Annotated in this window: 121 protein-coding genes and 1 riboswitch (2 of these 122 cut by a window edge); of the genes, 30 read left to right on the forward strand and 91 right to left on the reverse strand. The window is 31.6% G+C overall.

What is annotated here, in order from left to right; translation table 11 throughout:
• Positions 1–450 carry the 5' end (the start) of an ABC transporter ATP-binding protein gene (locus ACZYT4_RS01480; protein ID WP_463781868.1) on the reverse strand. The gene continues 1,284 nt to the left of window position 1, outside the view, so only the first 450 of its 1,734 coding nucleotides appear in the window; its start codon is at positions 448–450; the stop codon falls past the left edge of the window.
• Positions 451–2,145: an ABC transporter ATP-binding protein gene (locus ACZYT4_RS01485; protein ID WP_463781869.1), complete on the reverse strand. Its 1,695-nt coding sequence runs from the start codon at positions 2,143–2,145 to the stop codon at positions 451–453. It lies immediately after the preceding gene.
• Positions 2,146–2,249: 104 nt separating this feature from the next.
• On the opposite strand from ACZYT4_RS01485, the gene ACZYT4_RS01490 reads away from it, so the two are divergent.
• Genes ACZYT4_RS01490 through ACZYT4_RS01500 form a run of 3 tightly spaced genes read left to right on the forward strand, consistent with a single transcriptional unit; the run spans position 2,250 to position 3,812 of the window.
• Positions 2,250–3,101: a LysR family transcriptional regulator gene (locus ACZYT4_RS01490; protein ID WP_463781870.1), complete on the forward strand. Its 852-nt coding sequence runs from the start codon at positions 2,250–2,252 to the stop codon at positions 3,099–3,101.
• A gap of 5 nt (positions 3,102–3,106) precedes the next feature.
• Positions 3,107–3,412: a hypothetical protein gene (locus ACZYT4_RS01495; RefSeq protein ID WP_463781871.1), complete on the forward strand. Its 306-nt coding sequence runs from the start codon at positions 3,107–3,109 to the stop codon at positions 3,410–3,412.
• On the forward strand, positions 3,393–3,812 hold the full coding sequence (locus tag ACZYT4_RS01500; protein ID WP_463781873.1) for a DUF6120 family protein: 420 nt from the start codon (positions 3,393–3,395) through the stop codon (positions 3,810–3,812). Before ACZYT4_RS01495 ends, ACZYT4_RS01500 begins: the two co-directional genes overlap by 20 nt.
• Positions 3,813–3,843: 31 nt before the next feature.
• Here ACZYT4_RS01500 and ACZYT4_RS01505 read toward each other — a convergent pair whose 3' ends face one another.
• From ACZYT4_RS01505 to ACZYT4_RS01530, 6 genes are all read right to left on the reverse strand, one after another.
• Positions 3,844–4,731, reverse strand: coding sequence for a YitT family protein (locus tag ACZYT4_RS01505; RefSeq protein ID WP_463781875.1), 888 nt, complete (start codon positions 4,729–4,731; stop codon positions 3,844–3,846).
• Positions 4,718–5,839: a peptide chain release factor 2 gene (gene prfB / locus ACZYT4_RS01510; RefSeq protein WP_463781877.1), complete on the reverse strand. Its 1,122-nt coding sequence runs from the start codon at positions 5,837–5,839 to the stop codon at positions 4,718–4,720. Before prfB ends, ACZYT4_RS01505 begins: the two co-directional genes overlap by 14 nt.
• Positions 5,839–8,487 (reverse strand): preprotein translocase subunit SecA, encoded by a 2,649-nt coding sequence (gene secA / locus ACZYT4_RS01515; RefSeq protein WP_463781879.1) that lies wholly within the window; start codon positions 8,485–8,487, stop codon positions 5,839–5,841. The genes prfB and secA overlap by 1 nt, the downstream gene beginning before the upstream one ends.
• Positions 8,488–8,615: 128 nt before the next feature.
• On the reverse strand, positions 8,616–8,816 hold the full coding sequence (locus ACZYT4_RS01520; RefSeq protein ID WP_463781881.1) for a cold shock domain-containing protein: 201 nt from the start codon (positions 8,814–8,816) through the stop codon (positions 8,616–8,618).
• Between the two features lie 172 nt (positions 8,817–8,988).
• Complete coding sequence (locus tag ACZYT4_RS01525) at positions 8,989–9,630, reverse strand: ComF family protein (protein WP_463781882.1); 642 nt, start codon at positions 9,628–9,630, stop codon at positions 8,989–8,991.
• Entirely contained in the window at positions 9,588–10,727 is a 1,140-nt protein-coding gene (locus ACZYT4_RS01530) for a helicase-related protein (protein WP_463781883.1), read from the reverse strand. Before ACZYT4_RS01530 ends, ACZYT4_RS01525 begins: the two co-directional genes overlap by 43 nt.
• A gap of 125 nt (positions 10,728–10,852) precedes the next feature.
• On the opposite strand from ACZYT4_RS01530, the gene asnB reads away from it, so the two are divergent.
• A complete protein-coding gene (gene asnB, locus ACZYT4_RS01535; protein ID WP_463781884.1) occupies positions 10,853–12,649 on the forward strand; it encodes an asparagine synthase (glutamine-hydrolyzing) in 1,797 nt (598 codons plus the stop codon).
• A gap of 8 nt (positions 12,650–12,657) precedes the next feature.
• Here asnB and ACZYT4_RS01540 read toward each other — a convergent pair whose 3' ends face one another.
• From ACZYT4_RS01540 to ACZYT4_RS01695, 32 genes are all read right to left on the reverse strand, one after another.
• A complete protein-coding gene (locus tag ACZYT4_RS01540; protein WP_463781885.1) occupies positions 12,658–14,541 on the reverse strand; it encodes a glycerophosphodiester phosphodiesterase family protein in 1,884 nt (627 codons plus the stop codon).
• Positions 14,542–14,559: 18 nt separating this feature from the next.
• Positions 14,560–14,970, reverse strand: a complete 411-nt coding sequence (locus ACZYT4_RS01545; protein WP_463781886.1) for a hypothetical protein — start codon at positions 14,968–14,970, stop codon at positions 14,560–14,562.
• 101 nt (positions 14,971–15,071) lie between these two features.
• On the reverse strand, positions 15,072–15,713 hold the full coding sequence (locus ACZYT4_RS01550; RefSeq protein WP_463781887.1) for a V-type ATP synthase subunit D: 642 nt from the start codon (positions 15,711–15,713) through the stop codon (positions 15,072–15,074).
• On the reverse strand, positions 15,706–17,154 hold the full coding sequence (locus tag ACZYT4_RS01555) for a V-type ATP synthase subunit B (RefSeq protein WP_463781888.1): 1,449 nt from the start codon (positions 17,152–17,154) through the stop codon (positions 15,706–15,708). The genes ACZYT4_RS01550 and ACZYT4_RS01555 overlap by 8 nt, the downstream gene beginning before the upstream one ends.
• Positions 17,155–17,168: 14 nt before the next feature.
• A complete protein-coding gene (locus ACZYT4_RS01560) occupies positions 17,169–18,920 on the reverse strand; it encodes a V-type ATP synthase subunit A (RefSeq protein ID WP_463781889.1) in 1,752 nt (583 codons plus the stop codon).
• 17 nt (positions 18,921–18,937) lie between these two features.
• Positions 18,938–19,534: a V-type ATP synthase subunit E gene (locus ACZYT4_RS01565; protein ID WP_463781890.1), complete on the reverse strand. Its 597-nt coding sequence runs from the start codon at positions 19,532–19,534 to the stop codon at positions 18,938–18,940.
• Between the two features lie 12 nt (positions 19,535–19,546).
• Complete coding sequence (locus tag ACZYT4_RS01570; protein ID WP_087358414.1) at positions 19,547–19,855, reverse strand: V-type ATP synthase subunit F; 309 nt, start codon at positions 19,853–19,855, stop codon at positions 19,547–19,549.
• A gap of 25 nt (positions 19,856–19,880) precedes the next feature.
• A complete protein-coding gene (locus ACZYT4_RS01575; RefSeq protein ID WP_463781891.1) occupies positions 19,881–20,306 on the reverse strand; it encodes an ATP synthase subunit C in 426 nt (141 codons plus the stop codon).
• 27 nt (positions 20,307–20,333) lie between these two features.
• The gene (locus ACZYT4_RS01580) at positions 20,334–22,259 is read right to left on the reverse strand and encodes a V-type ATP synthase subunit I (protein ID WP_463781892.1); all 1,926 of its coding nucleotides are present in this window, start codon (positions 22,257–22,259) and stop codon (positions 20,334–20,336) included.
• A 15-nt stretch (positions 22,260–22,274) separates the two neighbouring features.
• Entirely contained in the window at positions 22,275–23,801 is a 1,527-nt protein-coding gene (locus ACZYT4_RS01585) for a V-type ATP synthase subunit I (RefSeq protein ID WP_463781893.1), read from the reverse strand.
• An 11-nt stretch (positions 23,802–23,812) separates the two neighbouring features.
• On the reverse strand, positions 23,813–24,850 hold the full coding sequence (locus ACZYT4_RS01590; protein ID WP_463781894.1) for a V0D/AC39 family V-type ATPase subunit: 1,038 nt from the start codon (positions 24,848–24,850) through the stop codon (positions 23,813–23,815).
• Positions 24,851–24,865: 15 nt separating this feature from the next.
• Positions 24,866–25,177, reverse strand: a complete 312-nt coding sequence (locus ACZYT4_RS01595) for a hypothetical protein (RefSeq protein WP_463781895.1) — start codon at positions 25,175–25,177, stop codon at positions 24,866–24,868.
• Between the two features lie 426 nt (positions 25,178–25,603).
• Positions 25,604–25,987 carry a nuclear transport factor 2 family protein gene (locus ACZYT4_RS01600; RefSeq protein WP_463781896.1) on the reverse strand — a complete coding sequence of 128 codons (384 nt, stop codon included), beginning with the start codon at positions 25,985–25,987 and terminating at the stop codon, positions 25,604–25,606.
• Between the two features lies 1 nt (position 25,988).
• Complete coding sequence (locus ACZYT4_RS01605; RefSeq protein WP_463781897.1) at positions 25,989–26,522, reverse strand: hypothetical protein; 534 nt, start codon at positions 26,520–26,522, stop codon at positions 25,989–25,991.
• Positions 26,500–28,755, reverse strand: coding sequence for a hypothetical protein (locus ACZYT4_RS01610; RefSeq protein ID WP_463781898.1), 2,256 nt, complete (start codon positions 28,753–28,755; stop codon positions 26,500–26,502). The genes ACZYT4_RS01605 and ACZYT4_RS01610 overlap by 23 nt, the downstream gene beginning before the upstream one ends.
• Before the next feature lie 170 nt (positions 28,756–28,925).
• Positions 28,926–29,114 carry a hypothetical protein gene (locus ACZYT4_RS01615; protein ID WP_463781899.1) on the reverse strand — a complete coding sequence of 63 codons (189 nt, stop codon included), beginning with the start codon at positions 29,112–29,114 and terminating at the stop codon, positions 28,926–28,928.
• 14 nt (positions 29,115–29,128) lie between these two features.
• Positions 29,129–29,272 carry a hypothetical protein gene (locus ACZYT4_RS01620; RefSeq protein WP_463781900.1) on the reverse strand — a complete coding sequence of 48 codons (144 nt, stop codon included), beginning with the start codon at positions 29,270–29,272 and terminating at the stop codon, positions 29,129–29,131.
• Positions 29,273–29,386: 114 nt separating this feature from the next.
• Positions 29,387–29,620: a tetratricopeptide repeat protein gene (locus tag ACZYT4_RS01625; RefSeq protein WP_463781901.1), complete on the reverse strand. Its 234-nt coding sequence runs from the start codon at positions 29,618–29,620 to the stop codon at positions 29,387–29,389.
• Between the two features lie 114 nt (positions 29,621–29,734).
• Complete coding sequence (locus ACZYT4_RS01630) at positions 29,735–29,896, reverse strand: hypothetical protein (RefSeq protein ID WP_463781902.1); 162 nt, start codon at positions 29,894–29,896, stop codon at positions 29,735–29,737.
• A gap of 67 nt (positions 29,897–29,963) precedes the next feature.
• Complete coding sequence (locus tag ACZYT4_RS01635) at positions 29,964–30,125, reverse strand: hypothetical protein (RefSeq protein ID WP_463781903.1); 162 nt, start codon at positions 30,123–30,125, stop codon at positions 29,964–29,966.
• Between the two features lie 12 nt (positions 30,126–30,137).
• A complete protein-coding gene (locus ACZYT4_RS01640) occupies positions 30,138–30,293 on the reverse strand; it encodes a hypothetical protein (protein ID WP_463781904.1) in 156 nt (51 codons plus the stop codon).
• Positions 30,294–30,360: 67 nt separating this feature from the next.
• Complete coding sequence (locus ACZYT4_RS01645; RefSeq protein ID WP_463781905.1) at positions 30,361–30,711, reverse strand: SpoVG family protein; 351 nt, start codon at positions 30,709–30,711, stop codon at positions 30,361–30,363.
• 13 nt (positions 30,712–30,724) lie between these two features.
• A complete protein-coding gene (locus tag ACZYT4_RS01650) occupies positions 30,725–34,135 on the reverse strand; it encodes a CHAT domain-containing protein (RefSeq protein ID WP_463781906.1) in 3,411 nt (1,136 codons plus the stop codon).
• A 276-nt stretch (positions 34,136–34,411) separates the two neighbouring features.
• Positions 34,412–34,567 carry a hypothetical protein gene (locus ACZYT4_RS01655; protein ID WP_463781907.1) on the reverse strand — a complete coding sequence of 52 codons (156 nt, stop codon included), beginning with the start codon at positions 34,565–34,567 and terminating at the stop codon, positions 34,412–34,414.
• A gap of 53 nt (positions 34,568–34,620) precedes the next feature.
• Positions 34,621–35,097, reverse strand: coding sequence for a hypothetical protein (locus ACZYT4_RS01660; protein ID WP_463781908.1), 477 nt, complete (start codon positions 35,095–35,097; stop codon positions 34,621–34,623).
• A gap of 11 nt (positions 35,098–35,108) precedes the next feature.
• The gene (locus ACZYT4_RS01665) at positions 35,109–35,843 is read right to left on the reverse strand and encodes a hypothetical protein (protein WP_463781909.1); all 735 of its coding nucleotides are present in this window, start codon (positions 35,841–35,843) and stop codon (positions 35,109–35,111) included.
• Positions 35,844–36,116: 273 nt separating this feature from the next.
• Positions 36,117–36,485, reverse strand: a complete 369-nt coding sequence (locus ACZYT4_RS01670) for a hypothetical protein (RefSeq protein ID WP_463781910.1) — start codon at positions 36,483–36,485, stop codon at positions 36,117–36,119.
• A 93-nt stretch (positions 36,486–36,578) separates the two neighbouring features.
• Positions 36,579–36,998, reverse strand: coding sequence for a hypothetical protein (locus ACZYT4_RS01675; protein ID WP_463781911.1), 420 nt, complete (start codon positions 36,996–36,998; stop codon positions 36,579–36,581).
• 330 nt (positions 36,999–37,328) lie between these two features.
• Positions 37,329–37,484, reverse strand: a complete 156-nt coding sequence (locus tag ACZYT4_RS01680; RefSeq protein ID WP_463781912.1) for a hypothetical protein — start codon at positions 37,482–37,484, stop codon at positions 37,329–37,331.
• Positions 37,485–37,519: 35 nt separating this feature from the next.
• The gene (locus tag ACZYT4_RS01685) at positions 37,520–37,675 is read right to left on the reverse strand and encodes a hypothetical protein (protein ID WP_463781913.1); all 156 of its coding nucleotides are present in this window, start codon (positions 37,673–37,675) and stop codon (positions 37,520–37,522) included.
• Between the two features lie 414 nt (positions 37,676–38,089).
• The gene (locus tag ACZYT4_RS01690) at positions 38,090–38,770 is read right to left on the reverse strand and encodes a tetratricopeptide repeat protein (RefSeq protein WP_463781914.1); all 681 of its coding nucleotides are present in this window, start codon (positions 38,768–38,770) and stop codon (positions 38,090–38,092) included.
• A gap of 178 nt (positions 38,771–38,948) precedes the next feature.
• On the reverse strand, positions 38,949–39,716 hold the full coding sequence (locus ACZYT4_RS01695; RefSeq protein ID WP_463781915.1) for a formate/nitrite transporter family protein: 768 nt from the start codon (positions 39,714–39,716) through the stop codon (positions 38,949–38,951).
• Between the two features lie 226 nt (positions 39,717–39,942).
• On the opposite strand from ACZYT4_RS01695, the gene ACZYT4_RS01700 reads away from it, so the two are divergent.
• The 3 genes from ACZYT4_RS01700 (at position 39,943) to ACZYT4_RS01710 (ending at position 42,207) form a co-directional block, all read left to right on the forward strand.
• Positions 39,943–40,758, forward strand: coding sequence for a phosphate ABC transporter substrate-binding protein (locus ACZYT4_RS01700; protein ID WP_463781916.1), 816 nt, complete (start codon positions 39,943–39,945; stop codon positions 40,756–40,758).
• 104 nt (positions 40,759–40,862) lie between these two features.
• Positions 40,863–40,909, forward strand: a riboswitch (PreQ1 riboswitch).
• Between the two features lie 63 nt (positions 40,910–40,972).
• Positions 40,973–41,572 carry an ECF transporter S component gene (locus ACZYT4_RS01705; RefSeq protein ID WP_463781917.1) on the forward strand — a complete coding sequence of 200 codons (600 nt, stop codon included), beginning with the start codon at positions 40,973–40,975 and terminating at the stop codon, positions 41,570–41,572.
• Positions 41,518–42,207: a radical SAM protein gene (locus ACZYT4_RS01710; RefSeq protein ID WP_463781918.1), complete on the forward strand. Its 690-nt coding sequence runs from the start codon at positions 41,518–41,520 to the stop codon at positions 42,205–42,207. The genes ACZYT4_RS01705 and ACZYT4_RS01710 overlap by 55 nt, the downstream gene beginning before the upstream one ends.
• 30 nt (positions 42,208–42,237) lie before the next feature.
• On the opposite strand, the gene ACZYT4_RS01715 is transcribed toward ACZYT4_RS01710, so the two are convergent.
• The 4 genes from ACZYT4_RS01715 to ACZYT4_RS01730 are packed head-to-tail and all read right to left on the reverse strand — an operon-like array spanning position 42,238 to position 45,282.
• On the reverse strand, positions 42,238–42,930 hold the full coding sequence (locus tag ACZYT4_RS01715; RefSeq protein ID WP_463781919.1) for a GNAT family N-acetyltransferase: 693 nt from the start codon (positions 42,928–42,930) through the stop codon (positions 42,238–42,240).
• A 23-nt stretch (positions 42,931–42,953) separates the two neighbouring features.
• Positions 42,954–43,685, reverse strand: a complete 732-nt coding sequence (locus ACZYT4_RS01720) for an ABC transporter permease (RefSeq protein ID WP_463781920.1) — start codon at positions 43,683–43,685, stop codon at positions 42,954–42,956.
• Complete coding sequence (locus tag ACZYT4_RS01725; RefSeq protein ID WP_463781921.1) at positions 43,682–44,497, reverse strand: ABC transporter ATP-binding protein; 816 nt, start codon at positions 44,495–44,497, stop codon at positions 43,682–43,684. Before ACZYT4_RS01725 ends, ACZYT4_RS01720 begins: the two co-directional genes overlap by 4 nt.
• Positions 44,498–44,499: 2 nt before the next feature.
• Positions 44,500–45,282, reverse strand: coding sequence for a MerR family transcriptional regulator (locus ACZYT4_RS01730; protein ID WP_463781922.1), 783 nt, complete (start codon positions 45,280–45,282; stop codon positions 44,500–44,502).
• A 126-nt stretch (positions 45,283–45,408) separates the two neighbouring features.
• Here ACZYT4_RS01730 and ACZYT4_RS01735 point away from each other — a divergent pair, with 126 nt between their 5' ends.
• The 5 genes from ACZYT4_RS01735 to ACZYT4_RS01755 all read left to right on the forward strand — a co-directional run bounded on the left by ACZYT4_RS01735 (position 45,409) and on the right by ACZYT4_RS01755 (position 50,197).
• Positions 45,409–46,158: an HAD-IIB family hydrolase gene (locus tag ACZYT4_RS01735; RefSeq protein WP_463781923.1), complete on the forward strand. Its 750-nt coding sequence runs from the start codon at positions 45,409–45,411 to the stop codon at positions 46,156–46,158.
• 251 nt (positions 46,159–46,409) lie between these two features.
• Positions 46,410–47,564, forward strand: a complete 1,155-nt coding sequence (locus ACZYT4_RS01740) for a homoserine dehydrogenase (protein ID WP_463781924.1) — start codon at positions 46,410–46,412, stop codon at positions 47,562–47,564.
• A gap of 6 nt (positions 47,565–47,570) precedes the next feature.
• The gene (locus ACZYT4_RS01745) at positions 47,571–48,800 is read left to right on the forward strand and encodes an aspartate kinase (protein ID WP_463781925.1); all 1,230 of its coding nucleotides are present in this window, start codon (positions 47,571–47,573) and stop codon (positions 48,798–48,800) included.
• Between the two features lie 15 nt (positions 48,801–48,815).
• Positions 48,816–49,850 carry an aspartate-semialdehyde dehydrogenase gene (locus ACZYT4_RS01750; protein ID WP_463781926.1) on the forward strand — a complete coding sequence of 345 codons (1,035 nt, stop codon included), beginning with the start codon at positions 48,816–48,818 and terminating at the stop codon, positions 49,848–49,850.
• The gene (locus ACZYT4_RS01755) at positions 49,850–50,197 is read left to right on the forward strand and encodes a DUF2200 domain-containing protein (protein ID WP_463781927.1); all 348 of its coding nucleotides are present in this window, start codon (positions 49,850–49,852) and stop codon (positions 50,195–50,197) included. The genes ACZYT4_RS01750 and ACZYT4_RS01755 overlap by 1 nt, the downstream gene beginning before the upstream one ends.
• A 70-nt stretch (positions 50,198–50,267) precedes the next feature.
• On the opposite strand, the gene ACZYT4_RS01760 is transcribed toward ACZYT4_RS01755, so the two are convergent.
• The 9 genes from ACZYT4_RS01760 to ACZYT4_RS01800 form a co-directional block, all read right to left on the reverse strand.
• Positions 50,268–52,274 (reverse strand): ABC transporter permease, encoded by a 2,007-nt coding sequence (locus ACZYT4_RS01760; protein WP_463781928.1) that lies wholly within the window; start codon positions 52,272–52,274, stop codon positions 50,268–50,270.
• Position 52,275: 1 nt separating this feature from the next.
• The gene (locus ACZYT4_RS01765) at positions 52,276–53,034 is read right to left on the reverse strand and encodes an ABC transporter ATP-binding protein (RefSeq protein ID WP_463781929.1); all 759 of its coding nucleotides are present in this window, start codon (positions 53,032–53,034) and stop codon (positions 52,276–52,278) included.
• A gap of 102 nt (positions 53,035–53,136) precedes the next feature.
• Positions 53,137–54,120, reverse strand: a complete 984-nt coding sequence (locus ACZYT4_RS01770; RefSeq protein ID WP_463781930.1) for a sensor histidine kinase — start codon at positions 54,118–54,120, stop codon at positions 53,137–53,139.
• Positions 54,113–54,790 (reverse strand): response regulator transcription factor, encoded by a 678-nt coding sequence (locus tag ACZYT4_RS01775; RefSeq protein ID WP_463781931.1) that lies wholly within the window; start codon positions 54,788–54,790, stop codon positions 54,113–54,115. Before ACZYT4_RS01775 ends, ACZYT4_RS01770 begins: the two co-directional genes overlap by 8 nt.
• 20 nt (positions 54,791–54,810) lie before the next feature.
• On the reverse strand, positions 54,811–55,806 hold the full coding sequence (locus ACZYT4_RS01780; RefSeq protein ID WP_463781932.1) for a helix-turn-helix transcriptional regulator: 996 nt from the start codon (positions 55,804–55,806) through the stop codon (positions 54,811–54,813).
• A gap of 12 nt (positions 55,807–55,818) precedes the next feature.
• Positions 55,819–56,424: a hypothetical protein gene (locus ACZYT4_RS01785; RefSeq protein WP_463781933.1), complete on the reverse strand. Its 606-nt coding sequence runs from the start codon at positions 56,422–56,424 to the stop codon at positions 55,819–55,821.
• Positions 56,425–56,520: 96 nt separating this feature from the next.
• Complete coding sequence (locus ACZYT4_RS01790) at positions 56,521–57,567, reverse strand: hypothetical protein (protein WP_463781934.1); 1,047 nt, start codon at positions 57,565–57,567, stop codon at positions 56,521–56,523.
• A 106-nt stretch (positions 57,568–57,673) separates the two neighbouring features.
• Positions 57,674–57,946 (reverse strand): hypothetical protein, encoded by a 273-nt coding sequence (locus ACZYT4_RS01795; RefSeq protein ID WP_463781935.1) that lies wholly within the window; start codon positions 57,944–57,946, stop codon positions 57,674–57,676.
• Between the two features lie 12 nt (positions 57,947–57,958).
• Positions 57,959–58,822, reverse strand: coding sequence for a DegV family protein (locus tag ACZYT4_RS01800; RefSeq protein WP_463781936.1), 864 nt, complete (start codon positions 58,820–58,822; stop codon positions 57,959–57,961).
• Between the two features lie 99 nt (positions 58,823–58,921).
• Here ACZYT4_RS01800 and ACZYT4_RS01805 point away from each other — a divergent pair, with 99 nt between their 5' ends.
• The 3 genes from ACZYT4_RS01805 (at position 58,922) to ACZYT4_RS01815 (ending at position 60,751) form a co-directional block, all read left to right on the forward strand.
• A complete protein-coding gene (locus ACZYT4_RS01805; RefSeq protein WP_463781937.1) occupies positions 58,922–59,518 on the forward strand; it encodes an IMPACT family protein in 597 nt (198 codons plus the stop codon).
• 165 nt (positions 59,519–59,683) lie between these two features.
• Complete coding sequence (locus ACZYT4_RS01810) at positions 59,684–60,244, forward strand: manganese efflux pump MntP (protein WP_463781938.1); 561 nt, start codon at positions 59,684–59,686, stop codon at positions 60,242–60,244.
• A 54-nt stretch (positions 60,245–60,298) separates the two neighbouring features.
• Complete coding sequence (locus tag ACZYT4_RS01815; protein WP_463781939.1) at positions 60,299–60,751, forward strand: dUTP diphosphatase; 453 nt, start codon at positions 60,299–60,301, stop codon at positions 60,749–60,751.
• 113 nt (positions 60,752–60,864) lie between these two features.
• Here ACZYT4_RS01815 and ACZYT4_RS01820 read toward each other — a convergent pair whose 3' ends face one another.
• The 10 genes from ACZYT4_RS01820 to ACZYT4_RS01865 all read right to left on the reverse strand — a co-directional run bounded on the left by ACZYT4_RS01820 (position 60,865) and on the right by ACZYT4_RS01865 (position 75,665).
• Positions 60,865–61,191, reverse strand: coding sequence for a type II toxin-antitoxin system RelE family toxin (locus ACZYT4_RS01820; protein ID WP_463781940.1), 327 nt, complete (start codon positions 61,189–61,191; stop codon positions 60,865–60,867).
• Positions 61,188–61,502, reverse strand: coding sequence for a hypothetical protein (locus ACZYT4_RS01825; RefSeq protein WP_463781941.1), 315 nt, complete (start codon positions 61,500–61,502; stop codon positions 61,188–61,190). The genes ACZYT4_RS01820 and ACZYT4_RS01825 overlap by 4 nt, the downstream gene beginning before the upstream one ends.
• Positions 61,503–61,777: 275 nt before the next feature.
• On the reverse strand, positions 61,778–65,212 hold the full coding sequence (gene mfd, locus ACZYT4_RS01830; RefSeq protein WP_463781942.1) for a transcription-repair coupling factor: 3,435 nt from the start codon (positions 65,210–65,212) through the stop codon (positions 61,778–61,780).
• 16 nt (positions 65,213–65,228) lie between these two features.
• Positions 65,229–65,783 carry an aminoacyl-tRNA hydrolase gene (gene pth, locus ACZYT4_RS01835; RefSeq protein ID WP_463781943.1) on the reverse strand — a complete coding sequence of 185 codons (555 nt, stop codon included), beginning with the start codon at positions 65,781–65,783 and terminating at the stop codon, positions 65,229–65,231.
• A gap of 8 nt (positions 65,784–65,791) precedes the next feature.
• Positions 65,792–67,888 carry a type I pullulanase gene (gene pulA, locus ACZYT4_RS01840; protein ID WP_463781944.1) on the reverse strand — a complete coding sequence of 699 codons (2,097 nt, stop codon included), beginning with the start codon at positions 67,886–67,888 and terminating at the stop codon, positions 65,792–65,794.
• Between the two features lie 158 nt (positions 67,889–68,046).
• Positions 68,047–69,735 (reverse strand): Na/Pi cotransporter family protein, encoded by a 1,689-nt coding sequence (locus tag ACZYT4_RS01845; RefSeq protein WP_463781945.1) that lies wholly within the window; start codon positions 69,733–69,735, stop codon positions 68,047–68,049.
• Between the two features lie 157 nt (positions 69,736–69,892).
• Positions 69,893–72,289 carry a glycogen/starch/alpha-glucan phosphorylase gene (locus ACZYT4_RS01850; RefSeq protein ID WP_463781946.1) on the reverse strand — a complete coding sequence of 799 codons (2,397 nt, stop codon included), beginning with the start codon at positions 72,287–72,289 and terminating at the stop codon, positions 69,893–69,895.
• 16 nt (positions 72,290–72,305) lie between these two features.
• A complete protein-coding gene (gene glgB / locus ACZYT4_RS01855; RefSeq protein ID WP_463781947.1) occupies positions 72,306–74,177 on the reverse strand; it encodes a 1,4-alpha-glucan branching protein GlgB in 1,872 nt (623 codons plus the stop codon).
• A gap of 148 nt (positions 74,178–74,325) precedes the next feature.
• A complete protein-coding gene (locus ACZYT4_RS01860; protein WP_463781948.1) occupies positions 74,326–74,532 on the reverse strand; it encodes a helix-turn-helix domain-containing protein in 207 nt (68 codons plus the stop codon).
• A 146-nt stretch (positions 74,533–74,678) separates the two neighbouring features.
• Positions 74,679–75,665, reverse strand: coding sequence for a nucleoid-associated protein (locus ACZYT4_RS01865; RefSeq protein ID WP_463781949.1), 987 nt, complete (start codon positions 75,663–75,665; stop codon positions 74,679–74,681).
• Between the two features lie 79 nt (positions 75,666–75,744).
• Here ACZYT4_RS01865 and ACZYT4_RS01870 point away from each other — a divergent pair, with 79 nt between their 5' ends.
• Both ACZYT4_RS01870 and ACZYT4_RS01875 read left to right on the forward strand, forming a co-directional pair.
• Positions 75,745–76,449 carry a YaaA family protein gene (locus tag ACZYT4_RS01870; protein WP_463781950.1) on the forward strand — a complete coding sequence of 235 codons (705 nt, stop codon included), beginning with the start codon at positions 75,745–75,747 and terminating at the stop codon, positions 76,447–76,449.
• 18 nt (positions 76,450–76,467) lie between these two features.
• Positions 76,468–76,707 carry a hypothetical protein gene (locus ACZYT4_RS01875; RefSeq protein WP_463781951.1) on the forward strand — a complete coding sequence of 80 codons (240 nt, stop codon included), beginning with the start codon at positions 76,468–76,470 and terminating at the stop codon, positions 76,705–76,707.
• Positions 76,708–76,738: 31 nt separating this feature from the next.
• Here ACZYT4_RS01875 and ACZYT4_RS01880 read toward each other — a convergent pair whose 3' ends face one another.
• A complete protein-coding gene (locus ACZYT4_RS01880) occupies positions 76,739–77,284 on the reverse strand; it encodes a DJ-1 family glyoxalase III (protein WP_463781952.1) in 546 nt (181 codons plus the stop codon).
• Positions 77,285–77,400: 116 nt separating this feature from the next.
• On the opposite strand from ACZYT4_RS01880, the gene ACZYT4_RS01885 reads away from it, so the two are divergent.
• A complete protein-coding gene (locus tag ACZYT4_RS01885) occupies positions 77,401–78,588 on the forward strand; it encodes an AI-2E family transporter (protein WP_463781953.1) in 1,188 nt (395 codons plus the stop codon).
• Positions 78,589–78,598: 10 nt separating this feature from the next.
• Here the strand turns inward: ACZYT4_RS01885 and ACZYT4_RS01890 are convergent, their stop codons facing one another.
• Positions 78,599–79,336, reverse strand: coding sequence for a nitroreductase family protein (locus ACZYT4_RS01890; protein ID WP_463781954.1), 738 nt, complete (start codon positions 79,334–79,336; stop codon positions 78,599–78,601).
• Positions 79,337–79,427: 91 nt separating this feature from the next.
• On the opposite strand from ACZYT4_RS01890, the gene pepT reads away from it, so the two are divergent.
• From pepT to ACZYT4_RS01905, 3 genes are all read left to right on the forward strand, one after another.
• On the forward strand, positions 79,428–80,651 hold the full coding sequence (gene pepT / locus ACZYT4_RS01895; RefSeq protein WP_463781955.1) for a peptidase T: 1,224 nt from the start codon (positions 79,428–79,430) through the stop codon (positions 80,649–80,651).
• Positions 80,652–82,022, forward strand: a complete 1,371-nt coding sequence (locus ACZYT4_RS01900) for an aminopeptidase (RefSeq protein WP_463781956.1) — start codon at positions 80,652–80,654, stop codon at positions 82,020–82,022.
• Positions 82,023–82,103: 81 nt separating this feature from the next.
• Entirely contained in the window at positions 82,104–83,165 is a 1,062-nt protein-coding gene (locus tag ACZYT4_RS01905; protein ID WP_463781957.1) for a hypothetical protein, read from the forward strand.
• A 77-nt stretch (positions 83,166–83,242) separates the two neighbouring features.
• On the opposite strand, the gene ACZYT4_RS01910 is transcribed toward ACZYT4_RS01905, so the two are convergent.
• The 6 genes from ACZYT4_RS01910 to ACZYT4_RS01935 form a co-directional block, all read right to left on the reverse strand.
• The gene (locus ACZYT4_RS01910; RefSeq protein WP_463781958.1) at positions 83,243–84,208 is read right to left on the reverse strand and encodes an ABC transporter ATP-binding protein; all 966 of its coding nucleotides are present in this window, start codon (positions 84,206–84,208) and stop codon (positions 83,243–83,245) included.
• Entirely contained in the window at positions 84,208–85,209 is a 1,002-nt protein-coding gene (locus ACZYT4_RS01915) for an ABC transporter ATP-binding protein (RefSeq protein ID WP_463781959.1), read from the reverse strand. The genes ACZYT4_RS01910 and ACZYT4_RS01915 overlap by 1 nt, the downstream gene beginning before the upstream one ends.
• A 5-nt stretch (positions 85,210–85,214) precedes the next feature.
• Positions 85,215–86,204, reverse strand: a complete 990-nt coding sequence (locus tag ACZYT4_RS01920) for an ABC transporter permease (RefSeq protein ID WP_463781960.1) — start codon at positions 86,202–86,204, stop codon at positions 85,215–85,217.
• A gap of 6 nt (positions 86,205–86,210) precedes the next feature.
• Positions 86,211–87,155: an ABC transporter permease gene (locus ACZYT4_RS01925; protein ID WP_463781961.1), complete on the reverse strand. Its 945-nt coding sequence runs from the start codon at positions 87,153–87,155 to the stop codon at positions 86,211–86,213.
• 106 nt (positions 87,156–87,261) lie between these two features.
• Positions 87,262–88,932, reverse strand: coding sequence for a peptide ABC transporter substrate-binding protein (locus tag ACZYT4_RS01930; protein ID WP_463781962.1), 1,671 nt, complete (start codon positions 88,930–88,932; stop codon positions 87,262–87,264).
• A 210-nt stretch (positions 88,933–89,142) separates the two neighbouring features.
• Positions 89,143–89,955, reverse strand: coding sequence for a mechanosensitive ion channel family protein (locus ACZYT4_RS01935; RefSeq protein WP_463781963.1), 813 nt, complete (start codon positions 89,953–89,955; stop codon positions 89,143–89,145).
• A gap of 198 nt (positions 89,956–90,153) precedes the next feature.
• Here ACZYT4_RS01935 and ACZYT4_RS01940 point away from each other — a divergent pair, with 198 nt between their 5' ends.
• From ACZYT4_RS01940 to ACZYT4_RS01950, 3 genes are all read left to right on the forward strand, one after another.
• A complete protein-coding gene (locus ACZYT4_RS01940; RefSeq protein WP_463781964.1) occupies positions 90,154–91,023 on the forward strand; it encodes a DegV family protein in 870 nt (289 codons plus the stop codon).
• A 274-nt stretch (positions 91,024–91,297) separates the two neighbouring features.
• On the forward strand, positions 91,298–93,046 hold the full coding sequence (gene rnjA / locus ACZYT4_RS01945) for a ribonuclease J1 (protein WP_463781965.1): 1,749 nt from the start codon (positions 91,298–91,300) through the stop codon (positions 93,044–93,046).
• Positions 93,043–93,870, forward strand: coding sequence for a metallophosphoesterase (locus ACZYT4_RS01950; protein ID WP_463781966.1), 828 nt, complete (start codon positions 93,043–93,045; stop codon positions 93,868–93,870). Before rnjA ends, ACZYT4_RS01950 begins: the two co-directional genes overlap by 4 nt.
• On the opposite strand, the gene ACZYT4_RS01955 is transcribed toward ACZYT4_RS01950, so the two are convergent.
• The 3 genes from ACZYT4_RS01955 to ACZYT4_RS01965 form a co-directional block, all read right to left on the reverse strand.
• Positions 93,864–94,694: a MurR/RpiR family transcriptional regulator gene (locus tag ACZYT4_RS01955; RefSeq protein WP_463781967.1), complete on the reverse strand. Its 831-nt coding sequence runs from the start codon at positions 94,692–94,694 to the stop codon at positions 93,864–93,866. The two genes, ACZYT4_RS01950 and ACZYT4_RS01955, sit on opposite strands and share 7 nt — an antisense overlap.
• On the reverse strand, positions 94,691–95,452 hold the full coding sequence (locus ACZYT4_RS01960; RefSeq protein ID WP_463781968.1) for a metallophosphoesterase: 762 nt from the start codon (positions 95,450–95,452) through the stop codon (positions 94,691–94,693). The genes ACZYT4_RS01955 and ACZYT4_RS01960 overlap by 4 nt, the downstream gene beginning before the upstream one ends.
• 93 nt (positions 95,453–95,545) lie before the next feature.
• Positions 95,546–95,914, reverse strand: coding sequence for a DUF11 domain-containing protein (locus ACZYT4_RS01965; RefSeq protein ID WP_463781969.1), 369 nt, complete (start codon positions 95,912–95,914; stop codon positions 95,546–95,548).
• Between the two features lie 136 nt (positions 95,915–96,050).
• On the opposite strand from ACZYT4_RS01965, the gene ACZYT4_RS01970 reads away from it, so the two are divergent.
• Positions 96,051–96,689, forward strand: coding sequence for a PTS sugar transporter subunit IIB (locus ACZYT4_RS01970; protein ID WP_463781970.1), 639 nt, complete (start codon positions 96,051–96,053; stop codon positions 96,687–96,689).
• A 184-nt stretch (positions 96,690–96,873) separates the two neighbouring features.
• On the opposite strand, the gene hflX is transcribed toward ACZYT4_RS01970, so the two are convergent.
• Positions 96,874–98,097 carry a GTPase HflX gene (hflX, locus tag ACZYT4_RS01975; protein ID WP_463781971.1) on the reverse strand — a complete coding sequence of 408 codons (1,224 nt, stop codon included), beginning with the start codon at positions 98,095–98,097 and terminating at the stop codon, positions 96,874–96,876.
• A gap of 32 nt (positions 98,098–98,129) precedes the next feature.
• On the opposite strand from hflX, the gene ACZYT4_RS01980 reads away from it, so the two are divergent.
• Genes ACZYT4_RS01980 through rbr form a run of 3 tightly spaced genes read left to right on the forward strand, consistent with a single transcriptional unit; the run spans position 98,130 to position 100,102 of the window.
• Positions 98,130–99,062 (forward strand): nucleoside recognition domain-containing protein, encoded by a 933-nt coding sequence (locus ACZYT4_RS01980; RefSeq protein WP_463781972.1) that lies wholly within the window; start codon positions 98,130–98,132, stop codon positions 99,060–99,062.
• A 34-nt stretch (positions 99,063–99,096) separates the two neighbouring features.
• Positions 99,097–99,501 (forward strand): Fur family transcriptional regulator, encoded by a 405-nt coding sequence (locus tag ACZYT4_RS01985; protein WP_463781973.1) that lies wholly within the window; start codon positions 99,097–99,099, stop codon positions 99,499–99,501.
• A gap of 16 nt (positions 99,502–99,517) precedes the next feature.
• Entirely contained in the window at positions 99,518–100,102 is a 585-nt protein-coding gene (rbr, locus tag ACZYT4_RS01990) for a rubrerythrin (RefSeq protein ID WP_463781974.1), read from the forward strand.
• 53 nt (positions 100,103–100,155) lie between these two features.
• Here rbr and ACZYT4_RS01995 read toward each other — a convergent pair whose 3' ends face one another.
• From ACZYT4_RS01995 to ACZYT4_RS02020, 6 genes are all read right to left on the reverse strand, one after another.
• The gene (locus ACZYT4_RS01995) at positions 100,156–101,100 is read right to left on the reverse strand and encodes an ABC transporter ATP-binding protein (RefSeq protein WP_463781975.1); all 945 of its coding nucleotides are present in this window, start codon (positions 101,098–101,100) and stop codon (positions 100,156–100,158) included.
• Complete coding sequence (locus ACZYT4_RS02000) at positions 101,093–102,184, reverse strand: ABC transporter ATP-binding protein (RefSeq protein ID WP_463781976.1); 1,092 nt, start codon at positions 102,182–102,184, stop codon at positions 101,093–101,095. Before ACZYT4_RS02000 ends, ACZYT4_RS01995 begins: the two co-directional genes overlap by 8 nt.
• 2 nt (positions 102,185–102,186) lie before the next feature.
• Complete coding sequence (locus ACZYT4_RS02005) at positions 102,187–103,125, reverse strand: ABC transporter permease (RefSeq protein ID WP_463781977.1); 939 nt, start codon at positions 103,123–103,125, stop codon at positions 102,187–102,189.
• Entirely contained in the window at positions 103,125–104,072 is a 948-nt protein-coding gene (locus ACZYT4_RS02010; RefSeq protein WP_463781978.1) for an ABC transporter permease, read from the reverse strand. Before ACZYT4_RS02010 ends, ACZYT4_RS02005 begins: the two co-directional genes overlap by 1 nt.
• Before the next feature lie 76 nt (positions 104,073–104,148).
• Positions 104,149–105,783, reverse strand: coding sequence for a peptide ABC transporter substrate-binding protein (locus ACZYT4_RS02015; protein WP_463781979.1), 1,635 nt, complete (start codon positions 105,781–105,783; stop codon positions 104,149–104,151).
• A 315-nt stretch (positions 105,784–106,098) separates the two neighbouring features.
• A complete protein-coding gene (locus ACZYT4_RS02020; protein ID WP_463781980.1) occupies positions 106,099–106,719 on the reverse strand; it encodes a phosphatase PAP2 family protein in 621 nt (206 codons plus the stop codon).
• 79 nt (positions 106,720–106,798) lie between these two features.
• Between ACZYT4_RS02020 and ACZYT4_RS02025 the strand changes: the two genes are divergently transcribed.
• Positions 106,799–107,395: an HAD family hydrolase gene (locus ACZYT4_RS02025; RefSeq protein WP_463781981.1), complete on the forward strand. Its 597-nt coding sequence runs from the start codon at positions 106,799–106,801 to the stop codon at positions 107,393–107,395.
• A gap of 27 nt (positions 107,396–107,422) precedes the next feature.
• On the opposite strand, the gene ACZYT4_RS02030 is transcribed toward ACZYT4_RS02025, so the two are convergent.
• From ACZYT4_RS02030 to aroE, 4 genes are read right to left on the reverse strand one after another with little or no spacing between them, the layout of a single operon-like run.
• The gene (locus tag ACZYT4_RS02030; RefSeq protein ID WP_463781982.1) at positions 107,423–108,082 is read right to left on the reverse strand and encodes a TIGR01906 family membrane protein; all 660 of its coding nucleotides are present in this window, start codon (positions 108,080–108,082) and stop codon (positions 107,423–107,425) included.
• On the reverse strand, positions 108,057–108,563 hold the full coding sequence (locus ACZYT4_RS02035; RefSeq protein ID WP_463781983.1) for a tRNA (cytidine(34)-2'-O)-methyltransferase: 507 nt from the start codon (positions 108,561–108,563) through the stop codon (positions 108,057–108,059). Before ACZYT4_RS02035 ends, ACZYT4_RS02030 begins: the two co-directional genes overlap by 26 nt.
• Complete coding sequence (locus tag ACZYT4_RS02040) at positions 108,564–109,151, reverse strand: XTP/dITP diphosphatase (protein WP_463781984.1); 588 nt, start codon at positions 109,149–109,151, stop codon at positions 108,564–108,566.
• A gap of 6 nt (positions 109,152–109,157) precedes the next feature.
• Positions 109,158–110,006, reverse strand: a complete 849-nt coding sequence (gene aroE, locus ACZYT4_RS02045) for a shikimate dehydrogenase (protein ID WP_463781985.1) — start codon at positions 110,004–110,006, stop codon at positions 109,158–109,160.
• 132 nt (positions 110,007–110,138) lie between these two features.
• Between aroE and chbG the strand changes: the two genes are divergently transcribed.
• Positions 110,139–110,879, forward strand: a complete 741-nt coding sequence (chbG, locus tag ACZYT4_RS02050) for a chitin disaccharide deacetylase (protein WP_463781986.1) — start codon at positions 110,139–110,141, stop codon at positions 110,877–110,879.
• 202 nt (positions 110,880–111,081) lie between these two features.
• Here the strand turns inward: chbG and ACZYT4_RS02055 are convergent, their stop codons facing one another.
• The 6 genes from ACZYT4_RS02055 to ACZYT4_RS02080 all read right to left on the reverse strand — a co-directional run.
• Positions 111,082–111,543 (reverse strand): GNAT family N-acetyltransferase, encoded by a 462-nt coding sequence (locus ACZYT4_RS02055; RefSeq protein WP_463781987.1) that lies wholly within the window; start codon positions 111,541–111,543, stop codon positions 111,082–111,084.
• A gap of 40 nt (positions 111,544–111,583) precedes the next feature.
• A complete protein-coding gene (locus ACZYT4_RS02060) occupies positions 111,584–112,159 on the reverse strand; it encodes a sugar O-acetyltransferase (protein WP_463781988.1) in 576 nt (191 codons plus the stop codon).
• Entirely contained in the window at positions 112,143–112,760 is a 618-nt protein-coding gene (locus ACZYT4_RS02065) for a PTS sugar transporter subunit IIB (RefSeq protein WP_463781989.1), read from the reverse strand. Before ACZYT4_RS02065 ends, ACZYT4_RS02060 begins: the two co-directional genes overlap by 17 nt.
• Positions 112,761–112,831: 71 nt before the next feature.
• On the reverse strand, positions 112,832–114,250 hold the full coding sequence (gene ascB, locus ACZYT4_RS02070) for a 6-phospho-beta-glucosidase (RefSeq protein WP_463781990.1): 1,419 nt from the start codon (positions 114,248–114,250) through the stop codon (positions 112,832–112,834).
• A 12-nt stretch (positions 114,251–114,262) separates the two neighbouring features.
• Positions 114,263–115,261: a PfkB family carbohydrate kinase gene (locus ACZYT4_RS02075; RefSeq protein WP_463781991.1), complete on the reverse strand. Its 999-nt coding sequence runs from the start codon at positions 115,259–115,261 to the stop codon at positions 114,263–114,265.
• A gap of 1 nt (position 115,262) precedes the next feature.
• Positions 115,263–115,343 carry the end of a bifunctional 4-hydroxy-2-oxoglutarate aldolase/2-dehydro-3-deoxy-phosphogluconate aldolase gene (locus tag ACZYT4_RS02080; RefSeq protein ID WP_463781992.1) on the reverse strand. Its footprint extends 561 nt past the window's final position, so 81 of the gene's 642 nt are visible here — the last part of the coding sequence; its start codon lies beyond the right edge, outside the window; the stop codon is at positions 115,263–115,265.

Consider the following 115,343-nt stretch of genomic DNA (forward strand, 5'->3'; position numbering starts at 1 on the left):
TCCTATGATCGTCGCTAAACCATTAAATAAATGAGTAAATCCCTGTAAAAGTCCATCACCAATTAAATCAATATCATTAATCATACGACTTAATAAATCACCATGAGGATGAGCATCAATATAACTTAATGGTAAAGTTGAATATTTTTCAAACAACTGATCACGTAAATCTTTTGTAATGGAATAAGTCATACGATTAGAAAGTCTGACCACTAACCAGTCAAAAAATTCAGCAATCACAACACTGGCTAATATCCAAAGCATTTTTTGAAACAGTAAATCAAACTGAACAAGACCTTTTCCAATAATATGATCAACTGCCTGTCCAATCAATACAGGTGTTAGTAATGTAAAAATAATCTGTCCTGATGAACATATCAAAGCCAAATATAAATATTTCATATAAGGAGCGCAAAATGATAATAAACGCTTGATTGTTTTTTTATCCATTTATGCCACCTCCTGTGATAACTGAGATCTGACAATCTGCTGATAGATTGTACAATCCTGCATTAACTGTTCATGTGTTCCAATTCCTGCCAGTTCTCCATGACTCAAGACAAGAATTTTATCTGCGTGCATTAATGCACTGACTCTTTGAGAGACAATAATTGTTGTTTGGGGAAGTGTTGCGATGGCTTTTCGTAAAGCTGCATCCGTTGCAAAATCCAAAGCACTGGCACTATCATCCAAAATCAACAGTTCTGGTTTTCTCACCAGCGCTCTTGCAATCGTTAAACGCTGTCTTTGCCCACCAGAAAGATTATGTCCACCCTGAGTAATCTGACTTTCAACACCATCTTTCCACTCTTCCACAAAAGACGCCTGAGCCAACTGTAAAGCCTGATGAATATCTTCATCACTGGCATTTTCTTTTCCAAAACAAAGATTTTCTCTGATTGTCCCACTAAACAATAAAGCCTGTTGAGGCACAAAGCCAATCATTTGTCTTAAAGAAGATAATGAGTATTCTTCGATAGGAAGACCTTTGATATAAATTTGACCTTCTGTTGCTTCATAAAAACGTGGAATCAAATGGATAAGAGTTGATTTTCCAGAACCTGTTCCCCCTATAATTCCTATAGTTTCACCTTTTTCAATCGTAAAAGATAAATCTGAAAGGGCATGACTTCCCTGATAGGAAAAACTGACATGATCAAATGTCACTAATGGTTCATGATTATCAACGATTTGTTTTTGACCACTGCGGATTGTCGGTTGAATGCTTAAAACTTCCTGAACACGTTTATAACTTGCTGTTGCCTTATTATAAATGACAATCACATTCGCAAAGGCAAACATAGACAAAAGAATCTGATTCATATAATTAATTAAAGCAATGACTTCTCCCTGTGTCAGACTGCCACTATAAACTTGAATGCCACCAGCATACAAAATCACAAGAATTGCACAGTTAACAATTACACTGGTACTTGGATTCAATAATGCCGATAATTTTCCAACATTCATCTGCATATCTTTTTGACTTTGTGTTGCCTCATAAAAACGCTGTTTTTCCTGTTGTTGTTTTGAAAAAGCACGAATAACACGAATTCCTGATAAATTCTCTCTACATATGAGGGAAACATGATCCAGCTGCTTTTGAATTTTCAAATACAGAGGTAATGAACGTGACATCACCCAATAGATGGCTAAAGCCAATAATGGTGCTGCACAAACAAAAATCAAAGCAATCTGAGCATTGATACGAAATGCCATGACTAATGAACCTAAAATCAAAAAAGGTGAACGTGATGCCAAACGAATTGTCATCGCTACTGCCAACTGTAATTGATTGGTATCATTTGTTATACGTGTCATCAATGAAGGAATACCAATTTCATCAATAGATTCATAATCATATTGATTAATAGCTTTGAACATATCATTACGTAAATATGTGCCAAATCCTTGAGATGTCTTAGAGGCAAAATATTGACAAACAAGGGCACAGGCATAACCCATAAATGCTAAACCCAATAACAAAGCACCTCTTTTCAGGATATAGGATTGACTCTGATTTTGAATTCCCACATCAATAATATCTGCCACAACAATGGGAACAACCAATTCAAAAAAAGCTTCTATCATTTTAAACAAAAAACCACATATAGCTTGTTTGCGATATGGTTTTAAATATTTCATCCACATTTTCATCAGTCCTTTCTTGATTTATTATAGCGAAAAATGTATTATATGTATAATATATATAAAATATATTTTTCATACTTTTAAAATATGGTGATACGATGGACATTAAACAAATGATTTATTTTAAAACAATTGTTGAAGAAGGAACAATATCTAAGGCTGCCCAAACATTACATATGGCACAGCCTCCTTTGTCTATGCAATTAAAACAACTTGAAGAAGAGTTGGGTGTGACTTTATTAAAAAGAGGACATCGCAAGGTAGAAATGACACAATCTGGTAAGATTTTTTATAAAAGATGTTTACAGATGATTTCTTTAAGTGAAAGAACTTTTCATGAAATACAAGATATGCAAAAGGAAGTTTTAAGAATTGGTGTCACATCTTCCAATTCTGCTACTCTACCATCTTACCTTCTTCATGACCAATCTTTTTCACATTTCCTATTTCGTATCTATGAAGGCACAACCTATGAGATCATTGATCTTTTGATGAGCCAACAGATTGATTTAGGAATTGTTCGTACACCTTTTGATCAAAGTCAGTTAAACTGCTATCCAATGGCGAGTGAACCAATGTGGGCAATTGGCCATCCTGATTTATTAAGTCCAGACATGACATCCATTCAAGATTATCAGGATAAGCCTTTAATTGTTCATCAGCGTTATTTAGCTCTTATCACTGATTATTGCCTGAATCTTCATTTTAATCCCTATATTAAAATGACATGTGACGATTCTCGTACATCCCTGCAGTGGGCCAAGGCTGGTTTAGGAATTGCGATTGTGCCACAAAATATTTTAAGTTTCTGGCAAGATGAGCATTTTATTCAGGTCATGCTTGAAGACCAGGCACTAAAAACAGATATCACTTTCATTACAAGACAAAATGAAGTTTTAGATAACAAAACACAAAAACTCATTCATTTATTAACCCATCAGAAAGGATAGAACACATGCAAGCATCACAATTTATTAATTTAGAAATTATTATTTTAAAACTTTTAAAAAACAATGATTTAAGCAGTGAACAATTGTATCAGTTCTTTGAAAAATACTTTACAATCACAGAAGGTGAACTTTTAACAGCTTTGTTTTTTCTTTATGAAATGGATTTGATTTCTATCAATACATCCCAAGATACAATGATTTATCATATTGAAGAAGCAGGATGTGTCAGATATACAACTTTAAAAAGAGAATATCAAAATATCTATCACTCTATGGAGGACATATTTCAAAATGAAAAAGACAAAATTTAGCCAAAAAGAAGCCAAAAATTATTATCAGAAGCTTTATAAATCATTTCCATTACATCATGCACAGGAAAAAAAGTTTCTTGCTTTTTTCAAAAAAAGACTTTTAGAATATGAAAAGCTATATCCACATGCCACACAACAGGATTACCTGCAACATTTTGGTTTACCAGAAGATATTATTTTCTCCTTTTATCAGCATTATGATAATCATTATGTCATTACTCATATGAAATCACGAAAAGTAATTCAATATACTTGCCTTATTCTTATTCCTGTCATATTATCATTAGTCTTTTATCTGTTTTATACAACCTATCGTTACTATCAGGACTATATGGAAAGCTATCCAGCTTATGAAGAAGAAATTATTTATGATTATGGGACTATTCCTATGAACGAATAAAAAAGATGTAGAGTTAAATTCTACATCTTTTTTAGGATACGTGATCTCTTATTTGTTTATCTAAATCAATATTAGGCAAAGTAAATCCTCTACCTTTGACACTATGAATTTCACTACCAATAATAAAGGCTGTTGGATCAATATTCATAACCAAATCATTAATAACTGGATATTCACGATTATTCACAACACATAAGACAGCTTTTTGTTGGTCATGGAAATATCCTGTTGTAACATTCACAAATGTACAACCACGATCAACTTCTGAGAAAATAGCTTCAGCAATTTCTTCATGATGGGCAGAAATCACAAGAACCTGAAGATTTTTTTCACCAAAAATTGTGACCTTATCCAAAACAATGGCTGTAATAAAGACAGTGAGAATTCCGTATAAAATACCTTCAAAGCTGGTAAAGAAAATCTGTCCTAATAAAACAACAACATCAAAGAAATAAACACAAACACCTAAAGGAATATGAAATTTTTTATTGATGATGAGGGGTGGGATATCCGTTCCACCAGTACTATAACCAACACGGAAAACAATTCCACAGCCTAAACCAGTAAATAAACCAGCATAAATGGCTGAAAGAAGCATATCGGATGTAATATGCTGTAATTGTGGAATGGATTCAAACATAGCCAGGAAAAATGGGAAAACAATAGAACTTAAAATCGTTCCCGCTGCAAATTTTTTACCTAGGACTACAAATCCCAACAATAACATCACCATATTAATGATAAAAACAATGGTAGCATAATTGACTTCAATAAATTCACAAATAATTAATGCAATCCCTGTTGCTCCTGCAACAATTAACTGTGAAGGAACTGCAAAAACAGCAACACCAAATGCCAATATCAAATTTCCTAATAAGACAATAAAAGTATCACGAGCCAAACGTTTAACTTGATGCATCTGCTCCCTCCTTGACTATTGATTTTAAATAAGCATATATACAATCATCTAAATCCCCATCCAAAATGGCCTTTGGATTATTAGATTCATAACCACTACGATTATCTTTAACCATAGAATAAGGATGCAAGACATAAGAACGAATCTGACTTCCCCATTCAATAGCTTTTTGTTCTCCTTTGATTTCATTCAACTGTGAAGCCTGTTTTTCTAACATCAGCTGATAAAGTTTAGATTTGAGCATAATCATTGCTTGTTCACGATTTTGAATCTGAGATCGCTGTGATTGACAAGTGACAACAATATTTGTTGGTAAATGAGTAATACGAATAGCAGAATCCGTTTTATTGATGTGCTGTCCCCCTGCTCCAGAGGCACGATATGTATCAATACGTATATCATGAGGATCAATCTCAATTTCTATATCATTATCAAACTCTGGCATCACATCCACAGATGCAAAAGACGTATGACGACGTTTTGACGCATCAAATGGTGAAATACGAACTAGACGATGAACCCCTTTTTCAGCTTTTAAATGTCCATAGGCATTATATCCAACGATACGCAAGCTGACAGATTTCAGACCAGCTTCTTCTCCATCCAGATAATCCAAAACTTCAATCTTCCATCCCTTTTTATCTGCATATCTTTGATACATACGCATCAGCATTGCAGCCCAGTCCTGTGATTCTGTTCCACCAGCTCCTGGATGAATTTCTAACAATGCATTATGGTGATCATACTCACCAGAAAATAATAATGTTTTTTCAAACTCGTCCATTGCTTTTTCAAAACGCTGATAATCATCATCCAGCAATGCTTTAAAATCAGAATCATCACTTTCTTTCACATACTGATAAGTTTCTTCTAATTCATTTAAATCATGAACGAGTTGTTCATAAGTTTCAACTTTCTTTTTCATATCATTAAGCTGATCATAAATTTTTCTGGCATGATTTTGATCATTCCAAAAATTCTCATCCATAGTTTGTACAGTTAAGCCTTCAATTTCTCTTTTCAATCCATCGATATCAATAGAAATAAAAAGTTCATTGAGCAAAGAACGGGCTTTTTCAAGCCCATTCTTCATTTCATATAATTCCATTAATCTGCTTTAAATTCCAATTCAATTTGAACAGCAGGAATCTGTTTTTCCTGTTCACTACCAGGCGCAATACCCATATGAACAATATTTCTTGTAATATCTTGAGAAATTGATTTTGTCATTTCTTCAAACATATAAAAGGCTTCTTCTGTATATTCCTGAAGTGGATCTCTTTGTGCATAAGCACGTAAATAGATACCATTTCTTAATTTTTGCATTGCATCAATATGATTAATCCATGTATGATCAATCACACCTAATAAAACACGTCTTTCATAATCCAATTTAATTTCAGGTGGTAAATTCTTATTAAATCTGTTTTGATATTGCATATAAACAATTTCTGATAAACTGTTTGCTAATTTCTTTGAATCATGTTCAACTGGTTCTTTATTCTTAGCTGAAAGAGAAGCTAATAACATATAATTTTTAGAAATATAATTTAAAGCACCATCAACATCAACATTTTCTTTCTTACCATCATGTTTTGTAAAACGGCTGACACTGTCTTCAACAGCCTGTTCAAACATACCTTTGACAATTTGACTCAAATCTGTCTGAGACATAATATCATCACGTTCTTTATACATAATTTCACGTTGTTGACGCATCACATCATCATATTGTAATAACTGTTTACGAATGTCAAAGTTTTGTCCTTCTACACGTTTTTGCGCATTTTCAATAGATTTTGTGACCATTTTACTTTCAATAGCTTCGTCTTCTAAGAATGAACCCATTCTTTCTTTCATCTTTTCACTCGCAAAACGTTGCATTAATTCATCTTCAAAAGAGACAAAGAATAGTGAACATCCTGGATCTCCCTGACGTCCTGAACGTCCTCTCAACTGGTTATCGATACGGCGTGATTCATGTCTTTCACTACCAATGACCATTAAACCACCAATTTCTGGAACACCTTCACCTAATTTGATGTCTGTTCCACGACCTGCCATGTTTGTCGCAATTGTGACAGCACCCATCACACCAGCTTTTTCGATAATTAAAGCTTCTTTCGCATGGTTTTTAGCATTCAAGACATTATGTTTAATTCCACGTTTATTCAACATCTTACTTAATAATTCAGAAGTTTCTACAGAAACAGTTCCCAATAAAATTGGTTGTCCATAACTATGACGTTTTTCAACCTCATCACAAATTGCTTTATATTTTGCAGATTGTTTTGCGAAAACCAAATCAGGTTTATCATCACGAATAACAGGTTTATTCGTTGGAATTTCAATAACACGCATATTATAGATTGTTCTGAATTCTTCTTCTTCTGTTTTTGCTGTTCCAGTCATACCAGCCAGTTTATTAAACAATCTAAAGAAGTTCTGATAAGTAATCGTTGCCAGCGTTACTGTTTCTTCTTTAATAGGAACGCCTTCTTTGGCTTCAATGGCTTGATGTAATCCATCACTATAAGCACGACCTGGCATTACACGTCCTGTAAACTGATCGATAATCATAATGCTGGCATTACGTATATCATGACTTCCATCTTCTGTCGCAATCATGTATTCCACATCACGCGTCATTGTATAATTGGCTTTCAATGCCTGATTAATATGATGCACTAAAGCTGTATTTTCTGGATCATATAAGTTTTTGATTTTAAATGATTTTTCTGCCTTACTAATCCCTTGTGCTGTTAAAGAGACTGTCTTGCTTTCAATATCAACTTCATAATCCTTTTCATTGATCAATGATTTGACGAAACGGTCAGCCTGAATATATAAAGCAGCTGTATTTTTCTTACCACCAGAAATAATTAATGGTGTTCTTGATTCATCAATTAAAATAGAGTCAACCTCATCTACCAATGCAAAGTTTAAAGGTCTTAATACTTTATCTTCTAATCTTGTCACCATATTATCTCTTAGATAATCGAAACCAAGTTCAGCATTTGTTGTATAAGTAATATCACAAGCATGTTGGGCACGTTTTTCATCTTTTGTCAGTTCTCTTTTATTTAATCCAACTGTCAATCCTAAAAACTCATAAACTTTTCCATTATCAGTCTTATCACGTTCAGCCAGATAATCATTGACTGTGACAACATGAACACCTTGTCCTGTTAAAGCATTTAAATAAACTGGGAAAATGGAAGTTAAAGTTTTTCCTTCACCTGTTTTCATCTCTGCAATATCTCCATTATGAAGTGATATTGCTCCCATTAACTGAACCTTAAAAGCTTTGAGTCCTAATCGTCTATAAGCTGCTTCACGTACTGTTGCATAAGCTTCAATCAATAAATCATCCAAACTTTCTCCATTTTGTAGACGTTCTTTAAAAAGATCAGTCTGATGAGCCAATTCTTCATCACTCATTGCCTGATATTTTGGCTCTAATTCCATAATCTTTAATGCTTGTTTTTCCAAAGTCTTTAATATTTTATTATCTTGTGAAAAAGCCTTTTTAATGGAACCGAATAATCCTTTCTTTTCTTTTTGTGGTGTCGTATTGAATTCAATTGGTTGAGATGGCTTTTTGACAACATCATCAAATGTTTCTACTTCAACCTCATCACCTAAATCATCATTTAAATCCACAATTTCTGCATTAGGATTTAATCCAAGTTCTTCTAATTCTTTGACTTCTTTCTTTTTTAATTGTTTTCTAATTTCCTGTTTTTTACTTGCCATGAATAAATCTCCTTTCATGCATACTAAAACATTTCACATTATAGCATAGAATGATGAGAAAACAAAGTCAATATCATGTAAAATTATTTCACAAAATAAAAAGAGATATGTCTTAAACATACCCCTCTTTATGAGATTTTGACAACATGTTTAGCCTGTAAACCTCGTTCAGTGGAATGAAGTTCAAATTCTACCATTTCACCTTCATTTAAAGATTTATATCCATCCTGAATGATTTGACTATAATGAACAAAAACATCTTTTCCTTCACCTCGATCAATGAATCCAAATCCTTTTTCAGCGTTAAACCATTTCACTTTACCTTGCATATTCACAACTCCTTTACTTCATGGTTGTGTTTATTATAAATGATTGATTTTAAAAAAGAACACTCTTCTTGTCGAAGGATTCTCTTTTTATCATCTATTACCCAGGAAATAAGTTTCTTTTCAACAAAAACACTGTCAATTTCATCCATCATAACAGAATGTACATTTCTTTTTAGAAATGTACATAGCTTTTTGTTGAAAGAACCAGCAGTTCTATGCTTGCCGGATGACAGCTTTCAACAAGAGATAAACAGGTTGAAAGTGTGGCTGATGAGGTGATCACATCATCAAAAATCAATACTTTTTGTCCTTGAAGCTGTTCTTTATGATGAATATCTATTTTCTTTGAAACTTCTTGCCTATTGTGATAGGATAGCCCACTTTGTTTATACTTTTCTTTTTTATAAAGACCAGTAAAGACATGTTGCGAAAATGTTTGTGCAATGGCTTGCATAGGCGCAAAGCCACGGACTTCATTATCCTGTGATGAGCTAGGGGCTACTGCGATGATATGCTCATCATATTTCATTCTTAACTCTGATAGATATAAGCAAAGAAAAGCATCTTTGAGAGCATAATCGTAAAGTCCTTTATATTGGTATAATAAAGTTCTAAAGAAATCGTTATATTCATAAAGAATTCTTAAAGGATAGTGATGAAAAGTTGTCTGAAAATCAAGAATATGAAATTGTGATAGACAGTCAGGACAAAGTGCCAGAGGATATAGATAATGGGATAAGGAGATTGTCTGTAAGAGTGGACGATGACAGATTAAACATTCATTTTGTTGAGCTTTTTGAGTGTATGGATACATTGTCTTATTGAGGAGGTATGTTCACTTGACAGAATATAAACATGACCTTGAGGATGAGAAATCTTTCGTCCTACTCTTCCTGCCATCTGTATCAATGTACGACGATCAAACAGAGCATGTTCTCCATGATAGATAATGACTTGAACATCTTCGATAGTGATACCACGTTCTAATAATGATGTTGAAACAATAACATCAAGTTGTCCATCCTTAAGTTCCTTGAGTGTTTCTTGATTATGTGAATGCTGTGAAGAAACACCTTTGACTTTGAAAGAAGTATGTGACTGTATCTGTTTAACAACTCTATCAACATCTTCAATCAATGGCACAAAAACAATGGCTTTCTTTTTGAGTCGAAAAAGCAACCATTTTAAAACAAAGTGCTGTAAGCAACGCGGACATAAAATCATCTGAGGTACTGGGAGATCATAGCCATGATATCTGCGATTCATAATTAGTAATTCTTCATCTTTTATGTCCTCTCTTACAAATGTTGCACTGAGTTTCACATATTGACCATTGCAACAACGCATAAACAGTTCCTGTAAAACTTCATTTCCATAAAACGGGAAAGCATCTACTTCATCAGCAATCATCAGATCAAAACCGCTTTGTTCAAAACGGTAGAGTTGGTGCATTGTACAAATCATCAGCTGGGCTTCAATATTTTTCATATATCCACCATAGACCACACCTATATCAACCTGTAAAAATGCTTCCTGAATACGCTGATAAAGTTCTTTGACTAATTCTTTACGCGGTATACAAAAGCAGACACGATCACCTTTTTGCAGGGCATATTGAATCAATTCAAAGACAATTTCTGTTTTTCCAGATCCACATACGGCCAAAACGAGGGAATGACGATGATGCTGATAATTTTCAACAAGCTGTCTGGATATTGTCTTTTGAGCTGAAGATAACTCAAAATCAAGAAAATAATCAATTTTCTTTTGAGGATAATGATGTTGTTTGTGTTGTGTGTTCGTATCCTCTATCCAGACACGATGAAACATAATACACTGACGACAGTAATACTTTCCATTCAATGGATAAAGACGTTTGACATTACGGTTATGACATCTTGGACATTCCACTTTCCATCACCCATGTGTATCATAACATGAATTTCATCTGATAAAATCTCAAGTTCGTCTTATTTTTTTCTCTTAGCTGTTTCATATTTTTGATTTTTCTTCATACATTATATGGGGTGAAATCTATGTGTGGTATTATAACAATTTGTAATTATTCAAAACAATTACTTCATTATGATGAGAAAATCATGACAATGACAAAATTATTACAGAAACGAGGTCCAGATCATACGGGCTATTTTATGACGCCTCATTGTCTAATGAGTCATACACGTTTAGCAATTATTGATTTAAAAAATGGTAACCAGCCTCTTTTATATACACATCAGCAGAAAACATATCGTATGGTTTATAATGGTGAACTTTACAATATGATTGAAATCAAAAATCACTTGATTGAACTTGGTTATTCTTTTCAGACAACCAGTGATAGTGAAGTGGTATTGGCTGCTTATATTGAATATCAGGAAAATTGTCTGGACTTATTAGAAGGCATCTTTGCATTTGTGATTGATGATGGAGAAAAACTTTTTGCGGCAAGGGATCCTTTAGGTGTCAAACCACTTTACTATACATTAAAAGATGGCACTTTATTGATCGCTAGTGAAATCAAAAGTCTATTGAGTTATCTGGGAGAAGCTGCTGTGGATGAACAGGGTGTCAAAGAATTACTTGGATTAGGGCCAAGCTTAACACCAGGTTTAACAGTTTATAAAAATATCTACTCATTAAGACCCGGATACTTCCTTTATTTTCAAAAAGACATTCATACCCAATGTTATTGGAAACTTCATGATGAAAAACATGATGAAAATCTACCTGATACCATCGCCCATGTCAGACATCTCGTTATTGAAAGTATTCAACATCAATTATTAAGTGATGTACCTCTTTCCTGTATGTTATCGGGTGGTTTAGATTCCAGTATCATTACTGCCATCACTTCTCAATATATTCGTCCACTGGCAACTTACAGTATTACTTATGAAGACCAGGATAAATATTTTCAAGCCTATGATTATCAGACAACCATGGATGATGATTATATTCAAAAAATGACAAGTCGTTACAAAACACATCATCAATCCGTTATTTTAAAACAAAGTGATCTTGTTGATGCATTAAAAGAGGCATTGATTGCTAGAGACATGCCAGGAATGGCTGATATTGATGCAAGCTTTTTGTTATTTGCAAAAGAGATTTCTAACCAGCATAAGTTAACACTTTCTGGTGAATGTGCTGATGAAATCTTTGGTGGTTATCCATGGTTCTATAAAAAAGAACTCTATCAGCAGCCCTATTTTCCTTGGATGCGAGACTTAGATAAAAAACTGGATATGTTTAATGAGAAAGTCAAAAAACTACAACTAAAAGATTATATCATTGATCGTTATACAAAAAGCCTTCAGGAAATTCCAACAGATCAGCCTAAAAAACAAATGATTTATTTAAATACACAATGGTTTATGCAAACACTTTTAACTCGTGCCGACAGTCAAACAATGCGTGCTTCTTTAGAAGTGCGTGTTCCATTTGCTTCAACAAAAATACTTCAATATCTTTATAATATGCCAACAGAATATATGTTTGTCAATGGTGAAGAAAAAGGTATCTTACGTCAAGCTTTTGCAGACTTTTTACCATCAGAAATCAGTCATCGTAAAAAGAATCCTTATCCTAAAACCCATTCACCTCTTTATTCACAACTCATTGAAGATAAATTAAAAGAATCTTTAAAAGATTCTTCTAATATTCTTTTCCAATTCTTTGATAGAAAAAAACTACAGACATTCATTGATACACATGGTCAAAGTTTTACAGTCCCATGGTTTGGTCAACTGATGATGGGTCCACAATTAATGGCTTATTTTTATCAGATTTATTTATGGGGAAAAATTTATCATATCCAATTAGAATTTTAAAAATCTCTTCACAACATTTCAAAACGCATCCTATCAGAAGATAGAATGCGTTTTGAATAATAAGCATAAGGATATTTTTGCATATATTCATCAATTTCTTGTCTTGCTAGATCAGGATAGTTAGTAATTAATCCACTCACTCCCATCTCTAAATACTGACGCATTTTCTTGGTATCATTAACTGTCCATACATAGATAGGAAGCATCTGTGAAGTCGCCTTTTGAATCAGTGATGTACTGGCACGATTTTCTTCAATTGCCAAAAAATCTATATTCATATCCCATATACTATCATCAATGTCTCCAATACTTCCATAAATACAATAGCCAATCCACCAATGAGGATACAATTGATGCAAATATTCTACACTGTCATAATGCAATGACATAAAAATTGCCTGATTTGAAAAATGATAACGATTGATGATTTCAACCATTGATTCAACCAATTGCTGATAATTATCTTGAGTTGGTTTTAATTCAATCAAAAGACGTATATTCATTTGTTCCTGCTGCATTTTTTCAATCAGATGTTCTAATGTAATAGGACTCGCTGTCATTTGCTGATCTTTTAATGTTATATCTTCAAATTCCTGAGCCGTTAAATCAGAAACAGCTGCCAAAGAGTCCGATAATCTTGACATTGTATGATCATGATAAACAACAGGTATTCCATCTTGAGAAAGCTGAATATCAATTTCAGCAAAGTCTGCACCACACTGATCTGCATTTTTAACGGCTTCATAAGTATTTTCAATAGCATAGCCAGATCCCCTATGTCCTATACTCCAAGGATAGTGAATTCTGGAATCCTGATACAAATAAATAATACTCACAATAACGAGGCAAACGACTCCTACAATACCAATATATTTTTTATATTTCTGATACCATTGATGATGAAAAATTGTATTTTTTATTTTTTCAATAGACGTAAATGAGCCTTGCTTAAAATGTGATAAGAATTGTCTGAGTCTTGTTGTATCTATCGTCATATCCTGAATCGTGACAATACGTTTTTCATACTGACAAAACATAATAACGAAATAGCGAATAAAGAAAATCATCGCAACTGTAGATATCAGATAAATCATGATATATTGAAAGACACTATATCGAAATGAAACAAAATGAATGAAATATTTGATAAAATAAAAATTAAAATCACGATTATGAAGCAATGGATAAGGCAAAACATTCATAATAGCTGTCTCTACGCCTACCCATAAACCAATGCATAAAAGAATATAAATTTTTTGTTTCCAATTAATTTGTTTTATCAAATGATAGCTTTTTTTCACTGCTGATGGAAATGAAATACGTTCAAAAAACAAATAAAAAGGAACAAATAAAGTCACAATAAAAAGTCCATAGTAAAGCAAATAAATAAGAAAAATCAGACATTGTCCACTCAATGTTAATTGTAGTTCACTAAAAATAAAAGTGGGAATATCCCATCTTGGGATATAATTATTTAAAAAGCCAACATGAACGAGAGGTAATAATAAAATCATATAAAGACCACTTAAAATAAATGAAGGCTTGTGAATATATTGAAGGGATTGAAAACTTTTTAAAACCACTTCTTTTAATGAGTAAGAACGTTGCTGATATTCTAATGTAATCAACTGCACAACAACATAAAGATTATAATAAACCAAAAGCATCATGCTTAATGATAAAATCAATAAAACAATGATACCGGGTATTGAAAGAAAAACTTGTATGATATTTTGATTAAAGGCAATACCTACAGAAGAATGCTGTAAATATTGCTTTAAAATCCATCTGAGTAACGGACTAAAGAAAAAGAGAATCATGATTTTATAGATAATTTCAAATTGTAGAACATTCTTTAATAAAGTCTTATATTTTCTCTTTTCCAAAATCATCACTCCCCTTTTTATCTATCATATAAATTCTTTTGCATTTGTCAAATCTATTTCCTGAAAATAGTATCTAAAAATGAAAAATGTTAAAAACATGCATATCACAGCTATATAGAATTCAGGATAACACAAATCTAAACTCAGACGCAAATCGAAAGCTCCTGATACAGTAAAAATATGCCATGTAAAAAATTCATATATTTCCATCGCTGCAATACCAATAAGTCCAATATAAGTCAATTTATAGGCATTCTCTCCAAAACGAAGCCATATACCTGCTAGTGTTATGAAAATACATGTGACAGCAATAGGATTATTTAAAAGAATCAGACCTGACACAACAATATCTGTACGTGTATCTCCAAACCAATTCATAAATATCGTTGATAAACTTAATAGAAAAATGATTGTCATCATCACTTTGTTTTTCATTTTCATCATCTCCTATTTATCAGTATACTTTTTGCATCACAATATTTTCTTAATAAATTCTTAATTTTTCATAAATCATTCTACAAAAAAAGAACAAGATCTTAACGATCCTGTTCTTGTTTTAAGGCTTCTTGTTTATTCTTTTGTGTTTTGATGACTTTTTGACGAGAGAATTCTTCACGATCTTTTTCATCCAAAGATTCACTAATGAATTTCACTGTTCTTTCAAATTCTGGAATCGAAATGTTTTGTAAGGCATTCGCACGTTTTTGTGTTTTACGAATAGCGTTAGCCAAACGATAAACAGCGTTTTCTATTTCAGCCAGTTTGACAGTTAATTCTTTCACATGATAGAAACATCTATATGCATAATCCACTTTAGAGTTTGCTCTTTCAAAACCATATCCTAAACGAAGTGGTGTTTTTTCATAGCTGACCTTTGGAATCTCCACTCCCATAACACTTCGATAAGTGACACTTAATCCTTCATCAATAGGAACGGCTTCAACAATATCACTGATAATACCAAGTGACATATTGGCTTCCTGAAGTGCATAATAAGCTTTTTGATAAGAATCTGTAATATCATCTCTGATCAATTTCACATCATCTAATAAATTCATCATTTCCTTGATGAGAACATTTCTTTTTTTATCCATTAAGTCATAACCCAAATAAGCGAGTTCCAATGACTTTTTGGTAGCAATCAAATTTCCTTTTGTTGGAAAGACCTGATTAGCCATTATCCACTGCCTGTTGTAACTCTTTGATCATTGTATCTTCTTGAAGATCAAATTGAGCTACTGCCTTTTCATGATCATAGAATTGTTCTAACACCGCATTATCAATACGATCCAATTCATTTTTAGGAAGAACTGATAATAATGTCCATCCTAAATCTAATGTTTCCTCAATAGATCTGTTTGTATTGAAACCTTGGTTAAGGAAATGTTGTTCAAATAAACGTCCAAATTCCATATATTTTTTATCTACTGGAGATAATTCATCTTCACCGATAACTGATGTTAATGATTTAACATCTTGAACATGAGCATAAGCTGCAAATAACTGATTAGATACATCTGAGTGATCCTTTCTTGTATATCCTTCACCAATACCATCTTTCATCAAACGTGAAAGTGATGGTAATACACTGACAGGTGGATAAATACCCATTGAATTCAATTCAGAATCAAGTGTGATTTGTCCTTCTGTGATATATCCAGTTAAGTCAGGAACTGGGTGTGTAATATCATTGTTAGGCATTGTTAAAATTGGAATCTGAGTCACTGATCCTTTGGCTGATTTAGAAATACCAGCTCTTTCATATAATGAAGCTAAGTCAGAATATAAGTATCCTGGATAACCTTTACGTCCAGGAATTTCTCCTTTACTTGAAGAGAATTCACGTAAAGCTTCACAATAAGAAGTGACATCAGTATAGATAACTAATACATGCATATCATGTTCATAAGCTAAGTATTCAGCAGCTGTTAAAGCACAACGTGGTGTTAATGTACGTTCAATGATTGGGTCATTAGACAAATTCAAGAACATAACAACTCTTTGCATAACGCCAGCTTCTTCAAAAGAACGTCTGAAGTATTCAGCAACGTCATTTGTAACACCCATTGCTGCAAAGACAACTGCGAATCCACTACCATCATCATCTTTAACTTTAGCTTGTTTAACGATTTGGACAGCTAATTGGTTATGTGGTAAACCTGAACCTGAGAAAATTGGTAATTTCTGTCCACGAATCAAAGTTGTTAAACAGTCGATAGATGAGATACCAGTGTTAATATAGTTTCTTGGATAAACACGGGCAACTGGATTTAATGGCTGTCCATTGATATCCATAGATTTTTCTGCATAGATTTCTCCTAATCCATCAATTGGTTTTCCTGCTCCAGAGAAGACACGTCCTAAGATTTCCTTAGAAACAGGAAGTTCCATTGGATGTCCTAGTAATCTTGTTTTTGTATTAGCTAGAGATAAAGAGTTTGTTCCTTCAAATACCTGAACAACAACTTTTTCTCCTTCAATCTGGACAATACGTCCTAAACGAGTTGAACCATCTTTTAATTGCAATTCGACCATTTCGTCATATGAAGCATCCTTAACATGATCTAATACGACTAATGAACCATTAATTTCGCTCAACCCTACATATTGTAGACTCATAACCTTTTCCTCCTTTAGTCAATAGATGCAACTGCTTCATCAATTTCTTTATAATAATCATCAAATAAAGCCAAATTATTGTTAGGAACATCATATTTCATTTTGACAACTCTATCAAAAATACCAGTTTCCAAAATTAAACGAATTGGTTTTCCAGCATTAACAACTTCTCTTCCACGTTTATATAAGTATAAGATAACTTCCATCATCTTTAACTGTTTTTCAAGTGGTACATAAGTATCATCTGGATGGAATGCATTTTGTTGTAAGTAACCAACACGTACTAATTTTGCAACTTCAATGACTAATTTCTGATCATCTGGTAAAACATCAGAACCCATCAATTTGACAATTTCATTTAATTTTGTTTCTTCAGCTAAAATACTTTGTAATTCCTGACGATCTCTTAAGAATTTTGGATCAACATTTTTATTGAACCATCTTTCAAGATCAGGGATGTATTCACTATAGCTTTGATTCCAGTTAATCGCAAAATAGTGACGGGCATAAGCCAAGGCTTTATCCAATGCCCAGAATGTACGCACGAAACGTTTTGTATTTTGAGTTACTGGTTCAGAGAAGTCAGAACCTTGTGGTGATACGGCACCGATAATTGTGACTGAACCTTTTGTTCCATTTAAGTTATTCATATATCCAGCACGTTCATAGAATTGTGATAAACGTGATGGTAAGTATGCTGGGAATCCTTCTTCAGCAGGCATTTCTTCCAAACGTCCAGAAATTTCACGTAACGCTTCTGCCCAACGAGAAGTTGAATCTGCCATGATAGCAACATGATATCCCATATCACGATAATATTCAGCAAGTGTGACTCCTGTATAAATAGAAGCTTCACGAGCTGCTACTGGCATGTTAGATGTATTGGCAATCAATACAGTTCTATCAGTTAATGGTTTGTTAGATTTAGGGTCAATCAATTCTCTAAATTCTTCAAGAACCTGAGTCATTTCGTTACCACGTTCTCCACAACCAACATAAACGATAATATCAGCATCGCACCATTTTGCTAACTGGTGCTGAGTCATTGTTTTTCCAGTACCGAATCCTCCAGGAATCGCAGCTGTTCCACCCTTAGCAATTGGGAACAATGTATCAATAACACGTTGCCCAGTCACAAGTGGCATAGAAATTGGTAAACGTTTTGAAACTGGTCTCGCCTGTTTGATTGGCCATTTTTGTGTTAATGTACATTCCACAACTTGACCTTCATCAGTTTCAATTTTCATCACAACATCATCAATTTTATATTGACCAGATGGAGCAACTTCAATGACTTTTCCACTTGTATATGGAGAAACCATACATTTATGAGTAATCAGATCAGTTTCAGGGATAGTGGCATAAATGTCTCCCCCTTTAACCTGATCTCCAACTTTTGCTACCATTGTGACATCCCATAATTTATTTTTATCTAATGGGTCAACATGGCTACCTGTTGGAATAAACGCACCAGATTCTTTGGCAATTTCTTCTAGTGGTCTTTCGATACCATCAAAAATATTTCTTAAGATACCAGGGCCTAAAGTTACAGAAATAGGTTGTCCTGTTCCATAAACTGGTTCTCCTGGTTTTAATCCTGTTGTTGTTTCATAAACCTGAATTGTTGTTAATTCTTTCTTGATGGAAATAACTTCTCCAATCAATCTCGCATTACCAACATATACCATTTCCAACATAGAAAAGGCATCTGTATCTTTCACTGTAACAACGGGACCATTGATTGAATAAATTACATTTTCATTCACACTCATACCTCCCGTTTCTATCTAATAATTAATCCAGAATTTTTATTAAACCATTCTTTTTGATTATTTAAAGCAAAATCTAATGTTTCATCAACAACTAAAGATGATGCTTTATTTTCAAGAATAAATCCACCAATTGTAATGTCATCACTTGCTTGAACATCAATATCTGATCCAAAAGCTTTGATTAAATCAGCTTTGATAGCCAAATCATCTTGTGAAACATACATTGTAGATTGCTGATCTTTAAAATCATCAGCAACTTTCTTGATTTTTGCTTCCATAAAAGGTAAATAATCATCACTTTTCACAAAAGCTTTTAATTCTTCACGTGCTTTATCAAAGATATTTTTGACATATTCATCTCTTTTTTCAATTAATTTCTTTGTTCTTTCAATATGACTTTCAGAAATTTCAGCAGAAGCGTTAGAACTCATTTCTTCTTCTTCCTGTTTCAATTTTAAATCAGCATCTTTTTTAGCTTCAACTTTCATAGATTCATAAGCTTCATCTTCAAGAGCTTTGACTTCATTTAAAATTGCCTGTTCTTCGCTTTTTGCCTGTCTTTCAATTTCATCTTTCATATAGAGAAATACTTGATCAATATTTTGCATAATCTATCTCTCCTATAATTTCACTCCAATAGCTTCAGATACATAACCGTCAATTGTTTCACCAATTTTTGAATTTCCATGACGGTCAGGTATTTCTGTAATGAGTGGTTTTTGTTGTTTTAATTTAATCTCAGATATAATATCTGGACACATATCAACTAATTTTGTAGTCACAAGGATAATCGCAATAGATGAGTCTTTCATTTTTGATTGTAAGACTTCAAGAAAATCTTTTCTCGTATGCACAACGACCCCTTCAATGCCTACAAGTCTTAGTCCCATTAATGTATCAATATTATCGCTGATTAAGAAAAATTTCATATAATCAGACCTTTCTTATAAAAAATTATAAAGCGTTGATAATTAAGATTGAAATTAATAATCCGTAAATAGCAACCCCTTCACCTAAGGCAACGAAAATCAATGCTTTACCGAAGTTGTTATCATTTTCAGAGAAAGCTCCAATAGCTGCAGGAGCAGCAGCGGCAACGGCAATACCTGCACCTAATGCAGAACATCCAGTAGCTAAAGCAGCAGCGATGAATCCTAAACCTTGAGCTAAAGTTCCAGTGATAGAAGCAGCATCAGCGGCAAATGCAGATCCCATTGATAAACATAAAGTTAAAGCAACAGCTCCAAAGAATCCTCCAACATGAGTCATTAAACGCCATTTTGCGCTTTCTTTGCTGACTTTAGAAGTAAACATTTTCACTAATGGTAAAGATAATAAAACAACAGCAATAGCAGGTAAAATAAACATAACTAAATTCATAATTCTTTTCCTCCAAATATTTCTTTTTTATTTTTCTTTAATTGATTGAAAAGGTGTTCCTTTTCCTTCATAGTAACGTGAGAACATTTCATAGAACTCTAAACGTAAAACCTGGATACCAACAATCATACCTTCTAGACACATAACAAAGATATTTCCAATGATGGCAACTAAAATATATCCAAAATTAATAATTCCAGGTCCTCCGGCAACCATTTCAGCCAATGTATAAACAACCATCATCATTCCGGCATGTGATAAAACGAATCCACCAACACGTAAGAATGACATTGTATTGGCAATAAATGTTAACATAACTTCAAATAATTCAAAGAAGGCTTCTGTAAAGAATGCTCCAAAACCATGTGGGAACATCTTTTCTCCTTCAAGTTTATGACATAATGGTTCTTTTAAGAAGATCATCACGACTGGCATTGCAATTAATAATGCGATGTAAAGTGGACCACCTAATGGTAAATGTAATCCAACAAGCATATTCGCAACTAATAATAAAACTGAAACATAGAACACAAGTCCAGCAACACCATTTTGTGAGAATAACATTTCTCCCCAATGTTTCTTCTTAAGATTTAAGAAAATATTGAATGCGATAGAAATAATGATTAAGACAACCCCTGTCGCGATGGCAGCCATTAATAATGTCATTGTATTTTCTGATTCCATTGGTAAGAACATTGGTTCCATAAAGTGTTCAAACAATGCTTCACTACCAAAGATAGAACCAAAGACAAATCCAAAGATTGTACTTGAAATACCTAAACGCATTCCGACTGCACCTAATTGCATACCTTTCCATTTGTAGAAGAAGTATCCAACTAATGATAAAACAATCCCTTGTCCAACATCACCAAACATCATACCAAATAGGAATGTGTAAGTAATGGCAACTAAATTTGTTGGATCAAAATCTGTATAAGATGGCACACCATACATTTCTACGAACATTCTAAATGGTCTAGAGAACCAGTTGTTCTTAAGTTTTGTAGGTGGTGTCAAACGTGAATCGCCCATTGCTGGACCAATATCCACTTCAACGTCATCTAATTTTTCAAAATCTGCTTTAATCTGTTTTGCATCTTTTTCTTCAGCGAATCCATAAACTGCAGCATTTTTACCAAAAACGACAACGTATTTTTGAGCATCATATGTTTCATTCAATTTTTTTGAAATCGAATAAATATGATTCATTTCATCAATATTTTCATTGAATAAATTCTCAATTCTTTGATCAAGAACTTGAATATATTGTTTTGCTGTTTCATCTTCTTCTTTTAAGACCTCTAAGGCTTCATTAGGTTTTCCATGAACGAATTCTGGAATATGAATACGTTCAAAATATAATGAAGAGAAGATGTTATCAATTTCAGGCGCATGATCAGCTGTTGAAATATAACTACAATAAGTTTCTTTTGTTCCTTTATGTAAAACTTTAAATAAGAATTTCTGTTCTCCATAATATTTCAACTTATCTAAATTCACAGTTGGTAAACGTCCAAAACGAATCTGTAAATATTTACAAGAGAATAATCTATCAAAATCAATATTGGCATCAATCATATGCTCTAATTGAGCAATTGTTGCCTCATTCTCTTGAATCATGTTTAATAAATCTTCTTTAACTTTTTCAATTTGTGATGCTTTTTCTAATACATTACAGAAGAATGTATCTGCCTGGATAATATTCATACGTACATTATCCACATCATCACATTTTAATTGAAGATGATATTTCTCCCCTGCTTCTTCCATTCTTGCGATTAAATCAGCATAAGGATTTTCACGATTTAAAACTGATAACCCTTGGACTGAATCGGCAAATTTCGAAGCTGGTTCGGGATGAAAATTATCAAGGTTAATCAGCTTTAATAAAACAGCATCATATTGCTGTGCTGGAAATTCAATTTCCAGAAGCTTTAATTTTGCTATTGCCATATATTTCTCCCTTCCTTATCCTGCTTTCTTTTTTAAAATTGATTTTGCCAAAACAAACACAAGGCAAGCAACAATCACAATAGCAAATGGCATGATTGGTACATTGAGATGTGCTTCATAAACACAACCAAAATAAACCAAAATCGCATAAACAATAATCAGACCACAAATACCTTTCATGGAAAGGACTTTTTCAACTGCTGAACTTTGAAGATACATTTTCTTAAATGCACCAATTGTAAATGTTCCAGCAATCAAAAGAAGTATACCATCAATTAATTTATAAACTGTTGATAGTGGTAATGCTATTGCTGGGTAAAGATGAAATGTATAGAAAACATCTCCATATATGAACCCACCTAGCAGTGCTGCTATACCAAGCGAAAGAAATAATTGACCCATTTTTTTCTTTCTCATAAGAAGTCCAAGCAATGCTAAGACTGCTCCAACTCCTAAGTCCCCCAAAAAGATAATAAAGACAACATAATAAAGTGCTGCAATAGCAATTGTGGTATCAATCATATCTGATTGTTTCACTTTACTAAGCACTTCAAACGGTTTGACAATTTTTGCATTATGCACAACAGTTGGCGCGATAATTTCCTGATGATCTAAAATATCAGCAGGTAATTCCTGATATTCAACAGTTTTTAAAGACTTTAACATATCTTTAAATTCTGTGACCATACGCTTAGGAATAAATCCATAAATGGCACATTTGCTTTGATAATCCACAACAAAGACTTTAAATGATTCTATTCTTTGTAAGAATAATGCTGTTGAATATAATTTCAACAAATCAACTTTATGTGTTTCTCTTAAAATTGTCATTTTCTGATCCATGCGTAGAATGTATTCTTCCATAGCATGAACTTCGTCTTCTAATTCCTTCTTTGCATCATCAATCTTTCCATGTACAAATGAAGGAAGTACTATTTCTTCAAATCCTAACGCTTTAAAAATATTGTCGATTTCTAACAACAAATTGTTTGTTACTATATAACAACAATATACATAATGACGATCTTCACCTAATTTATTAAAGATAAATGGTCGTCCTTCATAATATTGAATTCTATCAAGATTTTGTCTATGAAAACGTCCAAATCTCACTTTGACATATTGGCAATCCAATAACTGATCAAGATTAACATTACTTAATGTTAGTCTCTTTAAAATTTCCAGTGTTTTTTCGTTCTCATCTTTTTCTTCAATCAACTGATCTTGAACATCTTTGATTTTCTTGATTTCAGCTTCTAAATCACTTAAGTAAGCATTTGTACGATCAAACTGAAGTGTTCTATCATAAGCTAAATCATTACTCAAATCCAACTTCATATCAGATGCAACCTGAATCAAACGATCCAATAATTTTGTATAAGCATTATCTTCTGCTAATGCATGTACCCCTTTGACATTATTGACAATCTTTGAAGCAGGCTGAGGATAAAAGTACTTGGAATCTTTTAATGTAAATAAGACTTGATCGAGTTCAGTACGATCAAATGTCATATTTAACAATATCATTTCTTCTATAGCCATATCTTGTCCCCCTAATAGATCAGCATCGTCTCAATCTGACTTGGTGCTTCTCCATATCTTAAACCTTCAATAATATGTTTAAGATTATCAATTTCTATTTGAAATACAATTTTATATGTCATGTAAACCAATGCACTATCTGTTGAAAATCTCATAAAACGTCTTGCTAAATTGTATCTGATCTTTTCTGTATAATATTCAATATATACAAATTCATGATCATCAATATAAAGCTTATAAGGTGACTCAGCTAATTTTTTCAAAAATTCGCTGGCATCCTTTGTTTCAATGAGTTCAAACATTACACTTTTTGGAATACGGCTATATTCCATAAATAGTGTTTCTCTAATTTGATCTGGTGTTGCATTAAAGTATTTCTTTAGACGATATATCTTTGTAATATTCTGTAACTCTATAGATGTATTGATCATTGTTAATAAATCTTTACGTTTTTTTCCTTTATACAGCTTATTAACGACATCAACATACTCCGCATAATAAATATGCTTTAATTCCAACTCTAACATATTGGAATCAAATCTTTCATCTTCTTTAGGTTTATATTTCAATAATGGTTGATAATACTTTGTTCCTTTTAACAGCAACAACAAACTATCATAATCATTAAGAGCTAGTAAACCATATAAATCAAAGCTCGCATATTTATTCAAATAATCAGGAATTTCAATCTCATAACCTGTGTAATAATCAGAAACAATCAATCTTGCTTTTGTTAAAATCAATTGAATTTCTAATTCCATAACACCTAAGCGATAAAATTCTAATTCCTTTTTTGAAGAAAATCTCATCAAACGATCCAGTCTTAAGAAAATTTCTTTATTTAATAAAGTTTCTAACTGACCACGATGAACATTCACTTCTTTTAAATCAGCTAATATACCACTATAAGCTGTCTCACTTTTCAAATAAGCAACTAAATCATTAATGCTTCTTCTTTTCAAAAGCTCATCATAATTTTGCTGAGTCAGTCTACGTGAATACATAGAACGTGCTTTCGCAAGAATCGCATTTGATGAAAAAGAACTCATACGCTCACCTCTTCTCTATATTTCTTTACAACGATTAACAATGGTAGAAACCCACTCATCTTTATTCTTTTCGTAAAGACTAGAGAGCTGATTCAGTGATTCTTTGTACTCTTGTTCATTTTTGACTTTTGTTTCTTGAATCTTTGCTTCTAATTCTTTCTTATGTGCATCAACTTTGACTTGATATTCCTTCACAAAAGAATCATAGATTTCTTTCTTTTTCGCATTCATATTGGCTTGAACATCTTGCTTTTTCTTTTTAGCTTCTTCAACCCTTTTTGAACACTCTAAATCTATTGAAACAATATCATCAATAATTTTGTCCAAAATAATCCCTCCTCACTTTAATCATTTTATTCTCACATAGTTTACTCCTATTTTTTTAACATTTCAAGCAAAACTATACTTTGTGAAAAATAATAAAATTTGTCTTATTTTTATTATTTTTTTTCTTTATAAAAAAAGCCTTTTCAATTTCAATCATTCAACATATTTTAGTCGCTTATAAACAGTATTTTTTACATTAAACATTAGAATTTCATCATATAAAGAAAGTCACTATCTACTCAAAATAAGAATAAATGATTTTTCATTTTCGAATTAAAAAGTCACTATATTCTATTTCATAAAAAAAACATGTGTGTTGTTCATAAATATGAGCATCGCACATGTATTGTTTCCATTTCTATGACTATCCTATAAATTTTTCAATTCTATATCATTATCACATATTTCATAAAAATATATCCTTTTTTAAGCTTTAGAATAATGAACATGTAATAATTTCCATTGTTGATTTTCTTTGATCATGACTTGTGTTTCTATGCCTTGAATGCCATAAGCTTCCTGTGTTTCTCTGAGTAGACACTTTGTCTGATATTCAAAAATCACAATGGCCATCGTTTCATGAATGTGATGAACTGTTATATTTTGAGTCAAAAGTTCAATATCCAGATACTTCTTTTGAATTCTATCTATTAAAAAATCCTGATAAATACTTTCAACACCACAAAAGACCTGAGCCACTGAAATCATGGTGCAATCATCACGCTTTGCCCATAATGCATAAAAGTCTTCTTTCTTTTGTGTATGGATAACTTCCTTATAACGTTCCACAACTTGTAATATCTCTTCCATATCAAATTCCTTTCTTCACTATAATCAGCTCAAATTCATCATCTTCATCAATATTATTAAATATAATATATCCTTCTCCACCTTCTTCAATGATTTCATCTGGTAAAACCTTCTGATTATCCTTAACAAGCATAAACGAATAAGAATCAAGAAGTGAAGGATGGACATATAAATCTAATTCATGATCCTGATAACCTATCCCAATTTGATTGAGATCAACATCTTCTCCTCTAGCAAATGACATTCTATAGGTTGAAACATAAAACGTCTTTTCTATCTGATCCTGAACCATTATTTTTAATTTCTCTAATTTATTTTCAATAATATCACTTATACAAATAGTCTGTGGTTTTAAGAAAGCGTCAGGAACTCCTATAAGATTCAATTCTCTTTGTACAACGATTTGATATTGAGGATTTTTTTCAATAATTGAAGCATATTCTTCAATCATTTGTCTTTGATCAGGGGTTGGTAAAAAAGCCGTCAAAGCTTTGACATAATCATCAATATCTTCAAGCGTTAATGTCTGCTTCATTTTTCTCCACCTCCATATTAATATTTTCAATAACTTTTAACCAATGATTACTTACCAATATATCCATATAAATATTTTTTATTTGATAAACATGAAAAATAAAACGACTGATATTATGTGGTGTATCTGAATTACCAAAAGCTAATTTATATAGATCTTTGTCATTATAAAATGATTGAATATCTTGCTGTAATATATCTAGATAATCTTCAATATTTGATTTTATCTTTTCATCCCATACATCTTTAAAATACGGACTTTCATCAAGCATTGGCACATAATTATACTTTAAATAATGAAAAGTATAGCTATATAATTGACGTATATATTCTTCTTTGCTTGGTGCCTGTTTTAATTTCTCTTGAATAAGTTCTTTAAAAGCTTTTTGTGTGAGTTTTCTTTCGTCATCATGATTTCCTATATTCACAAGTTTTATACAATAAATCAGATAATTCAAATGCCATAACTGACCTTTTAAAACACGTATGATTTCCATCTTTTTTTCTTTTTTCTGACTTTTATCTTTTATCGTTTCATATTCACTTTTTAATTGACAATATTTTTGAGAAGTCAACTCTTCATAAAAATCATGTATGAATGTCAACATATAATAACTATTCATGGCATCTAAACTCTCAATATCTTTTCCTTCCATTTTTTCGATAATAGATTTATTCATAAAACTCAATGTTTTTAAATAATGATTTTCAAATGAAAAAGGAATATTTTGTAAATGATCTTCCTCACTTTGTTTGATGAGATGTAAATGTTTCTTTACAAAACCAGCATATTCTTTATATAACTGCATAACATATTTTGATTTGATACCTTTGCTTGCAAAAAAGTCTTTCAAGTTATCATCCCATTGATTTTTAGATTTCTTTGAACCTGTTATCTGTTCAAAATTTCCTACATCATTAACTGTAATATTTTTATTGTCACTGAATTGATTTTCAATATTTTGTAAATTGCCAGCAGAAGATTCACTATATTCTAAATCTCCACCTTGAAAATCACTATACTTGACATCACCTTCATCATGATCTTCATCTGATACCATTGTATTATTTTTTTCTTCATCATGTTCGATTTTTAATTTTTTATTACGTATACAATAATAAAATGATGTATTCACAAAAGCAGTTAATGATTGATTGAATTTCGATGCAGCTTTTTTCTTCTCACCTTTCCAATGTCTTGAATCATAATCAAGATACAAATCATACCCATAACCCAATGACATTTCTTGAATAAGGTTTTCAGGTAAATAATCAAGTTTTGATTGAAATGATCTATTCAATCGACATTGATATATGATTTTTATGTAAAATACACGGAAGATATACAAGTACAGCTGATAAAAATATTCATAAACCTGTTTTGCACTCAGATGTCCATAAGATTGAAAAACAAGATATTTTTTTGAACGATCTGTTGCACGTTTAGAAGTATATAAAGGACAGTTTGTAATATAAGGGGTCACTGCATTTAAAAAGGCTGTATCGTTTTTATAAATATGATTTTTTGATCCTGGCGTATCTCTAATTTTCACTAACGAATAATACTTCAATTTTAAATCAGATTGGTAGGTTATCATTTGATCAAAGTCTTCTTCTAACTGAGCGATAGAAATCAAACCAATTTTATGAATATATTCTTCAAATGTCATTGTTTTATCTATTTTGATATCACGAGGAAAATCTGCAAAGACCATTTTTCTTAATAAATGAAAAGGAAGTTTTGGATTTTTTTTAGTTTCTTCTTTATTTTCCTCATCAACAGGGGGATTGGGATTAACATTTAATTCTACCTGTTTTGGTATAAAGATTTGACATTGATCGTCTAATAAACGATTAAACTTATGTTCTTTTGGAAATTTGACAAAGGCTTCAGGTGTTATACAAAAACACCCTCCTTTTTGAAAAATATTGACATATTCTTTTTGATTAATGCAAACAAGATAAGGAGACAATTCATTTCTTAAGTAAAATAAACGAATAAAGTTTTCAAAGAACTCTTTGATATGCACTGGGTCATCAAAATAACTTGCATTCTGATTTTCTAAAGCCCACTCTATATATTCTATAGTCTTTTGAATATCTTCTTCGATCTGCTTAGGATTAATAACGATTTCATCAATATCATAATCTGAATTCAATAAAGGTTTTATATAAAATAAACCAATGGGTTCCTCTTGTTTTTTTTGAATTCTCTTGTTGTCTTTTTGCTTCATGATTTATGACATTTATACATACTATAAATGCCCTTTCACCTCCTTATATACTATAAAATATTTTAGCATATCATCAAATAAAATACGATATAATCAGAAAAAGTGACATAACTTGTTAATCATTTTGAGAAGAAATTATGCCACTTTATCTTATGAAATCTCAAAATATTTTATAATAACTTCCAAATGATAACTAATAACAATCCAATAATCTCTATAACGAGAAAAGCCACCTGTGTTAACTGTCGATTTGCCATATTATCAATACTCTCTAATAAATATTGAATCAATGCATTTTGTTCTAGTTCTTCATTTTTTATAACCATACGTTTGATTTCTTCATATCTTTCTTCATTCATCTTCAAGATCTCCTTTAATAAAAAATGGCATATACACAAATGAGCATTAAGAAGACTGTATTAAAAACAACATATCTTAAATAAATAGATTGTTCCTTCGCTAATTCATCAACTAATTCTTGAATAAGTTCTTGCTCATTTATTATCACTTGTTCCATTAAGTTAATCCTCCTCGCATCTGCGTTTAAGCAAGAATTTTAATTCTTGTTCAGCTTTTTCTTGCTCTTCTATCTTTTTTTTGAAATACGTATCGTAACAATACTCTAAATCTCTCATATCATTCCACATAAAGAATAGGCCTCTCTATTGATTCTTAAAGCTTTCTCATAATCCATTTTTTTCTCATAAGAATCTCCATTTAAAAGAAAATCTAATCCACTTTTATCTCCTTTTTCATATTCCTGTTTTACAAAATCGAAACATTGTTGAAGTATTTCTAAAGCATTTTCATAATTTTTTTCAGCATAATATTTTCGAGCTTGTTTCATTTCGTCATATAAATCCATTTTATCAACCTCCATTTGTTTAAAAGTGTATTTTGAGAGATATTCCTAAGCCTTTTTATAAAAAGACTTAGGAATTTTTGTCATTCATGAAATAATCATGTATGACTTTTCATGTTAATCATTGGGCATAAAATGAGAACAATAATGATTTGGACCGACTCTTTTATCATCAATAATACAGCGATAAGCATCTCTAAAATATGCATAACGTGTACAATACTGACAGACTTTATCACTATCTGATAATAAACAATCTTGATATTTCACTTTACACATAACTTTCTTCCTCCCTTCACTTATTAAGATAAATACATATAAAAATTCCCATTTTTCTTATCATTTTCTATACAAAAGGAAATGGTTCATTACAATACGCATAAGGTGATACTTTTTTACCATCAATTCTGCAATAATAATTTCCTCCTTTACAATAAGAATTTATACAATCTTTACATCTTCCATGCTCAGACCAAAATAAACAATCACTACATTTCACTTTCTTCATTTCATCTCTCCTTTAACCTTTAAAACGATAACAATAACCATTTGGAGTCACAATTTTATCATCAATATCACAACGATATACATCTCTAAAGTATGAATAGTGATCACAATATTGACAAACTTTATCACTTGACCATAATGAACAGTCCTGACATTTCACTTTACACATAACTTTTTCCCTCCTTTCACTTATTAAGATAAAAACAAATAAAAAATCCCATTTTTATTGGGATTCCTTATTTCACTTCATTTTCAATTTCAAAATCATCTGGTACCTGTTCTAATAATGGAACATTTTCATATTGCGATACAAAATTAATGACATCATTTTCTGATTCATATACTTTTTTTGTACAAGCTAATAGAATTTGTTCCAATACTGTTCTAAATTCCTGATTGATAGGATGACAGACGTCTACCCATTCTCCATTTTTCTTCTGAAATGATGGCATAGCTATAAATGTTTTATCGTCTCCTTCAATAACTTTTATATCATGTATCACAAAAACATGATCAAACACAATACTAGCTAAAGCTTTCAATCTTGTTTCATTGTTCATCTTTTTAATACGTATATTTGTAATCATTTGATTTCACTCCTTATTCTATTTTTCCTTGAATGATAAAACCATTCCAGTCTTCTTTATCTTTTTCATTTCTTAAAAGATATCCTTTTTCTAAACATAAATGCAAATAGCTTTCCAAATGTCGTTTTATAAATCTATATGATTTTGGATAGACATTTGACACATATTCTGGAAATTCATTGACGTAGATTTGTAATTCTTTTAAAGCATGACTATCATCTCTTAAGTATTCCTTTGTTTCCAGAAATGACTGATAGACATTATTATTTTCATGATACTTTTGATAAAATATTTTCATAAAAATAGCAGCATTATGATCATTAATTTTTTCTACTGTAATCAACATTGTTTTCACACCGGCAAGTTCAAACGCTCTTCTTAAGCCATAGATACCCTCTCCTGGCAATACATCTCCTTTCGCAGTTAAACATGCTGATAATACTAGTAAGTTTGTATCCTTTAAATTCATATCTTTTTGAATATCATTCGCTGATACATAACCATTTTTATATTCTTCTTTATGATTTGTCTGATTATAACCTGCCAGACATAATCTTCCTCTTTCCATGATATTCTGTTCATTTTCCAGATACTCTCCATGTGTAGACACATGCAAAACAGATGGACTCTTAACATTTAAAAATGCAGTTGCGTTGGCTTTCTTCCCACTATAAATTTTAGCATCTGGAAATATATTTTGAATATAATGTCCTTCTACGAGACTACCAGGAAGTGATGATTTCTTTCCTTCACCTCTTGACTGATTAAAACCATCATCATCTAATGAATCATTAAAATCTGGTGATACAAATGATATGATATCATGATTTGTATGACTATTTCCTTCATAAAACAATCCTTTTGGTGAAGAAAGATAACTGATGTCTTTATCAATGAATCTTTCAAAAGAAACATGATATAAATCTCCATCCGGACATATATAGATATGCTGGATATGATCTAAATGATTTTTAACTTTATCTAATCCATAATGATTTTCTTTTTCAACAATAAAACTTTGAAAAACATTTTTACCAATCATAATTAATCCATACTGTTGATTAAGAAGTAAAAAATAATCTAAAATAATTTCATTTCCTTTAAGTTTTTGTTGAATCATAGAAGAATCAATATCTAAAAATAATTGATGTTGATATTTTTGAGTTATAAATTCAAGATGTTCAAGTACATAACCTCTTTTCTTTTCTATATCCACAAAATCTTCTTCAGTTGCATTTTTTATCTGATTTTCCAATTCACGCAACTGATTTACATTTTGGTAATATGCAGGCATATTTTGTAATTGAAATTTATACATTTCAATATCTTGAACAATATTCTTATAGACAGCAATATAGCTATAATCTTCTAAACTTCCTCCCTGATTAAAATAATATGATTGATAAAACTGCACTAAAATTATCAAAGACTGTAAAAACTCTTTATAAGAACTTTCATCTAATAAACAATGTTGATAGATTTGTTTTTTCATATCTTTAAAAAAACGTTTGGCATACACTTCAAAATGACTATAATCATTGATTTTATGATATGACAAAGCTAATTGTGCTAAACAAAGAAGTGTATGAATATGTTCAGAACCTAAAACCTGACAATATGATTGATAGGCCTCATTATATAGCTGATTTGCTTTCATTGGATCACAAGAATCATAAGCTTGAGCATTCATATGTAAAACATCTATCGTTTCAGGATAAAGTGATCCTTTTGTCTGTTTTAATTGCTCGTAGTACTGTTCTAACAAATGAATCGTTTGAGAAGATTGTTTTTGATTTTGTGACATAGAAGACATAAATGGCAAAATCATTTGTATAATTTGAGAGAACTGGCTAGAATCCTTATTTTTTAAATGTTCTTCTATCTGATTATAAAGCTGAAAAGCTTGATTTTCATTTTCTTTTATCCCTTTTGTTTTAGCAATCATAATATTGATCACATACATATTTATCAAAGATTCTAAAGCATCATCACTGTTCTCACCAAAAACTTCTTTTTGTAAAGTATAACATTTTTCATACTTATTTAATGCTTCTTCATAGTTAGCTAACTGAAGATAAAGTTGTGCTAACATACTTAAAGTATGAATAAATGTTTCATCTTTTTCACCAAATATCTTTTTTTCTAATTCATAAGCTTTTAAACAATATGGCAATGCTTTTTCATAATGTCCTGCATCATTATTGAATTGTGCGAGCTGATTTAAACTTTTTAATGTATCAATATGAGATTCACCCAATACCTTTTTTTTAAAAACATAGCATTTTTCTTCTAATTCTATAGATTTTAAATATTGGTTATTTAAATCATATAAATAACTTAAATCATGAAGTGTTTCTAATGTTTTTGAATCCTTATACCCATATTTCTTTTCTTTAAGATGATATAACTTTTCCTGATAATAAATTGCTTTTTCTATATCATGATTCTTAATCATAAAACGTATATAGTTTTGTAGTAAATCTAAACACTGAACACATGTTTCACCGTAGGCTTCTTTCATTTGTCTATAAGCCTTTTCAGCTATCTCTAATCCTTTTTTATATTCACCCATTCGATAGTATAAGATACATAAGTCACTTAAAGTGATTAGTGTATGAACATGTGTTTCTCCTAAAGTCTCTTTTCTTATTTGATAGACTTTAAAAAAAACTTCTTTTGCTTTTGAATATTCTTTCATATCCAAATAAAGTTTACCTAAATCAGAGTAAGTAGATAAAGTTTCACTATTTTGATCTCCATAATCTCTTTTTAGTATACGATAACATTCTTCTAAAATATGCAAAGCTTCCTGATTATATCCTAATTGATGACCAATAACACCTAATTCATGAAAACTTTTTAATGTATCTATATCTGTTTCACCTAAAGTACTTTTTTGCATATGATAAGTATCTTGAATGATATCAAATGCTTTTCGATAATCTCCAATATCATTGTAGGCAAGCCCAAGACTATACAAATACAGTAACGTATCTCTATTTTTCATTCCATAATATGTTTTAGACAATTCATAACATTGCTTAAACATCTCTAATGATTTTTGATAATCAGAAACATCCTGATATGATAAACCAAGATTATAACAAATAATAATAAATTCTGGACGACTATGATCTAAAATATCTTTTAAATGATTATAAACTTCTAAAGCTGCATCCAATGCATGAGAATAATCTCCTACATCTGCGTAAGTTCGTCCTAAATTATTCAGACAAATAAAAGTTTCTATGGCATGTTTCCCATAAAGCTCATATGCCATTTCATAGCATTTTTTATGCAATTGTAATGCCTGAGAATATTTCATTTCTTGTTTATAAAGATTAGCTTGTTGATCATATGCAACAATCTTATCCTCATAAAACTGTTTTCTTAATTTCATTTTGCTTTTATTAAAGAAATTCATTTTGTCACCCTGCCCTTATCTTCTATAATTTTTTATTACAGAAGAATTCTTGTACAGCTATATTATTATCAATATTGCTTAACTATTTTATTAAAACTAATATTTCACTATATATATTTATTATAATGATTGATCAGAAAATAATAAACAAGAACATCCATCCTCTTTTATTTTTTAACATAGGAATCAAAAGATAACTCCATAAAATATCTTCGTTATCTTTTGATTCAACCTTTATTAATGATATTTTGATATCACTTTATACTTGTCTTTCCTTTAACTTTTAAAAGGATAACAATAACCATTTGGGCTTACTCTTTGATTATCAATATCACAACGATAAGCATCATTAAAATATATATAATGACTACAATATTGACATGCCTTATCACTTGCCCATAACGAACAGTCCTGACATTTAACCTTACTCATAACTTTTTCCTCTTTTCACATTTTAAGAAATCCTCATCAAATCAATCCCATTTTCATTGATGAAGCATATCATAACATTTCCAGAAATATTCAGCGGCTTTTTGAGCATCACCCATTCTTTCATAAATTTCTCTAAAATTATCTAAAACCCAATAATAAGTCATATCTTTTTGAATGATCTTTTCTTTCTTGATTTCATATATTTTTTGATTCACTTTTAAAGCCTTTTTATATTTTTTCATTTCTATTTCACTGACAACTAACCAACCTAGAGATTCTATTGTTTGATGATGACTATCACCATAAACATGTCTTCGTATACAATAACTGATATAGAAATATATCAGTGAATATCTATACTTATCTTCTATCAAATATTTTCTTCCTTTTGAATAATAAGTGTTTGACTTTTCTTCAAGAAAGAGATCTCTAAAGCATATGATTTCTCTTAAATGATAATATAGTTTTTTTATATCATGATAGATTCTTCTACGTTTAACTAATAATGTATTTTCTTGTTTCTTTTTCATTATTTTCCTCATTATATAAGCTGCTGATGTTGACGAAATGATGTCAAACATTTGTCTTCAAAGCAACTCATATTTTCACCTAGAATATCCTCTATCAATGAAATATCATTTTCAAAATAAGCTTTTATGAAATCTCTTTGACTTACATGACTTTCTTGAAGTTGTTTATTCATATAATCATCAAAAGATAATCTAGAAAAACATCTTTGTTCTGGTAATATTTGTTTACCAGCTATTTTGAAATTTAAGATATTAGCAATATAATCTGTTAATAATTCATTTGTTATATCATAAATCACATGATATTTTTCATATTGATTTTGGTCATTCAAATAGATATACGAATTGATACCTACTTTTCTGATTAATAAATCACCATATACTTGATAGTAACTGCAGGACAATAAATGAACCAGTTCATGAATGATCACATGTGATTTTTGACTTGTATCCATCTTTGATAAGAAAATGATAGATTTCAGTTCTTCATATGTTTCGTTTATTTTTTCTGGAGGAAAATGACAATAATGTGTTCTTAATAATACTTCTATTTCTCTTATTTGATGAGTGAAAACACTCTCTGTTGTATAAGTCTGATGAGAATTTTCATCAATTTGATAAAACAAAACATTTTCTTTTAAATATTGAAATCTTTTGATTGTATCTTTATGACATATAGTGGTTAATATGCAGATGATCTGATCTAATAATTCTTTTGCATAGCTGACTTCATTCATATCTTTCATTTTCTCCCTTCAACATTTACTATTTTTTCTTTACTTAAAGCATTAGAAATGTACATCATAATGCGTTTATTAATGACAGACATAATCTTTTCTTTTTTCTTTGAAATCTTTTTCATCAATGTTTAATAAACGACTTTCATCTAATATAAATCTTTTCATGCTTAACTCCTCCTTTCACTTATTAAGGAGAACACATAAAAAAGTTCCCATTTTTAATTTTTCTATTTTCCATGACATTAAAAAAGCCTATCTCTTTGATAAGCTTATATATTTTTATATATACTTGTTTTGCCAATTTTTTATATATTGAGATATATCTTTTATGGGCTCATTTTTCAACTGAATATCCAGATAACCAGTATCTTCTAACATATATGTCATACTTGTAAATGGTTGTTTTACTAATACATAGTTTAAATAAAGATGTTCAACATCTTCAGTAAGTTGTCTAGCGAGACTTTTTTTATCCGTAAATTCTTGGTACTGATCTAACGATGATGTCTGATAAAAAACTTTTATCTGATAATCCTCTGCCTCATAGAAAATTCCCAATACAATTTTATGCCAATCATCTAACATATGATTGAATGTATTGGCAATGCTCTGTATTGTTTCTTGTATAGATTGATTTCTTTCTTCCAAATTATAAAACTGCATCCATTGTTCATAATGCTCTTGGGTCCCTGGTAAAGCGGTCATTTGAGGTATAGATAAATAAATATTATCTTCATCATATTAAATTCTCATATAATTCGCAAGTTTACCAAAATGTTGTCTTTCAAATTTCATAAGATATTCATTAAATGTTTCATCTTCCAATTCCAAAATATAATCATACTTATATTCAAATGTCTGATTATTTTTGATTTCTACATAAAACTGATTCCAATGTCCCTGTCGCAATTGATACGTATCAAATGGGCCATCATAAAAATCATCTTCAGTCCAACCTGTTTCTATATAATCAAAATCATCTAACGTAGCTAGATAATAAGGACCATCTTTTTGTTTTTGATAATAAAGTTGTGTCATTTCATAATGATTCATTTTTCTTAATATAAGAACTATAAACTTATACCATTTTCCTAAAAAGCCATTATCAATCTCTAAACAAATTCTTTTTAAACAATCTATTTTCTCTTTTTCAGTATCCATAATCTTTATCTCCCTCTCTATCTAAGAATATCATATATAACTCTATAATCGTATAGAAAAAACAAAATCCATCATTTATTGTCGACCTCGCATATTACACCAGGTAAGTTATTTTGCACATGGGATTCAAATATATTTTGGCTTTCTTACATACTCATTCTTATTATATGCATGATATATCTCATGACAGATACGATGCTAAGAATTGTTTAGTCATCTTTTACCACATATCTGCTACATTCAAAAGAGGGTACAACTTATAAAAGCTATACCCACAAAGAGATAAGGATAAATACTACACTAACAATAGCATCAACGAATGATTATCAATTATATTTTCTTATATGATGAACAATAATCATCCGGATTTATAATTGTACTATCTTTTATACAAATATGATGATAGTCTTTATATTTATAATTTTGGCAATATTTACACATTTTATCTGTCCATAATACACAATCCTGACATTTTATTTTCTTCATGATTATCTTTTCCTTTCATATAAATTTTATGATCTTTAACCTTTAAAATGTGAACAATAATTATACGGACTCACTCTTTTGTCATCAATGCGACAACGATAAGCATCTCTAAAGTAATCATAATGATCACAATATTGGCAAACTTTATCACTTGCCCATAATGCACAATCTTGACATTTCACTTTACACATTTTTTTCACTTCCTCTCTTTTTTTTAATACTGTCATTGATTTGATTTCTTTATCAAACCTTCGGTAATCATGGGATTACCGATCTAATTTATATTTCATAAATTCTGCTCCTTCCATATAACTGATGTTGATAAAAATCGTTCACCTCCTCATCTTTTCCTTATGAAAAATCAACATCATTGTCTATTTATTTCATTAATTTTCGATAGATTTCTATTGCTGTAAAAATAATCAAAGCAATCATGATTATATTTTTTATAACATTCATTTTCATTTCTCCAATTTTAAAATACTGTAAATTCTATCCATTGAAAAAATACTGGTGGTATCATGTCATCTTCATAATCATCTCATCTTCCATCCCTCCTCACCCATTAAGACAAAAGCAATCAAAAATTCCCATTTTTATGATTTCTATTGAGATTTTCTATATTCTCTTTCTAAACGATAATATCTTTTCAAATAGATCATGCTCTCTTCTCTTCGATTAAGAGCATATAAATCAAATATAATAGCTTTGAAATCATTTAAAAGAGTCGTTGGATGAGCATTGTTTTGTTGATCAAGATCCAAACTTTCAAAACTACAATCTAATGCTTTTTCATATTCATTGATTTCTCTATAAATTTTAGCTCTTTTCTTTAGATTTTGTATGGTATGAGGATGGCATTGACCATAATATTTAACACTGATTTGATAACATTCCTGATTGTATTTTAAAGCCTTTTGCCAATCTTCCAATTGAATATAATTGATCACTAACCAATCAAGTATTTTGATAAATTCTGGATGCTGATAATTATAAATCTGACACATGGATGTATAACATTTTTGAAACGCTTTTACTGATTGTTGAAAATTGCCTTTCAATAGAAGCTGATGTCCTTGTTCTAAAGCTTTATTCACCTCCTCTCTATCTTTTAATATCTGTTTCATATGTATCCATAATTCATAACATTTCTTTGATAATACGTGGTGTCTTCCTAAAGTTCTTTTTGAATAATCATAGGCTTTATTAATGCAAGCATAGGCTTTCTCATATTCACCTTGATTATATAAGTTCTCTGTTTTTTTGATTTCATTCTCTAAATTCATTATCATCACCTTATACCCTTTCTATGAAAATATATTTGACAAAAAGATAATCAAGTTATTTTGTTCATACGATTGACCTCCCCTCACCTATTAAGAAATCAACATCAAAAAATTCCCAAAAAAAAAGACTATAAACAACTTGCATTGTCTATAGTCCATATCAATATATTCATATTTTTTATTTTGCCTTAGGTGTTCTAAACATAATATAAATAGGTACTGCCAGAAGAACACTTCCACCAATTATATTTCCCAATGTTGATATCAACATATGTAATGGTAACATTGACCAGTCAATTGCACTTCCTAGTTGTGTGATTCCCATTGCAAAAATACCACCATTTGCGATACAGTGTTCAAATCCTGGTAAGACAAATGTCATAACCAAAATCATGATGACAATTAATCGAGCTGTTTCATCTTTGATTTTAACACCAGAATAAGCTGCTACACATACAATAAAATTACATAAGATACCTTTAATCAATAAATCCCAAATATCAAAATTTAATTTAGATTCCATAACTCCCTGTAAATAAGGTGTCATAATTGCTTCCTGAGCTCCACTTTTGATAAACAGGAAACAAATCAAAGCAATACCAATCATATTTCCGACATAACAAACAACCCACATAGGAATAATTTCTCTTAGCTTCATGTCTCCTCTTAAGACAGGCATAATTGTCACAAAGCAATTTCCCGTAAACAATTCTGCTCCTAAATAAACAATGGCCACCAGACCAATTCCAAATGATCCTGCGACAGCAATCTTTCCTACAACACTATGCTCACTTAACATAGCTCCTAGTGTATAAGATAAAATAGCAGCCAGTCCTAAATACGCACCTGCCATAAAAGCTCTGACAAAAAAACGTTTGGGATCATTTTTCATTAAATTATACTTAATCCCAGCTAATTTACAAAGTGTTTCAATATCACCAATCATAGTCCCTCTCCTTTAAATCAACGTTATTATATAAGATACGACCAAAAAAGGCAAAACTTTTTCCATCTTTTCACAAAAAGATGTATTTTTGTCTCTTATGTAAATATTGTTTTAATTTTGCGTTAAATCTTTACATAAACTTAACATAATATATACATGATATTAACGATAATTAAGAAAAAATTTGTTAAAGTATGGATGAATAATCATAAAGGATGGAATAAAAATGAAAAAGTTTGGAATACTTATCGTAATATGTTTACTTTGTATTGCAGGAGTCAGTTTATCAGCCAATGCTGATATAGAAACACAAAAAATAAGTTTAAATGGATCAACGTCTATGGAAAAAATGGTCAATGCATTAAAAGAAGGTTTAGAAGATCAATATCCTGAACTTCAGATGGAACCACAGTTTACTGGATCAAGTGCCGGTATTGAAGCTGTTTTGAATGGAACAACTGATATAGGAAATTCTTCGCGTTATTTAAAAGACGAAGAAAAAGAAAAAGGATTAAGTGAAAATATTGTTGCTATTGATGCAATTGTGATTGTCACAGACACACAAAATAAAGTAAATGATCTCACAAAGCAACAATTAATAGATATATATCAAGGAAAGATTCGTAACTGGAAAGAAGTTGGCGGAGAAGATTTGCCTATTGTTGTCATTGGACGTGAATCTGGTTCTGGAACACGTAGTGCTTTTGAAGAAATATTAGGCATCGAAGAACAATGCCAATATGCAAATGAAGTCAATGAAACCGGACCAATTATTGCGAAAGTTCAATCAATTCCTGGTGCGATTGGTTATGTATCTTTAGATGTTATAGATGAAACTGTTAAACCACTTTCTATTGATGGCATTCAAGCCAGTGAAGAAACAATTCAAAATGGACAGTATTCTTTACAAAGACCATTTGTCATGGCGACAAAAGGATCAATAGAACAACAAAATGAAAATATTCAAAATCTTTTCCAATATATCGCCAGTGAAGACGGACGAAAAATTATTCGTGCAATGGGGCTGGTTCCCGTTTTATAGTTTTATATATCTGAGAAGGAATGATGATCCTTCTCTTTTTTATTGCTCTTCATCAATTTTGATATATTGACACAGCGAATAAACTTTTATATACTGTTAATGTTATAACACTGGTTCGAGAGCCAAACCCAGTATAAAAAACTAAGGAAAAGAGATGGCTCACCATCTCTTTTCTGGCTTCTAACTGTTTTTTAGGAGAAAGGAAAAATTGAATATGAAAAAGAAAACAAAGATGCAAATGGTTATTGTGATGGGAATTGTTTTCAATGTTTTGGGAGCATTCATTGCAATGACATTCTCGATTCCATTTTATATGGATTCTATTGGAACGATTATGGTTGCAGGTCTTCTTGGTCCAAAATATGCCATGCTGACAGGCGTATTAGGAAGTTTAACAAGTGGTATCACATTTGATATGTATTCCTTATATTATGCACCTGTACAGTTACTCACAGGATTCTTTGCAGGTATCCTTTATCATGGCAAATGGTTAACAGGATGGCGTACACCTATTGGTTCATTATTAGTAGGTATTCCAACATCACTTCTCAGTGCCTGTATTACTGCTGGTTTATTTAACGGTATCACTTCAGGAGCCAGTTCAACAATCGTGGTTGTTTTGAATCACTTTGGTATGCCTTTAGTCTTAAGCATTTTGCTTGTTCAAGTTTTTACTGATTATTTAGACAAACTCTTTGCCGTTTGTTTAACAAAAGTAATTATTGAACGAGGTCATCTTTATGAGAAATGGGGGATAGCATGGAAAGATACAGCCGCATTGAAAACAAATGCAAAAGAGAAATCGTTCTTTTAAAAGCAAGACCATGTGCATGGTCAAAATGCACATTTTGTGATTATATCGAAGATAATTCAACATGTATCGATGAAATGCTCAAAATCAATGCTGATGTTTTAAGTCATGTAACTGGAGAATATGGTGTATTAGAAGTTATTGATTCTGCTAGTATTTTTGAGTTACCACAACAGACATTAGAACTGATCAAACAAATCATTCATGATAAAAATATTCACACGCTGTTTGTTGAAAGTCATTGGATTTATCATTCCAAAATTCAACAGATGAGAGATTATTTTGGTATCAACATGATTATCAAAACTGGCGTTGAAACTTTTGATGATGATTTCAGAAATCGTGTTTTAAATAAAAATGTCACTTTTTCAAGTATTGAAGAATTAAAGAGTTATTTTGATTCACCATGTTTAATGGTAGGTATCAAAGGCCAAACCAAGGAAATGATTCAAAAGGATATGGAAATTCTTACCAAACATTTCCAATATGGCACAATTAATATTTATCGTAACAATTCAACACCTATTCAAAGAGACGATCAATTAATTCAGTGGTTCATGCAAAATTATGCTTATCTACAAGATGATCCACGTTATGATTTTTTATGTGATCCTACTGATTTCGGTGTTGGTGATTAAAAAGGCTGTTCACTTTGTTGAACAGCTTTTTTAATCACTAAACACCCAATAAGAATAACGAGATGATAACGTCATATTTAAACGTTTCTGTAAGGCTAATGATGCCTGATTGCCTTTGATGACCTGACAAAAAGGCACTTTCTTTTGTTTCAATAATTCATTAATCAAATAACCTTCAAGCAAATAGCCATATCCCTGTCTACGATAACTTTCTTTTACTTCCAGCATACCCATGCTGCCTTCTTTATGCATACCAATAAAACCTGCCAGTTTATCGTTTTGAAAAAGTACCCATAAGGCTTTCCGATTGATACGATCAGCAATATATTCATAGTCACTCATATGATGATAGATCTGATAAACCTCATCAATATAGTCACTTGTTAATAATTTGATACAAACATCTTGAGGCATATGCAACTCAAGAGGTTCTAAAGGTTGATAAACGGCCTGAATACATGCAAAATCATCTTTTTTATGATATTGATTTTTTAGTATCTCAACAATTTCCTTTTGTTTGACATTATACAAATCATATGAATCCAAATGAAACTGTTGATATAAACGTTTGAATTTTTCTATATCATTCATAGAAATCATGACTGCCTGACTCCTCCTTTCAATCATAATCAAGCCATCCTCTTCTTCATATAATATATCAACTGTCTGTAAACGATAAGGTTCTATCAAATCAATATCCTCAATTGAATCTAATATCATCATTTCATCCTCCTTCATTGATTATATCATTTGAAATGACAAAAGGAAGAACGGATTGATCTTAATAATACATAACAAATCCCTAAAGCAACAATCAAGAATATCAATAAAATCAAAATATTAGATAAATGTAGTGGCTTTTCAATCAACAATAAATAGCCCCATGTTGCTGGAAAGCACTGACCAATAGTCTGTAAAAAAGATGGTAATAAAGAAGTTGGAAACATAATGCCTGATAAAATAATGGATGGTAAAAAGATAATTTGACTAACCATAGTAAGCTTTGCCTGATTAGAAACGACTAATCCTAAAATACAGGCTATGCTTAATGATACCAGAACAAATAAGATTAACATCATGAAGTAGAAAACAGGGTGAATAGGACATATCGCATTAAAAAGAAGAGGAGATAAAATATAAATCAGAGTACTCATAATCATTAAATGAATAAACGCTGATAGAAATAAAGATAAAACAGCAAAATATGCAGGAATATGATTAGCCATATACATTTTCTTAATATCTGTTCCATAAATTTCAGCGATGGAAGGTGGTAACCCAATGTAAGCTCCCATTGAAACGCCCATGACAGTCATAGATGCCATCAATGTTTCTTGAGACTTAGGCATAATAGAGGTAAAAACACTTCCCATCATTAAAAAGAACAATAATGGAACCAAATAACATGTAATCAATAAGGAACGCGAACGTATATCCATTAAAAATTGTAAATAAACACCATAACCTAAGGCTTTCATATTTCATTTCTCCTTGCGACAGCTAAAAAGTGTTGTTCCAAAGTTCCACGATTCACACTCATATTGAAAATCTTTAGATTCTGCTTTTGATAATCCTGGCAGATTTGCATCAATGTCTGTTCAATATGTTGTGTCGTATAAACTTTTTCTCCTTTTTCACTATGAACCTTAATATAATAATATCTCCCAAACTGCTGTGTTAATTCTTCTACTGTGCCTATAAAAGCCATTTCTCCCTGTCTTAAAATCGCTATGCGATCACATAAGCTTTCGACTTCATTCATATCATGACTCGTTAAAACAATCGTCATTCCTTGTTTTTGACATTGCATAATCATTTCATGCAAAGCGCGACGTCCTGCCACATCAACTCCAGCAGTCGGTTCATCTAGAAAAAGCAAATCAGGATGTCCCATTAAAGCCAATGCCAAATGCAGACGACGTTGTTGCCCTGTTGATAGACTCTTATAGATTTGATTCGCTATATCATCAATTCCTAATGTCTGAAGGTTATCTTCATCTAACTGGGTATGTTTCCATTTCGCAAACAACGCTATAGCTTCTTTAACTTTCATATAAGCAGGTAATGCTGAAGATTGAAGCTGAATACCTATTTGACCATAAATAGCAATCTGTCCTTCATCATATTTCAAGAATCCTTCCAAACATTCTAAGATTGTGGTTTTCCCAGCACCATTCATTCCTAATATGCCAAAGATTTCTCCTTTTTTCACATCAAAACTGATATCCTTTAAAACCTCGTGTTTTGAATATTTCTTTTTCAAATGTGAAATATGCATAATCGTATCCATCTTCATTCCTCCTTAAATGGGTCATATCCCAATTTTTGAAAATAAAGATCCAATGCCGGCTTCAAATAATCATTGACTTCATTTTGTTTTTGAATCCAATCCTGATTTTGAGCATCAGATAAATGATCAAATTTCATTAATTGTGGTAATAAACTCATATCTCCCTGTGTAAATTCCATAATCAAATTCCAAAACTTTTCAGTCATCTGCTGGACCTGTTCATCTTCTGGAGGAAGATGTTTAGCTTTGAGTGTTAAGATATCTTCATTGATTTGATGAAAACGTTGAATAAATTCCTGACCACTATCTTTATCAAAACGTTGTCGGACATGTTCCCATGTTTCATTATCAAAATGTTTAATAAGCCAATAATATTCATTATTCATTTGTAGGTTCACAATGATATCAGCATATTTTTTAAAATCTACTGTTTGCATTTGACTGACTTCAACCTTTAAAGCTTGAATAGCTGATAGTGTATTTTGAAGCTTTTTGATTTTGTCTTCAATCATGACTTCTTGCTGACTTAAAGCCTTCTCTACTTTTTGAGGTGTATCTAAAACTTCTATTTTGTTTTGAATATCATCTAAAGAAAAACCTAATGATTTTAATGATTGAATCTGATGAAGTAGAATCATATCCTGATAAGTATAGAGACGACGACCTCCCTCACTCTCAGCACTTGGATGTAATAATCCCCTTTGATCATAAAACTGTAATGTTCGAACAGTTGTTCCCATTTTCTTTGCCAGTTCCCCTACTGTCATATATTTCTGATCTTTCATTCTCATCCCTCCTGAATCCATTATAATTCATGACGTTACGTCACAAACAAGAACTTTTATAAAAATTTCATATATTATCTTTGTATTTCTTTGATTTTTTTCTATAATAAGGCAAGGAGGTTCACTATGAAATTACTGGCAAGCGATTTTGATCAGACACTATGGTTTGAAGATCATATGAAAGATAAAGATGTGAAAGCTATTCACCATTTTCAAAAGCAAGGTTATTTATTTGGTATCTGTTCTGGAAGAAGTTTAAGTGGTGTCTTAAAATATTCCAAGTTATATGATTTACATTTTGACTTTTATATTCTTTTAAGTGGTGGTCTTATTCTCAATAAGGATTTTGAAGTCTTATTAAAAAGTCAGATTCCTTTAGATCTTATAAAAGAGATTTATGCATTTACAAATCAGCAGGATATAACAGTTGTGGTAGATGATGTCACGTATTTTTTAACACATCACCCTCAAGAAAAAGTTTTTGGTCATCTCATTCATTCTTTAGATGAGATTCCTCAATCCTATGTTCAGGCTTTTTCTTTTCATTATCAGGAATCAGAAATATCTTTAGCTCAGCATATGACTGCCCAGATTCTTAAAAAATATGGGCATGATATTGAAGCATTTCAAAATAATCAACATATTGATTTAACAATGAAAGGATGTTCAAAAGGTAAAGGTATCAAAATAATTCAGGATTATTTTCATCTATCTGATGATGAAATTTATGGTATCGGTGATAATTATAATGATTTACCTATGTTTGAAGCCATTCAACATAGCTATTCTTTTGATTATGCACCTATAGAGGTCCAAAAAAAGGCTGAAAAAATAGTCTCTCAACTCTATGAGTGTATTGAAAATATTTTGAAATAATTTTTAATTTTAATAAATATAAAGCGATAAATTTTGACTATTTCAAAATTATATTTTCATAAATTGACAAACGCATACAAAAATGATATTATCAATGCAATAACAAAGGAGGACGTCTCAATAATGATAACCACTACTATGACAAGAATTCAATGTTTTTTGAGTGTTGGGGAAAGAGACTGTCTTGATTTTGTCAATGAAAACAAATGTCTCATGTCAAATGAGATTTTTTTATTTAGAGGGGGTATCATATGAAAATTGGTGTCATCGGTTTAGGAACTGTTGGTTTTGGTGTTGTTGAAATCTTAACACAACAAAAAGAGCGATTAGAAAAAGCAATTCAAGAAGAAGTCACTGTCAAATATGGTTGTGCATTAGATGAAGTCACTTTACCTGATGGTGTTATCTTCACACAAGATTTTCAGGATGTTTTAAATGATGAAGAAGTCGATGTCGTGGTTGAACTGATTGGTGGAACGACTATTGCTAAAAAGATTATTATCGAAGCACTCAAAAAAGGAAAACATGTTGTCACAGCCAATAAAGCTTTGATTGCCCATCATGCCCAGGAGATTTTTCAGGTTGCTGAAGACAATCATGCGAAAATCTATTATGAAGCTGCTGTTGGTGGAGGTATTCCTGTTGTTGTCCCTGCAAAAGAAGATTTAATTGCTAATGAAATAGAAAAAATTGAAGGTATCTTAAATGGAACAACAAACTTTATCTTATCGCTGATGGAAACAGATAATTTAGATTTCCAGGAAGCTTTAACAATTGCGGATGGATTAGGGTATGTAGAAGCTGATGCCAGTCTGGATTTAGATGGTATTGATGCGGCACATAAAATCTATATTCTTGCTATGAATGCTTTTGAAATCTTCTTTGACTTTGATAAAATTCAATGCACAGGAATTCGTCAGGTGACAAAAAAAGATATCGATTATGCAAAGAAATTAGGATATCGTATTAAATTGATTGCACAAGCGAAAAAAATAGATCAGGGTTATGGTATTGATGTTTCACCAACATTAGTTGGTATAAAAGACATTGTTGGAAATGTCAATCAAGCATATAATGTAGTAGAATTAACTTGTAACTATTTGGAGAATGTTATTTTCTATGGTAAAGGTGCTGGTCGTTATGTGACAGCCAGTGCTGTTGTCAGTGATATTATGAAAACACATCAGCCAACGATGTGGAAACATCAATATCAATATGTTGAAAACATTTATCCAATTACATATTCTCAATATTATATTAGATGTGATCATCCATTGGATATTGATTATGAAATGTATTTTTCACAAGATCATGATCATATCTATATTACAAATCCACTTGAGCTGTCACAACTTCAACAACAGCTTAGTGGAGAAACCTATAGTTTATTAAAAGTAAGGGGTTAAGACAACATGAAAATCATTGTTCAAAAATTTGGAGGAACCTCAACACGTAGTATCGAGACACGTGAACACATGTATAAAAACATCATTCGTGAACACAATCTAGGAAACAAAGTCGTAGCCGTTGTCAGTGCCATGGGTCGATACGATGATCCTTATGCAACGGATACCCTTTTATCGATTGTTCATACAAACCAATTAACTGATGAAGAAATTGATCGTTTGACAAGTATTGGAGAAACCATTTCAACTCTTGTTGTCAAAAGCGAACTGGCTGATAAAGGCTATAAAGTCGAAACTGTCACGAATGCTGAATTAGGTATTCTCACAGATTCTCATCATCAGAATGCAACGATTACGACAGTTGAAGGCCGTCATATTCTTGATAAATTAAAAAATGCAGACATTGTCATTTGTCCTGGTTTTCAGGGATATTCTCAAAATGGTAAGATTACGACTCTAGGACGTGGAGGTAGTGACTTGTCTGCCGTCGCTATTGGTGTGGCAATTGATGCCAACGAAGTGGAAATATATAGTGATGTTAACGGTATTTATACGGCTGATCCTCGCATTGTTCCTGATGCAAAGAAATTAGATTATATCAGTTATTCAGAAATGCTGGAACTTTCCAAAAATGGTGCGAAAGTCTTAAATCATCGTTGTGTTCAATTAGCTGCTAAGCATGATATTGTCATTCATGCCAGAAGTTCTTTTGATGAAAGCAAAGGAACATATGTGTTAGGAGATGAAAAAATTATGAAAGATCATTTGAATCAATTTATTATATCAGGCATCACGGGTTCACAAAATGAAGCACGTATCACTCTTGTTGGTGTTGATGCCAAGGTGAATGGTGCTGGTCAACTTTTTGAAAAGATTGCGGATGCTAATGTCAATGTCAATGTCTTTAGTCAGGCATTAGTTGGTGGTGGTAGAATGGATATTTCTTTAATTATCAATGATAAAGATGTTCCCGCAGTTGTCGAAGTGATTAATGATTTAAAAGAAACTTTACAGGCTCAAAAAACCATTGTGAGAGGCAATATTGGAAAAGTTGCAGTTATTGGTGTTGGTATCAAAAATAATAAAGGAATGTTCCAAAAAGTTTATAATACACTCATGAGTCATGATATCAATGTGGAAATGACTTCTTGTAGTGAAATTAATATTTCTTGTTATATTGATCGAGATGATGTCAAAAGAGCTCAAGTTTTATTACATGAAGCATTCTTAGGATAGGGAGGAAAATATAAAATGAAAAAATATAAAGTTGCAATTGTCGGTGCTACAGGTGCTGTTGGAAGAGAAATGTTAAGATGTATCTTTCAGTTTCACTTCCCTTTTGAAAGTTTAAAATTATTAGCTTCTGCAAGAAGTGCAGGAAAAGTTATTGAGTATGAAGGTCATGAATTTGTCGTTGAAGAATTAACTGAAAATTCATTTGAAGATATTGAAGTGGCTTTCTGGAGTGCTGGTGGAAGCATTTCTGAAAAATATATGCCTTATGCTGTTAAAGCCGGATGTATCAATATTGATAATACATCTCACTTTAGAATGGATCCTGATGTGCCATTAGTTGTGCCAGAAGTCAATGCCTATGCTTTAAAAGACCATAAAGGTATTATTGCCAATCCAAATTGTACAACTATTCAAATGGTCAGTGCTTTAAATCGTTTAAATGAATATTTTGATATTGAAAGAATCATTGTTTCAACTTATCAGGCTGTTTCAGGTGCTGGTGTTGCCGGAATGGAAGAATTATATCGTCAGTCTCAAGAAGTTTTAGATGGTAAAGAACCAGTAGCTAAAACATTGCCTTGTGCTTCTGATAAAAAACATTACCCAATTGCTTTTAACTGTATTCCTCAAGTTGATAAATTTGATTTAGATAATCATTTTACAAAAGAAGAAATGAAAATGGTTAATGAAACAAAGAAAATCTTTAATAAAGATATTAAAGTCAATGCCACTTGTGTACGTGTTCCCGTACTCAGAGGGCATAGTGAATCTGTTTATATTGAAACAAAGAAACCTATTGACATTGATAAAGTCTTTGAATTATTATCTCATTCTCATGGTGTAGAACTCTATGACGATATTGAAAACCAGATTTATCCAATGGCCAATCTTTTTGTTGGTGATGAACTTGTCCATGTGGGACGTGTTCGTAAAGATTTAGATAATGATCATGCTTTAAGCTTATGGATTGTCGCTGACCAGTTAATGAAAGGCGCAGCTTATAACTCTGTTGATATCGGTTTAAAGATGATTGAAATGGGATTATTATAATGAGTCATAAAGTCTTCCAAATGCCCTTTTCTCAAATCTACTCTTTACTGCTTCAAAAAGCATTGAAAAAAGGACGTACCCAAGAAGAAGTTAACACTGTGATTCAATGGTTAACAGGTTATCATCAGGATCAAATTCATGAAATGTTAGAATCACCTATTGATTATGAACACTTCTTTCTTCAGGCACCGTGCTTAAATGAAAAAAGATTTTTAATCAAAGGTAGCATCTGTGGTGTCAAATTAGAAACCATTGAAGATCCAATAATGAAAAATATTCGCTATCTTGACAAAATGATAGATGAACTGGCTCAAGGAAAAAGCTTAGATAAAGTATTAAGAAAATAACGAAGTGAAATAAAATTCACTTCGTTATTTTTAATTCAAAAGAAGATGATGAACTTCCATTCATCTTCCCTTAATTTTTAACAATACGATAATATGTTCTTGATGTAAATAAGTATACGATTGCATAAACTATAGCCACGATAATAACGGAAATAAGCGTACATGTAATAAAGACCTGTGTACCACTGATTACAATATAACCAAACATCATAGTAATTAAATGGAAAGCAAAAGCCATATGAATGACTGCAGCAAGTAGTGGCAAAAAGAAAAATATTAAAACTTGAGAACGAATAGTCTGTTTGACTTCTTTTGCATTCATACCGACTTTCTGCATAATTTCAAAGCGTTTTTGATCTTCATAACCTTCTGATAACTGTTTATAATACATGATTAAGATTGTGGCCATTAAGAATAAGATTCCTAAGAAAATACCTAAGAAGAATAAACTTCCATACAATTCCATTAACATTAATCTGACTTCATAAATTGAAGAATGATAGAAAGAAATTCCCCCATGTTCATTCTGTGTTTCTAAAACAAAGTTATCTAAACATTTTGTTAATATATCCTCAGCTTCTTTAGCTTTCGATTGATTGTGATAAACAATAGAAAGATTTTCTGTGGGTTTGATAGAATCACCAAAGAAATGTGACATCATTTCTTGAATAGCTTCTTCATCTTTCATAATAACAATCAGATTTCTTTCAGCAGTTGGATTTTCATTAGGCAATAAATAAGGTTGATGGACAACTTCCTGAATAGGATATTGTTGCTGTTCTATATCTAAAGTGTCTTTAAATTCAAAGAAATTACTGCTGACTAAAATATTCTGATCACTTAAATGAACATTTTGATGATAAGCACGATTATATTCATCCTGTGTCATCCCAACCAAATAACCCACGACAAAATTTCCTGTTTCCTTATCTGTCAAAATACGATTATTCGCAAAACGAACACTGACAGAATATCTTTTGGTATGGATGAAACTATCAACACCTATACCATTTTGTTCTAACTCAGTTTGTATTTGAGAATAAAACTTTGTAAATTCCTGATCACTTGGTAAAGCCCCATCATCATAACCATAAACTTTTAGATTATAGCTATCCTGTTGATAGGCTGTCACTGTATCTTCAATACCAAAATAGAGCGAAACAGTACTTGATAACATGACCAATATACATGTACATAAAATACAGATACTGGCTAATCCAACAGCATTTTGTTTCATACGATAAATAAGCTGAGAAACAGAAGTAAAATGTTTTGTCTGGTAATAGAAATGCTTATTTTTCTTTAAAAGCTTTAAAATCGTAATCGAACCTGCTGTAAATAAGCAATATGTTCCAATAATAACCAAAATAACTGCTACAAAGAACAAAGCGATTGCTGTTGTGGGATCATCAATAGTCACTGCGATATAATATCCTAATCCTAATGTGATAAAACCAATAATGGTCATTAACCATTTCGTCTTAGGTTCTCTTTCTCCACTTTGTGAGCCTCTTAATAATTCAATAGGATTGGATAATTGAATCTGAATCACATAAATCAAGTAAGAAACCAAATAAATAGGCAAGAAAACAATCACTGTTACCAAAAAAGATGACCATGAAACATGAAATGTCAATGTTGTAGCTAATCCCATTAAATGAATCAACAATAATGAAACCAATTGACTAAAAATAACTCCAAAAACAAATCCCATCAATAAGGAAATGAAAGATGTTATGATTGTTTCATATAACATCATAATCATAATATGTTTCTTCTCTAAACCTAAAATATTATATAAAGCAATTTCTTTTTTACGACGTTTCATTAAAAAACTATTCATATAAAACAAGAAAATCACAGAAAAGATGACCATTACAATAATTCCTAAATTTAGAATGACTTTCATTGTTGTTGTACCAGATTGCATTTGTTTTAAACCTTCATGTGATGCTAAATAATTAATTAAATAAAACATCATAACTGTAAAAGAACTTGTTAATAAATATGGAAAATAGAGTTTGGCATTCTTTCTTAGATTAGTTAATGCTAAACGAGGATAAAAGAATGATTTCATACTATTCTCCTCCTGTTGCCAGTAATGTCAATGTATCAGAAATACTTTGATACATTTGTTGATTTGTCTGGTTTCCTTTATAGATCTGATGGAATACTTCACCATCTCTAATAAATAAAACTCTTGAAGCATAACTAGCTGCTTTGGTACTATGTGTGACCATTAAAATGGTTTGTCCTTCTTGATTAACTTGATCAAAGATTTCCAGCAGTTGATCAGTAGACTTTGAATCAAGGGCTCCCGTTGGTTCATCTGCTAAAATCAGTTGAGGATGTGTAATTAAAGCTCTCGCCACAGCGACTCTTTGTTTTTGTCCTCCTGAGATTTCATAAGGATACTTATCTAATAAATGTTCAATTCCTAATCGAGGTGCTAATGACTTAATTTTTTGATTCATAACAGGATAAGGTTCTTTCGATAAAACAAGTGGCAAAAAGATATTATCTTTTACTGAAAAAGTATCTAGTAAGTTAAATTCTTGGAAAACAAATCCTAGATTTTTTCTTCTGAACTGTGAAATCTCTTTTTCTTTGAGATGGGTGATATCTTCTCCATTCAATAAAACCTGTCCACTTGTAGGCTTATCTAAGGACGCAAGAATATTTAATAATGTTGTTTTTCCACTTCCTGACTCACCCATAATGGCTACATATTCACCTTTTTCTACACTAAAAGTGACATTGGATAAAGCTTGAACTTGTTGATTTGAAAATCGTGTTGTGTAAATTTTCTTTAAATTTTTAACTTCTAGTAATGACATTGTCATACCTCCTTTGTACACTTATAGTTTATAAAAAAAGAGAAATATGTACCATCGATTTTCCTTACAATTTCTCTTCTATATCTTACAATGTTGTAAGTTTTATTCAACCTGCAAATCCTGCACATGGAAATCAATCATAACGATTGTGCCTTGACCACGCTGAGATGAAATTGAAATAGGATGTCCTAAATATTTCAAAATACGTGCACATAGATAAAGTCCTAATCCACTGGCTTTCTTATCCACTCTCCCATTATATCCCGTAAAACCTTTTTCAAATATCCTTGGCAAATCTTCTTCTTTAATGCCAATACCACTATCTTCTATATATAAGACTTCATCTTTCACATAAATATGAATATAACCATTTTTGGTATATTTTAAGGCATTAGATAAAATCTGTTCCAATACAAAAGATATCCATTTTTCATCTGTTAACACTTTTAAATCAATATCATCTAAACGTAAAGTCAGTTTCTTTTGAATAAAGAATGTTGCCTGTTTTTTCACAACATCTTGAATAATTGTATTTAAATCATAATATTTTAAACGCAAATCTGATGAAATCTGTCCTAATTTCATATAATGCAAAGCCATATCCACATATTGTTCAATCTTTAAAATCTGCAACAGCATATCATTGGTTGAAGTCTCCTGTGATGAGACCAGCAATCTTAAAGCAAAGATAGGTGTCTTGATTTGATGAACCCATAAAGTAAAATAATCCAGCATTTCATGATAATTTATCTCCTGCTGTTCTTTCACACTTTTAAACAAATCATCAATCTTGTGTAATAACTGTTGATATTGTTCTTCTAAAAATGATGAAGATACAGGTAATTCAGACAAAAAAACTTCTTCTAACTGTAAAAGTGCTGAAAGATTACGTGTTTTTTTAACATAGAAATAAAAATCTATACAAAAAAATACAAACAATAAAACAATACATAAAATCGTTGCATAGACAATAGCTTCAATAAGAGCATTATATAAATAAAGTATCAAATAAAAAATCAGTATAAAAGTAAGAGATAATATATAGATAGCTTTACGATCATGAAAATAATGAAGCAGTTTATTCATAATATAATTTATACCCCACTCCTTTTTTTGTATGTATCAATTGTTCAATATGAAAATCATCTAATTTCTTTCTTAGTCTATTCATATTGACACTTAATGTATTATCATCTATAAATTCATTACTCTGCCATAATGCCATCATCAATTCATCTCTAGACACAAAAGTTTCTGATTTTTCAAACAAAATCTGCAAAATCTTTAATTCATTTTTTGTGAGTTCTATGGTCTGATCATGATACGAAATCGTTGCATCCAATAAATTTAAAATCAGATCTTTATATGTTAACACTTGCGTTGATTTAGAAAATGAATATGTTCTACGCAATAAAGCTTGTACTTTTGCTGTTAAAACACTTAAATCAAAAGGTTTTGTAATAAAATCATCTGCTCCCATAGAAATAGCCATCACAATATTCATATTTTCATTTGCAGAAGAAATAAAAATAATCGGTACTGAAGAGATTTTACGAATCTGCTGACACCAATGATAACCATTATAAAAAGGTAAAGAAATATCTAATAATATTAATTCAGGACGTTGTTTTAAATAAATATCTAAAACATGTTCAAAATCATCTATAACATTCACTTCATAATTCCATGTTTCTAAATGTTTTTGGATCGTTGAAGCAATAATTTCATCATCTTCTACAATCATAATTTTTTGCATAACTCATCACCTATGCCCTATTATAACATATCTTGATAAAGCTTGTGCATTGCTTTTATTCTGTCTTTAATTTCATCACAAAGATATTGAGGTGAAATCACTTTGATTTGCGTTTGCATCATCATAATCCAACCAATTAATCCTTCTGAAATAGAGACATCCTCAATCGTCAATAAAAGATGATCCTGATAAAGCTTTTGTACTTTCATATCCTGTCCAAAACGTGAAACCATTTCTCTTAACTGTCTTTGATGACATTCAATCTGCAATGTATCATGATGATGAGAAATAAACATATTCATCATTTTCTCAATTTCCTTTTGCATATCAAACTGTTCCTGAATATTGATATATCCTTTATTTAATGTTTGAATCATACGCATACGATCAATACGATAATTGGTTAACTGTCCTGGATGTTTATCATTATAGGCAATCATATAATAATGATTATTTTGTGATGTTAAAGAATAGGGAGAGACTATGTACTGATCATCTTTATTTCCTCTTTTTGAAGGAACTTCTATGAGTTCATGATCTTGAATTTCATAATCAATATATTGAAAAGATATTGCTTTTTGTTGTTCTATTGCTTTCATAATGACAGATAAATTCACAAAAAGAGAAAAAGAATGTTGACGTTGACTCGGTTGGAAAACAAGCAAACGATTTTGTTGGTGAAATGATGAAAATCTTAAAAGCTTCTGTCTTAATATCTGTTGATCTTCATTATTCAAATCCTGATGGAAAGCAATCTGATCTAATAAGAATTGCATTTCTCCATCATTCAACAAATCTTCACTGATTTTAAAGCCTAATCGATGATAGGAAACAATAAAATCCCTTTGAATCCAACCTTTGAAAAAATCATTAATCTGCTGGATACATGAATATATGGTTTTAATATTCATTTGTATTCCTTTAGACTGTAATTGTTCTAAAATCTCCTGAGCTGTTATGGCTTCCTTTTGAGATTGAAGAATAATCATAAAAATGTCATACATCCTTTTTCCCATAAATTCTATCTCCTAATGACTGATTGCCAATTGATAAGTCTTCTTTTTCGTATAATGGTGTATCAATGAAAGATAATCTTTCATACTGTAACTACGTAATAAATTCAAAAGAGCTTCATCTGAACAATCATCCAATGTCAGTAAATACTCATAAGCCATATGTGGATGATCCTCAATCAAACAAATTTTTGCACATTCTATTGCTTCAACATGATACTTTTGATAAAGAATTTTCATTATTTGTGAAAAAGAAAGACTTTCAAAAGGAATCAGATAACGTATCACACAATATTCCTGTAAAGTGATCGTCTTTTTCGTTATTTTAGAAAAAATATCTTCTTTTAACTGATAATATTCCTGATGTGAAAATAAACTGTTCATGATTACTAAATCATTTTCCATTTCTTTAAAATTCTTTACCTGATAAAGATGTCTTAAAGCAGCAATAAATATTTGATGGCTGATATCCTGTTTTTGCATAATTCCATTCAATTCTTTTTCACAAAAACAACAAGCAACTTCTTCTTGTAAATGATTATTCTTGATAATATCCATTAAATACTTTTTCTTTTGACTCAATGTTATTGATTTTTGATTTTGATATGCTCTTTTCATCATTGTCATCTCCTTGTATTTTTATTATACCTATTTTATGATTCTAGAGATGACTTTATACCTATTTTAACACCAAAAAAACGGAGTTAAAAGACTTTTTTAAGAATATGACTGATAAGTACCCTTACCATAATAGAAAGATGGTTCATAAAGTGTTGGAAATAATACCCATGCATCCATCCCAGCATATTGAATCCAGTAATGATCTATAAAAAGCTGATAAGACCCATAAATCATACCATCTTTATTATTCATAACTTCATGATAAGTTTCTTCCATAAAGATTTTATTCAGCAATTCTTCTTGTATAGTCTTTGAAAAAAGTCGCTGTTTCTTTCCTAATGCCCTGAGTAATGATTGAATTTGAACTTCGTCGATATGCAAATCCATCAACATACGATAACTTTCATCATAAGTGGCATAAGCTAACTGTTTTTGCATAGATTTAAGTCTCTGTGCATAACGTTGATCTTGTAATAAAGTACCTATATTTTGGACGTCTTTAAATGGTAAATAAACAACTCCATTTACCCACATAGGTTCCTCATTCTTCGTTTTCTTTTGATTTTCCTCATTCATCCAAAATCCTCCATGGACTTGATCAGTATGTTTTTTTCCAACAAGAACACCATCAAAAAATCCATAACGTGATGTTCCATATTCTTTGGACCCACCGTGTAATGCATAAATGATTTTTTCATGTTTTTCTATGATATACTTTTGAATTGCTGGTGCTGCTTGAAAATCTAATAAATAAGGATCATTCATTGTTCCTAAACCGGATAAAACTGCCTGACTGATTTCTGCATCTATCACTGAGTGACGATGTTGTTGATGTGAAAGTTTTTGATAAATAGAAAAGCTATAAAAAGGAATAAGCCCTAAAGCAAGAATACTATCAAAAACAATACGAACTAAATTAGGATCATTCATAATACCAATAATCAATGAAATCACAATAGAAATACCTAAACCAAGACCTGAAATCAAATAAAACCAGCTCTGCGTAAAATAAGTTAGACTTATAAAATAAATAAGAAAGACAAACAGATGGGAAAGATTGATATATGAAAACTCATATTCCATATTTAAAGAAAAAGCTGATAACAAACATCCTATGTATAACAATATTTTTCTCATTTTCATATGCTATATGCTCCCTTCAATAATGATATCCTTCCTAACTTCATTATAGCAAATTTTCTATAGCTATCAAAAAAAGACAGGTGATTCTCTTTTTTTCACCTGACTTCTACTCATCCAATGACTTTTTCAAATCCTCAATTTTTTGATTATATTCACCAATGCGTCGATACATATCCATAGCATCTTCATCAATCACACCTTGTGAATCAATTTGTTCGTAATAATATCTTCCTAAATCACGATAAACATCATCACGATCAGATTCAAGATTTTTGATTTTCAGCTTTAATTTTGCAGTTCCCGCAAGTTCCTGTGTTTTATCAATAGCTTCTTCTGTAAACTTAGCAGCCTTTTTTGTGAAATCATCAAATAATGGCATATGAAAAACCTCCTATCCAAAATATTTCTTAATATACTGAACGCCAATACCTCCAACACCCATATGAGCGCCAACAACAGCTGGTAGTTCTCTTAATTCTAATTCTACATCTCCTATTTTTTCTAAAATCATCTTTTTCACATCTTGTGCAGAACTTTCACATAAAACATGTTCAATAGTCACTTTATATTCTTTAGCATTCACACCTAATTCAACCATTCTATTGACAAGAGTCGCTTTCGCTTTTGATAAAGTTCTGACCTTTCCTAAAACATCAATCTTACCACCTAAATCATAGTTTAATTCCATAACTGGCACAATTTTCAGCATACTTGCTAATAAGGCAACAGCTGGAGTAATACGTCCACCTTTCTTTAAATGTTCAAGGTTTGGTGCCATAATGATTGTTCCAGAATGTTCGATCATTTTCTCAAGTATTGTTTGGATTTCGGCAACAGTTTTTCCACTTTCAACTAACTTTGCGGCTGTAAAAACCAGATATTTCTGATTACCTGCTGTTCCTTTCGTATCAATAAGAGTTATAGGAATATCGACCATTTCAGCCGCTACTTTCATCCCATTTAAAGTTGAAGATAGTCCCGTTGCGATTGGTAATCCAATCACTTCTTCATATCCAGCATCTTTGATTCTTTGTAAGATATCCACAAGCTCTCCTGTAGATGGTTGAGAAGTCATGACCATGATATCTTCTTTTTCCATTGTTTCAAAAACTTCTAGGCTAGATATTTCCTTTTGATCTAAATAAGTATGATTTTTCATTGTTATACATAATGGGACAATAAAAATACCCTGATCTTCATATTGATTTAATTCTATTTGACAACCACTATCTGCCAAAATCGCAATTTTTTTCATATCTGATTCCTCGCTTCCAAAAGTAAGTTTCTTATATATTATAACACTTTTGACAATAAAATGAAATCATATATAATAAGGAAAGAAAGGTGTGACATTATGATTTCTATTCAAGATTATACAACGCATACTCTTGTCATCAAAAAATCTGAATTTATCTGTCATCTTATTCCTTGTAGTCATATAGAGCAGACAAAAGATTTGATTGAACAATATAGTGATCCCCAGGCAACTCACAATTGTGTAGCCTATATTGTAGATAATCATGAGCGTGCTTATGATGATGGAGAACCATCAGGTACAGCTGGTATGCCAATGCTCAACGTCTTAAAAATGCAGGGGCTTACCAATATCATTGCGATTGTGACAAGATATTTTGGTGGTATTAAATTAGGTGCTGGTGGTCTAACCCGTGCTTACAGTCAAAGTGTTGCGGAAGCATTAAAACAAGCAGTCATTGTAGAAAAAGAACTCGTTGATTTATATGAAATCACTCTTGATTATACTTATACCCGTAAATTTGAGCATTTATTAAAAATTCATCACATAAAATGTATAGATGTGAAATATGAACAACAAGTCACTTATCTTTGTTATTTAAGACAAATGCAATTCCTTGATCAAATTCAAGAATTGACAAATAACCAATTTCATGCTCAAAAAGTAGGTTCTGACTATATCCCAAAAGATGTTTGACACATATATATAAACTTGATATAATTGGCTCATGATAAGGGAGTAATTAGCACATTATGTGTAATCATGTCAACATCATGATAATATATTTATCTGGTATGATTTTAAATAATGAGACTTGTCTGTGTTTTCACAGTCATGTCTTTTTTATTACAAGGAGGACGTATGGGGTTTTTAGAAATATTTTTTATTGGTATTGGTTTATCAATGGATGCTTTTGCTGTGAGCATTTGTAAAGGACTATCTACAAAAACATTAAAATTAAAGCACGCTTTGATTTGTGGTGGTTATTTTGGTTTCTTTCAAGGATTTATGCCTTTTTTAGGTTTTATTCTAGGTGTTCAATTTAAAAATAAAATTGAAAGTATTGATCATTGGATTGCTTTTATTTTATTAGTTTTGATTGGATTCAATATGATCAAAGAAGCTTTTGAAGATGAAGAAAACTGTAATACAGAATTTTCTTTCAAAGTCATGTTGCCTTTAGCCATTGCAACTTCTATTGATGCTTTAGCAATCGGTGTGACTTTTGCCTTTTTAAATGTTGATATTTTTTCAGCCATTATCATTATTGCTTTAACAACATTTGTTATTTCAATGATTGGTGTGAAGATTGGTCATGTTTTTGGTACAAAATACAAATCCAAAGCAGAAATCGTTGGTGGAATCATTTTAATTTGTATGGGGATTAAAATTTTATTAGAACATCTGCATATTTTGGGTTAATCATTCAAATTTTATTCATTTTGATGTATGATAATAGATAAGAGGTGAAAAAACATGAATGATGTCGCAAAATTATATCAAGTGTATATAAACAGAGAAATTCAAATAGCAAAGAATGAAGTTTTAAACACGACAAGACTCAATCAAAAAATCTTATCTTTTTTACATGATTTATCAGCAGTAGCTCAAGAATCTAGATGTTATCTCTTTTGGGAAAAAGAAGAACCTGTTAACCATCAGCAACTCTTAGAAAGTTATCTTGAAGGATTAACAATGCTGATGTCCATTGGTTATGAATTACGTATTGACAGCATTAAAAGTTATACAGAAATTCCTGAAAGTCAAGATATCTATTCATTATTTTTCAAGATTTATCAGTCTATTTTGAATGTTCAAAAGCAATATTCAAGTGAAGAATATCAAAATACAATTGATGATTACTTCACATTAGGATTCAAGCTTGGCATCAATACTGATGAAATCATTAGTAACTATCAAAATGATTAATCCTCTTTTGAGGATTTTTTGTTTATTATCAAAAACGACAATGAATATCATTAATGATTATCATTGTCGCTTTGATTTGAATTGACCTTTACAAATATTCATTTGATTATCATTCATTTATATTTGTCCATTCTTAACCTGGCATTTTTATAAACGGACTCCTCGGCTCTAAGACCAATAATAACAATAGAGCTCCTTTCATCTTCTTTTATAAGCTGATATACAATACGTATACCAGACTTTTTGAGCTTGATTTTAAAAAGTCCACTTAAATCAATTCCAAATTTAACACCTAAAGGCTTCCCATAATCTCCTTCATAAATAGATAAAGGATTTTGTGAAGTTTTTTCAATGGCTTTGAAAACAATTTTTCTTTGGCTACCATCAAGTTTTTTTAAATCTTTCATTGCCTCATCAATGAAATCAACTTTCCATATCATTCAAATTCTACCTCTTCACAATCTTCTAAATCTTCTGAAGTCATACCAAATTCTTTTTTTACTTCTTCAAAAGAATAGGTTTTTGTCTTATTTTCAATTCGTTCAATCGCTGCTGCACAATCAAGAGCATCTTCAATTTCGTTCATAAGTTCAATATACTTATCAGGAGATAATAAGATACATTCTGGTTCATTATTCTTAAAAACAATCTTTATTCCTGTTTGTTTCACTTCATCAAAGATTTTTTTAGCCTGCCCTTTATTAAATTGAGAGATAGAAACTGTATTCTTTAATAATGTATTCATATCCATAAACGCATTCACCTCACTCATATTATATGCTATAACCAAAAATAAATCTATAAATTTATTAGTTAATTTATATGAAAATAATACATAAAATTTTAAAATAATTATATTGATAAGAAATTATTTAACCTGTTATTCAATATCATTATAACCTCAAAATATTTTTATCATACCAAATCAATTTTCAGAATTATGATTTCATCATATCAAAAACGACAATGAATATCATTAATGATTATCATTGTCGTTTTGAGCAATATCGATGAATATTTAATTTGTTATTGCTTTTGAGCCATTTTCTTTAATTCATTTAATAATTCAATTGTATGTGGCAACCATTGACCAGTTGTTTGAATCATAATCACAATTTCATTTTTTAAATATTTAAGTTGTGGTTTATCATATAAACGGTTAACCAATTCAAATAACTGATCTCCCGCAACATGAGACGAGAACTCCTGTGTCAGCATTAACTGAATATTGCCTCCAACCTCTTTGACTTCATCTACGAAAGGCTCTGTACATAGAATTTCATATCGACGTTTTAAAACAATATTATTGACTTCTCGAGGTAATGTTCCATACATATCCTGTAACTCTTTTTCCAAAGAATTAAGTTCTGTCAAATGCTGTGCCTTATAAATACGTTGATAAAGATTTAATTTTTCCATATCACTTTCTACGTAGTTTTCAGGAATATAGCCATTGACATTGACATTTTGTACTGGAACTTCTTTTTCTTCCTTTTTCTCTCCTGTTTTTTCTTCAATTGCTTCCTGTAAAATTTTCATATACATATCAAATCCAACAGTATCAATGAAACCTGCCTGTTCTCCTCCAAGAATATCTCCAGAACCACGTATTGATAAGTCTCTCATTGCAATCTTATAACCACTACCCAATTGCGCAAATTCTTTAATAGCTTTTAAACGTTTGGTTGCTTCTTCATTCATCTGTTTATGTTTAGCATACAATAAATAAGCATAAGCCAGACGTTCACTACGTCCTACACGTCCTTTAATCTGATATAACTGTGCCAAACCAAAACGATCAGCATCTTCGATAATAATCGTATTGGCATTAGGAATATCAATACCTGTTTCAATAATTGTTGTACAAACCAGAATATCATATTCATGATCGATAAATGACTGCATGACTCTTTCCAGCTCATCCTTACTCATCTGTCCATGTCCAATACCAACTTTTGCCTGAGGAACAAGTCTGGCAATCTGATTCGCAACACTTTCTATATTGGCTGTCTGATTATGTAAATAGAAAACCTGACCTTTTCTTCCCAGCTCTCTTTCAATGACCTGTTTAATAAGCTGTTCACTTTTTTCCATCACATAAGTTTGAACTGGTAAACGATTTAATGGTGGTGTTTCTATTTGTGATAAACCACGAATTCCCATCAAAGACATTTGTAGAGTTCTTGGTATTGGTGTTGCTGTTAAAGTGAGAACATCTATTGTCTTTCTTATCTCTTTAATTTTTTCTTTTTGTTTGACACCAAAACGCTGTTCTTCATCAATACATAATAATCCTAAATCTTTAAAAATAACATCATTAGATAAAATACGATGTGTTCCTACCAATAAATCAACTTTTCCTTCTTTTAAATCACTTAAAATCTGTTTACGCTGTTTTGTTGTGGTGAAACGATTTAACAGGGCAATACGTACTGGGAAATTTTCAAAACGTTGAATCATGGTATGATAATGCTGTGATGATAAAATTGTGGTTGGACAAAGAAAAGCCACTTGTTTATTTGCTAGAATAGCTTTAAAACATGCTCTTAAAGCTACTTCTGTTTTGCCAAAACCAACATCTCCACAAAGCAAACGATCCATTGGTCTTGGTTTTTCCATATCTTCTTTAATTTCTTTCACAGCTTCTTTTTGATCAGGTGTTAATTCATAACCAAAACCTTCTTCAAACTGAATCTGCAAGGCATCATCTTTTGGAAAAGCAAATCCTGGCTGTTTCATTCTTTGTGAATAAATTTCAATTAAACGATCAGCCAAATCATCAACTTTATTTCTGACTCTTTGTTTTGTTTTTTGCCATTCAGTACTATTTAAAGAATGAATTTTAGGTACTTTTCCATCTCTGGAAGCATATTTTCTAACCAGTTTAAAATTTTCCACGGGAATATATAAAGTATCATTTCCTTTATAAGCAATATATAAATAATCTTTTTTGACACCTCTGACTTCAAGTGTCTTGATTCCCATATATTGCCCAATTCCGTTGACATCATGAACAACATAATCGCCAATATTTAACTCATTATAATCATTAATGACTTTCGCATCTTTATATTTAATATACCCTCTCTTTTTATGATTATTGACTTTAAATAATTCTTTTTCAGTTAGTAAAATGACATGTTCATCACAAAAATCAATGCCTGTTGACAGTTGTCCGACATAAATATTAATACCTTCATAAATATGATCATCATTACCAACCAAAGTATAACTCATTTGATGCTGATCTAATAAATCTGTCATCATTTGAATTTGATGATTATTATTTAGACACATTAAAATCTTATTTTGTGCCAAATAATCTTTAATTTGAGAAATAAGCTGATTTTCATTCAGCATGGATAATTGAATATCTCTTGTAAGAAAAGTAATTTGTTTATCAGATGTTCTAAAATCAACAAAATCAATATTAGGTTTTCTAAGCAATGAATCTAAATCATGAAATAATGATAGACCTTTAACCATCTTTCCAAGGCTTTGAAGTTCCTGTGAATAATAGAATGTTTCTTCAACATACTGATTATAGACTTTTTTAATTTTTTCAAGACTTGAAGTGATAACAAAAACCTGATCAAAATAGGAAATCAGTGTTTTTGAAGATGGAAATAATCCCATATATTGATATAAACGTGTACTATTTTCATGATTTTTTAATGCTTCTATATCAATAGAAATCTCTTCTTCAAAATCATCCTGGTAATCAGGACAATCTGTTTGATCTTTCAATTCATAGATTTGTGTGATGACATTATCCACTTCCTGATCATCATATAAAAGATCAGTTGCCGGTAAAATAGTGACTTCTTTAACACTTTCTAATGAACGTTGTGTATTTTGATCAAAGAAACGTAAACTTTCAATTTCATCATCAAAGAATTCAATACGTACAGGATGTTCATATTGGATAGAAAAAACATCAATAACACCCCCACGTTTTGAATAATAGAAAGGTTCATCAACACGTTGAATCATCTGATAACCACTATGAATGAGTTTTTCTCTTAATACCAGAGGATCAATTGTCATTCCTGTTTTTAAATGAAGTGTTTCTTTTTCAAACAAATCAAGATCTGGCAAATAACGCAGATAACTTTGCGTATGACAAATGACAACCAATGGCTGACGTGACAACAAAAGGGATAATGCGTTGATACGCTCTCCAACCAATTCCTGAGAAGACGCCAATGCCTCAACACGTAAAGATTCATCACATGGAAAAAAGGCCACTTTGCCATTCATAAGTGGATAAAGTTCCTGATATAAAAGTTGTGCCTGATAAAGGCTATCTTTAATGACCAGCATTGTTTTGGGGCAAGCGAAAAAAGAACTAGCAATGAGTATCGCCTCATCGCTAGCGTGAGAAACTATAATCTCTCCTTTTCCTTTTTGCATGGCCTGATATGCTGGATTATCTTTTAAAATTTGAATAATCTTCTTCATATCTTTTTATCATCTCCTAATTAAAGGCATTCATTGCTGCTACAAAATCTTTATCAAGCATCATTTCAACAGCTTTCACAGCATGATCAATACCTTCATCAATCAAAGGCTGTTCTTCCTTTGAAAAACGCCCTAAGACATAATCAACAACTGGAATCTGTGGATGTTTGTCAATACCAACTCTGATACGTTTAAAATTTTGTGTCCCCACATGAGCAATAATGCTTTTGATACCATTATGCCCCCCGGCACTGCCACTTTGTCTTAAACGTAATTTTCCTGTTGGCATATCCATATCATCATAAATGACAAGCAAATCTTCTACATTCATCTTAAAATAATTCATCACCTGAATCACTGATTCTCCTGAATTATTCATATAAGTCATAGGTTTCAGCAAAATCACATCTTCACCACGATATTTGAATTTGACATATTCACCTTTAAACTTCTTTACATTGATAGAAACTTGAAAAGTTTCAGCCAAGCGATCCATAACCATAAATCCAGTATTATGTCTTGTTTTCTCATATTCTTTCCCTGGATTTCCTAATCCAACAATTAACTTCATAAAAACTCCTATCTGACTAAAATCGCACAACAAACACCATTCACATCTAATTTCTGATCCAAGATTTTTCCCTTTTCACTATGATATAAAAGTGTAAAACCATCTTCTACATCAACTGAAATATTTTCCAATGAAGCATTGAAATAAATCACAAACTCTTTATATTCTCCTTCATCCTGATGTAACATATATTTAATCATGCGATGATCAATATTTTCTGTTTTGACATTTTTACGTATCATATCATAATTCCTATACCTAAAACAAGGGTTATTCTTTCTTAAATGAATAAGAAATTGTACAAATTGCGTTGTATCTATCTCCATATCCTTACGATTCCAATCTAAAGCATTGACCTGATCCCCTGCATTATAAGTATTAGACAAACCGCCTTTTGTTCTAAAGAATTCCTGCCCACTATGAATAAAAGGAACTCCTTGCGATAAAATAACGGCTGCCAGCATCAATCTGGCACGTTTTTTTCTGGTTTCTTCTGATTCATCATGATTAGAAATCTGAAGCTTATCATAGCATGTCGCATTATCATGACATTCCACATAATTAATGGATTGCGTAATTTGCGCAAACATATCTAAATTACAGATAGCTTTCATGGCGTCATTTGTTTTATACGTGTCACCAGAAAAATATCCTTTTGTTTCCATTTGATTGGTTCCTCTTAAAGTATCTCTGAAAAAATCATTAAAGAAACCAATATATGGTGTTTTAAAATTATTTTGAATTGTTGTACGCAGACTTTCATCTAAAGCTGTTCCCATATTCCATCCTTCACCATAAACAACAAACGAAGGATCTATAGCTTTTCCTTGAGCATCAACCAGTTTCATTGTCTCTTGATCAATAATGCCCATTAAATCAAAACGAAAACCATCTATTCCATATAATACCTGCCAGCGTCTACACATATCTAAAATATATTTTCGACACATTAAAGCAGTTGTATTTAAATCGTTCCCACACCATGAACCATTAGAAAGACTGCCATCCCCGTTTCTTCTAAAGAAATAATGGGGAACTGTTCTCTCTAAAGCATTGATATTCACATCATGCATATGGTTAAAAACCACATCCATAACAACACGAATACCACGTGAATGAAGGGCTTCAATCATTCTTTGAGCTTCTGTAATACGCATATATCCATCATCAGGATCAGTCACATAGCTTCCTTCTGTGACATTATAAGCCAATGGATCATATCCCCAGTTATATAATTCTAATGGGTTCTTTTCATCAACTGTCGCAAAATCAGCAATAGGCATTAACTGTAAATGAGTAATACCTAAGCAAGATAAATAATCTAATCCTGTTGGATTGCCACTATCTGTGGATGTATTCAATTCAGTGAAAGCAAGAAACTTCCCTTTATTTTTCATTCCACTTGTAGAAGACATTGAAAAATCACGGACACTTGTTTCATAAATAACCATATCTGTCATTTTTTCTAGAACTGGTAAATCAAAATGACGACATGGCACTTTTTCTAAATCTACAATAATGCTGGCACGTCCATTGGATGATGAAGAATACGCATAAGGATCCAATGTTACTTCATAGCTATTGGTATGACGAATCAGATAGACATATTGTTCTAATTCCAAATCTTCATGAACTTCTGCAAAATAAACACCTTTCTTTTGTCTTTTCATAGGAAAAAGCTCAGTTTCTCCATTCCATTTCATAATCTTCAATATAACACCTGTAGAAAGTGGTGCCCAAACTTTAAATGTTGTTTTTTCTTTTGTATACTGGTTACCTAAATCATTATTATCATAGAAATACAATTCATCAAAATCTTCACACATGGAAAGCTTTGAAAAATCTAAATAGCAGCTCAATCCATATGCATCAACAATCTTATAAACTTTACCCATAGTAAAATTAGTATGGAAAACATACTCCTGAAATCCATTATTGGTTTCATTATGTATTGAATCTCCATGCAAAGGGATCAATTCATCATTTTCAATATTCTTAATATAAAACTGACTACTGATTCCATTATAATATCCCGTTGATAAATAAACTCTAATTTCATTAAATGTGACAGCATAAGCTTTCATTCTCACTGCATTTTCTTCCATATCCTTTTCCTTTCTATTTTTTATATGCTTTTATCACTCCAAGTATAACACAAACTTATATAAAAAACTATCAAAGAATGTAACCCCTTTACATATAAAAAAGACAGTGTTATGATGTCATTCTATTCTTATGACAATCTTAACTCTGTCCCTTATTTTTATGAATTTGTAGCCTCATGAAGATCAATCTTTGTTCTATTTACGCCCTTCATCTGTTCTTTAACCTTGTAAAATGCTTCTGCAATATTCAATCCATGATCACCAATTCTTTCAAAATCCGTTAAAATCTTCGTATAAACAACACTATTTTCAGTTGTACATGTTTTATCCTTCAATCTTGATAACTGATTCATAGAAAACTGCTGATGTGTTTTATCTATGCTATCTTCTATTGTATGAACTTTATTGACAATCTGATTAAATTCTTCATAATCCATGATTTTCAGTTCATTTAAAATATGAATACAAAGATCCTTCATCACACCAATTTCATATATTGCTTCATGAGAGAAGTATCGATTCTCATCATGTAAAATCTCTGCACGCTTAGCAATATTCATGGCATGATCACCTATTCTTTCAATATCAGAAGATATCTTCAAAAACAACCCTATAGATTGTGAACCTTCAATTGGAAATTCTGCAGAAATTGCCTGTGTTGTAAACTCAACAATATTTTCATTTAAATAATTGATATATTCTTCATTCTTTTGAAGATTTTCATACTGATCAGCTTTAAAGTTAGTCAATAATTCAAATGATTTCTTGACATTCTCAATCGCAACATCCAGCATATTCTGTGTTTCATGAAATAACTGTGTATTTGCGATTGAACTTGTTCCAATATGATAATCATTCGTAAAAATCTGAAAATCCAAATACTTCAATTTCATATCATCTTCATTTTCATCTTTATCAGGTAAAATCATAAATGATAAATCAACCAGCTTTGTGCCAACAGGTAATAAAATGAGTGTTGTGACAACATTAAATACTGTATGTACATTGGCAATTTGAGCCACAACATTTGTTGGTGTTAAAGAAACCATAAATGAAGCAAATGGTGTCAACAAACTGATCAATACAAAAATAATCGTTCCAATAATATTAAAAGACAAATGTATAATTGTCGTACGTTTCGCATTACGATTTGCACCAATAGATGCAAGTACTGCAGTAATACATGTTCCAATATTTTGTCCATATAATACATAAATGGCTGAAGGTAATGTGATGACTCCACTCATCGCTAAAGCCTGTAAGATTCCTACAGAAGCAGAAGATGACTGAATAATAGCTGTAAAAACAGCGCCAACAAGAATACCAATGAATGGATTTTCAAAGTTTGCAACAATATGAGCAAATTCAGGAGAACTTCTTAATGGTGCCATCGCTCCAGACATCATTTCCATACCCATAAACAAAATACCTAATCCTGCGATAATTTCACCAATCGCATCAAGTTTTTTACTTTTAAAAAAAGCAATCAAAACAACACCTACAAAAGCAATCACAGGTGCCAATGCCGTAATATCAAGAGCAATCAATTGTCCTGTAATCGTTGTTCCAATATTTGCTCCCATAATGACCCATACCGCATTTTTAAGCTCCATCAACCCTGCATTGACAAATCCTACAGTCATCACTGTGGTTGCTGAAGAAGATTGCATAATTGCTGTAGTCAATGCACCTACAAGTGTTCCTAAAAAACGATTTGTTGTTAATTTTTCTAAAATTGATTTCATCTTATTACCGGCTGCCAGCTCTAGTCCTGTTGACATCATCGTCATTCCATAAAGAAATAAAGCTAAACCACCAAGCATTGAGAATATATTCGTCAGATCCATGTCTTCCTCCTATCAATACAGATAAAATTTAACATAATCTTAATGCAATGTAAACATAAGCTTAACATAATTAAACGTTTTTTTATTATACCCATATAACTTCATGAAATAAACAAAAAACCAATGAGATCAATCATCACTCATTGGTTTTCATTGTTTATCTTTTGACTCTATCTAATTTCCAGATATCTTTAACATATTCTTCAATTGTACGATCTGAAGAGAAATATCCAGATTTTGCGATATTGACAAGACACATCTGAGACCATTTTGCACGATCACGATATAATTCATCAACCTTTGCCTGAGCTTTTAAGTAAGCTTCAAAATCAGCAAATAAGAAGTATTCATCATTACGATTCATCAATTCGTCAAAAATCATTCTGAATTCTTCTCTTGATTCATGGAATGTTCCATCTACTAATGAATCAACAACATTTTTAATACGTGGATCATTATTATAATAATCCCATGCATTATATTGTCCACTCCATCTTAAGTCATTAATTTCATTATCTTTTAAACCAAAGATAATAATGTTATCGTCACCAACACGTTCAGCAATTTCAACATTTGCTCCATCAAGTGTTCCAACAGTGACTGCACCATTCATCATAAATTTCATATTTCCGGTACCACTAGCTTCTTTTCCAGCTGTTGAAATCTGTTCAGAAACATCAGCTGCTGGCATGATCTTTTCCGCAATTGTCACACCATAGTTTTCAATGAAAACAACTTTTAAATATTGGTTTGTATCAGGATCATTATTCACCACATCAGCAACACTGTTAATTAATTTAATAACTTTCTTTGCGAAATAGTAAGCTGGTGCTGCTTTTGCGCCAAAGATAAATGTTCTTGGATAAATCTTGAATTCTGGATTCATCTTCATTTGTTGATATAAGTAAATCACATGCATGATATTTAATAATTGACGTTTATAAGCATGTAATCTTTTGACTTGAATATCAAAGATACTATTCACATCAACTCTGATACCATTGTGTTGATAAATATAATCAGCTAATACCTGTTTTCTTTGTTGTTTCACATTATAAAATTTGCCTTGCACAATTGAATCATCAACATAATCCATTAATTTTTCTAACTGTTCTGGATCTTTAATCCATGCATCTCCAATTGTTTCATTCAATAATGATGTTAATTCTGGATTTGAATAAGCTAACCATCTACGATGAGTAATACCGTTTGTTTTATTGTTGAATTTCTTTGGATATAAGAAATAAAAATCTTTCATTTCCTGTTCCATTAATATTTTTGTATGTAATCTGGCAACACCATTGACACTAAAGCTTCCTACAATAGCCAAATGTGCCATATGAACTTGACCATCTTTTAAAATCATCACACGATTTAATAAATCATCATCATTATCACTCACTTGTTTAACATATCCAATGAATCTTCTATTGATTTCCTCAATGATCTGATAAACTCTTGGAAGTAATGCCTGCATTGTTGAAATTGGCCATTTTTCCAAAGCTTCTGATAAGATTGTATGATTTGTATAGGCACATGTCTGTGTTGTAATATGCCATGCCTCATCCCAATCCATATCATATTCATCAATTAAGATTCTCATCAATTCAGGAATAACCAATACTGGATGAGTATCATTTAACTGAATGACATTCTTTTCATGGAAGTTTGATAATGATGGATAAACTCTTAAATGATTTTTAATGATGGCACGTAATCCTGCTGATACAAAGAAATACTGTTGTTTTAAACGTAATGTACGACCAGCAAGTGTCGAATCATCAGGATATAATGTCTGACAAATATCTCTCACTTCTTGAGCATATTGTCTAAAATCCTTATTAGAAGGAATTTCATCACTTGGTTCAGAATGCCATAAACGAAGTGTATTTGTGACTGTTGTATCATTTCCTACAATTGGCATATCATAAGGAACAGCTCTGACACATTCAGCATCCACATGATCCCATTTACCAGTTTCTTCATTCCATACAACATGTCCCCAGAATTTTACATCTACCGCATGTTTAGGTTTTCTGACTTCCCACATATTTCCTAATCTTAACCATTGATCAGGAACTTCAACCTGGTATCCATTTTCAATTTTTTGTTTAAATAAACCATATTCATAACGAATTGTATTTCCAAATGCTGGATATGAAAGTGAAGCCAATGAATCCATAAAGCATGCAGCCAGTCTTCCTAAACCACCATTTCCAAGTCCTGCATCAGACTCTAATTCTTCCAAATCATGGATATTAATTCCATAATCTGCCAATCCTTCCTTAGCAATCTCATAGATTCCTAAGTTCATCATATTATTAACCAGTAAACGTCCAATCAAAAACTCCATAGAGAAATAATGAACTTGTTTCTGATAATTTGTTTTCGTTGCCATTTTGGTCATAGCCCAATTGACAGAAGCATAATCACGCACCATTCTTTCAAGTGTCATAAACTTTTCTGTAATGTGTGATTCTTCTACTGTACGTCCGTAAGATTCAATAATTCTTCTTGAAAACTCATATTTAAATTCTTCTTTTGTCTTAAACATATTTCGTCTCCCTCAACTATTTTCTCTTCAATTCAAATATCATACTCGAAAATGGTGCAATGTCAACCAAAATCGAATTTTCTTTGTTGACAGCGTGTATTTTTTGTGATTTGATAGCACGCTTATTCGTGAAATTGCTGCCTGTATAGTAGTCTGTATCCGTATTAATAATCTCTTTATAAGTACCAGCTACTGGGACTGGAATACGATAACCATGATGTGTATTACCAACAAAGTTCATTACACAAATAAGCACTTCTCCATTTGGTGCATAACGTGCGTAGGCAAAGACACTTTGTTTCATATCATCAACAACCAGCCATTCAAATCCTTCTGGATAGTAATCATACTGATATAAAGCAGGATGATTTAAAATCAGATGATTCAAATCTTTGAAATAACGATGGAAAGAATCATGTTGTGGGAATTTTAACAATACCCATCCTAAAGCTTTCTTTTCATCCCATTCCTTATATTCTGCTAATTCATTACCCATAAAATTCAATTTCTTACCAGGATGTGTCATCATATATAAATACAATGACTTACATTGAGCGAATTTCTGATCATTATCTCCCCACATCTTATCCAAAATTGTCCCTTTACTATGAACTACTTCATCATGTGAAAATGGTAAAATGTAATTTTCACGATAGAAGTACATCATAGAAAATGTCAGTTTATTGTGAACATCAGGATATTGTCGATAAACAGGATCCTTTTTAAAATAAGATAATGTATCATTCATCCAACCCAAATCCCATTTATAATCAAATCCAAGTCCGCCAGATTGTGGTGCTGTTGTGACATTTGGATAATCTGTTGAATCTTCCGCAATCAGCATGACACCTGGGAATAAACCATTCATATGTGAATTCATACGTTTCATGAATTCTATGGCTCCATCGTTAATACCACGTTCCTTATTGCCTTTCCAATAAATCAGATTACTAATCGCATCAAAACGAATACCATCAACATGGAAGTAGTTTGCCCAGAAATGAACAGAAGACATCAAGAAACTACGCACTTCTTCTCTTCCTAAATCAAAATAACAGCTATCCCATTCTGTATATCTTAAATTAATATCTGGATATTCATAGACAAAACCACCATCAAACTGATGTAAACCATGCCCATCCTTCACAAAATGCGCAGGCACAAAATCCATAATGACACCAATGTTATTTTTATGGCAAGCATTGATAAATGCCATTAACTGTTTTGGATTTCCATAACGACTTGTCGCACTAAAATAACCAGTTGCCTGATATCCCCATGAACCATCAAATGGGAATTCAGTTAATGGCATCAATTCAATATGTGAAAAACCATTTTCTACAACATATGGAATGATCTGATCAATCATTTCTTCATAGCTGTAATATTCTCCATCTTCTTCATCTGTAAAATCTTTTTTCATTTTCCATGAACCAATATTGGCTTCATAGATATTTAAAACTCTATCAAAATTCTTTGTACGTTTATTTAACCAACGTTTATCAGCCCATCTAAAGCCATCAATTTTATAAACTTTAGATGCTGTACCTGGTCTTAATTCACTAAAGAAAGCATATGGATCTGCGCGATCAACCCAAGATCCATTGGGTGTTTCAATACGATATTTATAGACATCATATTGTTTGATTTTAGGAATAAATAAAGTATATATACCCCCATCTGTATATTTTTCCATATAGTGATTTTCCCCATCCCATTTGTTGAAATCACCAACAACCTGCACACTTCTTGCATTTGGAGCATATACAGTAAATCTTACACCCTTTTGTCCATCCAATTCTTCAAAATGTGCACCAAAAACTTTATACATTTCTAAACAATTTCCCTCATGGAAAAGTTGTATCAAAAAGTTATCCAATTGTGCCATATTAAAACCCCTTTCATAGTTTTTATTATACATGAAAACGCTTAAAAAAGCACCCATTATTTGTCAAATGAACATTTTCATATTTCCTCTCTTTCCTATTTTATACGATAAAAACTCTATATATTGAAATAAAAAAAAGACAGATTTTTTACTCTGTCTCCTTAATAAACTCAATAACGTCATTAGGTGTGCAATCTAATGCATCACATATTTTTTCTAAAGTATATGTTGAAATACCCTTTCCGTGTTTAATATTATGGATCGTTCTTGCATTCATTCCATATTGATGAATAAGGGCATATGTTGTTATAGACTTTTCTTTCATTGTCTTAAATAATGGTGCATAACTAATCATCTTCTCACAGCCTCTTTTTTATTATGCCCATTTCTTAAGATTATGAATATATTGAAAAATGTAACTATATCGTCACTTATGTATCACTTTTGATTCTCAAATGGAAAGCTTTACTGTTTGATTGAAAACTTTCCAATCATACACTTTTACTTTACAATCACTTCATTGACATCTTTTAATAAAATAGAATATGTTCCATCTTCCTGTTTGACTTTTTCTATCTTATCGCCAGATAAATATTCTTCTATAGGTAAGCTAATTTCAATATCATCATCTAATACCAGCTTACATTTATCCATTGATGTTAAAGATAAACTTTCAATACGATCTTCCTCATCAATGCCTAAATCCTTCATCATGATTTCACTTTCTTCCTGTGCCTGACCATCCGATTCCAATACTTTTTTCACAATTTCTAATGGTTTGACAGGTTGATTTGTATCAATTCTTTCCTGAATTTCATGCTTCATTAAAGGTAAAGCTTTACCATCATTAACATTATAAATATCATCCATCTTTCTTACAACTTTTTTCATGGTTGACATCTTTTGTTTATCAGTTAGCTTTTCTTCACCTTTAATCCACTGTGCATTTAAATAGAAATCCATTTTTCCATCAATCATATATTTCTTTTCAATTAAAAATAATTTTTTAGCATCTACATTCACAACAATTGCCTCATCTACAGGAGACCCTATTGTTGGTAAAACCTGTTTTTTAGTAATGCGAATGTTTTCTTCATCAATGACACTCATAGGAATATAACGATAATTGAGCTTTAAAGCTGCCACATATCTTTCCCCATTTTTATAACAATCTACAAATAGAACATTGCTGTTAGGCATTTCTTCAATAACTGAACCTAACGCAAATAATTTGTCCGTCATTTCATGTGCCTGCTTGATAAATTCTTCATCACTTTCAATCATCTTTTCACTTCTTAACATCATTTCATGTAAAGAACCAACTGTTAATTCTTTAAGTGAAGGAGAATTTAATGCCTTCTCCACTTTCTTACGATAATAATCAATAGATGTTTCATTCATATCGACAAAGTCCGTAGAATGATAAATCTTACGATGTTCAAAATCTAGCATATGCATTAAAATCTTATTTATGACTATTGTATTCATCTTATCACCCGCCAAGATTATAACATATTTCTTTACCTGTGACATTAATTACTTTATAATAATTTCGAGGTGAAATCACATGAAAATTGTCATTGCCCCAAGTAAAACAATGAAATATCAAAAGATGCCTTTTGTGGGAAGTGAACCTTTATTTCAAGAAGAAACACAATATCTTACAAACATTTTAAAACAATATAATGATGAACAGTTATGTCAACTCATGAAAATATCTTATAAACAGGCGACCCAAGTCTATCAGTATTTTCATGAAGAACAGACAGCTCATCCTGCTTTAGCTTTTTATCAGGGAACTGTTTTTAAACAACTCGCATTAGCATCATACATGAATCATCAAGACTACTTATCTGAACATTTATGTATTTTAGACGCTTACTATGGTGTCTTAAAATATAATACTTTAATAACTCCATATCGTTTAGATATGACAATGAAACCTGATCATATCAACTTATATGATTATTGGTATACACCTTTATATCAATACTTTGAATCAGTTGATTTTATTATTTCTTTAGCTTCTAAAGAATTTACGAATATGTTAAGACATCCTCATATCTATTTTATAGATTTCATGATCAATGATCATGGCAAAATAAAAAGAAATGCCATGATTATCAAAAAAGCTCGTGGTCAGATGTTAAATCAGATGATCCTAAATGAAATTTGTACATTAGATGAATTGAAAACACTCAATATTGATGGTTTTACATATCAGCCAGATTATAATCAAGAAGGCACTTTAGCATTCGTTAAAGTGCTATAATATACAAAGGAGATTATTATGTTAAAAAGTGAAAAAGTTATCATTATTGGAATTGGATCTTTTATAGGGTTATTTATCTTGAACTCTTATTTTTTATCTTATATTCTATCATTTCTTGTTGTAGGTGGAGATGATTATGTGCTCTCATATATGATGCCAATATACAGTGGTATTGCACTGATTGGAGCTATTGTCATCTGTTGTAGTTATATAATCATTAAGAAAATAGATATGCTTAAACAGATATTGAATAAATGAAAATCAGCAAGAATCAAATCTTGCTGATTTTTTATTTCACTAAATAATGATACTGCATACCTTCACGGATATCTTGAGAAGGTTGTCCTAATTTTTCTAAGATTGTATAGGCAAATTCCAAAGCAGCCGCAGGTCCACGTCCTGTAATAATATTCTGATCACAGCATACTAATACATCTTGATAAATTCCTGAAGGAATTTCTTTTTCAAATCCAGGATAACAAGTAAATTTCTTGTTGTTGACAACATGGGCTTTTTCTAATGAAATGGGTCCTGCACAAATCGCACCAATCCATTTTCCTTGTTCATTAAATGTCTTTAAAATATCAATAACTCTTTCATCATCACGAAGAGATGTTGCGCCAGGTAATCCACCAGGTAAAACAACGATATCTGCATTATAAACACTTTCATCAAATAACTGATCCATTTTCACTTCAATCCCATGTGAACTTTTCACACTCATTGTATCCATTCCAACCATTAGACATGTCATTTGTGCTCTTCTTAACACATCAACAACACTTAATGCTTCTAATTCTTCAAAACCATCTTTAAATAAAACCGCAGCTTTCATTTTCAATTCCTCCTTACTTTTTATCTATTTTAACATGTTTTGATATCATAAACAATGAACTACACTTTTATATATAATTATGTTATGATTATAAACATAAAAGAGAAGGTGAATCTATGATTGACAGAACCCAAATCGTTAAAAAAAATAAAACGATTTTCTATTTAACTTATGTAATTCTTTTAGCATTTGTTGTTTTTAACTATGAAACAGTTTTTTCTATGTTAAGTGATATATTATCTCTTGCAACACCTTTTTATATTGCTATTGTGATTGCTTTTGTTTTAAATATACCAATGCGTAAAATTGAAAATCTCTATAGTAAAAAAATTAAACGCAAAGGATTAAGAAGAGGACTTTCTATCGCAACAACATTACTTTTAGCCTTACTTTTAATTATTTTATTTTCATCATTTATCATTCCTAGACTTGGTGAAAGTATTGCTTTGATCATTACAAATATTTTTAATTATGCTGATCGTTTAGTCACTATGATTAATGATGCTTTAGCGCATTTTAAAATCAATTATGCGATTAACTATGATTCTATTCAAGAAGCTCTCACAAGCCTTGATTTAAATCATCTGCTTTCCCAAAGCAGTAATATTTTAAGTAATGCTGGTATTAATCTTATTTTTCAATCTATTGGTATCTTTGGTGTTTTTATCAATGCTATCACTTCATTTATTATGGCAATTTATTTATTAGCTAATAAAGAAGCACATCTTAGACAATTAAAGAAAATTGTCACATTTATTTTTGGTTATCATCGCTCACTTGTGATTTTTGATATTGGAGCTGAAGCCAATCACTATTTTAATGGTTTTATTTCTGGTCAATTATTAGAAAGTTGTATTCTGATGGTCTTAATGTATTGTGGTTTTAGAATTACATCATTACCATTTCCAGAACTATTGGCATTTATTATTGGTATTTCCAGTTTAATTCCTATGTTTGGAGGCTATTTTGGTTTTGCGATTAGCTTTATCTTGATTTTAGCTATCAATCCAACACAAGCGATTATCTTTACCATTTGTTTCGTAATTATCCAACAGTTTGAAGCTAATATTATTTATCCACGTGTAGTGGGTGGTGCTGTTGGTATTTCTGGTCTATATGTCTTATTATCATTAGTTATTTTTGGAAATCTTTTTGGTTTCTTTGGATTGTTGATTGCAGTACCAAGTATGGCATTGATTTATGCAGTTGGAAGTCGTGTTGTCAATATCTCACTTTATCGTAAGCATATTGAAATCACAGACAAAACAATTAAAAAATTTAATGAAGAAGAAAATGGACAATAGCGTCCATTTTTTATTTCTTTAACCATTGTTGAAGCATCACTTGAAATGAACGATTCATTTCCTTGCGATATTCGGTATGAAACTTTCTTTTAGCAAAAGCTTGTATATAATTTTTGAGTTCATCTTCGTTTTTACCAGTTTGTTTGATAAACATTTGTTTGGTTTGATCTATAGTTTTATGATGATAAGTATCCACACTTACCATATCTTGTAAATCAAAACGTTGTGGTTTTGGACGATTTTGTTGTTGAAGTGTTGGTTTTCCAAAAACAACGAGGCTTACTGGCATGGCATATTGAGGCAAATTGAAGAGTTTTTGATGAACTTCAAAGTTTTCTAAAATATCCCCAATATAACAAGATCCAATTCCCATAGACCATGCTGCTACGACTGCATTTTGCGCTGCAATCATACAATCTTCAATCGCTAATATGAAATCAGCTTCCCCTAATCCCTGAACATTTTCATCATATAACTGATACATATCATACCACTTTTGATAGTCAGCTAAAAAGAGTAAGACAAGTGGTGCTTTCGCAATAAAAGGCTGATGATCACAAGTCACTGCTAATTGATCTTTGATTTGTTGATCTTGTACATCTATGATAGAATAAAGAGCCATATTACCAGCAGTTGGTGCCTGTAAAGCAGCTTTTAAAATGTATTCCTTTTCTTCCTGAGTGATTTTTTCATCACTATAGGTACGTACTGATTTCCTTTCAAATAATTCCTGAATTGTCTGATTCATAATTTTTCCCTCCTAGCATTTGATTATATCATAATCATGGATTATTTAAAGATTTCCATGTATAATGTATAAGGAAAGTGAGGGAAGAATAATGAATATAGAAGAACGATTTTTGAAATATGTCAGTTTTGATACACAATCTGATCCTAAGTCAACATCGACACCTTCTTCTTTAAAACAATTAGAATTAGGAAAATATCTTGTTGAAGAAATGAAGAAAATGGGTATCGAAAATGCTCATTTAGATAAAAGTGGTATTGTTTATGGAACAATCCCTGCAAATAATGATCATCAAGGTCAAGTGATTGGATTTATTGCCCATATGGATACAGCACTGGATGCTTCAGGTCATGATATTCATCCACAAATCATCAGAGATTATCAGGGAACAACAATTACTTTAAATCAGGATAAAGAATTATACCTTGATCCTCATGAATTTCCTGAACTCTTAAATGTCATTCATCATGATTTAATAACAACTGATGGAACAACATTACTTGGAGCCGACGATAAAGCGGGTGTTGCTATTATTATGAGTATGGCGGAATATCTATGTCAGCACCCTGATATTAGACATAATGATATTCAGATTGCCTTTACGCCTGATGAAGAGGTGGGAAGAGGTACTGAAAATTTTGATGTCGAACATTTTCATGCTGACTATGCCTATACAATTGATGGTGGGAACATTGCTGAGATTGAATATGAAAACTTTAATGCTTTTAGTGCTGTTGTGGAAATCACTGGAAAAAGCATTCATCCTGGTAGTGCCAAAAATGCCATGGTCAATTCAATTCATGTTGCACAGGAATTTGATGCTATGTTACCAGTCCATGCTAGACCAGAATATACAGAAGGCTATGAAGGATTTAATCATCTTGAAAGTATTCAGGGAAGATGTGAAAAAACAGTGATGGAATATATCATTCGAAATCATGATCTTACTCTAGCCCAAAAGCAATGTCAGGATTTTGAAAATATCGCTTCTTTTTTAAATCAAAAATATGGTTATCCATTAGTCAAAGTCACAATCGAACAAAGTTACTTGAATATGCGTGAACATATTGAAAAAAATATGTATATTGTTGATAACGCTGTTGCTGCTATGAAAGAATGTGGAATCGAGCCATATGCTGTTCCTATTCGTGGTGGTACTGATGGGGCCAATCTTACATATATGGGATTACCTTGTCCTAATTTAGGTACAGGAGGATATAACTTCCATGGACCATTTGAATATGTTTCTATCACTATGATGAAGAAACAGGTTGAAGTCTTATTAAAAATCATTGAAAGAAACGAGGGAAAATAAATGTACGCAAAAAATGCCTGGAATAAATATGAAGATAATCAATATAAAGATGTCATGGAATTTAATGAAGGATATAAATCTTTTATTACACAAGGAAAAACAGAAAGAGCTTGTGTTAAAGAAGCTGTTGCTTTAGCACAAAAAGCTGGTTTTCAAGATATCCAGAACTTACAAAGTTTAAAAACAGGAGATAAGTTTTATGTCATCAATAAAGATAAAAACTTAGCTTTATTCGTTATGGGAAAAAAACCTCTTATTGATGGAATGAGAATCTTAGGGGCTCATATTGATTCACCACGTTTAGATTTAAAACAGAATCCTCTTTATGAAAGTGATGGATTTGCTTTACTAGATACACATTATTATGGTGGAGTGAAAAAATATCAATGGGTGACAATTCCTTTATCATTATATGGTGTTGTAATTAAAAAAGATGGAACAAAAGTTGATGTTGTGATTGGTGAAGATGATCAAGATCCAGTTGTAGGTATCACTGATTTATTAATTCATTTATCAGCTGATCAGATGCAAAAAACTGCTGCTAAAGTCATTGAAGGAGAAAACTTAGATGTCACATTAGGAAGCATTCCATTAAAAGATGCAGAAAAAGATGCTGTAAAAGCTTATGTTTTACAATTACTTGAAGATAAATATGGTATTGAAGAAGAAGATTTCCTAAGTGCTGAAATTGAAGTTGTTCCAAGCGGACCAGCGAGAGATTATGGATTAGATAGAAGCATGGTCATGGGATATGGTCATGATGATCGTGTCTGTGCCTATACATCATTAAAAGCAATTCTAGATATACAGGAAGTTCCTGAATATACATCTTGCTGTATTCTTGTTGATAAAGAAGAAATTGGAAGTGTTGGAGCTACAGGAGCTCAATCATTATTCTTTGAAAATACAATTGCTGAAATCTTGCATCTTTGTGGTGATGATGCTTTCTTATCAGTGAGAAAAGCTCTTGCCAACTCAATGATGTTATCTAGTGATGTCAGTGCTGGTTTTGATCCACTTTATAAAGAAGTCAATGACCCTAAAAATGCTGCTTATTTAGGTAAAGGTATTGTCTTTAATAAATATACAGGTTCAAGAGGAAAGAGTGGAAGTAATGATGCCAATCCAGAATATTTTGCTAAAATTAGAAATGTTATGGATCAAGCTGGTATTCATTTCCAGACTGCTGAACTTGGAAAAGTTGATCAAGGTGGCGGAGGTACTATCGCCTATATCTTAGGAAACTATGATATGAATGTCATTGATGCTGGTATTGCTGTTTTAAATATGCATGCTCCTTTTGAAATTGTTTCAAAAGTTGATGTCTATGAAGCCTATCTTGCATATACACAATTTTTACTTCAATTATAAAAGCTCATTTGAGCTTTTTTTCTTTGATAGACAATAGAGAAAGTCTTTGATATAATAACGTCTACAAAGGAGGAAAACATCATGAAATTAATGATCATGAACTATAAACCTTATGAATATGAACTTTTAATGGAAAAACTCAATAAACTTGGTCAACAGGGATATAAGACAAATGAATTAGAATTCATAACATTCTTTAAAAAAGTTGACTATCCTGTTTATTATGATATTGATTTTCATAAAACTGTAGGTTCTAATAAAAGAGAACGTCAAAAAGATAAGGATGCATTTGCACAAAAATATCGCCAAAGAGGAATGCAACCTATTTATGCCAAAAACAATATGTTTGTTTTTACATCTAAAGAGCCTAAAGAGATTTCTATCAATTGGAAAGAAAAAACAGATATAACATCTGGACCATTCAAATGGATTTCATTGCTTTGCTTCTTTATATCTGTTGTTGCTTTAGCAATGTTCTCTCAATATCTTATGACAGCAACCTTTGACAAATTTATGAGTTATGGAATATCTTTTGTCTACATAGGTGTTGTATTATTCTTTTTAACGGTTGCATTTCGCAGTTATCTTCATTTTCATAACACTGGAACTTTTTATCATAAGATCAAAAATCAAAATCCACATATGCCTTTAAAAGCTTTAAAGATAGAAAGAATCATTTATAGTATTGCAGCTTTACTAACAGCTATTCTTATTTTTGGCGGTTTAATCGAAGATACATTGAATCAGCATTCTTTTGATCCCCAGCAACATGCTATTATTCAACTCAGTGATTTTGATATTCATAAAGAAACAACACTTTCAACACAAGCTTATTCTAGCTTTACATTACCACATACTTATATTTCATTAGAAGAAGTCAATGATGGAAATGAAGCTCTCTATATCAAAGAATTTACTTTTACTTCTCAAGAAAAAGCTCAAGAAACATTCCCTCAGATTTTAGATATGAATCAGCTTTATGCCGGAAATCGTGCTGAAATGAAAGACTCAGTCATTTATGGATATTATGATGATGAACTGGTATCAGTGGTTCTCTTACACGATCAATCTATTACTCTCATTATTCCTACTTTTGAATTGACAACAGATTATATCAATACAATTCTTCAATTTTATCAATAAAGAGTGTTTTTTCACTCTTTTTTATTTTGCATAAAAAAATAGTCTATCAATAATCGATAGACTATCTTTTCATAACATTATCTTTGAACTGGATGATGACAAGCTACAAAATGTCCTGGTTTAGCTTCTACTAATTGAGGTTTTGTTGTCTTACATTCTTCAGTTGCATAACGACATCTTCCAGCAAATGGACATCCCGCAGGTAAGTCGATTGGACTTGGAACATCCCCTTCTAGAATGATACGTTTCTTTTCTTTTTCTAATTTTGGATCAGGGATAGGAACTGCTGATAATAAAGCCTCTGAATAAGGATGTAATGAATGAGAATAAACTTCATCACTTGTCCCTAATTCAACTAAATGCCCTAAATACATAACAGCAATTCTATCTGAAATATATCTCACAATATCTAAATCATGAGCAATAAATAAATATGTTAATCCTAATTTCTTTTGTAAATCAATTAATAAGTTAATAACCTGTGATTGAATAGAAACATCTAAAGCTGAAATTGGTTCATCACAAACCAAAAATTCTGGTTCAATCGCTAAAGCTCTTGCGATACCAATACGCTGACGTTGTCCACCTGAGAACTCATGAGGGAAACGATTTGCATGTTCTTTATTTAAACCAACAAGTTCAAGTAATTCATGAACTCTTTGTTTTCTTTTTTCAGGTGTATACATACCATGAATTTCCATACCTTCAGCAATGATTGACTCAACAGTCATACGTGGATTTAATGAAGCATAAGGATCCTGGAAAATCATTTGTGCTTTTTTCGCATATGCTAAACGATTTTTAGCATTGGAAACCTTGACTTCTTTACCATTGAAAATGATTTTTCCTTCAGTAGGTTCATAAATTCCCATAACTACACGACCAAGTGTTGATTTTCCACAACCAGATTCACCAACAAGACCTAAAGTCTCACCTTTTTTAATTTCTAAAGAAACACCATTGACAGCTTTTAAAATTCCGCCTCCCACTTTAAAGTGTTTAGAGACATTATCAATTTTCACTAAAACATTTTCTTCAGCCATTATGATTTTCCTCCTTGAGATGATGGACAATCTTTATGCAATAACCAGCATGATGCTTCATGACCATCATTTAATTTGAAAACAGGTGGTTGTTTCTTTTGACAGATTTTCATACATTTTTCACAACGTGATGCAAAAGCACAACCTTTTGGTGGATCTAATAAATCTGGTGGTGTTCCAGGAATTGATGATAATTTATCTGCTTTATCTGTATCATGTTTAGGTAAACTATTTAATAAAGCAACAGTATATGGATGAGATGGATTATAGAAAATATCATCTGCTGTTCCCGTTTCAACAACTTTACCAGCATACATAACAGCAATCTTGTCTGCAAGTGATGCAACAACACCTAAATCATGTGTAATTAAAACAATAGCTGTATTCATTTTCTTTCTGATATCATCTAATAAATCTATAATTTGTGCTTGAATTGTTACGTCTAATGCTGTTGTTGGTTCATCAGCAATCAATAATTTTGGATTACAAGACAATGCCATAGCAATCATCGCACGTTGTCTCATTCCACCTGAGAATTGATGAGGGTATTGATTAGCTCTCTCTTCTGCATTAGGAATTTGAACTAACTTTAACATCTCAATAGCCTTTGCATTAGCTTCTTCTTTTGATAAATGTTGATGATGGACAATAGCCTCAACAATCTGTTTTCCAACTTTCATTGTTGGATTTAAACATGTCATTGGATCCTGGAAAATCATACTTACTTCTTTACCACGAATCTTTTGCATTTCTTCTTCTGGAGTATTAATAATATCAATATCTCCTAAAGTTAAAGTTCCATATTTAATACGTGCAGGAGGCATAGGGTTTAATTTCATGATTGTTTGAGCGGTAACACTCTTTCCACAACCAGATTCACCAACAACTGCAAGCACCTGTCCTTCATCAACAGAATAAGAGACACCTCTTACAGCTTGTACTTCTCCAGCATATGTATCAAAGGATACATATAAATCTTTTATATCTAAAACTTTTGCCACACCGATTACCTCCTTAATTTAGGGTCGAAAGCATCTCTCAACTTATCACCTAATAAGTTAAAGCTTAACATTGTAATACTAATGAAGATTGCAGGAATAATTAATTCAATTGGATATTGTTGGAAATACTGAATACCATCATTAGCTAATGTTCCCCAAGAAGCTTCTGGAAGAGGTACACCTAATCCTAAGAATGATAAGAATGCTTCAGTGAAAATAGCATTTGGAATAGCCAATGTCAAGTTAACAATAATGATAGAAAGAATGTTAGGAACCAAATGTTTAATGATAATACGAGATGCAGAAGCACCCATACTTCTTGCAGAAATAACGAATTCCTGTTCTTTCAGTCTCATGACTTCTCCACGGACAAGCCTAGCCGTTCCAACCCAACCTACTAACGAGTACGCGACAATAATTGTGAATACCCCACCAGTCATAATAACCATTAATAAGATAACAATTAATAGATAAGGGATACCATTAATAATTTCAGCAATACGCATTAAGATATTGTCAACCATACCACCAAAGTATCCTGCAACACCACCATAAATAACACCAATAATGACATTAATAATAACGGCAGCAAATGCGATAAATAATGAAATACGAGCTCCACGCCAAATTCTGGCAAACATATCTCTTCCTAAGTAATCTGTTCCAAAAAGATGGAAATGCCCATCACCAGAGAAAAACATACCTACATGTTTATGAAGTTCATCAGTTCGATCAAATTTATATGGATAAATAGCTGGAATCACAATGGCTAAAACAATCATAACCGCCAAAATAATTAAGAATGTAATAGCAACTTTATCCTTTCTAATACGTGAAAAAGCATCTTTCCAGAAACTTACACTTGGACGTGTAATAGATTGCATTTTTTCACGATCTTGACCAATCCACTCAAAATCTGAGGCATCAACATGGCAATCAGGAGATAATGCTTCTTCAGGAACGAATTCTTGTTTTAAAATATCTTTCTTTTTCATTCTTCACTACTCCTTTTCACTTGCTAGATTGATACGTGGATCAATAACACCATATAATAAATCGACAACTAATACAGCAATAATTAAAAATGCACCATAGAACAATGTTGTTCCAGCAATCAATGTATAGTCATTTTCTTTAATTGCTAAAACAAAGAATTTTCCCATACCTGGGATACTAAAAATATTTTCCACAACGAAACCACCTGTTAATACAGCAGCCGCAATTGGTCCTAAAACAGTAATAACAGGCATAATTGCATTTCTCAATGCATGTTTCCATAAAATCTGACGTTCAGATAAACCTTTAGCTTTCGCTGTTTTAATATAGTCAGAACTTAAAACATCCAGCATACTTGTACGCATCAAACGAGAAACAGTAGCTAATGAACTGAAACTAAGCGCTAAAGCTGGTAGAATCATTTGATTCCAATTACCCCAACCAGTAATCGCAAAAATCTGTGTTCCGAGCAACTGATTTAACTTTAATGCTACAAAATATTGAAGCAATGCTGCAACGATGAAACTTGGAATAGAAACCCCAATAACAGATAAAGTCATCGCAACAGTATCAGCAGCTTTTCCTCTACGAATAGCCGCAATAGCACCTAATGCAATTCCTGCAATAATCGCGAAAATCAATGAGAAAATTCCTAATTGGAAAGATACTGGGAATGATTCCATAATGATATCCATAACTGGTCTATTATATTTAATAGATACACCCAAATCTCCCACAATAGCATTTTGAATATATATAATGAATTGTTCAAATAATGGTTTATCCAAACCATAGAACTCACGTAATGCCTGTTTTGTACTTTCATCCATTGCTTTACCAGTACTAAAAGGATCACCTGGCAACATGTGCATCATTATAAATGTCAATGCTAGGAGGACTAAAATTGTTATTAAAGCATATATGATTCTTTTCAATACATACTTTCCCATAAATTCACACCTTTCTTGACATTTTTCTCTACATTAAAATAAGGAAAGGCTATATAGACAACGCATATAGCCCCACCTTTTGAAAAACGTCTATCTAATTGTTTAATTATTCTTCAATATAAGCATAATTTAAATTCATATCTTGGAAGGCAGTTCTAACAACACCTTTCAATCTATCACTAGTTACATAACTTGTTTGTCTATCATAAATAAATCCGATAGGACATTCTTCAGCTAAAATTTCTTCAGCTTGTTTTAATAATGAATAATATTCTTCTTTATCAGCAGTTACTGCTGCTTTTTGAATAAGTTCATCATATTTTTTATTTGACCATTTACCATGGTTATTACCATTTCCAGTTACCCACATATCTAAGTAAGTCATTGGGTCATTGTAATCTGGAGACCAACCAGCAAATACGATTTCGAAATCTCCTGAATCCATATTAGCTAATCTTGTTTTATAAGTTACTTGTTTAATTTCTAGGTTAACACCTAAGTTTTCTTTAAGCTGAGCTTGTAAGAATTCTGCTTGTTGTTTTGCAGCACTTGTATCATCACAAAGTAATGTTGGATTAAATTCTGCAAGAGTTAATCCTTCTTCTTTTAATCCTTCTTCTAACATTGCTTTGGCTTCAGTATAATTTCCATCAGTGATATGTTGGAAAATATCTCCACAGTATTCAGTAAACTCACCTTGAGCAACTGCAGGTGGAGTGAAAGTTGTTGCTACTTCAGAATCATTTTGAACGATTGTATCAATCATTTTTTGAGCATCAACACCTAAAGTTAAACCTTTACGTACTTTAGCATTTCCATAAGGTTTTTCTTGAGAATTGAATTCTAAGTACCAAGCACCACCATCATCGAAACCTTGAGCGTTATCAAATTGTTTGATATTGTCTCCAGTTAATTGAATCATATCAATTGAACCATTGTTAAATTCATTGATAGCAGTTGTTTCTTGATTAATCATTCTCATTGTGATTTTATCTAATTGAATTTTGTCAGCGTTCCAGTAATCTGGATTCTTTTCTAAGACAATGCTATCTTCATGAGCCCATGAAGTAATTTTGAATGCTCCATTATAAGCTAATTTATTAGCATCTGTACCATATTGTTTGTTTCCACCAGCATCTTCGTAAGCTTTTTGATTAACTGGGAAGAATGATGGGAATGCCATTAACACAACAGCATATTGGAATGGCCCAGTAAATGTAACTTGGAAAGTATAATCATCTAATGCTTTCCATCCAGCATGTTCTTCGATGTATGCTGGGATATCAGCTTCTGCCATCTTGTAATCTGATTTAGGATCATCTGGATTCACTTTTTCTGCAGTTGCTTTATAGATATCTTCAGCTCCTGCAATTTTAGTCATCCAAGTTGATGCATATGGAGCACCAGTTCTTGCATTGAAATGTTGATTCCATGCAAATACAAAGTCCTTAGCAGTCACTTCTTCTCCATTGCTCCATTTAGCTCCTTCTCTTAAGTGGAATGTATAAGTCATTTTATCATCTGATACATCCCAGTTTGTTGCCATACCAGGTACAGCTTCATCATTGGCATCTAAGCTAACTAAACCTTCAACACAGTGACGTAAAACGTTCATTGATCCTGAAGATGTCGTTAAAATAGAATCCATTTCAGGTGGTTCTTGCCCTAAGTTAACTGTAATTTCTTTAGAGCCTGCTGATCCACCACTACCACAACCAACTAACATAGCTAAACAAGTTAGTGAAGCGGCAGCTTTTGCAAACCAATTTCTTTTCATTTTTTTATTTCCCTCCTCCAAAATAACCAATCACGTTAGTTATTCTTCCCTAATATATCACAAGTTGTATAATTTTGCTATAGTTTTTTTACAAGTTTGCGATAATTCAACTGTATTTTATCATTTTTTGTATTTTTTCTAAAAAAATAGTGGTTTTTCTTTAGGATGTATACAATTTTACAAGTATTGTTTCATTGTTTAAACACTCTATTAAGATTTTTCATCCTCTTTTTGTTTGATATGAACGTCAATTTGCTGAGCTGGAATGACAACATGCAACTCTTTAAAAATATTTTGAATAGCCGCCAGCAAGTCATCATTTAAATCATAAAAATGTTCATTTTCTGCCCATGCCCAAATCTGCATTGTTAAGCTTTGTTCCTTATATCCTGTAATTTTCACATCAGGTGAAGGATCTTTGAGGGCATAAGGATGCTTTTCAATAACTTTCATAATAGCCTGTTTTAAAGCATCAATATCATTATCATGATGGATATCAAAAGAAATTGTCACACGCCTTATTTTTTCATGAGAATAATTTACAAAGCTTGAAGAAATTAAATCATTGTTAGGAATCACAACCATTTTATTATCAAAAGTCATAATAATTGTATATAATAGCTGAATTTCTTGAACTGTTCCTACATAATTATCAATTTCAATAATGTCTCCTTTCACAAAGGGCTTAGAAAACAGAATTGTAATACCAGAAGCAATACCTTTCATAGAATCCTGAATCCCTAAAGCAATAGCTGCTCCTGCTGTTGTTAAAACCGCAACTAGTGATGTTGTCGGTACACCGAGTTGTGCTATAACTGTAATCACAACAATAATCTTTAAACCAATATTTAAAATAGAAATCACAAAATTTTCTATAATACCATCAATCTGGCTTCTACGCATCATTTTAGATATAATATGTAAAACAATTTTGACAACATACCATCCAATCACAAAAATCAAAAGGGCTTCTATGATATTCATACCAAAATCTACATATTTCTCAATATATTTATTAATCATTTTTTACCTTCTTTCTTTTGCCCATATCTTATCACATTCATATTGAAAAAGAAATGTACAATGCTTTATAGGATTTCTCTTTTCTATGAATATATCATCATTATTTAAACAAAACATTAACTTTCTTCTCACAAAAACAGTTGCATTATTTTTTTATTTGGCTACAATAATAGTATTAGTAAATAAGGAGGATGTTTCATGAAAGTCGCAATAATGACTGATAGTAATAGTGGAATCACACAAGACGAAGCCAAAAAGTTAGGTGTATTTGTTTTACCTATGCCTTTTACCATCGATGGGCAAGAATATAAAGAAGATATCAATCTGACTCAGGATGAATTTTATGAAAAATTAATGAACGGCGCAGAAGTCTTTACTTCTCAACCTGCCGCTGGTGAAGTAACAGCACTTTTTGATCGTATTTTAGAAGAATATGATCAGATTGTTCATATTCCTATGTCCAGTGGATTAAGTGGTTCTTGCCAGACAGCCAAAATGCTAGCTGATGATGAAGCCTATAAAGGAAAAGTTTTTGTTGTGGATTCACAACGTATCTCAGTGACTCAGAAATGGGATGTCTTTGATGCTTTGGATCTTGCGAAAGCAGGAAAAAATGCTCAAGAAATTCACGATATCCTCATGCAAAATAAACTCAATGCTTCTATTTATATCACTGTCAATACTTTAGAATATCTCAAAAAAGGTGGACGTATTACACCTGCTGCCGCTGCTTTAGGTGGTTTATTAAAAATCAAGCCTATTTTAACAATTCAAGGTGAAAAACTTGATTCATTCCAAAAAACCAGAACAATGCAAAAAGCAGAAAAAATTATGATTGAAGCAATTCGTCATGATATTGAAGAACGTATTGATCCTCATAATGAAGAGATGTCTAATACTCGTGTGATGATTGCCTATACATATGATAAAGACCAGGCAGCTGCTTTTAAAAAAGCAGTGGAAGAAGCTTTTCCAAACCACGAAGTGATTTGTGATCCACTTTCATTAAGTGTTGCCTGTCACATTGGGCCTCATTCTTTAGCGATTGCCGCTTGTAGAAAGATTTAGTAGCTACCACAATGGTAGCTTTTTTTATAAATTCATATCTTCTATTTGCATTTCTATTTGCATTTCACAATGTTTTCAGTTATGATACAGTATGTCAATATGGTAGCTTTGATTTTTTGAACAGCTTTATCCTCATCAGATATAAATCTGAAAGCTTTAATGAAAAAATATATAAAAGATGGTATAATATAAGTAATAGAGAAACTTTTATAAAGCTGTCAATATGCTATGAAAAAGACATCAAAATATATCCATGAAAGAAAGGTGAGAATGAATGGCAGATATGCCTCAAAAACGTTCTTCACGTAGAAGAACATCTTATAATAATAAAAACAAACAACAATCAAAAAAAGAAAAATTATCTATTGATACAAAAGTCTTTGCTTTAGGTGGACTCAATGAAATCGGAAAGAATATGTACTGTATTGAACATGACAATGAACTGGTTATTATTGATGCAGGTGTCAAATTTGCAGAAGATGGTTTACCTGGAATTGATTATGTGATTCCTGATTATACATATTTAAAGCGTAATCAAAAAAAGATTAAAGCCTTATTGATTACTCACGGTCATGAAGATCATATTGGTGGGATTCCTTTCCTTTTACAGGTTGTTCAAATTCCATTTATCTATGCTTCGCCTTTGGCTTGTGCCATGATTAGACGTAAGCTTGAAGAAAAACGTTTAACTCAAGCTACAAAACTGATTCAAATCAATAATTTATCACAGGTTAAAACAAAATATTTTAATATAGGTTTTTTCAAGACAAACCACTCTATTCCTGAATCATTAGGAATTGTTGTCAATACGCCTAATGGACGTATTGTTTCTACTGGGGATTTCAAATTTGATTTAACACCCGTTGGAGATCCAGCTGACTTTCAGGTAATGTCATTTTTAGGAGAGACTGGTGTTACTCTTCTTTTAAGTGATTCTACAAACTCTGAAGTTCCTAACTTTTCTATCAGTGAAAAGCAGGTTGCTTACAGCGTTCAGGAAGAATTTAGAAAAACAGAAGGTCGTTTAATTGTTGCAACCTTTGCATCTAACGTTCATCGTGTACAACAGATCATAGATGCAGCCGTGAAATTTAATCGTAAAATTCTCGTTTTTGGACGTTCTATGGAAAATAATATTCAAGTTTCAAGAAAACTCGGTTATATTAAATGTCCTGATCGTTTCTTTATCAAAAACGATGAAGCCAAACATTTACCTGATAATGAAATTTTGATTTTATGTACGGGTAGTCAAGGTGAAGCATTGGCAGCATTAAGCCGTATTGCAAACGGGACACATCGTCAGGTTTCGATTAAACCAGGTGATACTGTTGTCTTTTCATCCAACCCAATTCCAGGAAATGCCAGCAGTGTCAGCAAAGTCATCAACAAGCTTTATCGTGCCGGAGCTAGAGTTCTGACAAATGAAGCAATTAGTAATCTGCATACTTCTGGACATGCTTCACAGGAAGAACAAAAACTGATGTTACTGTTAACACGTCCCAAATATTTCTTCCCAGTGCATGGAGAATATCGTATGTTGAAAATTCATGCAAAACTATTTGAAGAAGTTGGCCTCACAAAAGGCAATGCCTTTGTTTTATCAAATGGTGATTCTATTCTTTTACATAATGAAGAAGCACGCCTTGGTCCACGTATTCATGTTGATGATATCTATGTCGATGGTAATGATATTACAGGTTTATCAACAGCTGTCTTAAGAGATCGCCAGATTCTTAGTGAAGATGGTATGGTTTCGGTTCTCATTTCAATGGATTCACGTGCTGGATGCCTTTTAAATAAACCAATTATTATGTCACGTGGTTTTGTTTATATGCAGGAAAGTAAAGAAATGATTAGAGAAGCTGAGTTATTAGTGAGTCGAGAACTTTCTAAATTATTAAAAAGAAAAACAACTTTTGGTGAAATCAAGAACACAATCAGGGATACGTTGGCTCCTTACTTTTATCAGAAGACCAAAAGAAATCCAATGATTATTCCTGTTATCATGAATAAAAAAGCATGAAAAAACTGATGAGACGATTAATTCTTTTATTAATCGTCTTTGGTTTATTTTTTCTCGGTTATTATATTTATGCCGTTTCACCAAAAGCTTATGAATTCATTGAACAAAGATATACAAGTTCGCTTATATCTTCAAAACTTAATGGCTTTAAAATAGCCTTTATTTCTGATATCAACTTAACTGACCAAGATAGCTTGGAACGTTTTCAGGATGTAATCAAAGAATTAAATGAAAATCCTTTTGATATGGTTATCTTTGGTGGTGACTTATATGACAAAGAAGTTTTCAGTGCTGATAAAGTTTCTGAAACATTGAAAAATATTCAATGCCAATATGGAAAACTAGCTGTTCTTGGAGAGCAAGATGAAGCTTCTGCATTAGAAGTAACACAAATCTTAAATAATGGTGGTTTTGAAGTTTTAAGCAATGAATCACGACCTATTTACTATAAAGAAACCAACTTTACATTAGTAGCTTATGATTCTACTTATGACTTTTCTACATTAAAAAAAGGCGATGATAAATTAACGCTAGGAATCTCACATCAGCCAGATACATTTACACAAGCTCAAGGTCATGTAGACTTACAGTTATCAGGACATAGTCATGGTGGTTCTGTTTATTTCCCATATTTAGGTCCTTTATTATCTATCGAGGGAGCACAAACATATAACCATGGAACATATGAGGAAAAAGGTTCAACACTTATTGTCTCTAATGGACTAACTGGGCCTTCATCTTTCCCATACAAAATTCTTTGTCCTAACCAAGTCAATTTAATAATCTTAACATCAAAAAGCAACGACACTACACAAGCTCAGTAATCGTTGCTTTTTTCATTATTCATACCATACTTCAAATGATACAAAGCTTCTAAAACCTCAAAGATATAAGTAATAGAAAACTTACCAATCAATGAATGATGGTCATTTCCAACTTTTAATATCATATCTATCTTATCACTATAAGGAAACGACTCTAATTGTGTAATCGCAATTGTATAAGCTTCTGTCTTTACCAGTTCTCGCATGGCTTCAATATGGTCCTTAAAAAAACCACCAGCAATTGAAGATACAATCAACAAATCACAATCTTTTAATGTTTTATATATATTTTTTTGTTGTTCTAGTGGGTACATCGCAATACAGTCTTTCCCTAAATAAGAAAGCTCAATCTGGAGTTGCATGGAAACAGATTGGGTAAAGAAATTTCCCGCAAAACATATACGTTTTGCATCATGAATTTTATCAACAATATAAACTAAATCTTCATAATGAATATTATCATATGTATCCTGTAAATTTCGAATAACATTCTGAAAATGATTTTTAAATATATCTTTGCCTTTTTCTAATGTTTCAGGAGAAGGCAACTGATGATCAAAAAGCAATCTTTTTGCATCCTGATTGAAATAATGCAAATTCATTATCACATCTTTTTTAAAGTCTGCAAATGATTCATAATTTAATTTTCGACAAAGTCTTGATATCGTTGCAGTTGAAACATAACACATTTTTGCAACATCAGTAATATTACTATTTGGAATTTCATAAATATTCTGTAATATTTTTTTGGCTGCTCCCCAATAAACATCATGAATGTTTGTCATATTAATAAAATTAATCAAATTATAGAAAGCACTTCTCACTGAGGCTGTCCCTCCTCATATTTCAAAACGGTAACCTCCCCAGTTGTTAAACACAAGCAATTCAATTGCCCTTTGCTTCCTACTGCCAATCCACCATCGATACCAATCTTATTATGATAATCAGGATCATACCATATATCAAATGAATGATCTTCATTAATAAAACAACAAGGCGTATGCCCAAATATATATGTATAATCAGGATTAGCTTCATTGAGATAAAAATATTCACGAATCCACGCTAAAATTTCTTCATCATTTTCTTCCAAAGGAATCTCTGGATCCACTCCAGCATGTACCAAAACATAGTGTTTCCCATTTAAATCCAATTCATAATAACTTGGTAAAGAATCAATAAATTCTATTAACTCTCTAATAAACATACGTTTTAAATCAAAGTATTCTTCATAAGGAATGTAGTCTTTCTGTAAATATTCTCTGATACTATCAATTGTTTTATGTCCACCATTTTGTTTCCACAAACGATAAGGATTTGATCTTTCTGAATCCAAATCATTATATTTTAAAGCCGCCAGCATTGATTGACGCATCATAATTTCATGATTACCCTTAATCATATGAATATTTTTCATAGCCTTTACAAAATAATAAATATCAATACTATTAGGTCCTCGATCCATAATATCCCCTAATATATAAAGTTCATCATTATCAGTAAAACCAATACGTTCCAACAATAATTGAAGAAGTACAAATTGTCCATGAAGATCCGATATAACAAATATTCTTTTTTCCATATATCATCACCCCATTACATTCTATCATAATTATTTTTTTTAATAAACTAAAGCCTCTTTATTTTTTTAAAAAATAGAGATCCTTAAGGATCTCTATGCAGTGATGCGTACCTGGAAAATAATTTCAATAGTAGACATAGCATCAATAGATGGAATGATATAATAAAGCGTATGATTATCTAACGCAGGAGTCTGATTTTCACCATTCACACGAAATGAATCATCAATATACTCTACATTGTCATCCATTTGATCTGTAAAGACAACTTGCGTTTCTTTAACTAAAGAAGCATTTTTAATAAGGATTGTATAAGTGAGGATGTCTCCTCTACAAGCTTCTTTCTTATCTACAAATTTACAGATGCAAAGCGGTTTTTTCAAATACGTTTCTACACAATTACTGGTACTTGTATGACAAGTGGTTTCTACTTGAGCCTTATTATGAACACAATTCTTTTCCATAATATCCCTCCTTTCACTATAAATTATGATTTCTCATAAATTATTCTTGTTTGTTTGCAATGTTTCTTTTCCATTTCTGTAAAAAGTTTTCTTTTGAATGAAAATAGTATATGATAAAAAAGAAGGTGATGATAGGATGTTTGATGAATTTTATCTTGAGGTTTATCGTGAAATCTTTTTTCGATGGATTATTGTCAATGCTAAACAATATCAAAAAGATCAAATCACTTGTTATGTAACAGTTCAAAATGATAAAACAAAGACAATTTGTTTTGAAACTCATAAAGTCAAAGGAACAATGACAATTTGGTTTAACAATATTGTAGAAGAAGAAATTATACGACCAAGTGATCAGAAATTACTTTTTTATTTACATTTTACAATTATGAATTTATCCCAATGTTGCCATCTATTTAATGAATTTTATCAAACAATAGTCAAACATACTCAACAAAAAGAACTTAAAATTGCCTTATGTTGTACAGGTGGGTTATCAACTTCTGTATTCATTGAAGAAATGCAACAGGTTTGTGAATTAGAAAATATTCATTTTCAACTGGTGTCTTTATCTTTAGATCAATTATATCAAAACTATCAGGAATATGATGCTTTATATCTAGCTCCACAGATTGCCCATATGGAACCTGAAATTCTTGCATTAACAAAACATCAAATTCCGCTTTATTGTATTGACGCAACCCTATTTGCAACAAAGAATTATCGTGGTATTATTCAAGTCATTCAAAAGAATATTGAATTTACACATAAACAATAATTTTTGATGTTTTTCACATATTGAATCATACATTTGTTTGTTAGAGTTAAATCAAGGAGGATGAGATGATGCCAAAAAGAATCTTGCAGATTTTCTTTATTTTCTTTTTCCTGATTGGCAGTATTTTCCTTTTTATCAACAAAAGGAGTCATTATACACAAGACTAAACATAAAAACTGATAGTTTAACTATCAGTTTTTTTGACAAATGAGAGATATTGAGCTTTTCTTTGAATATCAACATAAAATAAGAGATGTATACTATTTTCCAAATAATCAACTTGCATAATTTCATATAAATTTTCAATTTCAGAGAAGATTTCTCCTTTTTCATATGGAATATAAATCTCCATTAACTCATAATCTTTATAGAGCATATGGATAATCATATCCTCTAACTTCTCAAGATGTTTTTGTTCTTTCACAGAAATATCTATAAAAGGATGATATTCATGAAGAAACGTTTTTTCTTTTAAATCAATTTTATTATACACATAAATCATAGGTGTATCTTCAACACCAATTTCTTTTAATACAGCCAAAGTTGTCTCAATTTGATTAGGATAATCAAAAGATGATGCATCAATAACATGTAATAATAAATCAGCTTCTTTGACTTCTTCTAAAGTTGAATGAAATGCCTGAACAAATGAATGTGGAAGCTGATGGATAAAACCAACTGTATCGCTCAATATCAAACGATGTTTTTTCAGATAAACTTGTCTTGATGACGTTTGTAATGTCGCAAAAAGCATATCTTTTTCCAATACTTTTTTATGTGTAAAATAATTTAATAAAGATGATTTACCACTATTTGTATAACCAACCAGACATACAACTTTCTCATGGTGAATCTTTCTTTTCTTTCTTTGAGTTTGACGTTGTTTTTCAATAACGTTCAACTCTTTTTGAGCACGTGTTAACTCACGACGAATACGACGACGATCCAATTCAATCTGTTTTTCACCAAGGCCTCTAAAGCCCATTCCACCTTGTTGTGAATATAATTCCTTTTTCATTCCAGCCAGCCTTGGTAGCATATATTGTTGTCGAGCAATACTCACCTGAAGTTTGGCTTCTTTTGTCTTCGCCCTTGAAGCAAAAATACGTAAAATCAAATCACTGCGATCCGTTACTTCCACTAAAAAAGCATCTGTTAAGTTTTTAATCTGCAAAGCACTAAGTTCTTCATTGAAAATGACAATATCATCTTCTTCTATCATGTCTTTAATTTCTGCGACTTTACCTTTGCCAATGTAATATTTAGGAGAAATAGTTTCTAATTTTTGAATGACTACTGTTTTTACATCGATATCGCAGGCATATGCCAATTGTTTCAATTCCTTCATGGAAATATCTAAATCATAGGACATCTGTGGATACTGAACACCAACCAAAATCCCTTTCATATCTCATCACCTCTTTTATACAAGGAGTCTTTATGAAAAAAGCTAATTATTATTTTACACTTTGTCTTGTTCTTTTTACAACTGTTTTTTCTTTTTTAAATATGTTTCAGATTGTGAAGATTTCATCACAAGTTATTCAAATCGTTTTAACAAATCTGTTGCCATCATTATTACCTTTTATGATTTTAATATCTTTATGTCTATCACTTGGATTATTTCAAATGCTAAGCTATTTTATACAATTTCTTTTTTCACCACTTTTTCATTTAACACCACATATGTCTTCTCTCTATTTTGTATCATTTTTCTGTGGTTATCCAACAAATGCCAAAATGTTAAGAGAATCCTATGAACTTGGATACATCACCCTCCAACAATTACAACATCTTCTTTCGATAGCTTCATTTTCATCTCTAAGTTTTATCTTTGTCTCTTTAAAGTTGCCTTTTCGTGATGCTTTGCTGATTTACATCAGTCATATTCTTCCAAGTATAATCAAAGCTCTTTTTTATGACGATCATTATCAATGGATGACTTTCCATGACACCATTCAACCCATTCTTCATCCTCATATGCGTTTTGTTGAAGCACTCAAAAAAAGCATTACATCATCCTTAACAGCTTTTATTTTCATATTAGGCTATATGCTTGTCTTTCAATTTATTGGTTATAGTCTCCAAAGTGTTATTCACAACGAATTTCTTTTAAGCATTCTCAAAGGCTTCTTGGAATTTAGCTCTGGAGCCATTCAATTATTACAATATCACAATATGCTTGTTTATCCTTTTGTCAGTTTTTATCTGTCATTTTCTGGTTTATCCGTTCTCATGCAGGTGGATAATATTCTAGATGGCATCCCTTATTCTTTTAAAAAATACTTTATATCACGCCTTTTTCATGGTATCTGTTCCTTTTTTCTATGTTTTATACTTGAATGTTTGACATACAGAAAGTTCATGCTATAATAACAGTAACCATTATTAATAAGGAGTGAAGAGTATGTCTGAAACAAAGATGAGATATTCTAAACAAAGGGAAACTATTTATGAAGTATTAAAAGATGATTGTACTCATCCTAGCGTAGATGCTATCTATACCCAAGTCAAAAAACGTATCCCTGATATTAGTTTAGGAACAGTTTATCGAAATCTCAATTTACTGGCTGACAACAAAAGAATTAATCGTTTAGATATTGGTGATGGTGTTATTCATTTTGATGCACGCACTGATCCTCACCTGCATATGGTTTGTGATGAATGCGGTCTGATTCAGGACATCGTATGCCATGATTCTACCCTTTTAGAACTTATTAATAAGGTCAACAGACACTCTGAACATGAAATCCATTCTGCTGATATTATATTTCATGGAACTTGTTCTCACTGTCTTAAAAAGAAATCTTAAGAAGGAGGGCATTATCATGCCAACATTAAAAGGAACAAAAACTGCTAACAACTTATTACATGCGTTTGCTGGTGAATCTCAAGCTAGAAATCGCTACACTTACTATTCTTCAATCGCTAAAAAAGAAGGATATGTTCAAATTGCTAATATTTTCGAAGAAACTGCCAATCAAGAAAAAGAGCATGCAAAAAGATTAATGAAATTATTAAATGCTGAACTAAAAGGTGAAGCCTTACACGTTGAAGGAGACTTCCCTATCATGCTTGGTACAACAGCTGAATGTTTAAAAGCTGCAGCTGCTGGAGAAAATGAAGAATGGACAGATATGTATCCTGAATTTGCTAAAATTGCTGATGAAGAAGGTTTCCCTGAAATTGCTAAAGTATGTAGAAGCATTGCAGTTGCAGAAAAAATGCATGAAGCAAGATACTTAAAATTATTAGAAAACTTAGAAAATGGAACAGTCTTTAAGAAAGATGAAGTTGTTATGTGGAAATGTAATAACTGTGGATTTATCTTTGAAGGTAAAGAAGCTCCTGAAAGATGTCCAGCTTGCGATCATCCTCAAGCTCATTTTGAAGCTTATACTTTCTTTAAATAAAATAATAAATATAAAAAAATCTCCCAGCTTAAGAATGGGAGATTCTTTTTATATTAGATAATATCGTTTTGGTGTTTTAAGAAATCTTGAAATTCTTCATCCGTTGCTAAAACATAATGCGTATCTGAAACCTTATGTTGAATACCAGCTTCATAATTAAGCCCACTTTCCTTATAATCATAAGTCAGTGAAACTCTATTCTTTTCTACTTCTGGATTTGGATGAGGGATAGCTGATAATAAAGATTTCGTATACGGATGTAATGGATGATTGAAAATTTCTTCAGATGTTCCTGTTTCAACCAAATGCCCTAAATGGAGCACCCCAATACGATTGCTAATATACTTAACCATTGACAAATCATGTGCGATAAATAAATAAGCAATATTTGTCTTTTTTTGTATTTTCTTCATCAGATTGACAACTTGTGCCTGAATAGAAACGTCAAGTGCAGAAATGGCTTCATCTGCAATAATTAAGCTTGGATTCATAATTAAGGCACGTGCAATACCAATACGTTGTCTTTGTCCACCAGAGAACTGATGTGGATATCTTGAAGCATGTTCTTTTGATAATCCAACCAATTCTAAGATCTGGTAAACTTTTTCATTTCTTTCTTCAATTGTTTTATATGACTTATGAATATCAAGTCCTTCAGCAATAATATCTAGAACTTTTCTTCTTGGATTTAAACATGCCATAGGATCCTGAAAAATCATCTGCATATTTGTACGTAAATCTGTTAAAGTTTCTTTATCCAACTTTCCAGAAATTTCTTTACCATTAAACTTAATACTTCCAGAAGTTGGTTTATATAAACGAATAATACTTCTTCCAGTTGTTGATTTCCCTGAACCTGATTCTCCTACGAGTCCATATGTTTCTCCAGGTTTAATTTCAAATGAAATACCATCAACGGCTTTAACTGTAAAATTACGGCTTATTTTAAAGTGTTGTTTTAAATCTTTGACAACAAGGATTGGTTCATTATTATCCATTTTTCAACCCCTCCTCCTTCATTTTTTCAATACGTCGTTTTAATGATTCTGGCATTTCCACTTTTGGTGCTTTTTCATGCATTAGCCAGCTCGCTACTTTATGAGTATCAGATCCTGGTACATCAAACATTGGGGGATCAAGTCTTAAATCAATATTTAAAGCATATTGATTTCTTGGTGCAAAGGCATCACCTTTAATCTCTTGTGTTAGATTTGGTGGTGTCCCAGGAATTGTATATAATTCATCATCATTTGTATCTAAGTCTGGCATAGATGAAAGCAATCCCCAAGTATATGGATGCTTAGGATCATAGAAGATTTCATTAATTGTTCCTGTTTCTACAATTTTCCCAGCATACATAACATTAACAAAGTCCGCAACTTTGGCAACAACTCCTAAATCATGAGTAATATAGATAACAGAAAGATCTTTTTTCTTTTGAATATCTTGAATCAATTCTAGAATTTTAGCCTGTATTGTCACATCAAGAGCTGTTGTTGGTTCATCACAAATTAGAACATATGGATCACATGAAAGTGCAATCGCAATGACAATTCTTTGACGCATCCCACCAGATAATTGGTGTGGATAGTTTTTCATTCTCTTTTCAGCATCTGTAATACCAACTTCTTTTAATAACTCAACTGCTCTTTGATAAGCTTCCTGTTTTGATTTTCCATAATGAAACATCATAGGTTCCATAACTTGTTTTCCAATTGTCATTGTTGGATTTAAAGACGTCATTGGATCTTGGAAAACCATGGCAATTTTTCGTCCACGAATCTCTTTTTGCATTTCTTTCTTGCTTAACTGAACAATATCCTTAGTAATAGCTTCGCCTGTATTTTCATCATGCCAAGTATATTCTATTGAGCCAGAATCAATTGTTCCATTATTAGCAAGAATCCCCATAATTGCTTTTGTAGTGACTGATTTCCCAGAACCAGATTCCCCTACAATGGCAACTGTTTCACCTTTATATAAATCAAAGTTAACACCTCTAATAGCATTGACTTTTCCATTTCCTGTTTTAAATGAGATTGATAAATCTCTGATTTTTAATACTCTTTCTCTTTCTGCCATAACTACATCTCCTTCATTGTTGGATCTAGGGCATCTCTTAACCCATCACCAAACAAGTTGAAACTTAACATTAAGATAGATAAGACAACAGCAGGAATTAACATCATATATGGATAAACCAGAAAACTTTCAAAACCATCATTAATCAATGTTCCAAGTGAAGCATTTGGTGCAGGTAATCCTAAACCAACGAATGATAAATAAGCTTCATAGAAAATAGCATTTGGAATAGACATCATAATCATGATAATCATTTGACTATAAATATTTGGTAAGATTTCTTTAAAGATAATGAAGAAACTTTTTGCTCCTAAAGTACGAGAAGCCAAAACAAATTCTTCTTCTTTCACTTTTAAAACCTGAGCTCTGACGATACGACTCATTCCAATCCATTCTGTTAATGATAATGCAAAAACAATTGTTGTTAAACTTGATTTCATAACCATTAATAATAAAGTCAAGACAACAAGTGTTGGAATAGAGTTGATAATTTCCTGAATTCTTTGCATAACTGAGTCTACCATACCACCAAAGTATCCAGAAATCATTCCATATGTTGTTCCTACAATCACATCAATAAAGACAGCACACACTGCAACAAACAATGAAATACGTGCACCTGTCCACAAACGTACCCATAAATCTCTTCCTAAAGTATCTGTCCCAAACCAATGTTCCATATTTGGTGAAATACTTTGTAACGCAGTATTCAAATCATCATATTTGTATGATGATAACATTGGAGCAAAAATAGCTAATAAAACAATGATAGCAATCATAATCAGCCCAATAACTGCTCCTTTATTTTTCATAAAAATATCGATAGCTTCTTTCCAAGCTGGTTTAGCAGGAGCCACAACATCTATAGAAATATCTTGTTTGTCACCGACGAACTCAAAATCATCTGGTAAAAATTCAATATCTTTTACATTTACTTCCATTATGAATCCTCCTTACCTAAACGAATTCTTGGATCAATGATTCCATATGAAACATCAATAATTAACATCATCACAATGTACATAGCTGCATATAAGAATGAGCAAGCCAAAATAATGTTCACATCATTTGATAAAATACTATTAATCAGCAATTTTCCTAATCCAGGAACGCCACATATTTTCTCAACAACCATTGTTCCAGTCATCAAGTTAACCAAAATTGGTCCTAAAATAGTGACAACTGGAATCAATGCATTACGTAATGCATGTTTAAAAATTAATGTTTTACTATCCAATCCTTTGGCTTCAGCCAATGTCATATATTCACTATTCATAACAGAAACCATTTCGGTTCTTGTAAAACGGGCAACGTTCGCAATAACACCAACTGATAATGCCATAACAGGCATGATAGAAGACACAATTGGACTAAAAGAACTATATTGTGTTGGCAAAATATGTAGCCATGATGCAAATAAAATTAATATCATCATTGCGAATACAAATGATGGAACAGAGACACCAATAACAGAAATCACTGTTGCAAGTGTATCCCAGATTGTATTTTTGTGCAGTGCCGCAAAAATACCTAATAAAGTTCCCAATAATCCACCAATAACAACTGCACTTAAACCATACAAGAATGAAATTTTGGCAGCTGAACCAACAAGTGATGAAACAGGCATATCTTTATACATGTTATAAGAAACACCAAAATCACCTGTTAACATATTTTTGACATAAGTTACAAACTGCGTCAAAATAGGCTGATCCAAACCATATTTAGCTTCGATTGCCGCTCTTTGAGCATCAGATAATCTTTCATTATTAATTGGAGACCCAGGCAATAATTTGACAATTAAAAACAATACAACAAGAATAACAAATAAAGTGACTAGAGATATGAGTAATCTCTTTCCTATATATTTTAATGTTGATTTGCTCATCAAACCCCTCCTTTAAAAGATAAACACAATATAGAAAACCATATTGTGTTTATCAGCTTTCATTACTTTAATTGTCTTATTCTGCCTTTTCTACATATGTGAATGTATAAGGTACACCTACTGGTCTATGAACTAATCCAGTAACTTTCTTGTTTTCTAATGCTGAAGTTCCTTTTTCAAATACTGGAATATCTGGTAAGTCAGTCATAATAACTTTTTCAGCATCAATCATATATTGCCAACGAGTATCAGCATTAGCTTCAGTTCTTACTTTGCTCATGATATTTTCATACTCTTCACTATAATATTTACCATAGTTGTTAGCATTTCCATCCAAACATAAGTTCAAATAAGTTGTTGGATCACCATAGTCTGGACCCCAACGAGTACATGCAATATCGAAATCACCATTTGCCATTTTGTTGTAAATTCTGTCTTGTTTAGTTGTGGCAACCATTTCAATATTTAAACCATTTAATTTAGTTAAAGCATTTTGTAAATATTCTGCCATTTGATCCATTGGAGATTCATCAGTACCATATGTTAATCTGACAGTGATTGAATCTTTTCCAAGTTCACTTAAACCTTCAGCAAATAATTTTTGTGCTTCTTCTAAATTGTATTTTGTAACATCATAGTCACCAGCATCATCACGGAAATCAGTTCCCTCAGAGCTTACTGATAATTCTCTAGGAACAAATCCAGCTGCCGCTTTAGAACCATCTTTTAAGACGTTGTTAGCTAAATCTTCTCTATCAATTGCTTTTGAAATAGCTTGTCTAATTTTAATGTTAGCTAAATCTGTATTCTTTTCATTGATTTCAAGATAGAATAAATACCCTTCATTGAATGATACATAAGAATCATCGTTTTTATATTGATCAACTAATTCAGAGTTGATTGGTGCGAAATCAGTTTCACCATTTTTGAAACTTGTTGCTGCAGTTTGTGGATCTTGAACTAAGTTCATTACTAAGTTAGAAATCTTCACTGCATCAGCATTCCAATAATCTTCATTCTTTTCGAAAGTTGCTTGTTTTCCAGGTTGCCAATCTTTCATAATGAATGCACCATTTGATAATACGTTAGCAGCACTCTTAGCATATTGGTCACCTTTTTCTTCGCAGAATTCCTGATTAATTGGATAATAACATGGGAAAGTCATTAATTCTGTGAAATAAGAAACTGGTTTTGTAAGTTCAACAACAAGAGTTTTATCATCTTTTGCAGTTGCTCCAAAGTTTGCAAAATCAGCATCAGTTAATTCTGTTTTATTTCCCATTTTTGCTAAAATTTCATCTGCTCCTTTAATTGAAGCACCATCACTACCTAACATATAAGCATAGTTTCCGTTATTTTTTAAGATTCTTTGCCAAGCATAAACGAAATCATTTGCTGTAACAGGTGTTCCATTAGCCCAATTGGCATTGTCTCTTATATGGAATGTATATGTCATTTGGTCATCGCTGACTTCATAACTTTCAGCAATAGCCTCAGTAATATTTCCTTCTTCATCTAATCCCATTAAACCATCAATACATGCATGCATTGCATTAAATGACATTCCGTCATCGGCATCAGAGGAATCAAGGTTTTTAATATCAAGTTCACTTGAAAAAACATAAGTGTCGCTTGCAGCAGTACCACTACCGCAACCAACGAGCATGGCTGTTGCTAAGCACATAACAATTAAAGCTTTTAACTTTTTCATTTTCTCTCCCCCTTTTGAAATACCAGGTATGTTTCCTGTATGATGGTAGTATATACTAAGTTTGTTATCATTGTCAAATATTTTTTGTCTAAAAAACAAATTAATATTTATTTTTTGTTTTTAAAACAAAATTATTTAGAATATATAGACAAATGTATACAATTATTCGAGCATTCATCAAAAAAAGACCATTTTTCCAAATGGTCTTTTCACTGATCCACGAAAGATGGCATATCCGCCATCTTTCATTGATATTTCGTTGAAAAAGAAATATATATCTACTAATATGCACTTATCCATGTCAAGTGAACATATTTAATAGTCAAACTTTCTTTTCCCAATATTATAAATAATGATAGCTAAAATCAAAGCAAAAACAATATCTATGAAAGCATGTTGTTTAATCATGACTGTTGACATACAAATCAAAACAGCTAAAATCACAATACCTGCACATAGCCATGAAGATTTTTGAATACGAGGACTTTTCAATAATGACACACACATCATAACACTATTATAAACATGAATACTTGGACAGACATTTGTCGGTGAATCTACTGAATATATAAAACTAACGAGACATTGGAAAATATTGTCATTAGGTAAATGAACGCGTAAATTCTGCCCTGTGGGTAATATCGCATAAATCAACAAAGAAAGACTCATTCCTAAAAACAAATAAAAGTAAGTCCTTTTAATTCCACTTTGATCTATAAAAACAAAATAAGCAAAACCTAATGCGATAAATACAAACCACAAAACATATGGAATCACAAAATATTCATTAAAAGGAATATACTGATCAATCCATGAATCAGTAATGATTAAACGTGATGACTGATGGTTTTCTAAAATAACAAAACCAATCATATAGGCAATAAAAAAATAAAGCAAATATTTTAAACTGTTATATTTTTCTAAAAATGCTTTCATCTACATATCCTCCTATGCTAGAATATATTATAACATAATGCATGAATTGTGTGAATTTGTTATGAACGGAGAGTCATATATGAAAAATATTATTTTTGATATCGGAAACGTTTTATTAGATTTTCAACCTGAGGAATATCTGCAAAAACATTTCACTCCATCCGTAATGGGAGATTTAATGATGATTATTTTTTCCAGTGATGAATGGATTGAACTGGATATAGGAACCATGATGATTAAAGATGCAATTCAATCTTTGACATTAAAGCATCCTCACTATCATGATGAAATTATTTTTGTAATGGAAAACTGGACTCAGATGATGACCCCATTAACCAAAAACGTAAAAATTGTACAAGAACTCAAAGACCGTGGATATGCGCTCTATCTCTTATCTAATTTCCATAAAGAAGCTATTGAAACAATGTTTGAAAGATATGACTTTTTCAAGCTTTTTGATGGTGGTATCATTTCTGCTAATGAACATCTCGTCAAACCAGATAAAAAAATCTATGAACTTCTTTTAAAAAGATATCATTTGAATCCTGAGGAATCTCTTTTCATTGATGATATGTTGGCAAATATTAGAGCAGCACAAGAACTTCATATTCATGGTATTTATTTACCTTACCAAGCTGATTTAAGAAAAGAATTAGAAAAGCAAAATATTTTATAAGCCTGTCATAATTATGATGACAGGCTTTTATAAAGCAGACAAAATCTTTTTTCTTTGTCTTAAATAAATCAAATAGAGTATTCCACTGATAACAAGGACAATTCCAATAATCATCATAAAACAATGCATAAAAAAGGCTTCTGGTAAAATCGTAATCACCGGGTCTGTCACTTCATCGAAAATCCAATAATCATTTCTAAAGACAATCTGATGAAAAATAACAAATGCTTTATTAAAATCAATAGCTGCTAAAAATCCAATCACTAAAGGTATTCCAACAGAAAACAAAGATGTTAACCGCAAAAAACGATACTCTTTTTGACGAAAACGCAAAACCATCATAACTAAAGATATCATTCCTGTTATTAGACACACTATTTGAATGGCTTCAAAAATTCTTTTCACTTCTTCAAAATGGATACGACCACTGCTAGACATTGCAAAATCAGGAAGATTTAAAGCACCTTGATAAAAGAGACTCTGATACTGAATCAAAACATCATAATTATGACGAATAACATCTGGAGAAAGGCCTGTATTCTCACTGATTTTTAGATATTGAATATCAAAGTAATACAATGGTTTAAAGAATACGGTGATGACAACTGCTAAACTGATAATAAAAACAGTCAGAACCAATGCTAGAAAAATATCACTTTTTCTATTCTTTATATATGAAATCAGCACCTTTTTGTACCTCAACCTTTGATAATTTTGGATAATTCTGTTGGCGTAAAACTTCATAAATGCCTATTGCTACACAATTAGAAAGATTTAAACTTCTCGCATTGGCATCCATCGGAATACGGACACATTCATCTAAATGATTTTTTAAGATTTCATGAGGGATACCATCATGCTCATGTCCAAAAATAATATATTGATCCTGATTGGATACATAGTTTTGATCACTATAACAAAGCTTAGAATATCTTGTAAAGAAATGATAATCTCCTTGATTTTGACTTACAAAATCTTCCCAACTATCGTAAATTTGCATTTCTAAATCTTTAATATAATCTAATCCTGCTCTTTTCATATGTTTATCATCAAGAGAAAAACCTAATGGTTTAATTAAATGTAAACGTGAATGTGTCGCAACACAAGTACGCATAATATTACCTGTATTTTGAGGGATAGCAGGATGTACTAATACAATATGATTCATTTATTCTTCTCCTTTTAAAATCGTATAAAGTTTTTTCAGCGCTTTAGCACGATGTGAATATTGATTTTTTTCTTCTAAAGTTAACTGTGCTGATGTTTTATGAAGCTCAGGGACATAGAAAATAGGATCATAACCAAAACCATTTTCTCCTTCAATCTTATCATGAATTTCTCCATTAAAATATTCTTCAATTAAGATAGGATCCTGATTTGGTATACATAAAGCCATAGCACAAACAAATCGTGCTCCCCTTTCTTTTCCTTTTACAGCATCAATAATATATTGATTTTTAACATCATAGCTTGTATCATGTCCCATAAAACGAGCCGAATAAATACCGGGCGCCCCATCTAAAGCATCTACTTCTAAACCTGAATCATCAGCTAAAACAGGTTTATGAATCATATCACAAATTGTTTGTGCTTTAATCAAAGCATTTTCCTGAAATGTTTGTCCATTTTCTTCAATATCTATTTCATGATCAAAAACATCCTTCAATGATTTCACTTCAATACCAATTTGATTTAACATAGCTTTTATCTCTTTAATTTTTCCTTCATTTGTTGAAGCTACAACAATTTCCTTCATTTCTTCTCACTCCATTTTTAAACTTTTTTTCACTTCTAATATTGGCATTGGACAATCTGTCCAAAACTCAAAAGAAACAGCACCCTGATAAACAATCATTCCTTCACCATTCATATAATCAAGTCCCTGCGCTTTTGCCAAGGTTAATAATTTTGTTTCTTTAGGATTATAAATAATATCTGCTACTTTTAATTCTTTTCTTAAATATGAAACATCAGGAATCAAGCATCCTTCAGGATGAGGTTTCATCCCGACATTCGTTGTTTGAATCAATAAATAGGCATCTTTTAAATCATCTTTTAGAGATTGCAAATCAGATAACGGCTTGAAAACAATAGGACAAGCTAATTTTTCTTGAAAAGTTTCAACCCATTCCTTAACGCTACGATTATAAATCACAATTTCTTGCACATCATGAAATGCTAAAGCTGCAATGATTGCCTTTGCTGCACCACCTGCACCTAAGATTACAATTTTTTGATGACGGACATCCCAGCCTTTTTCCTCACACGCCATAATAAAGCCACGCCCATCACTGATATGACCAATCCATTTTCCATTTTCATTTTTAACTGTATTCACAGCCTGACACAATTGCGCCTCAGGGGTTAATTCATCTAAATAAGGTAAGATTTTTTCTTTATAGGGCATGGATACATTAAAGCCTTTCATATGAAGTGTTTTGGCACTTAGCATAAAATCATGAAAATGCTCTTCAGTAACTTCAAATGCCAAATAAACATCATTAATTCCAAGATATTGAAAAGCTGTATTATGCATCATTGGAGATAATGAATGTTTAATTGGATTTGCTACAATGCCATATAAACCAGTATAACCAGTAATTGTGTTCATAGCATCCCTCCTCGATTTCTTTTCTATTATATAGCAATCATCCTCTAGACACAAAGAAATATTTTAAGAATATGAAAAAAACAACTTCTCTTAACTATTTAGAGTATAATCTTCTTATAAGGAGGTTTTTTCATGATTCAAAAATTAATCGTCAACGCTGATGACTTTGGCATGACACAAGCCAATACAATTGGTATTTTAGTTGCACATAACCAAGGAATTGTTACTTCTACAACATGCATGATGAATATGCCCTATGCCAGTTTTGCTTTAGAACAAGCTAAAAATTTCCCAAATTTAGGAGTCGGTATTCATCTTGTTTTAACAGTAGGACGTCCCTTGATTGATGGAGCAAAATCTTACACAACAGCAACTGGAGATTTCATCAGACCAAAAGATTATCCTGATGGTCAGCCACATGCCAATCCTGATGAATTATATAAAGAATGGAAGGCACAAATAGAAAAATTCATTGAAATTGCACATTGTAAACCAACACATATTGATTCTCACCATCATGTTCACTTATTACCATGGCATATGGATATAACCAAAAAACTAGCGAAGGAATATAATCTTCCTATTCGTCAAAGAGAACAGATTATTGAAGATTACCCATATGTTCCAGTTTATGATCAAATGTATAATGAAGATGTCAATTATGAGTTTTTTACTCAAGTTCTAACATCAAAAGAAGGTGCTTTAGAATTTATGTGTCATCCAGCCTATCTTGATCAAAGGCTATATGATATGACAAGTTACAGTATTCCTCGTATGAAAGAGTTAGAATTACTGACTTCCGATAAAGTTAAGCAATTTATTCATGATCATCACATCCAACTTATCAATTATTCAGACCTTCATCAGTCATAAATCGACAAAATCATCTTGCATTATTTGAAAATTATGGTAGAATATACTTGTCCGTAGAGATACGGATATGGTGAGGAAGAAGAGCAAGGTGGAAGTTATTTGGTAGAGAGATGGAGATTGTAGTTCATATAATACACAACTTTCGAAAAATAATAACACGAAAAAGAGATTATGAGAAATCATAATCTCTTTTTCTTTATATTCAAGACAATTCCATAATGATAGATTTATCTACAAAACCATACTGTTTATAGATATCATAAGCATGTTGATTTTGAGCATTCACCTGTAATTCAATGCGGTCATAACCTAACTGTTCTTTTAATGTTTTCACATAACAGAGTAACTGGTGACCAATCCCTTTTCCTCGATATCCGTCAGCCACACCCATTGTATCTATCCATATGATACGACATTCTTGATGCGCAGGCGTCTTGATATGACGAAACATAATTCTTAATATACCAACCACTTTTCCATCTTCTTTAGCAACATAATAACCCTGATGAGAAATATCATCTTTTAGTTCTTCCAATGTTAAAAGATCATGACTTTCTTGATACAAATCAGGTCTTAACTTCACATGGAGAGCATGGACCTGATTTAAAATCTCCATAATTTCATCATAATCAGATGCTTTTGCCAATCTTATATGAACTTTCATTGTCCCATCACCTCTATGCTTCATCAAACTTCTATACAATTTACCATTTCTTATGAACATCTTCCTTTGTGATAGGTCGAATGACTCGACAAGGATTCCCTGCCGCAATAACATATGGAGGAATATCCTGTGTCACGACACTGCCTGCCCCAATAATCGCTCCTTGATTGATTTTAACACCTGGTAAAATAGTGACATTACCACCAATCCAGACATAATCATGAATTTTTACAGATTTAGCATATTCATATCCTTGCATTCTTTGCATCTCATGATATGGATAAGATGCAGTATAGATGTGAACATTGGGCCCACAGGCAACATGATCTCCGATTTCGACAAGTCCCTGATCCAAAATTGTTAAATTGACATCACTATAAAAGTTTAAGCCAACTGTAATATGATATCCATATTGACAATAAAATGGTGGTTCAATACATAATTCTCCTTTACAATTCAATAATTTTTTTAAAAGAATATCTCGTTCTGCTTTTTGAACTGGCGTATAACGATTATATTCATAAAGCATTCTCTTACAGATTTCCCTTTCATGATATAATTCCTGATCATAAGGCTGATATAAATGTCCAGCCATCATTTTATCCTTTTCGCTCATCATATCCTCCATCTTTAATGACTTTTTCTATGATTTCAATCATTGCCTGACAATCATAAGTTGCAAACACTGATGCCTCAATATTATAAACCGGTACTGGTTTTAATGTTTGAGATAATTCTCGTTGCTTATATCTAAGCTGTGGTGCTATAAAAATAAAATCATAATTCTGATAAACATTCTCCAACTGATGAACAGCTTGTGCATCAATTTGATAAGGTAAATGGTTTAATTGACAATACTTATTCAATTTCTGAGCAAAATACCCAGTTGTCATTCCACCTGAACAACATAATAAAATATGATAATTTGTTTTTTCATCTTCAAGCAGTTTTTCCATCATACGATGAAACAGATTGGTTGCATAATGAAAGTTATGAAACTGATAATGTAAATAAAATAACAGCTCTTCTCCTTCCATAATCGCTTCTTCTACAATTCCTATAGGCCAAATAACAAATCGAGCAACTCTCTTTTGATAATAAATTTTATATGTGCGTTCATCATATTTTTCTAAAGTTAAGCGAGGATCATTTTCCACCTGATAATAAACCCATTTTCTAAAAACTTCTAAATCTTCCTGTTTATAGAAAGCTTCCATACTCCTCACCTCATATGTTTATTATACTAAACTTTCACAAAAATACCAATATTGCACAAAAAGAAAAAGATCTATGCAAGATCTTCTCCATTTGTTGCAATAACTTTTTTATACCAATCAAATGATTTTTTCTTCATTCGTTTCAATGTTCCATGACCTTCATCATCTTTATCTACATAAATAAAACCATAACGTTTACTCATTTCACCTGTACTTGCTGATACAAGATCAATACATCCCCAAGTTGTATAACCCATTAAATCCACACCATCATCAATAGCATCACTCATCGCTTTGATATGTTCTCTTAAATAATCAATACGATAATCATCTTGAATTGTTCCATCTTCTTCAATGACATCTTTTGCTCCTAATCCATTTTCTACAATAAACAATGGTTTTTGATAACGATCATATAAAGCATTTAATGTAATACGTAAACCTAAAGGATCAATCTGCCAGCCCCAATCACTTGTTTTGAGATATGGATTTTTGATAGACTTCACAACATTTGCATCAGTTGTTGTGAGATTTGGATCGGCACTGGCACATCTTGATTGATAATAGCTAAATGAAACAAAATCTACAGGATATTGTTTGAGAATTTCTAAATCTCCTTCTTGAATATCCAAATGAATATTCTTTTCTTTAAATACACGTTTGGCATAGCTAGGATAATAACCACGTACCTGGACATCAATAAACATTAAATTCTCACGATCTTTATTCATAGCTAACCAGACATCTTCTGGATTACAGCTATATGGATAGAACTGGCCTCCTGCCAGCATACACCCTACCAAATTATCAGGATTCACTTCATGCGCAATCTTTGTTGCTAAAGCACTGGCAATCAATTCATGATGGGCAGCCTGATATTTCACCTGTTCTCTATTTTCACCTGGACGAAAGCTAATTCCAGCCCCCGAAAATGGAGAATGCAATAAAATATTAATTTCATTAAATGTCAACCAATATTTCACAAGACCATCAAATCTTTCGAAACATGTACGTGCATAACGCGTAAAACATTCAATCACATGACGGCTTCTAAAAGAGCCATATTTGTTGACCAATGCCATAGGTACATCAAAATGACATAATGTGACTAATGGTTCAATGCCATAACGACGACATTCTTCAAACATACTTTTATAAAATGCCACACCTGCTTCATTGACTTCTCCTTCACCATCAGGATAAATACGTGCCCAAGAAATAGAAGTTCTAAAACATTTAAATCCCATTTCTGCTAACATTTTGATATCTTCTTTATAATGATGATAAAAATCAATAGCTTCGTGACTCGGATAATTTTCTCCTTCTATAAACTCAACTGGATTCATTTCCCCTAACTTCACATACATTCTTTTTTCTCCATGAGGAATCATATCCACTGTTGTTAAACCTTTTCCATCTTCTAAATAAGCGCCTTCAGCCTGATTGGCAGCAATGGCTCCACCCCATAAGAAATTCTTAGGAAAACTCATTTTTCTTCCTCCTTATCTATTAATTTTTGAAACACCTTGATACATAAAACTCTCTATCTCTTCAATACTGAACTGATTGGCATCACCATGGATTGTGTGTTTCAAAACAGATGCACAGCATCCAAACATTAAGCTATATTGTCTATCACGTTGGTTCAATAATCCATACAATACACCTGAAAGAAAAGCATCTCCCCCACCGACACGATCAACAATATCATCAATATGATAAATTGGAGAAACATGCAATGACTCACCATATAAATATCCTGTTAATTCATTGACACTAGTAGAGATGATATCTCTCTTTGTTGACATGATATAATGAATATGAGGATATTGCTGTTTGATTTGGTTATAGACATCAGCTAATTTTTCTTCAAATGTTTCTTTAGAACTTGTGATATCTAAAAAATTCTGCGCATCAAGATATCCTGCTGATAAGATATCCACATATGGTAAAATACGTTTTAAAGCTTTTCCTGCTTCTTCAATACTCCAAAGTTTTGCACGATAATTACTATCATAGACGACAAGAATATTATTTCCCTGGCAATATTTGACCATTTCCACCACAGCATCCTGAATATGCTCATTTAAAGCCACTGTAATTCCTGACACAACAAAAACATCAATGTTTTGAAATACTGTTTTTAAATCAATATCATCCAATGTAAAAGATGTCATCGCACTATATTCACGATCATAAATCACCTGGCTCGCGCGATTCCCACTACCATTTTCTAAAAAATAGCTTCCTATACGCATATCATTTCTTAAAATCAATGATGTGTCCACACCATAGCTTTTCAAAAAAGAAATAACTGCATCTCCTAAGGCATTTTTTGGCAGTTTTGTCAGCAGTGATGTTTGAAAACCATATTGTGCCATATTGACAGCAATATTTGTTTCACTACCACCGACATGAACATGGAAATCCAATTCAGAAATACGGTGTCCTTTTAATGTTGAATAACGCAAAAGCGTTTCACCCATACACAATACATTCATACTATCTTGCCTCTTTAACCTTTTGAACATATTGTGCAGCAACAGATTTGACTTCATCAAATCGTCCTTGGGCTCCCAGCTT

The sequence above is a fragment of the Massilimicrobiota sp. mt181 genome, assembly GCF_055420065.1.

Coding starts and splice junctions, on each gene's coding strand:
- ACZYT4_RS01925 (WP_463781961.1), bottom strand. CDS start 87,155: ATGGGAAAGTATGTATTGAAAAGAATCATATATGCTTTAATAACAATT.
- ACZYT4_RS01590 (WP_463781894.1), bottom strand. CDS start 24,850: ATGAGTTCTTTTTCATCAAATGCGATTCTTGCGAAAGCACGTTCTATG.
- ACZYT4_RS01770 (WP_463781930.1), bottom strand. CDS start 54,120: ATGAATAAACTGCTTCATTATTTTCATGATCGTAAAGCTATCTATATA.
- ACZYT4_RS01815 (WP_463781939.1), top strand. CDS start 60,299: ATGAATGATGTCGCAAAATTATATCAAGTGTATATAAACAGAGAAATT.
- ACZYT4_RS01755 (WP_463781927.1), top strand. CDS start 49,850: ATGAGTCATAAAGTCTTCCAAATGCCCTTTTCTCAAATCTACTCTTTA.
- ACZYT4_RS01655 (WP_463781907.1), bottom strand. CDS start 34,567: ATGAGTAAGGTTAAATGTCAGGACTGTTCGTTATGGGCAAGTGATAAG.
- ACZYT4_RS01800 (WP_463781936.1), bottom strand. CDS start 58,822: ATGAAAAAAATTGCGATTTTGGCAGATAGTGGTTGTCAAATAGAATTA.
- ACZYT4_RS01650 (WP_463781906.1), bottom strand. CDS start 34,135: ATGAATTTCTTTAATAAAAGCAAAATGAAATTAAGAAAACAGTTTTAT.
- ACZYT4_RS02075 (WP_463781991.1), bottom strand. CDS start 115,261: ATGAATGTATTGTGTATGGGTGAAACGCTTTTGCGTTATTCAACATTA.
- ACZYT4_RS01555 (WP_463781888.1), bottom strand. CDS start 17,154: ATGAGTCTACAATATGTAGGGTTGAGCGAAATTAATGGTTCATTAGTC.
- ACZYT4_RS01850 (WP_463781946.1), bottom strand. CDS start 72,289: ATGTTTAAGACAAAAGAAGAATTTAAATATGAGTTTTCAAGAAGAATT.
- ACZYT4_RS01615 (WP_463781899.1), bottom strand. CDS start 29,114: ATGAATGAAGAAAGATATGAAGAAATCAAACGTATGGTTATAAAAAAT.
- ACZYT4_RS01625 (WP_463781901.1), bottom strand. CDS start 29,620: ATGGATTTATATGACGAAATGAAACAAGCTCGAAAATATTATGCTGAA.
- ACZYT4_RS02010 (WP_463781978.1), bottom strand. CDS start 104,072: ATGAGCAAATCAACATTAAAATATATAGGAAAGAGATTACTCATATCT.
- ACZYT4_RS01870 (WP_463781950.1), top strand. CDS start 75,745: ATGAAAATTGTCATTGCCCCAAGTAAAACAATGAAATATCAAAAGATG.
- ascB (WP_463781990.1), bottom strand. CDS start 114,250: ATGAGTTTTCCTAAGAATTTCTTATGGGGTGGAGCCATTGCTGCCAAT.
- ACZYT4_RS01575 (WP_463781891.1), bottom strand. CDS start 20,306: ATGAATTTAGTTATGTTTATTTTACCTGCTATTGCTGTTGTTTTATTA.
- ACZYT4_RS01645 (WP_463781905.1), bottom strand. CDS start 30,711: ATGATTACAAATATACGTATTAAAAAGATGAACAATGAAACAAGATTG.
- ACZYT4_RS01785 (WP_463781933.1), bottom strand. CDS start 56,424: ATGATGAAAAGAGCATATCAAAATCAAAAATCAATAACATTGAGTCAA.
- ACZYT4_RS01585 (WP_463781893.1), bottom strand. CDS start 23,801: ATGGCTATAGAAGAAATGATATTGTTAAATATGACATTTGATCGTACT.
- ACZYT4_RS01705 (WP_463781917.1), top strand. CDS start 40,973: ATGAAAAAGAAAACAAAGATGCAAATGGTTATTGTGATGGGAATTGTT.
- ACZYT4_RS01660 (WP_463781908.1), bottom strand. CDS start 35,097: ATGAAAAAGAAACAAGAAAATACATTATTAGTTAAACGTAGAAGAATC.
- ACZYT4_RS02040 (WP_463781984.1), bottom strand. CDS start 109,151: ATGAAGGAAATTGTTGTAGCTTCAACAAATGAAGGAAAAATTAAAGAG.
- ACZYT4_RS01750 (WP_463781926.1), top strand. CDS start 48,816: ATGAAAAAATATAAAGTTGCAATTGTCGGTGCTACAGGTGCTGTTGGA.
- ACZYT4_RS02060 (WP_463781988.1), bottom strand. CDS start 112,159: ATGAGCGAAAAGGATAAAATGATGGCTGGACATTTATATCAGCCTTAT.
- ACZYT4_RS01675 (WP_463781911.1), bottom strand. CDS start 36,998: ATGGATACTGAAAAAGAGAAAATAGATTGTTTAAAAAGAATTTGTTTA.
- ACZYT4_RS01960 (WP_463781968.1), bottom strand. CDS start 95,452: ATGGAAAAAAGAATATTTGTTATATCGGATCTTCATGGACAATTTGTA.
- ACZYT4_RS02015 (WP_463781979.1), bottom strand. CDS start 105,783: ATGAAAAAGTTAAAAGCTTTAATTGTTATGTGCTTAGCAACAGCCATG.
- ACZYT4_RS01620 (WP_463781900.1), bottom strand. CDS start 29,272: ATGGAACAAGTGATAATAAATGAGCAAGAACTTATTCAAGAATTAGTT.
- ACZYT4_RS01865 (WP_463781949.1), bottom strand. CDS start 75,665: ATGAATACAATAGTCATAAATAAGATTTTAATGCATATGCTAGATTTT.
- ACZYT4_RS01775 (WP_463781931.1), bottom strand. CDS start 54,790: ATGCAAAAAATTATGATTGTAGAAGATGATGAAATTATTGCTTCAACG.
- ACZYT4_RS01680 (WP_463781912.1), bottom strand. CDS start 37,484: ATGAAGAAAATAAAATGTCAGGATTGTGTATTATGGACAGATAAAATG.
- ACZYT4_RS01570 (WP_087358414.1), bottom strand. CDS start 19,855: ATGAAATTTTTCTTAATCAGCGATAATATTGATACATTAATGGGACTA.
- ACZYT4_RS01495 (WP_463781871.1), top strand. CDS start 3,107: ATGCAAGCATCACAATTTATTAATTTAGAAATTATTATTTTAAAACTT.
- ACZYT4_RS01845 (WP_463781945.1), bottom strand. CDS start 69,735: ATGGATCTGACGAATATATTCTCAATGCTTGGTGGTTTAGCTTTATTT.
- ACZYT4_RS01930 (WP_463781962.1), bottom strand. CDS start 88,932: ATGAAAAGAAATTGGTTTGCAAAAGCTGCCGCTTCACTAACTTGTTTA.
- ACZYT4_RS01860 (WP_463781948.1), bottom strand. CDS start 74,532: ATGATTAGTTATGCACCATTATTTAAGACAATGAAAGAAAAGTCTATA.
- ACZYT4_RS01540 (WP_463781885.1), bottom strand. CDS start 14,541: ATGATTTTGGAAAAGAGAAAATATAAGACTTTATTAAAGAATGTTCTA.
- ACZYT4_RS01965 (WP_463781969.1), bottom strand. CDS start 95,914: ATGGAAAAGAATTGTGTTCATAATAAGGCTCAAGTAGAAACCACTTGT.
- ACZYT4_RS01890 (WP_463781954.1), bottom strand. CDS start 79,336: ATGAATCAGACAATTCAGGAATTATTTGAAAGGAAATCAGTACGTACC.
- ACZYT4_RS01885 (WP_463781953.1), top strand. CDS start 77,401: ATGATTGACAGAACCCAAATCGTTAAAAAAAATAAAACGATTTTCTAT.
- pulA (WP_463781944.1), bottom strand. CDS start 67,888: ATGGAAGAAAATGCAGTGAGAATGAAAGCTTATGCTGTCACATTTAAT.
- ACZYT4_RS01970 (WP_463781970.1), top strand. CDS start 96,051: ATGTTTGATGAATTTTATCTTGAGGTTTATCGTGAAATCTTTTTTCGA.
- ACZYT4_RS01735 (WP_463781923.1), top strand. CDS start 45,409: ATGAAATTACTGGCAAGCGATTTTGATCAGACACTATGGTTTGAAGAT.
- ACZYT4_RS01905 (WP_463781957.1), top strand. CDS start 82,104: ATGAAATTAATGATCATGAACTATAAACCTTATGAATATGAACTTTTA.
- ACZYT4_RS01795 (WP_463781935.1), bottom strand. CDS start 57,946: ATGCCATTATTTGATGATTTCACAAAAAAGGCTGCTAAGTTTACAGAA.
- ACZYT4_RS01565 (WP_463781890.1), bottom strand. CDS start 19,534: ATGCAAAATATTGATCAAGTATTTCTCTATATGAAAGATGAAATTGAA.
- ACZYT4_RS02000 (WP_463781976.1), bottom strand. CDS start 102,184: ATGGCAGAAAGAGAAAGAGTATTAAAAATCAGAGATTTATCAATCTCA.
- ACZYT4_RS02025 (WP_463781981.1), top strand. CDS start 106,799: ATGAAAAATATTATTTTTGATATCGGAAACGTTTTATTAGATTTTCAA.
- ACZYT4_RS01700 (WP_463781916.1), top strand. CDS start 39,943: ATGAAAAAGTTTGGAATACTTATCGTAATATGTTTACTTTGTATTGCA.
- ACZYT4_RS02055 (WP_463781987.1), bottom strand. CDS start 111,543: ATGAAAGTTCATATAAGATTGGCAAAAGCATCTGATTATGATGAAATT.
- ACZYT4_RS01910 (WP_463781958.1), bottom strand. CDS start 84,208: ATGGCTGAAGAAAATGTTTTAGTGAAAATTGATAATGTCTCTAAACAC.
- ACZYT4_RS01490 (WP_463781870.1), top strand. CDS start 2,250: ATGGACATTAAACAAATGATTTATTTTAAAACAATTGTTGAAGAAGGA.
- ACZYT4_RS01725 (WP_463781921.1), bottom strand. CDS start 44,497: ATGGATACGATTATGCATATTTCACATTTGAAAAAGAAATATTCAAAA.
- mfd (WP_463781942.1), bottom strand. CDS start 65,212: ATGAAGAAGATTATTCAAATTTTAAAAGATAATCCAGCATATCAGGCC.
- prfB (WP_463781877.1), bottom strand. CDS start 5,839: ATGGAATTATATGAAATGAAGAATGGGCTTGAAAAAGCCCGTTCTTTG.
- secA (WP_463781879.1), bottom strand. CDS start 8,487: ATGGCAAGTAAAAAACAGGAAATTAGAAAACAATTAAAAAAGAAAGAA.
- ACZYT4_RS01550 (WP_463781887.1), bottom strand. CDS start 15,713: ATGGCTAATCAGGTCTTTCCAACAAAAGGAAATTTGATTGCTACCAAA.
- ACZYT4_RS01710 (WP_463781918.1), top strand. CDS start 41,518: ATGGAAAGATACAGCCGCATTGAAAACAAATGCAAAAGAGAAATCGTT.
- ACZYT4_RS01875 (WP_463781951.1), top strand. CDS start 76,468: ATGTTAAAAAGTGAAAAAGTTATCATTATTGGAATTGGATCTTTTATA.
- aroE (WP_463781985.1), bottom strand. CDS start 110,006: ATGAACACAATTACTGGTTATACTGGTTTATATGGCATTGTAGCAAAT.
- ACZYT4_RS01545 (WP_463781886.1), bottom strand. CDS start 14,970: ATGAAAAACAAAGTGATGATGACAATCATTTTTCTATTAAGTTTATCA.
- ACZYT4_RS01520 (WP_463781881.1), bottom strand. CDS start 8,816: ATGCAAGGTAAAGTGAAATGGTTTAACGCTGAAAAAGGATTTGGATTC.
- ACZYT4_RS01720 (WP_463781920.1), bottom strand. CDS start 43,685: ATGAAAGCCTTAGGTTATGGTGTTTATTTACAATTTTTAATGGATATA.
- ACZYT4_RS01950 (WP_463781966.1), top strand. CDS start 93,043: ATGAAAAAACTGATGAGACGATTAATTCTTTTATTAATCGTCTTTGGT.
- ACZYT4_RS02005 (WP_463781977.1), bottom strand. CDS start 103,125: ATGGAAGTAAATGTAAAAGATATTGAATTTTTACCAGATGATTTTGAG.
- ACZYT4_RS01505 (WP_463781875.1), bottom strand. CDS start 4,731: ATGCATCAAGTTAAACGTTTGGCTCGTGATACTTTTATTGTCTTATTA.
- ACZYT4_RS01790 (WP_463781934.1), bottom strand. CDS start 57,567: ATGAAAATGAGAAAAATATTGTTATACATAGGATGTTTGTTATCAGCT.
- ACZYT4_RS01940 (WP_463781964.1), top strand. CDS start 90,154: ATGAAAGTCGCAATAATGACTGATAGTAATAGTGGAATCACACAAGAC.
- ACZYT4_RS01935 (WP_463781963.1), bottom strand. CDS start 89,955: ATGATTAATAAATATATTGAGAAATATGTAGATTTTGGTATGAATATC.
- ACZYT4_RS01605 (WP_463781897.1), bottom strand. CDS start 26,522: ATGAAGCAGACATTAACGCTTGAAGATATTGATGATTATGTCAAAGCT.
- ACZYT4_RS01730 (WP_463781922.1), bottom strand. CDS start 45,282: ATGAAAGATCAGAAATATATGACAGTAGGGGAACTGGCAAAGAAAATG.
- hflX (WP_463781971.1), bottom strand. CDS start 98,097: ATGAAAGGGATTTTGGTTGGTGTTCAGTATCCACAGATGTCCTATGAT.
- ACZYT4_RS01600 (WP_463781896.1), bottom strand. CDS start 25,987: ATGGAAGAGATATTACAAGTTGTGGAACGTTATAAGGAAGTTATCCAT.
- ACZYT4_RS01995 (WP_463781975.1), bottom strand. CDS start 101,100: ATGGATAATAATGAACCAATCCTTGTTGTCAAAGATTTAAAACAACAC.
- ACZYT4_RS01820 (WP_463781940.1), bottom strand. CDS start 61,191: ATGATATGGAAAGTTGATTTCATTGATGAGGCAATGAAAGATTTAAAA.
- ACZYT4_RS01825 (WP_463781941.1), bottom strand. CDS start 61,502: ATGGATATGAATACATTATTAAAGAATACAGTTTCTATCTCTCAATTT.
- rnjA (WP_463781965.1), top strand. CDS start 91,298: ATGGCAGATATGCCTCAAAAACGTTCTTCACGTAGAAGAACATCTTAT.
- ACZYT4_RS02020 (WP_463781980.1), bottom strand. CDS start 106,719: ATGAAAGCATTTTTAGAAAAATATAACAGTTTAAAATATTTGCTTTAT.
- ACZYT4_RS01610 (WP_463781898.1), bottom strand. CDS start 28,755: ATGAAGCAAAAAGACAACAAGAGAATTCAAAAAAAACAAGAGGAACCC.
- glgB (WP_463781947.1), bottom strand. CDS start 74,177: ATGGCACAATTGGATAACTTTTTGATACAACTTTTCCATGAGGGAAAT.
- ACZYT4_RS01745 (WP_463781925.1), top strand. CDS start 47,571: ATGAAAATCATTGTTCAAAAATTTGGAGGAACCTCAACACGTAGTATC.
- rbr (WP_463781974.1), top strand. CDS start 99,518: ATGCCAACATTAAAAGGAACAAAAACTGCTAACAACTTATTACATGCG.
- ACZYT4_RS01980 (WP_463781972.1), top strand. CDS start 98,130: ATGAAAAAAGCTAATTATTATTTTACACTTTGTCTTGTTCTTTTTACA.
- ACZYT4_RS01765 (WP_463781929.1), bottom strand. CDS start 53,034: ATGTCATTACTAGAAGTTAAAAATTTAAAGAAAATTTACACAACACGA.
- ACZYT4_RS02065 (WP_463781989.1), bottom strand. CDS start 112,760: ATGGAAGCTTTCTATAAACAGGAAGATTTAGAAGTTTTTAGAAAATGG.
- ACZYT4_RS02035 (WP_463781983.1), bottom strand. CDS start 108,563: ATGAATCATATTGTATTAGTACATCCTGCTATCCCTCAAAATACAGGT.
- ACZYT4_RS01760 (WP_463781928.1), bottom strand. CDS start 52,274: ATGAAATCATTCTTTTATCCTCGTTTAGCATTAACTAATCTAAGAAAG.
- ACZYT4_RS01920 (WP_463781960.1), bottom strand. CDS start 86,204: ATGAAAAAGAAAGATATTTTAAAACAAGAATTCGTTCCTGAAGAAGCA.
- ACZYT4_RS01525 (WP_463781882.1), bottom strand. CDS start 9,630: ATGTATCCATACACTCAAAAAGCTCAACAAAATGAATGTTTAATCTGT.
- ACZYT4_RS01780 (WP_463781932.1), bottom strand. CDS start 55,806: ATGGGAAAAAGGATGTATGACATTTTTATGATTATTCTTCAATCTCAA.
- ACZYT4_RS01635 (WP_463781903.1), bottom strand. CDS start 30,125: ATGAAGAAAGTGAAATGTAGTGATTGTTTATTTTGGTCTGAGCATGGA.
- ACZYT4_RS01715 (WP_463781919.1), bottom strand. CDS start 42,930: ATGATGATATTAGATTCAATTGAGGATATTGATTTGATAGAACCTTAT.
- ACZYT4_RS01810 (WP_463781938.1), top strand. CDS start 59,684: ATGGGGTTTTTAGAAATATTTTTTATTGGTATTGGTTTATCAATGGAT.
- pth (WP_463781943.1), bottom strand. CDS start 65,783: ATGAAGTTAATTGTTGGATTAGGAAATCCAGGGAAAGAATATGAGAAA.
- ACZYT4_RS01740 (WP_463781924.1), top strand. CDS start 46,410: ATGAAAATTGGTGTCATCGGTTTAGGAACTGTTGGTTTTGGTGTTGTT.
- asnB (WP_463781884.1), top strand. CDS start 10,853: ATGTGTGGTATTATAACAATTTGTAATTATTCAAAACAATTACTTCAT.
- ACZYT4_RS01695 (WP_463781915.1), bottom strand. CDS start 39,716: ATGATTGGTGATATTGAAACACTTTGTAAATTAGCTGGGATTAAGTAT.
- ACZYT4_RS01880 (WP_463781952.1), bottom strand. CDS start 77,284: ATGAAAGCTGCGGTTTTATTTAAAGATGGTTTTGAAGAATTAGAAGCA.
- ACZYT4_RS01805 (WP_463781937.1), top strand. CDS start 58,922: ATGATTTCTATTCAAGATTATACAACGCATACTCTTGTCATCAAAAAA.
- ACZYT4_RS01580 (WP_463781892.1), bottom strand. CDS start 22,259: ATGGCAATAGCAAAATTAAAGCTTCTGGAAATTGAATTTCCAGCACAG.
- ACZYT4_RS01900 (WP_463781956.1), top strand. CDS start 80,652: ATGTACGCAAAAAATGCCTGGAATAAATATGAAGATAATCAATATAAA.
- ACZYT4_RS01685 (WP_463781913.1), bottom strand. CDS start 37,675: ATGTGTAAAGTGAAATGTCAAGATTGTGCATTATGGGCAAGTGATAAA.
- ACZYT4_RS01640 (WP_463781904.1), bottom strand. CDS start 30,293: ATGTGTAAAGTGAAATGTCAGGACTGTTCATTATGGTCAAGTGATAAA.
- ACZYT4_RS01485 (WP_463781869.1), bottom strand. CDS start 2,145: ATGAAATATTTAAAACCATATCGCAAACAAGCTATATGTGGTTTTTTG.
- chbG (WP_463781986.1), top strand. CDS start 110,139: ATGATTCAAAAATTAATCGTCAACGCTGATGACTTTGGCATGACACAA.
- ACZYT4_RS01690 (WP_463781914.1), bottom strand. CDS start 38,770: ATGAATTTAGAGAATGAAATCAAAAAAACAGAGAACTTATATAATCAA.
- ACZYT4_RS01665 (WP_463781909.1), bottom strand. CDS start 35,843: ATGAAAGATATGAATGAAGTCAGCTATGCAAAAGAATTATTAGATCAG.
- ACZYT4_RS01500 (WP_463781873.1), top strand. CDS start 3,393: ATGAAAAAGACAAAATTTAGCCAAAAAGAAGCCAAAAATTATTATCAG.
- ACZYT4_RS01630 (WP_463781902.1), bottom strand. CDS start 29,896: ATGTGTAAAGTGAAATATCAAGATTGTTTATTATCAGATAGTGATAAA.
- ACZYT4_RS01985 (WP_463781973.1), top strand. CDS start 99,097: ATGTCTGAAACAAAGATGAGATATTCTAAACAAAGGGAAACTATTTAT.
- pepT (WP_463781955.1), top strand. CDS start 79,428: ATGAATATAGAAGAACGATTTTTGAAATATGTCAGTTTTGATACACAA.